Origin of the sequence: Bradyrhizobium sp. URHA0013 (assembly GCF_000518345.1) — a bacterium.
Classification (GTDB): domain Bacteria; phylum Pseudomonadota; class Alphaproteobacteria; order Rhizobiales; family Xanthobacteraceae; genus Bradyrhizobium.
Genome location: NZ_JADK01000007.1, coordinates 280,309 through 393,953, shown reverse-complemented (window position 1 = coordinate 393,953; position 113,645 = coordinate 280,309). Strand labels below are relative to the sequence as shown.

Genomic DNA, 113,645 nt, shown 5'->3' with positions numbered 1-113,645 from the left:
GCCGCATTCCCGCCGGGTGAGGCCCGCGAGGACTGGGCGATTGTCCGCGCGCTGTCGGAGGCGCTCGGCAAGAAGCTCGGCTATGACTCGCTCTCGGCCCTGCGCCAGGCGATCTTCAAGGCTGTGCCGCATCTGATCCGTCTCGACCAGATCGAGGCCGGCGCGGCCGACCAGATCAAGAAACTCGCGGGGAAGGGCGGCCCGACGGAGAAGGCCCCGTTCAAGCCGCTCGTCGAGGACTTCTATTTGACCAACCCAATCGCGCGTGCGTCCGCCGTGATGGCGGAGTGTTCGCGGCTTGCCTCCGGGCAGATGCTGACCGCAGCGGAGTGAGCTGATGGAATTCTTCGAAAGCGCCTTCTGGACCGGGTTTCTCTGGCCGCTGATCATCATGATCGCGGAGAGCGTCCTGGTGCTGGTCGTCCTGCTGGTGGCGATCGCCTACATCCTGCTCGCCGACCGCAAGATCTGGGCGGCGGTGCAGATCCGCCGCGGCCCGAACGTGGTGGGTCCCTGGGGTCTGCTGCAATCCTTCGCCGACCTCCTGAAGTTCGTGCTGAAGGAGCCGATCATCCCGTCCGGCGCCAACAAGGGCGTGTTTCTCCTTGCTCCCTTGGTCTCATGCGTGCTCGCGCTCGCCGCCTGGGCGGTGATCCCGACCAATCTCGGCTGGGTGATCTCCGACATCAATGTCGGCGTTCTCTTCATCTTCGCGATTTCGTCGCTGTCGATCTACGGCATCATCATGGCCGGCTGGTCGTCGAACTCGAAATATCCGTTCCTGGCGGCGCTGCGCTCGGCGGCGCAGATGGTGTCCTACGAGGTCTCGATCGGCTTCGTCATCATTACGGTGCTGCTCTGCGCCGGCACGCTGAACCTCTCGGCCGTGGTCGAGGCGCAGCATGTCCGCGGCCTCGCCAGCCTGATCGGGTTGCCGCAGCTCACCATCCTGAACTGGTACGTCTGGCCGCTGTTCCCGATGTTCGTGATCTTCTACGTCTCGGCGCTGGCGGAAACCAACCGTCCGCCGTTCGACCTCGTCGAAGCGGAATCCGAGCTCGTCGCCGGCTTCATGGTCGAGTACGGCTCGACGCCGTATCTTCTGTTCATGCTCGGCGAGTATGTGGCGATTGCCACGATGTGCGCGATGGCGACGATCCTGTTCCTCGGAGGCTGGCTGCCGCCGGTGGACCTGCCGCCCTTCAACTGGGTGCCGGGCATCATCTGGTTCTCGCTGAAACTCTTCTTCATGTTCTTCCTGTTCGCGATGGCCAAGGCGATCGTGCCGCGCTACCGCTACGATCAACTGATGCGTCTCGGCTGGAAGGTGTTCCTGCCGTTGTCGCTGGCGATGGTGATCGTGGTGGCCGGTGTGCTGCACTTTGCCGGCATCGCGCCGAAGTGAGGGCCGTCATGGGTATCAACATCAACGCCACTGCACGCTCGCTCCTGTTGTCGGAATTCGTCTCGGCGTTCTTCCTCGCCATGCGCTATTTCTTCCAGCCGAAGCCGACGCTGAACTATCCGTTCGAGAAGGGCCCGATCTCGCCGCGCTTCCGCGGCGAGCATGCGCTGCGCCGCTATCCGAACGGCGAGGAACGCTGTATCGCCTGCAAGCTGTGCGAAGCGGTTTGCCCGGCGCAGGCCATCACCATCGAGGCCGGCCCGCGCCGCAACGACGGCACCCGCCGCACCGTGCGCTACGACATCGACATGGTGAAGTGCATCTATTGCGGCCTCTGCCAGGAAGCCTGTCCGGTCGATGCCATCGTCGAAGGTCCGAACTTCGAGTTCGCGACCGAGACCCGCGAGGAACTGTTCTATGACAAGGCCAAGCTGCTCGCCAACGGCGACCGCTGGGAACGCGAAATCGCGAAAGCGATCGAACTCGACGCGCCGTACCGGTGAGATGAGAGCATGATCCTTCCCGCGCTGTTCTTCTATCTGTTCGCCGGCGTCTGTGTCGCCTCGGCGGTGATGGTGATTGTCTCGCGCAATCCCGTGCACTCCGTGCTGTACCTGATCTTGGCCTTCGTCAACGCCTCCGGCCTGTTCGTGCTGATGGGCGCCGAGTTCCTGGCGATGATCCTGATCGTCGTCTATGTCGGCGCGGTCGCGGTGCTGTTCCTGTTCGTGATCATGATGCTCGACGTCGACTTCCTCGAGCTGCGCGAGGGCTTCATCGAGTACCTCCCGGTCGGCCTCGTGATCGGCGGCATCTTCCTGTTCGAATTGCTGCTCACGGTCGGCTTCTGGGTCATCAACCCCGGCGTCGCCAAGACGATCACGGCGGCGATCCCGGCCAACGTCTCCAATACCGAGGCGCTGGGCCTGGTGCTCTATACCAAATACATCCACTACTTCCAGCTCTCGGGCATGGTGCTGCTGGTCGCGATGATCGGCGCCATCGTGCTGACGCTGCGGCACAAGGCGAGCGTGAAGCGGCAGGACATCAACGTTCAGAACGCGCGCACGCCTGAAATAGCGATGGCGATACGCAAGGTGGCGCCGGGGCAGGGGCTCCAGGACTCTGACGCGGCGGAGTGGGTGAAATGACGATCGGGCTCGGACATTATCTGGCGGTCGGCGCGATCCTGTTCACGCTTGGGATCCTCGGCATCTTCCTGAACCGCAAGAACATCATCGTCATCCTGATGTCGATCGAGCTGATCCTGCTCGCGGTCAACGTCAACCTCGTGGCGTTCTCGACCTTCCTCGGCGACATCGTCGGGCAGGTCTTCGCGCTCCTGGTGCTCACCGTCGCGGCCGCTGAAGCCGCAATCGGTCTCGCCATCCTGGTGGTCTATTTCCGCAACCGCGGCTCGATCGCGGTTGAGGACGTCAATCTGATGAAGGGCTGATCGCATGATCCGGAAAAGTGGACACCGGTTTTCCGACCAGATCATGCGGAAAGATTAAATCATGGTCCAGGCAATCGTCTTTCTGCCTCTGCTGGGCGCCATTCTGGCCGGCCTCATCGCGCTGTTCGGCGCGCATGCCCGCAACCCCTCGGGCGACACGGTCGAGCATCACGATGATCACGGTCATGGCGCGCACGCCCATGCGTCCGATACGATCAACGAGGATGCGTCGGTCATCCACGAAACTCACCACGAACCCGGCGACGGCCACGACGACCACCACGTCTCCGAGCCGCCCGCGGCGGGCTCGCGCGGCGCCGAGCTGATCACCACGGCATTGCTGTTCGTGTCGGCTGCGCTGTCCTGGATGACGCTGGTCGATGTCGGCTTCATGCACCACGACATCCGCATTCCGCTGCTGCCGTGGATCCTCTCCGGCGATCTCCAGGTCTACTGGACGCTGCGGGTCGACACGCTCACCGCCGTGATGCTGGTGGTCGTGACCACCGTGTCCTCGCTCGTGCACCTCTATTCCATCGGCTACATGGACGAGGATCCGAACCGGCCGCGCTTCTTCGGCTATCTCTCGCTGTTCACCTTCGCCATGCTGATGCTGGTGACCGCCGACAACCTCGTGCAGCTGTTCTTCGGCTGGGAAGGCGTGGGTCTGGCGAGCTACCTCCTGATCGGTTTCTGGTACCAGAAGCCGTCGGCGAACGCCGCCGCCATCAAGGCCTTCGTGGTCAACCGCGTCGGCGATTTCGGCTTCGCGCTCGGCATCTTCGCGATCTTCCTGCTGGCCGGCTCGACCGATTTCGAGACCATCTTCCATGCTGCGCCCGGCTTGACCGGCAAGACCATCGACTTCCTCGGCTGGCACGCCGACGCGCTGACCCTGACCTGCCTGCTGCTGTTCATGGGCGCGATGGGCAAATCGGCGCAGTTCCTGCTGCACACCTGGTTGCCGGACGCGATGGAAGGCCCGACCCCGGTGTCGGCGCTGATCCATGCCGCGACCATGGTCACCGCCGGCGTGTTCATGGTGGCGCGTCTGTCGCCGCTGTTCGAGCTCGCGCCGAACGCGCAGGCCGTCGTGATGTTCTTCGGCGCCACCACGGCGTTCTTCGCGGCGACCATCGGCCTCGTCCAGAACGACATCAAGCGCATCGTCGCTTACTCGACCTGTTCGCAGCTCGGCTACATGTTCGTGGCGATGGGGGCAGGGGCCTATTCGGTCGGCATGTTCCATTTGTTCACGCACGCCTTCTTCAAGGCGCTGTTGTTCTTGGGCTCCGGCTCGGTGATCTACGCGATGCATCACGAGCAGGACATCCGCAACATGGGCGGCCTCTGGCGCAAGATCCCCTACACCTACGCAGTGATGGTGGTCGGCACGCTCGCGCTCACCGGCTTCCCGCTCACCGCCGGCTATTTCTCCAAGGACGCGATCATCGAGTCGGCCTACGCCTCGCACAATCCGTTCGCGATGTACGGCTTCCTGATGACGGTCGTCGCGGCCGGCCTGACCTCGTTCTACTCGTGGCGCCTGATCTTCAAGACCTTCCACGGCGAGCCGCATGACGATCATCACTACGAGGCTGCGCATGAAGCGCCGATCTGGATGCTGATCCCGATCGGTGTGCTCGCGGTCGGCTCCATCCTGGCCGGCTTCCCGTTCAAGGAGCTGTTCGCCGGTCACGGCATCGAGGAGTTCTTCCGCGAATCCGTGAAGATGAACCCGCACATCATCGAGGAGATGCACCACATCCCCGAGACCATCGCCTTCCTGCCGACGGTGATGATGGTGCTGGGTTTCCTGGTGTCGTACCTGTTCTACATCCGCCGGCCCTATCTGCCGGTCGAGCTCGCGAACACGCAGCCGATGCTGTACAAGTTCCTGCTCAACAAATGGTACTTCGACGAGCTCTACGACATCATCTTCGTCCGTCCGGCGAAGTGGATTGGCTATCAGCTCTGGAAGAAGGGCGACGGCTTCATCATCGACGGCCTCGGTCCCGACGGCGTGTCTGCCCGGGTGTTGGATGTCACCCGCAACGTCGTGAAAATCCAGACCGGCTATCTCTACCACTACGCGTTCGCCATGCTGATCGGTGCCGCCGGCCTGATCACCTGGTTCATGTTCGGCTTTGGGGGCCAGTAAAATGACGACCTGGCCAATTCTATCCGTCACGACGTTCCTGCCGCTGGTCGGCGCGCTGATCGTCTATCTCAGCCGCGGCGATGACGAGGCGGCCCGGCGCAACTCGCGCTGGATCGCGCTGTGGACCACGCTGATCACCTTCGCGGTGTCGGTGATCCTGGTCATGCGGTTCGATGCGTCGAGCGCCGACTTCCAGTTCGTCGAGAAGGCGAACTGGCTCGCCACCGGCATCACCTACCACATGGGCGTGGACGGCATTTCGTTGCCGCTGGTGATCCTGACCACCGCCATCATGCCGTTCTGCATCATCGCGAGCTGGAAGGCGATCACCAACCGCGTCCGCGAATACATGATGGCGTTCCTGATTCTGGAAACGCTGATGATCGGCACCTTCTCGGCGCTCGATCTCGTGCTGTTCTACCTGTTCTTCGAAGGCGGCCTGATCCCGATGTTCCTGATCATCGGCGTCTGGGGCGGTCCGCGCCGGGTCTATGCGTCTTTCAAGTTCTTCCTCTACACGCTGCTCGGCTCGGTGCTGATGCTGCTTGCCATCATGGCGCTGTACTGGAACGGCGGCACCACCGACATCCCGACCCTGATGCACACCGCCGTGCCGCGCTCGCTGCAGACCTGGGCGTGGCTTGCCTTCTTCGCCTCGTTCGCGGTGAAGATGCCGATGTGGCCGGTGCACACCTGGCTTCCCGACGCCCACGTCGAGGCGCCGACCGCAGGCTCGGTGGTCCTGGCTGCGATCATGCTGAAGATGGGCGGCTACGGCTTCCTGCGTTTCTCGCTGCCGATGTTCCCGCTCGCTTCGCATGACTTCGCGCCGCTGATGTTCACGCTCTCGGCCATCGCCATCATCTACACCTCGCTGGTGGCGCTGATGCAGGAGGACATGAAGAAGCTGATCGCGTACTCCTCGGTCGCGCATATGGGCTTCGTCACCATGGGCATCTTTGCCGGCACCATGCAGGGCGTCGCTGGCGGCGTGTTCCAGATGATCTCGCACGGCATCGTCTCCGGCGCGCTGTTCCTCTGCGTCGGCATCGTCTATGACCGCATGCACACCCGCGAGATCGCGGCCTATGGCGGCCTCGTCAACCGGATGCCGCTCTACGCGCTGACCTTCATGGTCTTCACCATGGCCAATGTTGGCCTGCCCGGCACCTCCGGCTTCGTCGGCGAGTTCATGACGCTGCTCGGCACCTTCAAGGTCTCGATCCCGACCGCGTTCTTCGCCACCTTCGGCGTGATCCTCTCGGCCTGCTATGCGCTGTGGCTCTACCGCAAGGTCGTGTTCGGGGCGCTGGTCAAGCCGTCGCTGGCGAGCATGAAGGATCTCACCTTCCGGGAGGGCCTGACGCTCTTCCCGCTGATCGCGCTGACGATCCTGTTCGGCATCTATCCGAAGCCGGTGCTCGACATGTCGGCGGCCTCGGTCCAGCAACTCGTCAACAATTACAACACCGCTGTGACGGCCGTGAAGGCCGCCGCACTGCTCCAGTGAGCGGGCAGGTCAGGATATCGCCATGAGCTTTGAGACTGCAGGTTATCAACTGGCGCCGGTGCTGCCCGAGCTCGTGCTCGCGGTCGGGGCGATGGCACTCCTGATGCTCGGCGCCTATCGCGGGCAGGAGACCACCAAGACGGTCACAACGCTCGCGGTGCTGCTCCTGATCGTGGTCGGCGTGCTCGAATACATGTTGCCCGCGGGCAAGCACGTGACCTTCGGCGGCAGCTTCATCGTCGATGATTTTGCCCGCTTCATGAAGATCCTGGCCCTGATCGGCTCGGCGGTGACGCTGGTGCTGTCGACCGAGTTCCTGTCGGATCCGTCGCGCCGCATCTTTGAATACGCGATCCTGGTGCTGCTCTCGACGCTCGGCATGATGGTGCTGATCTCGGCCGGCGACCTGATCTCGCTCTATCTCGGCCTCGAATTGATGTCGCTGGCGCTTTACGTCGTCGCGGCCTCCAACCGCGACAACGCCAAGTCGACCGAAGCCGGCCTGAAGTACTTCGTGCTCGGCGCGCTGTCCTCTGGCATGCTGCTCTACGGCTCCTCGCTGATCTACGGCTTCACCGGCACGGTGGCCTTCACCGGCATCGCGGCGGCCGCGACGATCTCGAATGTCGGCCTGGTGTTTGGGCTCGTTTTCCTGCTCGCCGGCCTCTGCTTCAAGGTTTCGGCGGTGCCGTTCCACATGTGGACGCCCGACGTCTACGAGGGCGCGCCGACGCCCGTGACAGCCTTCTTCGCCTCGGCGCCGAAGGTGGCCGCGCTCGCGGTCTTCACCCGGGTTACGCTGACCGCATTCCCGGGCATCGTCTCGCAGTGGCAGCAGATCCTGGTGTTCGTGGCGATCGCCTCGATGGCGCTGGGCTCGTTCGCCGCGATCGGGCAGAGCAACATCAAGCGCCTGATGGCCTATTCCTCGATCGGCCACATGGGCTTTGCCCTGGTCGGCCTCGCCGCAGGCACGGTCGAGGGCGCGCAGGGCGTTCTGATGTACATCGTGATCTATGTCGCGATGACGCTGGGCTCCTTCGCCATCATCCTGGCCATGAAGCGCAACGGCCAGCCGGTCGAGCAGATCAGCGATTTCGCGGGTCTCTCGCGAACCAATCCGCTGCTCGCCTTCATGTTCGCGATGCTGCTGTTCTCGCTCGCCGGCATTCCGCCGCTCGCCGGCTTCTTCGCCAAATGGTACGTCTTCGTCGCCGCCATCAAGGCGAATTTGTTCACGCTCGCCGTCATCGGCGTGCTGACCAGCGTGGTCGGCGCCTACTACTATCTCAGCATCGTCAAGACGATGTATTTCGACGAGCCGGCCGGACAGGTCGATCCGGTGCGCGTCGAAGTCAAGACGGTGCTGGCGGTCGCGGGCCTGTTCAACATTCTGTTCGCCCTGTTCGCAGGTCCCGTGGTGAGCGTGGCCTCCGCCGCGGCAAAGTCGCTGTTCTAGGATGGCATTCGCGCTAGGTCCTCGTGCGGCGTCGGCGGGCTACAAGCTCGCAGCTTTCGAACGGACCGGCTCGACCAATACCGAGGCGATCGAGCACGCAAGGGGCGGCGAACGCGGCCCGATGTGGTTCGTGACGTCGGAGCAGACCGCCGGCCGTGGCCGCCGTCAGCGCCCCTGGATCGCACCCAAAGGCAACCTTGCCGCCAGCGTCCTCGAAGTCCTCGATGTCGCCCCTTCCGTCGCCGCGACGATCGGCTTTGCGGCCGGGCTGGCCGAGGAGGCCGCCCTGGAGAAGGTCAGCCTGGAGGCGGCACTGCGCCTCGGCGAGGGCCGTCCCCGCTACACCCTGAAATGGCCTAACGATGTGCTGGCCGGCGGCAAGAAGCTGGTCGGCATCGGCCTGGAGGCCGAAGCCATCGGCGAGCGTCTCGCCATCGTTGTCGGCATAGGCACCAACGTCGTCGCCGCGCCCGAGGGCACGCCCACACCGGCGGTGTCACTGGCCGCGCTCGGCGTCCAGATCAGCGCGGAGGAGTTGTTCTCGGCGCTCTCGGACGCGTGGGTGGAATTCCGTGGTATCTGGGACGATGGTCGCGGCTTTGCCGAAATTCGCAAATTGTGGCTGGAGCGCGCCGCCGGCCTCGGCGAGCGGGTCGCGATCCACACGGGAGTGATGACGCTGGAAGGCATTTTTGACACGATCGACGACACCGGCTGCCTGATCGTCCGCACCGCGGAGGGCCGGCGCGTGCCGGTGGCCGCGGGCGAGGTGTTCTTCGGCACGGCTGCCTCCGTGGGAGCTGCGTGATGGCGAAGCCTGAAGAACTGGTATTTGCACCGCTCGGCGGAGTCGGCGAGATCGGCATGAATTTGTCGATCTACGGCCTCGGCAACCGCCAGCAGCGGGCCTGGCTGGCGATCGATCTCGGCGTCTCCTTCGGCGACGAGGAGCATCTGCCGGGCATCGACCTGATCATGCCGGACGTCAGCTTCCTGGAGAAGGAACGCAAGAACCTGATGGGACTGGTGCTGACCCACGCCCATGAGGACCATTTCGGCGCCATCATCGACCTGTGGCCGAAGCTGAAATGCCCGATCTACGCGACCCAGTTCAGCGCCGCGCTGTTCGAGGCCAAATGCGCCGCCGAGCGCAATGCGCCGAAGATCCCGGTGACGGTGGTGCCGTCGGGCGGGCGCGTCGATATCGGCCCGTTCAACGTCGAGTTCATTCCGGTCGCGCATTCGATTCCGGAGTCGCACGCGCTGGCGATTCACACCGACGTCGGCACGGTGCTGCACACCGGCGACTGGAAGATCGATCCGACCCCGATCATCGGCCGCCCGACCGACGAAAAGCGGCTGCGGGAGCTCGGCGATGCGGGCCTGCTCGCCTTGATCGGCGATTCCACCAACGCCGTGCGCGACGGCCGCTCGCCCTCGGAAGCCGAGGTTGCCAAATCCATCACCGAGCTGGTCAAGGCCGCCAAGGGCCGCGTCGCAGTCACGACCTTTGCCTCCAACGTCGCGCGCCTCAAGGCCGTCGCCATCGCCGCGAAGGCCGCCGACCGTGAGGTCGTCGTGGTCGGCCGCGCCATGGAGCGTGTGGTGCAGGTCGCACGCGAGACCGGCTATCTCGACGGCGTGCAGAGCTTCCGCTCCGCCGAGGTCTACGGTCACCTGCCGCAGGACAAGGTGCTGGCGCTCTGCACCGGCAGCCAGGGCGAGCCCCGTGCCGCGCTGGCGCGCATCGCCAATGACGACCATCCCGAGATCACGCTCAACCGCGGCGACAGCGTGATCTTCTCCTCGCGCACCATTCCTGGCAACGAGAAGGCGGTCGGCGCGATCATCAATGGCCTGGTCTTGCAGGGCGTGGAGGTCATCACCGACCGCGACCAGCTGGTCCATGTCTCCGGTCATCCCCGCCGCGACGAATTGCGCGACATGATCTCCTGGACCAGGCCGCAGCTCCTGATCCCGGTCCATGGCGAGGCCCTGCACCTGAACGAGCACGCCAAGCTCGCGCGTGCCGCCGGCGTGCCGCGCGTACTGGTCTGCCGCAACGGCGATCTGGTCAAGCTCGGCCCCGGCGATCCCGGCATCATTGGGCAAGTGCCTGCGGGCCGTCTCTACAAGGACGGCACGATTCTGGAGGACTCCAAGTCCCGCGCGGTGGTCGAGCGGCGCCGCATGGCGTTCTCCGGCTGCGCCTTCGTTGCCATCGTCATGACGGAGCAGGGCGAGCTTGCCGACGATCCCGCGGTCGAACTGGTCGGCATCCCCGAGAAGAACAAAGCGGGCGAGCCCTTCGACGACATCGTGTTCGACGCCGTGGTCTCCACTGTCGAAGGCCTGCCGAAGGCGCGCCGTCGCGACGCGGATGCGCTGGCGGAGTCGGTGCGACGCGCTGTCCGCTCCGTGATCAACGAACATTGGGGTAAAAAGCCCCCCTGTCTGGTACACGTCCTGACAGTGTAACGGGAGAAGCACAATGCTGGGCCGGCTCAACCATGTCGCGATCGCGACCAAGGACGCCGTCAAGGCCGCCAGGATCTATGGCGCCGCGTTCGGGGCCCAGATCTCGGCGGCCGTCGCGCTGCCCGAGCATGGCGTCACCACGGTTTTCGCGACGCTGCCCAACACCAAGATCGAGTTCATCGAGCCGCTCGGCGAAGCCTCGCCGATCGCAAAGTTCCTCGACCGCAATGCCGACGGCGGCATCCACCACGTCTGCTACGAGGTGGTCGACATCATCGCCTCGCGCGACACGCTGGTGAAGGAGGGCGCCAGGGTGCTCGGCGACGGCGTGCCGAAGATTGGCGCCCACGGCAAGCCGGTGCTGTTCCTGCACCCGAAGGATTTTTCCGGCGCGCTGGTCGAAATCGAGCAGGCATAGGCCGAAACCATGGCCATCCAGATCTCAACTGCAATCGCGATCTACTTCGTCATCTGGTGGGTCGCGCTGTTCCTGACGCTGCCGTTCGGCGTGCGCAGCCAGCACGAGGACGGCGTCGGAGTGCCGGGCAGCGACCCCGGTGCGCCGATCCTGACGCGAATGAGGAGCAAGCTGATCTGGACCACGATCATCTCGGCGATCATCTACGGGATCGCCATGGTCGCCTATCACGCCGGCTATCTCTCGATCGAGCGCCTGTCGAAATTGATGGGCATGCCGTTCTAAGAATTTTTGGTTGGCTTTGTTGGGGGACCAATGACTTTTCAGCGGATCGTCGTCGCGCTTCTGGTGCTGATCGTCGCCGGCCTCGGTGCCATCGGCTATTTCGAGTGGAAGATGGCCGTGCAGGTGCGCACCCTGAAGGCGTTCGTCGAGGGCTACGTCTTCAACGAGGCTGTGGTCGCCTGCGAGCAGGCCAAGAGCTCGACGCCGTTCAAGTGGAACGGCGGCAAGAGCACCGCGGTGATCGGCCTGAACTCGGTCAAAACAGACAAATACACCGTCAGCGCCAGCTACACGCTGGTGGCGGACAGCGTCTATTGTGATTACGATCCGATCAAAAGAAAGGCCGAGATCGGCTCGAGCTTCCTGGAGCGGGAGTAACGATCCGGCCCATATATGGGATCGGATCGTCATGGCGCAGGGGCAGGGGGACTACCGGATTCTGCATGAGGCTGACTTGCGGGATTATCTCGCAGGCGTTCCGGATATCGCTGCGACCCTCGGTGGCGAGCCGGCCTCCTGGTCGATCACCGAAGTCGGCGACGGCAATCTCAATCTCGTCTTCATCGTCAAGGGCGGCCGCGGCGGCGTCGCCGTCAAGCAGGCGCTGCCCTATGTCCGCCTGGTCGGCGAGAGCTGGCCGCTGCCGCTGTCCCGGGCTCATTACGAATATCTCGCCTTGTCGCGGCAGGCCGAGCTCGCCCCCGGCCTCGTGCCGGCGCTGCTGCATCACAACGAGGCCCTGGCGCTGACGGTGATGGAGCTGCTCGAGCCCCACATCATCATGCGCAAGGGGATGGTTGCGGGCTCGCAATATCCGCGCTTTGTCGATGACATCACCACCTTCATGGCGCGGACCTTGTTCTTCACCTCCGACCTCGCGCTGTCGGCGGCCGAGAAGAAGCAGGGCATCGCAGCCTTCGCCGGCAACCATGCGCTGTGCAAGATCACCGAGGATCTGATCTTCACCGATCCCTACCGCATCGCCGAGCAGAACCGCTGGACCGCGCCATATCTCGATGCGCTCGCCGCAGAGCTGCGCGAGGATATGGAATTGCATGTCGCGATCTCCCGGCTGAAGCTGAAGTTCATGGCGAGCCCCGAGGCGCTGCTCCACGGCGACCTGCACACCGGCTCGATCATGGTGACGGAGAGCCAGACGCGGGTGATCGACCCCGAATTCGCGTTCTACGGCCCGATGGGTTTCGATGTCGGCGCCGTGCTGGCCAACCTGCTGATGGCCTATTTTGCCTCCGCCGGCCATGAGCGCGTGCCGGGCGAGCGGCGTGCCTTCGAAGCCTGGGTGCTGGAAACGGTCGAGCAGGTCTGGAACGCGTTCGCCCGCAAGTTCCTCGATCTCTGGCGCGCTGGCGCCGCAGGCGATGCCTATCCCGCCTCGCTCTTCGCCGGCGAGACAGGCGCGGCACGGCTGGAGGCCGAGCGGCAGGCCTACATGCAGCGGCTGTTCGCGGATACGGTCGGTTTCGCCGCGGCAAAAACCATCCGCCGCATCTTCGGCCTCGCCCACAATATCGATTTCGAGCTGATCGATGATCCGCGCCGGCGCGCCACCAGCGAAGCACGCGCGGTGCGGCTGGCGCGCGCGCTGATGCTGGAGGGGGGGGCGTTTCCGGCCATCGCGGACGTTACTTCTGCAGCGCGAAAATTGCGCGACTGGCAGCCGGAGTTCTAGCGGGCGTCTTCGCAAATCGGCGGGGCCCGCGCGACGCTCGCATACGTCAACCCCTTCAAGGCGCTTGCGCTCGACCCGCCGTGGATGGTCAACTCTCGGACCAGAGCACGGCTTGCGTTGTCGGAGGGACCATGATGTTCAGGATAGTGGCGATCGTCGCGGGTCTGGGGCTGGCACTGGCCGCCACGGCGGAGGCCCAGACGCCGCGCAAGGGCGGAACCGTCCGCATGACCGCGCCTTATGGGTCGAGCTTCACAAGCTTGGACATTCACACCACGCAGCGCGCCCAGGACGAGATCTACGCCAAGGCCCTGCACCGGTCGCTCTACATCTGGAATTCCACGGAAGGCAAGCCGGTTCTGGAGCTTGCCAAGGAGGACGTCGTCTCGGGCGGAGGTCTCGTCCACACTTTCAAGCTGCGCGACGACGCCTATTTCCACAACGGCCGCAAGATGACGGCCGACGACGTCATCTGGACCTACAACCGCATCATGGACGGCACCAAGGCTTATCCCGGCGCGCGCTATGTCCGCGTGATCGAGGGCGCGGCGGCGGTTGAGAAGGGCCAGGCCAAGGAGATCTCCGGCCTGAAGAAGATCGACGAGTTTACCATCGAGATGAAGCTGACCGAGAAAGTCGATCCTGGCTTCTACTTCTGGAACGCGATCACATCGATCTATCCCGCCGACGAAGCCGTCAAGGAGAGCTTTCTCCAGAAGCCGATCGGTCTAGGGCCCTTCAAATTCGTCGAGCACGTGCCGGGATCGCGCATCGTTCTGGAGCGATGGGACCGGTTCTACAAGCCCGGCAAGCCCTACGCCGACAAGATCATCGTGTCGGTCATGGGCGAGGCCGCGGCCCGCGATGTCGCTTTCCGCAACAAGGAGATCGACACCTCCGTGCTGGGACCGGCGCAATATGTCGCCTATCAGAACGACGCCGACCTCAAGGGCACCGTCGTCGAGGTCGCCGAGGTCTTCACCCGCTACATGGGGATGAATCCCGCGTTCAAGCCGTTCGCCGACAAGCGTGTCCGGCAGGCGATCAACTATGCGATCGACACCGACCTGATCATCAACAAGCTGGTCAAGGGCAAGGCCTATCGCGCGACCAGCTGGCTGCCGCTGACCTCTCCCGTCTACGACAAGGCCATGAAGCCCTACGCCTTCGATCCCGCCAAGGCCAAGCAGCTGCTCGCCGAGGCCGGCTATCCCTCGGGCTTCGAATTCGAATGGACCACCAGCCAGAACGAGAGCTGGGGCCTGCCGATCGTCTCGGCCGTGATCCCGATGCTGGACCGGGTGGGCATCAAGGCGAAGGTCAAGCAGGTCGAGACCGCGGTGCTGGCGGAGGTGGTCCGCAGCGGCGACTACCAGGCCTTCGTCTATTCGCAGGCGACCGGACCCGATCCCCAGGCCGCCCTCAAATGCTTCCACTCATCGACACCGCAGTCGGCCTGCAACTACATGAACTTCAAGAATGCCGAGTTCGACAAGCTGATCGACGAAGCCGGGCAGTCCGATGACGCTGCAAAGCGTACCCAGCTGCTGCAAAAGGCCAATGCTGTTCTCTACGAGGAGGCGCCGGTCTGGTTCTTCAACTACAACAAGGCCGTCATGGCGGTGCAGCCGTGGCTGAAGGGGATTCAGCTGAACGCGACGGAACTGACCCATCAGAACGTCGAAGACCTCTGGGTCGACGAGACCTCGCCCGCGAAGTGACACGCGCTCTCGCGCTCCCTCCGTCGCCATGAGCCGCGGAGGGAGAGAGGAAAAGTGCCGATGCTCTCGTTCCTGTTCCGCCGCCTGCTGCAGACCATTCCGACCGTGCTCGCCGTGGTGGCTCTGGTGTTCGTGCTGTTCAGCGTCGTTCCCGGCAGTATCGTCTCGTCCATGAGCGACGATGCCGATCCGCAGGTCGAGCTGCGCATGAAGAAGCAGCTCGGCCTCGACGATCCCGTCTATGTCCGTTTCGGCGCCTACATCGCCAAGCTTGCGACCGGCGATTTCGGAACCTCGTTCCGGACGCGCGAGCCTGTGACGTTCATGATCGCCAAACGGATATGGCCGACGCTCCAGCTCATCTTCACCGCCATGGCGTTTTCCGTCGTGATCGGCGTACCCCTGGGTTTCATCGCCGCGCTCAAGCCGGGAGGCATCGTCGACACGCTGGCCATGGTCGTGGCGGTGTCAGGCCTTTCGATCGCCAAATTCTGGCTCGGACTGGTGCTGATGTATCTGTTTGCATTGAAGCTCGGCTGGCTGCCGAGTTTCGGCTATGGCGATGGCGGACTGAAGTACCTGATCCTTCCGGCCGTGACGCTCGGCGTCTCGCCGATGGCGCTGTTCGCCCGGACCACACGCGCCGCGGTGCTCGAGATCATGACCGCGGATTTCGTCCGCACCGCGCGCTCCAAGGGCATGAGCGAGACGCGGGTCGTGAAGTGGCATGTGATGCGCAACGCGCTCGTCATCATTCTCACCACCGTCGGCCTGCAGTTCGGCGGATTGATGGGGCAGGCGGTCGTCGTCGAGAAATTGTATTCCTGGCCGGGCATCGGCTCGCTGCTGGTCGACAGTGTCCTGCAGCGCGACATTCCGGCCGTCCAGGGCTCCATTCTTGTCGTGGTGCTGTCCTTTCTCGCCATTAATCTGCTGATCGACGTGCTCTATGGGGTGATCGATCCCAGGATCCGATACGCATGAAGCTGCGCGCCAATCTCATCATCGGTGGCGCGCTGTTCGCGCTCGCAATCCTGGTCGGTCTGCTCGCGCCCTGGCTGGCGCATACCGATCCCGTCCTGGATGCCAATCTGCTCAACGCGGAGGAGCCTCCGAGCTGGACCTGGTGGTTCGGCACCGACGATCAGGGCCGCGACATCTATTCCCGCGTCGTCTATGGCGCGCGCGTCTCGCTGACGGTCGGCATCGTCTCGCAGCTCATCAACAGCGTCATCGGCGTGGCGCTGGGCCTGAGCGCCGGCTATTGGGGCGGCTGGTGGGACGATGTCGTCAACGGCCTGACCAATCTCATGCTCGCGATCCCATCGCTGATCTTCGCGCTGGCCATCATGGCGGTGCTCGGTCCCGGCCTCACCAGCCTGCTGATCGCACTCGGCTTGACCAACTGGTCCTTCACGTGCCGGATCGCGCGGGCCTCCGCGCTGTCGCTGAGGAGCCAGGGCTATGTGCAGGCCGCGACCGTGCTCGGCTACGGCGATCTGCGCATCATGATCACGCAGCTGCTGCCCAACATGCTAGGGCCAATCGTCGTCATCGGCACGCTCGGCATGGGCAGCGCGGTCTTGTCAGAAGCTGCATTGTCGTTTCTCGGCCTCGGTGTCCGCCCGCCGTTTCCGAGCTGGGGCAGCATGTTGTCGGACGCCCGCGACCAGATCACGACAGCGCCGTGGCTCTCGGTGTTTCCCGGCCTTGCCATTTTCCTGACGGTGCTCGGGCTCAATCTGCTCGGCGACGGCCTGCGCGACATCCTCGATCCGCAATCGCGGAGCCGGCGCACATGACCGGCGCGCCGCTGATCGAAGTCGAGGATTTGCGCATCGATCTCGACGATGGATCGCGGCGCGTTGCGGCGGCCGAGGGCATTTCATTCCGCATCGATCGCGGCGAGACCTTCGGTCTCGTCGGCGAATCCGGCTGCGGCAAGAGCATCACCGCGCTCGCCTTGATCGGGCTGTTGCGGCAGCCATTGTCGATCGGCGGCGGCGCCATCCGGTTTGAGGGGCGGGAGATCCAGCACCTTTCAGCGGCAAGGCAACGGGCGCTGCGCGGCAATCGCATCGCCATGATCTTCCAGGAGCCGATGACGGCGCTGAACCCGGTCTCGCCGGTGGGCCGGCAGATCGCCGAGATGTTCGTGCTGCACAAGGGCAAGAGCTGGCGGGAAGCTGACCGGTTGGCGGTGGAGGCGCTGGCGAGCGTCCGCGTTCCCGCGCCGGAGCGGCGCGTGAAGGATTACCCGCACCAGCTGTCCGGCGGTATGCGCCAGCGCGTGATGATCGCCATCGCGCTCGCCTGCGGTCCGGATCTCCTGATCGCCGACGAACCGACAACGGCCCTCGACGTCACCGTGCAAGCCGAAATCATCGAGCTGATGCGGAATTTATGCGCCGAGCGGGGAACCGCGATCCTGATGATCAGCCACGATCTCGGGCTGGTCGCCAATGTCTGTCGCCGCGTGGCCGTGATGTATGCCGGCCGCATTGTCGAGGAGCGCGGCTCGGCTGATATTTTCCGGGCACCCTCGCACCCCTATACGCGAGGCCTGGTCGCCTCGCTGCCGCGGCTCGGCAGTCGCGCCGCGCTTGGCCGCACACGGCTGACGGAGATCGCAGGTGTGGTCCCGGCCATCACGAATTTCCCCGACGGCTGCCGGTTCAATCCGCGTTGCGCCCAGGCGACCGATATTTGCCGGACAGTCGCGCCGGGAGCGGATTTTCTGGAGGCCGGCGGTCTGGTCAGGTGTCACCACCATGCATGAGCCGCAAGACAGGTTGGATGAGACACGGCCGGACGACGATGTCATTCTCAGCGTGAGGGATCTCGCGGTCCATTTTCCGCTCGGAGGCGGCCTGCTGGGGCGCGGCCGGCGGCTGCTCCGTGCCGTCGACGGGGTCGATCTCACCCTGAAGCGCGGCGAATGCCTCGGCCTCGTCGGCGAGTCCGGCTCCGGCAAGTCGACGGTCGCATTGTCGATCCTTGGCCTCGTGACCCCGACGCGCGGCCGCATCGTGCTGGACGGACAGGACGTGACCAACCGGCCATCCGGGGATCGCAAGGCGCTGGCCCGCATCGTGCAGATCGTGTTTCAGGATCCCTACGCCTCGCTCAATCCGCGCCAGACCGTTCGCCGCACGCTGGAAGATCCCCTGCGCGTGCATGGCGTCACGGCCAAGAGCGAGATCGAGGATCGCGTCGCGAAGATGCTGCGGCATGTGGGCCTGCGGCCGGAGCAGGCCGACCGCTACCCGCATGAATTCTCGGGCGGCCAGCGCCAGCGCATCGGCATTGCCCGCGCCCTGATCCTCAATCCCAGGATCGTCATCTGCGACGAGCCCGTCTCGGCGCTCGACGTCTCGATCCGCGCCCAGATCATCAATCTGCTGCTGGAATTGAAGGAAACCCTCGGTCTCTCCTACATCATGATCAGCCACGATCTCGGCGTCGTCGAACACATGAGCGACAAGGTCGCCGTGATGTATCTCGGCCGCATCGTCGAGAACGGCCATTGGCGCGAGATCTTCGAACGGCCCGCGCACCCCTACACCCAAGCCCTGATCGCCGCCATTCCCGATCCGCTGCGCCATGCACCGCTGGCAACGACAGGCGGCGATCTTCCCAACCCGCTCAATCCGCCGAACGGATGCGCCTTCAGCCCGCGCTGCCGTTATGCGGAAGCTGTGTGTCAGAGCGAGCCGGGGCCGGTGCTTGAGACGCGCCCCGACGGGCACGCGGTGAGGTGTTGGCGGGCGGAGGAGATTGCGGGGCAGGCGGCGTTGGCCTTGCCTGAGGGCCAGCCGCTCTAGGGTGGAAGGCGAGGTTCACTTCAGTCCAGCCAACACAACGTCACGGACCACCCGGATGGGCGGCATCCATTGCCTCTCATCGGCGTAATTTCCGCAGGTTATGGCCACCACGATATCGAGGTCGGGCATCGCGAACAACCGCTGACCACCGTAACCGAAGCCGCCGATCCAATGCGTGATGGGCCGGTTCGGCGGATGGCCGTACTGGAAGTTGCCGCTGTACCAAAAGTAGCCGTATTGACGCTGCTCGTCGCACGGGACGTAGGGCTGGAACGCTTTCGCGAGCCATTCCGACGAAACGATCTGGCGTCCATCCCACTGGCCACGGTTGAGGACCAATTGCCCAACGCGCGCAAGGTCGCGCGGCGTCATGCGCAGGCCGGATGCGGGTGCGGGTTGGCCGTTGAATCCTTTGGACCATTCGGTCGGACCAACCCCGATGGGATCGAACAGTCGTGTGCGCGCAAAGTCGGGTAGCGACTGGCCGACGCCTTTTACCAGCAAATTGCCGATAAGCACGGTTCCAGCCGCGCCATAGATCCAGCGCGCTCCGGGATCGGAAATGAACGGTCGGCTGAAGACGTAGCGCAAACGATCGGGCGAGCTCTCCATCTAGATTTCGCTGTTATTGGGATCCTGGTAGGGAATGTCCTCGTTCCAATCGAACCCCAGGGTCATGGTGAGCGCGTGCGCGACGGTCAGACGCTTGAGGCGGGCATCGGTTGCGACATCGGCATAGTCGGGAAATTGCGCGATCAGCGGTTGATCCGGCGCAGGCACCTTTCCGAGATCGAGGGCGATTCCGTAAAGCAGGCCGAGAACGCTCTTCGTGACGGAGCGCAGGTCGTGCAGGGTGTCGGGACCGAAGGCGACGCGGCCGAGAGAAGCGCCCCAGGCTTCGTCCTCGCCGGCGAAATAGCGTTCGAGCACGATCTTGCCCGCTCGCGTGACGAAGACACCATGCAGACCCCAAGCACGATTTTCGGCAATCAGTTTGTCGAGCCGCGCATCGAGATCCGGCACAAAGCCTGCCTCGGATGGCGTCATCGATTGCCAGTCGAACGGAGCCGAGGTAAGCGGACCTGCGCTCATGAGAAGCGCCCCTCCACCCATAAGCAGGGCCCGGCGACCAATTGCGGTCATGCGAATGTCTCCGATATGAGAAGTCTGCGCCCTCAGCGTGAGCCAAACGCTCACCGGATGCGCCATCCGCTGACACCTACCAGACGAGGGCGACGATTTGCGAGCGCCTTCTCGACCGGCAGCGCCCGCAGCCACGCGCGAAAACTGACGACCTCGGGACAATCCGCGGTGCCTTCAGGCGCAACCAGCCAATCGCCCAAACCCGATCCCTCATCGATCCGGTCGCAGCGATAGCCCGGATGGCGGCTGAGGCCGCGGGCGATCAGCAGGTCGACCTTGCCTTCGACCAATTCGTGCAGGCCGGCCGGATGCAGCACCCGCAAGCCGATCTCCGCATGCGTGCTGCGAAATTCTGCCAGATCGAGGCGGCGGAGGTCGAAGCCGCCATGGACCCCCAATTGCAGCAGCACCGCACCTGCCGGCCTCAATTGCGAGGTCGCTTCCGCAATGTGGCGAAAGCCTTCGGAGACCCCGGGCAGATAGGCCTGACCGGCGGCGGTGAGGATGAGCTGCTTGTGCAGCCGCTCGAACAGCTGCACGCCGAGGCGCGCCTCCAGGGCCTTCACTTGCTGCCCCACGGCGGCCGGCGTCACGTGCAGCTCGTGTGCGGCCAGCTTGAAGCTGAGATGCCGCGCGGCGGCTTCGAAGGCGCGGAGCGCGTTAAGTGGGGGAAGGGCGTAGGTCATCGGGCTCCATTTTGACACCGGCGGACCTTGGCCTTGCAATAGATTTTCTTGCGCTGAGCCGCAGCAATGATGCTTTGCGAAGCGGCGGTGGCTCCGGATACGGTCGACCCGCAATCCGGAGAAGACCCTATGCCCCCAGCTCACATCGTCAGCCACAATCCCGCAACCGTCCACGCTCCCGCCGGTGGTTACTGCATGGGACTTGAGGTGACGCAGCATCGTCGCCTGTTGTTCATCAGCGGCCAGGTGCCCCAGAGATCCGACGGCACCGTTCCTGACGGTTTTGAGGCGCAGTGCGAGCAGGCCTGGCGCAACGTGAAGGAGGTCCTCGCCGCCGCCGGCCTTGGCGTCGCGCATCTGGTCAAGGTCAACACGTTCCTGACCGACCGCAATCAACTCGTGACCAACCGCTCCATTCGTCGCGCGATGCTGGGCGAACACCAACCCGCGCTGACGGTCGTGATCGTCGAGACCGTCGACAGCAATTGGCTGCTGGAGATCGAGGCGATCGCCGCCGAATGAAACCGGCCGACATTGCAATGAGCCAATCATATCAGGTCTCCCATGGCTGAGATCATTCATCCGTTTTACGAAGCGCATCGTGGTGCAATGGAGGCTGCCATGCGCGAGCGGCTCGACCTGGCCGAAGCGATGTTGCGTGAGCGCGCGCAGCTTTCCGAGATCAACGGGATCAGGCAGGAGGTGATGGATGAATTCGAAATCGTGCTCACCCAGATGCCCTATGTCGGCGGCGCGGCAAGCCGCATGAGCGATTTCTTCATGCGTCTCATGAGCTTCACGGCGATCAGCCGGGTGCTGCGACGCCACGGCGTGCCGCTGGCCGTGATCGGCGAGATCGAGCGGGAAACCTACAAGGCGCAATTGCTCGCCGTATCGGAAGCCGAACGTCTCGCCTCGGGTCGTCAGTTCATGTCGGCTGAGAACCAGGCCCTGCTACGCGAGCAGGCGGCAAGAAGCGCAACCGAAAGCCATCAAACCGAGTTTCCGGAAGATTTCGTCTACGATTTCGTCGAGCCCGATACGGGTGACAGTTTTGAGTTCGGCATCAACTACAAGGCTTGCGGCTTCTGCAAGCTCGCAGCGCGCCATGGAGACAAGGAAATCCTGCCGAATATTTGCGGGCTCGATTTCGTCGCCTACGCAGCGCGAGGCATCCACCTGGAGAGGACGCAGACGCTCGCGGGCGGTGCGAGCCATTGCAATTTCCGGTTCTCGCGGCTTGCGCCGGATGAGAACGCCGAGAGTTAGGCCGCGCTCCCTTATTCCAATGCAGGTGGCCCTGAATTGCTCGCCTGCTGAAGGAGGCGTGGTTCTTGCGCGCGCTTATTCGAGCGGCACGTTGGCCTGCTTGACCACGGCCGACCATTTCCTGATCTCGGCATCCACGAAGCGGGTGAATTCAGCGCCCGATAATTTGCCGGGAGTGACCCCCTGTGTTGCGAACTTCTCGGCAATTGCCGGGGGGGCCAGAATCTCGCTCATGACCTCGACCAGCCTGGCATAGGCAGGATTGCCATTCGCTGCCGGCATGTACATGCCAAACCACGCCGTCGCTTCAAAATCTTTGACGCCGGCTTCATCGAGCGTCGGAACGTCGGGAAGCGACGCCGCGCGCGTCATGCTGGTGACGGCGAGGACGCGAATGTTGCCGGCCGAGGCGGCCGGAAGCACGGTTGGGAGCGTGTCGAACATGATCGGGATATGGCCGCCAAGCAGATCGTTCATCGCGGGCGCGGCTCCCTTGTAGGGGATGTGGATGATGTCGACGCCCGCCATTTGTTTGAAAAGTTCGCCGGACAGATGATTGGCGCCCCCGATTCCGGAGGAGCCGAACGAAAGCTTGCCCGGGTCCTTCTTCGCCAGCGCGATGAGCTCGGCGACGTTTTTCGCCGGAAAGTCCTTTGTGACCACGAGTGCGTTGGGCGCGCTCGCGACGACGGCCACGGGCGAGAAGGCTACCTGCGTGTCATAGGGCAGCTGGCGGAACAGGCTCGGATTGATGACGTGGTGGGTCGCGGCGATCAGCAACACGCTGCCGTCGGCCGGCGCTTTCGCAACCATCTCGGACCCAATGGTGCCTGACGCGCCGGCGCGATTTTCCACGATGGTCGAAACGCCGAGCCTGTCACCGAGGTATTGCGCGATGAAGCGCGCCAGAATGTCCGTGGTGCCGCCGGCCGGGAACGGCACGACGATCTTGATCTGGCTCGGAGGAAACTGCTGGGCTGACGCCAAGCCCAGCGGGATCGTCAACGATAGCAGCACCAGGCCGATAGCGAGCCAGAGCGTTCTCACCCTTGCCATCCGGTTCATGAAGTCCTCCCGTCGAGCGGTCGAAATGCGCTCATCTCGTTATGGTCGTCGCAAAGGCTGGGCGAGATCGACGCCGGTGCCGGGCTTTTCACCCGGCTCGGGCCGCGATTGAACCGGATGTCGGAAATTCGACCATGGCTTCACCGGCTGCGACGTGCTCGCCCCTTTGATTGCGGACCAGTACGTCGATCAGCACCCAATTTGATTTCTGCGTCGACTGCTTCGACTTCACCACGCCTAGCGGCTGGATGGTGTCCCCTGGCTTGACCGGCTTGAGCCAGCGCGTCTCAAGCCGCCGCTGAATGGCACCGGCAGGATAGGCCCAATCCGTCAGCATCCGGGTGATCAGCCCGAAATTGTTCATGCCATGCATGATGATGCCGCCGAAATTGGTCTTGCCGAAACTGTTCTTCATGTAATCGTCGTCGAGATGCAGGGGGTTGTAGTCGAGCGACCCGTCGCAAAACAGACGGATGGATTCGCGCGAGACGTCGAACTTTGGGCCGTCGATCATGTCGCCGACGGTGAGGTTCTCGAAGCTGGTGCTCATGCCATGTTTCCTTGTCTGCCGTTGCGATTAAGCGGGGCGGATCGTCTGGCCGCGGCCGGAACAAATGACGTCGCCATGCTGGTTGAAGAAGACGTTGTCGTGGACGACGAAGAGGCGCTCGCGCTTGATGAATTTGTCCAGTGCGCGTGCCTGCAGCGTGATGGTGTCTCCGGGCCGTGCAGCCTTGTTGTAACTCCAGGATTGACCGGCATTAATGGTCCCCGGCGTTCGCATCCAGTCGTCGGTGGGGGTGCAGGCGAACATCAGCAGAATGTGGATCGACGGCGGTGCGATCAGCCCGCCATAAGGAGTTTTCTTCGCGTAGGTCTCGTCGAAATAGAGCGGGTGATCTTCGCCGACGGAGCGGCAGTAGAGCTGGATAGCTTCCAGCGTCAGCTTGTAGGGGATCGTCTTGCGCGGCTCACCCGGGACGATGTCGTCCCACACCTTGCGCAGATTGGCGTCCTTCCAGAAATCGGTCTCGAATGCCGGCGCTTGCGTCATCGCGTCTCCTCCCATAGTGTTCGCCAGGCGAACAGATCATTCGTTTTGTGAACCACTATGCGCGGAGCTTGTCCGTCTCCGCAAGGGGCCGTGGCATTGCCAAAAGAGAGCGATGGATACGTTCGCGCGATTGAGCGAGGTTTCGCCCTGATCGAGGCGCTTGGCCGGTCCCCAGGGCGGCATACGCTTTCAGAGGCCGCCGTCCATGCCGGCCTCAACCGCGCAACGGCGCGACGCATGCTCGCCACCCTCGTTACGCTGAAATATTGCGAAGCCGACGGCCGCTATTTCCGCTTGCGACCTCGAGCTCTCGGTCTGGGCTTGTCCTACCTGAACGCCTTGCCGTTCTGGGGCTATGCTCAGCGTGCGCTCGAAGATCTTCGCAACGACATCGGCGAATCCTGCGCGCTCGCGGTGCTCGATGAAACTGATATCGTCTATGCCCTGAGACTTCCGGCGCGGCGTATCCTCTCCACCAATCTCGGGATCGGCAGCCGGCTACCCGCGCATCTCGTCTCGTTGGGACGTGTGCTTCTGGCCAACCTTACTCCGGAGCAGAAAGCCCAATATTTGGCAACCACGCCACTCAAGTCAGTGACGCCACGGACCATCATCGATCCCAAACGCCTGGCTCAGGAACTGCAACTGACGGAGGGGCGGGGATACGCCTGGGTCGATGGCGAGCTGGATCCGGCGATTTGCGGCATGGCCGTTCCAATTCGCGATCAGGGCGGCAGCGTCGTTGCGGCGATCAGCATCAATCTGATCTCCGGAACGCTGAACGAGGCGGCCGCAAAGAAACGATATCTCGTGCGGCTTCAGAAGACCGCCCAGGACATTCGGACTCAATCAGTGTCGTTGTCGTGATCAAGGATTGCGCGGCAGTAGTCGGAGCAGCGAACCGGGCGTAAAGCTCGCTTCGGAAAGCCGCGCGCCCTGTGGCAGATCTGACCAGACAATTGGCCAGCGCCATCGTGACATCCTGCTCCTGTTTTGCCCGACGAGTCAAACCGTCGCTGCGGTCGCATCATCGCAATTTCGGATTTTATAACTCGTTGAATTCCCACGCGGTCTCTACTGTGCATGGGGTTGTTTTCGCGCTTTTTGTTTTCGGGGGCCGCTATTCCACCGCTTTCTCCCTCAGCCGCTGCGCATAGACGTTGATGACCAGCGCCGCCAGCAGGATCAGGCCGCGGATCAGGATCTTCAGGAAGCTGTCGATGTTGACGTGGTCGAGGCCGTTATTGAGGACACCGAGCACGAAGAGCCCGACGATGGTGTTGCCGATGCCTCCGCGGCCGCCGAACAGGCTGGTGCCGCCGACCACGACGGCGGCGATGGAGTCGAGCAGGTAGGTGTCGAACTCGTTCTGCTGCGCACTGCCGAAATGAGCGACACCGAGCATGCCGCCGATCCCGGAGCACACCGCCGAGATCACCATGACGGCGCCGAGAATGAGCTTGACGTTGAGGCCGGAATATTCGGCCGCCTCGCGGTTGCCGCCGACCATGTAGACGTAGCGGCCAAAGCGCGTGTAGGTCAGCACCAGATGTCCCAAGAGCAGCATGATCGCGGCGACGATGACGATCCATGGGATGCCGCCGATCGATCCGGAGCCGAGCGTGGTGATCACGCCGGGCACCTTGTAGGCGATTTGGCCGCGCACCAGCAGCGCCGAGATGCCGGCCGCGATCTGCATCATCGCCAAGGTCATGATGAAGGAGGGGATGCCGATCACGGTCAGTCCCAGCGCATTGACGAGGCCGAGGAACGCGCACAGCAAAATGGCCAGCAGGATCGCCGCGGCGCCGGGCAGGGGAATGTTGGGAATGTTGACGTAGGATTCCTGGAGCGTGAAGTAGGCGACCGCGATGCCGGTGACGTTGGCGATGCTGGCAATCGAGAGGTCGATCTCCGCGCAGAGAATCACGAAGGTGAGGCCGACGGCGATGATTCCTGTCACCGACACCTGGGTCAGGATGTTGCCGAGATTGTCCAGCGTGGCGAAGGAGGGACTGGCCAGCGCAAAGAAGCCGGACAGGAAGATCAGCGTCAGGAACGGGGCGATGTTGCGCATCTGCGAGCGCAGGAACGGCGCAAGCCCTCGCGCCCGCTGCCCCGCCGCCAAAGCCGTCTCACTGCTCGCCATGGTGCTTCTCCGTCACGCCGCTTCCAGCAGGCGGTCCTTGCTGACCGGCTCGTTCTTGAATTCGCGCACCAATGCGCCGCGCTTGAGCACGAGGATGCGGTCGGCCAGCGACAGCACCGTTTCCGGCTCGGTCGACAGCACGATGATCGCGAGCCCTTTGGCGCGAAGATCGCGGACGATGTTGATGACGTCGTTCTTGGCACCGACATCCATGCCGCGGGTCGGTTCGCACAGCACCAGGAGTTTCGGCGGATAGGTCAGCCATTTCGCCAGCGCGACTTTCTGCTGATTGCCGCCGGAGAGCATGCCGAGATCGAGCCCGACCACTGGCGGCCTGATCTGGAGCTGCTCGACCTGGCGCTTTGCGATGTCGCGCTCCTGCGCCGGCTTGAGCAGCAACGCCGAGATGCGATCGAGAATGCTGATCGAGATGTTCTTGTAGACCGGCTCCTGGTGAAACAGCATCGCGCGCCGGCTCTCCGGCACCAGCGCCACGCCGGCCCGCCGCGCCGCCGCCGTGCTGGCGAAGGTCTTGGGCTTGCCCTCGACCGCGAGCGTGCCGCCGTCCGGCTTCAGCTTGCCGAACAAGATGCGCGACAGCTCCTGCTGGCCGCAGCCCATGAAGCCGTAGATGCCGAGCACTTCGCCGGCGCGGGCCTCGAAGGAGATGTCCTTCAGGCTGCGGGCCAGCGACAGCTGGTCGACCTTCAGGACCACCGCGCTGTCGCTCGCCCGCGGCAGCATCAGATCGTCGCTGTAGCTGTGCTCGAGCGCTTCGCCGCCGCGGCCGATCATGGCCTCGATCAGCGCGCCCTTGCTGGTCGCAGCACTTGCCGTCTCCGCGACCTTCCGTCCGTTGCGGAACACGGTCACCGTGTCGGAGACGCGCAAGATGTCCTCGATGAAATGCGAGATGAAGACGATCGCCGTGCCTTCTTCGCGCAGCCGGCGCAGCGTCGCGAACAATCGCTCGACCTCGGGTGGGGAGAGGGCGGAGGTCGGCTCGTCCAGGATGACGATGCGGGCGCCGGAGAACAGCACGCGCGCGATCTCGATCAGCTGCTGGAGCCCGATCGGGAGATCGCCGAGCCTGCTCATCGGATCGACGTCGATGCCGAAGCGGGCGAGCTGCTCGCCGGCCTCGCGCGCCATCCGCCGCCATTGCACCAGGCCGAGGCGGTTGGTCGGCTGGTTGCCCAGAAACACGTTCTCCGCGACCGTGAGGTCGGGCGCAACGGACAGCTCCTGGTGCACCATGGCGATGCCGGCGCTGTGGGCGTCGCGGGCCGAGCGGAAATGCGTCTCCTGTCCGTCGATCAGGAAGCGGCCGGAGAATTCGGTGTGCACGCCGGCGATGATCTTCATCAGCGTGCTTTTTCCCGCGCCGTTCTCGCCGACGAGACCATGGATCTCGCCGGGTGAGAGCGCGAAGTCGACACCACGAAGCGCCTCGACGCCGCCGAAGCTCTTCGTGATGCCCTGCAGTTCCAGGATAGGCGAACGATCCTCTCGCATGGAGGCTCAGATCAGGAAGTGATCCTGCATCCACTGCATGCCTGCGGCGTTGGCCTTGGTCACGACAGGACCGTCGGTGACGACGTTCTTGGGAATGCCCTGTCCGCTCTTTTCGCCGCCGACCACGGCGGAAACGCCCGCGATGATGGCGCCGCCATGAATCCGGCAGGACGGATTGCGAACGGTGGCGAACATGCGGCCTTCGCTGACCGCCTGGATCGCCGGCGGCATTGCATCGACACCGCCGATCAGGATGTTGGTGCGGCCCCGCGCCTTCATGATGTTGGCGGCCGCGAGCGCCATGTCGTCATTGTGGAAGAACGCCGCGTCGATCTGCGGATACTTGGTCAGGTAGGTTTCCCAGAGACGCGCGGTCTTCGACACATCCCAGTCGGCCGGTTGGGTGTCGAGCACCTCGATCCCGGGGAATTGCTTCACGACATTGTTGAAGCCCTTGGCGCGGCCCTGCGCGCCGGTGTGGCCGAGGGCTCCTTGCGTCATGATGATCTTGCCCTTGCCGCCCATGGCGTTGCACAGCGCCTGCGTCACGGAGGCGCCCATGAACTCGTTGTCGGGGGCGAGGAAGGAGTGGACGTTGATCTGGTCCAGCGGCGCGATCAGCGTGTCCATGTCGATCACGGGCGTGCCGGCGTCGATCATCTTCTGCACCGGCTGGGTGAGGGTGCCGATTCCGAACGCCTGGATCGCGACGAAGTCCCATTTCTGCGAGGCCATGTTGTCAATCGCCGCGCGCTGCTTCACGGCATCGAGCTGGCCGTCGAACCAAGTGACTTCGACATTGAACAGCTTGCCCCAGAATTCCGCGGCCTGCTTGCCCTGCGCGCACCAGGTGGCCTGGAGGCCTGCGTTGGAGAATGCCGCCTTCAGCGGCTTCTCGCTTCGTCCGACTTCGGCTGCAAGGGCGGGGTTTATGCCCATGCTGCCGAGGATGGCAGTCGCGGCGCCGGCGGTTGCTGCCGCCTGAAGAAGATCGCGCCTCGTCGTCGAGAAATCTTTCGTCCCGGACATCGCTCGCTCCCATACAATTTTATCTCGGCGCGTCATTGATTGCGCGACCGATGTCCGAAAGTGTCTCACAAGAGTTGGTGCCACTCAATCCGCAATCAACGGCGGGTCGCCGCGAGCCCGTGTTGGTGCAGCGCAAAGCGTCAGGCCGGGACACCCGCGAACGCGTCGATCTCGATGAGCAGTCGGTCCCAGGCCTGCGCGATGTCCTCCGACCATTCATCGCGGAGAAGATCGCGTAGCGTATCCCTGATGACGGCGAAGAAGGCGATGAACAGCTCGCGCGGCGTGCCGTAGCCATCGTGCGACGCGACCTCGCACGCGATCAACCGGAATTGCCCGCGGCGATCACCGGCGAAGTCGAGAATCGCCTCGATCGTGAGAGCCAGCATCGATCCCTTCACGAGTTCGCTGCCTTGCGTGCGGAACATCGCCCGTGTTTCGGGATGCTGTTCGAACAGCCGCTGATAGACGTGTGGCGTGAGATCGGTGCAGCGCGAGGCTGCAAGTTCAAAGCTCTGTTCGATCGGATTGGGAGAAGCATTCATCGGTGCTTGAGCCCCGCAGACAAAAAAAGAGCGGGGCCCTAGCCCCGCTCGAAAATTGTGTCGACCCTATTATCCCCGATTCTAAGATTTGATCTTGATTGGCGGGGCGACGCTGCATTTTGCGCGTCAGGGGCTCCTCCCGAGACTTGGACCACCAGACTTCGACCTCGCGGCCAGCCTGAGCAAGAGGATGCTAGATCAACTTTTCTCACTTGTCATCATTTTCAGCAACGAATGTTCAAAATTCGAGCAACTGACGAAATGATCGGGCTTTCGGCTCTCTAAGCATATGACAAATATGAGAAATCTTTGGATGGGCCGGGTGCTCGACTGCCTCAAATGCCGGAGGTTCCCTCCCGCGCGCGTCCGGACCACTGTTTTCCGGGAAACTTGCGCTGGATTAAGGAGGCGGCGGAACCGGGCTCGACTTGGCCATCCGCCGGTGTTTAGTTAGTAGACGAACGAATGGTTCGGCGGATGCGCGCACGGCTGCAAAAATTCCTACCTCTGGTCCTGCTCGCCCTGGTGATGCAGGTGCTGGCGCCGATTGCCGCCTGTCTGGCGGCCGGCCAAGCCGTGGCCGATCCGTTGTCCGCCGCCGTCATCTGCCACAGCGCAGGCGAGCAAGGCGGCCTGAACGATCCGGCGGGTACGCCGGTCGCACATGCCGGTGCATGCGCCCTCTGTTGCCTAGCGCAGGTGGGCGCGTCGCTCGATTCGCCGCCGCACGCCGCGCTTTCCGTTCCCTTCCGCCACGCCGAGCGCGTGGTGTGGCACGCGGCGGAGGCATTCGCCGGCGCGGCCCATAAAGGCACAAACGCGCAGGCGCGCGCACCGCCTCAATTTTCCTGACGACTCTCGTGATCGCCGTGGTCCGCCGCAGGCGATTGATGCTGTCGAATGGCCGGAGATAAAGCCCGGCGTCAGGAATGCCCATGTTACGCTGTCATGCCCGCCGTGGTGTGAGTGTCGTTGCCATTCAGGCCGCGCTGCTTGCGTCGTCGAGCGGAGCCTTTGCTCAAAGCAGCAGCGCAGTGCTGCCGCCAATCACCGTCGAGGCGCCTCAGCAGAAGCGCGCGTCGGGGGTCCGACCGCCACGCAACACGGCGCGATCGGCGCGCGTCACGCGAAGCCCGCGAACGACCCCATCACCGCAGCAAACCGCGAGAGAACAGAGTGCCGGGGCTCCGGGTGCCCTGACGGTTCTGACGGCGCAACAAGCGCTGGCGGAGATTAACCAGACTCCGGGCGGCGTGGCGCTCGTGTCGGCCGAGGCGTACAGGAACTCGACGCCGTCCAACACGATCAAGGATGTTCTGGATTACGTGCCCGGCGTGTACGTCCAGCCCAAATGGGGCGACGACACCCGCCTTTCGATTCGCGGGTCCGGCCTGTCGCGCAATTTTCATCTGCGCGGTGTGCAGCTCTATATGGACGGCATTCCGATCAACACCGCGGATGGCTATGGCGATTTCCAGGAGATCGATCCGAGCGCCTACAAATATGTCGAAGTCTTCAAGGGCGGCAACGCGCTTCAGTTCGGCGCCAATTCGCTGGGAGGCGCGATCAACTTCGTGACCCCGACCGGCCGCGACTCGTTTCCGAATGGTGTGTCCTTCGATGTCGGAGGATTTGGCTACAAACGACTTCAGGCGAACGCAGGCGGCGTCAACGGGCCGTGGGACGGGTTCGTGACCGCTTCCACGCAGGCCGCAGACGGATTTCGCGATCACAGCTTCGGCTCGAGCAACCGCTTGAGCGGTAATGTGGGCTATCAGTTCTCCCCGGATGTCGAGACACGGTTCTACCTCAATGCCAACGAAGTGCGGCAGCGAATTCCGGGTACCGTGACCAAAACGTCCGCTTTGACCGATCCGGAAGCTGCTGCACCGGCGAATGTTGCGATGGATCAGCAGCGCAACATCGATACTGTCAGGCTCGCCAACAAAACCACCGTTCGTTTCGATGACACCAAAGTCGAATTCGGCGCCTTTGGCGTCGATCGCCATTTGATGCATCCGATTTTCCAGTGGCTGGACTACCGGTACAAGGACTACGGCGGATTCGCGAAGATCACGGATGACCGCACCATTGGCGGTTTCCGCAACAAGTTGGTCGCAGGCGTAAATGTGCTGAACGGCAGCATCGACAACCAGCAGTTCGCCAACATTGGCGGGCAGAAGGGTGCACTGCTTTCTTCCTCGATCGATCGGTCGGAGAATACCTCCGCCTATGTCGAAGACAGCTTCTACGTCCTTCCAAATCTTGCAGTGATCGGCGGCACGCAGTTTCTGTACGCGACCCGCAATCGGCAGGATCGTTTCCTCAGCGACGGGGATCAATCGGGGGCAACGCGCTTTAATCTCTGGTCGCCGAAAGGCGGTCTGTTGTGGCAAATCGATCCGGCCTGGCAAGCCTTCGTCAATGTCTCGCGGAGTGCCGAGGTGCCGAGCTTTGGCGAAAGCGCGATCGGTCTCGGCATTCCGACGATCCCGTTCACCAGCATCCGCCCGCAGATTGCCACCACGTACGAAATCGGGACTCGCATGAAGCGATCTGATTATGCCTGGGAACTGACGGCCTACCGGGCCAACATTCGCGACGAATTGCAATGCCTCTATAGTACTTTCGGCAATTGCAATGTGACCAACGCCGACCGCACCATCCATCAAGGCATCGAGGCCGGCGCGGGCGCAGCAATCTTTCGTGACATCTTCGTCAACGGCCCGGCTCCGGACAAGATCTGGCTGAATCTGGCTTATTCCTTCAACGACTTCCGCTTCGACAAAGATCCGACCTTCGGAAACAATCGATTGCCGGGAGCTCCAAATCACTACCTGCGCGCGGAGCTTCTCTACAAGCACCCTACCGGGTTCTATGTTGGACCCAACGTCGAATGGGTGCCACAGGCCTACTTCGTCGACAGCATGAACAAGCTGACGTCAGAGCCTTACGCCCTGTTGGGATTGAAAGCCGGCTTCGACAATGGTGGCCCGATGTCTGCCTACATCGAGGGGCGCAATCTCACCAACAAGACCTACATAGCCAGCGCGAGCATCATCGATCGAGCGACGGCGACGTCAGCATTGTTTGAGCCGGGCACGGGACGGGCAGTGTATGCTGGAATGAGGTATCGATGGTGACGTGCAAATGGCACTTGGGTCTATGTTCGCTCCGCCGCAGGCCGGCATTCCGAATGCCGATGCGGGTGGCGGCGGAAAATCGTCGTGGAAGAATGCAGGGCCATTCTCGGCCCGATCAATCGCGAAAGAGGCAATCAACATGAAGAATATCGGACGAACTCTCCTTGCAATTTCACTGTTGCTGACCGCTTGTGCCGTCGCGCAGGCCGAGGACATCAAGGCCGGCGATCTCGTCATCTCGCAGGCGTGGAGCCGGGCGACACCAGGCGGAGCCAAGGTGGCCGGCGGCTATCTGACCATCGAGAACAAGGGCACAGTGGCAGACAAGCTGGTCAGCGTTTCCGCCGATATCGCGGGGAAGGCTGAGGTCCACGAGATGGCGATGGACAGTGGCGTGATGAAGATGCGCCTGCTCGACAAGGGGCTCGTGATCGATCCCGGCAAGACGGTGAAGTTCGCCCCGGGCGGCTACCACCTGATGCTCCAGGAGCTGAAGGGCCCGTTCAAGCAGGGCGACAAGGTGCCGGTGACGCTTCAGTTCGAGAAGGCCGGCAAGGTCGCCGTCTCCCTCGACGTCCAAGGCGTCGGCGCACAGGCGCCCGGCGAGGGCGGGCACATGATGAAGAAAATGCCTGATCATTCGGGAATGAAGATGTGACGCGCGTGATCTGGACCTTCGGGAGACCCAATATGTCGAAGCGAACCTGGCTGATCTTTCTGGGCGTATTTGCGGCAACGCCAGCGACTGCGCACGTCTTCCTCGAAGGCAAGCAGGCCACGGTCGGTGCTTCCTACAAGGCCGTCTTCGCCGTCCCGCACGGTTGCGCGGGCTCGCCCACGGTGAAAATCCGGGTGCAGATTCCTGAAGGCGTGATCGCGGTAAAGCCGATGCCGAAGGCGGGCTGGAGTGTTGACGTGGTCGAGGGCAAATACGCCAGCGAATACGACTATCACGGCAACAAGCTCTCCTCCGGCGTCAAGGAGGTGACTTGGTCTGGCGGCAAGCTGCCGGACAAGAACTATGACGAGTTCGTCATGCACACGGCCCTGACCGACACGCTCAAGCCGAACACGATCCTGTACTTCCCCGTCGTCCAGGAATGCGAGACCGGCGTCAGTCGCTGGATCGAGATCCCCGCGGAGGGCGCAGGGCATTCGCATGAGAGCAAATCGCCGGCTCCGGGCGTGAAACTCCTGCCGAAACCCTGATGCGCCTGCTCGCCGCGCTCGCGACGCTGCTCCTCGTTGTCGGCTTCGCGACCGGCGCCGCGGCGCACGCGGCGCTCGTCGCGGTCGAGCCGGCGAGCGGCAGCATGCTCGCGAGCGCGCCGAAGATGGTGGAGTTGCGCTTCAACGAGACGGTGACGCCGGGCGCGATCCGGCTGATCGACGGCGCGGGCACGGCGCGGGATGACGTGCGCGTCGACGCATCGGGCGCGACCATCTCGGTCGCGATGCCGGCGGACCTGCCGCAAGGCACGGCCGTCGTCAGCTATCGCGTGATCTCGCAGGATGGCCATCCCATCGCTGGATCGGTGGTCTTCTCGATCGGCACGCCGACGGGGACGCAACCTCCCGCAAACGCCAATGGCGTATTGAACGTGCTGATCTGGCTGGCGCGGGTCGGTCTCTATCTTGGCCTGTTCGTCGGCGTCGGCGGCGTTTTCTTTGCGCGCTGGGTTGCGTGGTCGATGACCGGCATAACCATTCCGTGCGTGGCGCTCACCATCGGCGTCCCGAGCGCGGTGGTGTCCCTTGGTGTGCTGGGGCTGGATCTCCTGGGCCTACCGCTATCCGCTCTCGCGACGATGGCTCCCTGGAAAGTCGCATCCGGGACCAGCGCGGGCCCGGCCTTGCTCGTGGCCGTCGCTGCAATGCTGTTCGCCTTGCTGGCGCTAGGCAGCGCGTGGTGCGCGCGCGCTCTGGCGATCATTGCCTTCGTCGGCGTCGGCTTGTCGCTGGCCATGACCGGGCACGCTGCTACGGCACCGCCCGAACTGTTGACCCGGCCCGCAATCTTTCTCCATGGCCTCGGTGTCGCCTTTTGGATTGGGGCCCTCGCGCCGCTGGGCGCCCTGTTGTCAAAGCGACCCGTCGCGACATTGCCCGTCGTGAACCGCTTTTCTCGTATCGCGGCGCCGGCCGTTGGCGTTCTCGCATTGACCGGCCTCGCGCTCGCCATCGTCCAGCTCGAAAAGCCGTCTGCATTGGTCGAGACCCGCTATGGATTGATCCTCTCGATCAAGCTTGCACTGGTCCTCGTGCTGCTGGCGCTTGCCGCGCTCAACCGCTTCCGCCTGACTCCAGCTCTGGCGGGGGATCACAAGGCCGCGCCGGCACTGAAGCGCTCGATCGTACTCGAATGCGCGATCGCGCTAGGCATCTTCGCCGTCGTGGCCGGTTGGCGCTTCACGCCGCCGCCGCGAACGATCGCTCCGGAGACGCCGCTGGCGATCCACATCCACACCGACAGGGCGATGTTTCAGGTCCTGGTCTCGCCGGGCAAGGCGGGTATCGACGATTTCGTCCTGCAGCTCATGACTGGCGAGGGGGCGGTTCTCGATGCCAAGGAGGTGACGCTGACGCTGAGCCTGCCCGAACGCGGCATTGAGCCGATGGAGCGGAACGCCTTGCTGGGGCCGGACCGCTACTGGCACGTGCGCAAGGTCGAGCTGCCCTTTGCCGGCCGTTGGCATGTGCGGATCGACGCGCTCGTGACCGATTTCGAGAAGATCACGCTGGAGGACGAACTCGAGGTGGCGGCGCCCTGAACCCGGCTCTTCGGCACCTCGCGTCGAACCTGAAGTCGACGGAAAAATGACAGGAATTCCGCTGTGTTAGCGGGTTTTCCTCATTCCCGGTCTTGTGTTTTGGCTCCCAATCCGGTTTCACTGCAAGCCATCACTGATTCCTCGAGTATTGCCATGCGGTTGTCGCGGTTCTTTCTGCCCATCCTGAAGGAAAATCCGAAAGAGGCGGAGATCGTCTCGCATCGGCTGATGCTGCGTGCCGGCATGATCCGGCAGGAGGCCGCCGGCATCTATGCCTGGCTGCCGCTCGGCTTCCGCGTCCTGAAGAAGATCGAGCAGATCGTGCGCGAGGAGCAGGACCGCTCCGGTGCGCTGGAACTGTTGATGCCGACGCTCCAGCTCGCCGACCTCTGGCGCGAGAGCGGCCGCTACGATGCCTATGGCCCCGAGATGCTGCGCATCGCCGACCGGCACAAGCGCGAGCTGCTGTACGGTCCGACCAACGAGGAAATGATCACCGAGATTTTCCGCGCCTATGTGAAGTCCTACAAGAGCCTGCCGCTGAATCTCTATCATATTCAATGGAAATTCCGCGACGAGCAGCGCCCGCGCTTCGGCGTGATGCGCGGCCGCGAGTTCCTGATGAAGGACGCCTATTCGTTCGACCTCAACGAGACCGCGGCGCGCGTCGCCTACAACAAGATGTTCGTCGCCTATTTGCGCACCTTCGCGCGGATGGGGCTGAAGGCGATCCCGATGCGCGCCGAGACCGGCCCGATCGGCGGCGATCTCAGCCACGAGTTCATTGTGCTCGCCGAGACCGGCGAATCCGGCGTTTTCATCAATCGCGACGTGCTCGACCTGCCGGTGCCGGGCGAGGACGTCGATTATGAGAGCGATTTGACGCCGATCATCAAGCAATGGACCTCGGTCTATGCGGCGACGGAAGACGTTCACGACGCCGCGCGCTTCGAGCAGGAAGTGCCCGCGGATAAGCGGGTGAACACCCGCGGTATCGAGGTCGGGCAGATTTTCTATTTCGGCACGAAGTATTCCGACGCGATGAAGGCGCTGGTGGCGGGCCCCGACGGTGTCGACGTGCCGATCCACGGCGGCTCCTACGGCGTCGGCGTCTCCCGCCTGCTCGGCGCCATCATCGAGGCCTGCCATGACGATGCCGGCATCAAATGGCCGGAGGCCGTTGCCCCGTTCCGCGTGTCGATTCTCAACCTCAAGCAGGGCGATGCCGCGGTCGACGCGGCCTGCGAGAAGCTCTATGCGGAGCTGTCCGCCAAGGGCGTCGACGTGCTCTACGACGACACCGACCAGCGGGCCGGAGCCAAATTCGCCGCCGCCGACCTGATCGGCATCCCCTGGCAGATCATGATTGGGCCGAAGGGGCTCGCCGACGGCAAGGTCGAGCTCAAGCGGCGAAGTGACGGCGCCCGCGAGACCATGTCGCCTGAGGACGCGGTCGCAAGACTTGCGGGCTGATAAGGCTGGTCGGCTGAATATTGTTCATCGCCCGAGATCGCGGCCGCCAATCCGGCCACATTTGACCCCGAATCATGGGACTATCGAGCGATGGATGAGACCATGACTGAAACTGTCCAAACCGCGCCTTTTGCGCCATTCGAGTGGATGCTGTCGGCGCGTTACTTACGGGCGCGCCGCAAGGAGGGATTCATCTCGGTTATCGCCGGGTTCTCCTTCCTCGGCATCATGCTGGGCGTGGCGACACTGATCATCGTCATGGCCGTCATGAACGGCTTCCGCAAGGAGCTGCTCGACAAGATCCTCGGGCTCAACGGCCACATCCTGGTCCAGCCGCTGGAATCGCCGCTCACGGACTGGAAGGACGTCGCCGACCGCCTCAGCCAGGTCCAGGGTATCCGGCTCGCAGCGCCCGTCGTGGATGGCCAGGCGCTGGCGTCATCGCCCTGGAACGCCTCCGGCGTCCTGGTGCGCGGCATCCGCTCCGACGACCTCAACAACCTCACCTCGATCGCCAAGAACATCAAGCAGGGCTCGCTCGAGGGCTTTGACGACGGGCAGGGGGTCGCGATCGGCCGGCGCCTCGCTGACCAGCTGTCGCTGCACGCCGGCGACAGCATCACGCTGGTGGCGCCGAAGGGCGCGGTCACCCCGATGGGCACGACACCGCGCATAAAACCGTACAAGATCGCCGCGGTGTTCGAGATCGGCATGTCGGAGTATGATCTCGGCTTCGTGTTCATGCCGCTCGCGGAGGCGCAGGCCTATTTCAACCGCAGCAACGACGTCACCTCGATCGAGGTTTTCACCACCAATCCGGATCAGATCGTCGCGTTCCGTCAGGCCGTGACGGAGGCAGCGGGCCGGCCGGTGTTCCTGGTGGACTGGCGTCAGCGCAACTCGACCTTCTTCAACGCGCTGCAGGTCGAGCGCAACGTGATGTTCCTGATCCTCACCATGATCGTGCTGGTCGCGGCGCTCAACATCGTTTCCGGCCTGATCATGCTGGTGAAGGACAAGGGCAGCGACATCGCGATCCTGCGCACGATGGGGGCCTCGCAAGGCTCGATCATGCGCATCTTCCTGATCACGGGCGCCTCGATCGGCGTGGTGGGTACGATGGTCGGCTTCATCGTCGGGCTGGTGATCTGCCTCAACATCGAATCGATCCGGCAATTCCTGTCCTGGTTGACCAGCACCGAGCTGTTTTCGCCAGAGCTGTATTTCCTGTCGAAGCTGCCCGCCGAGATCGACATCGGCGAGACCTCGGCCGTCGTCATCATGGCGCTGACGCTGTCGTTCCTGGCGACGCTGTATCCGTCCTGGCGCGCCGCGCGCCTCGATCCCGTCGAAGCGCTGCGGTACGAGTGAGGGGCTGATGGAGCAGCAGGGGGCGGAAGATGTGCCGGTCATTTATCTCCACGAGATAAAGCGGCAGTACTTGCAGGGCGAGGTGCCGCTGACGATCCTCGACGGCGCCAAGCTCGCGCTGTGGGCGGGCCAGTCCGTCGCGCTGGTGGCGCCGTCCGGCTCGGGCAAGTCGACGCTGCTGCACATTGCGGGGCTGTTGGAAGCGCCCGATTCCGGCGAGGTCTACGTCAATGGCGCGCCGACCTCGCAACTGCCGGACATCGAGCGCACCCAGCTTCGCCGCACCGATATCGGCTTCGTCTACCAGTCGCACCGGCTGCTGCCGGAGTTCTCGGCGCTGGAGAACGTCATGCTGCCGCAGATGATCCGCGGCCTCAAGAAATCCGAGAGCGTCAAGCGCGCCAAGGAGATCCTTGGCTATCTCGGCCTCGGCGAGCGCATCACGCACCGTCCGTCCGAGCTGTCGGGCGGCGAGCAGCAGCGCGTCGCGATCGCGCGCGCGGTGGCCAATGCTCCGCGGGTGCTGTTTGCGGACGAGCCGACCGGCAATCTCGATCCGCACACCGCGGACCACGTTTTCCAGGCCCTGATGCAGCTCGTGAAGGCGACCAAGGTCTCCATGCTGATCGCGACCCACAACATGGAGCTCGCCGGCCGCATGGACCGCCGCGTGTCGCTGTCGAACGGCCAGGTGATCGAGCTCGAATAAAAACCGCGAAAACAACCCCATGCACAGTAGCCAAGTGCTTGGCCGGGCTGACGAAAAAAATGGGCGGCCGCACGCCCGGGGCGCTCAGGGCCGGATCACCGTCAATTTGAACGGCCCGCCATTGGCGGCGGCATGGGCTACCGCCTCGTTGGCGTGGTCGAGGTCGAACGCGGTGGCTTCGTACTCCTCCAGCCTGAGCAGTCCCGCGCGCACCAGCACGATCAGGCGGCCTGCCGCATCCGGCGGATACATCCAGACGCCGTGGATGCTGATGCAGTTGCGCATGATCCAGGGGTAGGGCAGTTCGAGCCCCGCGCCGCCGGCCATGCCGACGCCACCCATCAGCACGACGCGGCCGTAAGCGCGCACCGTCATGATCGCCGCGCGCACCACATTCGTGCTCACCGAGGGCGGCATGATGTCGAGCACGCAGTCGATCGGTCCGGGCGCCGTTCGCTTCATGCGCTCACGGTCGTCGTCTTCGTTGCCGGTGAGTTTGACCGGCTTCACGCGGTCACCAAAACGCCGGACGAGGTCGGCCAAAATTTCGTCGTTGCGGCCGGGTGCGACCACACAGGCCGCGCCCATCGCGAGCGCGAGCGAGACGGCGGCGCTGCCGAAATTGCCGGTGGCGCCGCTCACCAGCACGGTCTCGCCGGGCTGAAGGTTGGCGGCGAGAAAGCCGCCATAGGGCACCAGCAGCGTCCCCAGCGCGCACCATCGCGTGGCGTCCTCCGGCGTGATCGTGCCGAGCCGCTTGACGTTCTCCGTCGGCACCCGCATCTGCTCGGCAAACGAGCCGTGGCGAAAATGCTGTTGCAGGCGCATGCCGCCCGCACCGGCGGCCGTGAGGCCTTGCAGGGCGATGTCGGGCGAAACGACATCATCGCGCGAACGCACCGTCGGGTCGCAGAACACCCAGTCGCCGACGCTGAGCTTCGTCGCGTCCGGGCCGATGGCGCGCACCCGGCCGATGCCGCCAGGTCCCGGGATGATCGGCAGCTCGAGCGCATAGTTCCGCTCGCCGCTGAAGACCTCGTTCATGTAGGACAGCACCCGCGTTGCGATGACGTCCACGATGACCTCGCCGGTCCCGAGCACCGGTTCGGGTGCATTCTCGATGACGAGCGGAGATCCCAGGGATTTGAGTACGGCGGCTTTCATGGTGGTCACCTCATATTCGGGTGATGCCCATATGCACCGCCTTCCCAGGCCCAGGAAGGCCTGGTATTATCCTAGTATTCCCTAGGCCCTCCATCGAGGCACGTCACCATGGCCGACCCACGCCGCGTCGAATTCGGCGACTTTCTAAGGTCCCGCCGCGAAAAGCTGTCGCCGAAGACGGTCGGGCTTCCTGCCGGCCGGCGGCGCCGCACCGCGGGCCTGCGCCGCGAGGAGGTGGCGCAGCTCGCCGGCATCGGCGTCGACTGGTACATCCGCCTCGAGCAGGGGCGCACCGTCAGCCCCTCGGTCACCACCATCGACGCGCTGGCGCGTGCGCTACGCCTCAGCAAGACCGAGCACGCCCATCTCAAGGCACTGGCCCGCGACGGCGACAGGCGCGCGTTCACGCGCGAGATCGTGCCGCCGCCAATTCGGCGGATGATCGAAAGCCTGAAGCAGCCGGCCTACATCACGGGGCGGCGCTGGGACGTGCTGGCCTGGAACGCGGCGGCCGAGGAGATCTTCGGGTTCGGACAATTGCCCGAGCAGGACCGCAACACGCTGCTGCTGGTGCTGACGAACAAGCAGACGCGAAAGTTCTACGGTGCCGGCTGGGCGGATGTCGCGAAGAGCATGGTTGCGATGTTTCGCGCCACTCACGACGTCTGGGCCGGCGATCCCGCCTTTACGGAATTGCTGACGCGGCTGCGCCAGGGCAGTCCGGAATTCGTCAAATGGTGGGAAGCGCACGAGATCCGCAGCACTGCCGCGGGCCTCAAGACCATGAACCATCCGACCAAGGGCGTGCTCCGGTTCGAGCACACGAGCTTTCAGGCCAATGACGATCCGGCGCTGAAGCTCGTGATCTACACGCCGGTGTAGGGTGGGCGTGGGGCTTGGAGCCGCCTGGCGGCAGCTGGACCGACCTGGTGGAAGTCCGGGTCGATGGCCAGGCTTCCAAGGGACGGTGATGACGGGAACCTAAATGCCATCATGCGGTTATCGCGCAGACATTTGTGCCACCTGCCTGCATCACTCACAGGGTCAGGCGGGCTCACGGTCGAAGCGAGCAGCAGCGGGACGATCAAACACTGGCTCATCGTGGAGCCAGGAAAGTGGCAGGGGAAGACCAATGACGACAGCGACCGGGGTCCGCTCGGCCGATCGCAATTCCGTCTTAGCCACGCTCGGCGACTACATCCGAGAGATCAACAATCCGGACGATCTCGCCTATGCCGCGGCAGAGCTGCTTGGCCGTAGCCTGAACGTCAGCAGGGCAGGCTACGGCACGGTCGACACCTCAGCCGAGACCATCACCATTGTCCGCGACTGGAACGCACCGGGCATCCTGAGCCTCGCAGGCGTGCTGCGCTTCCGCGACTATGGCAGCTACATCGAAGACCTCAAGCGGGGCGAGACCGTCATCTGTGCCGATGCGGAAAAAGACCCTCGCGTCGGCGATCGTGCCGAGGCTCTCGAGGCGATCTCTGCGCGCGCGCTCGTCAACATGCCGATCTCCGAACCCGACGGGGTGGTGGCGCTGCTGTATCTGAACAATGCCAGGCCGCGCGAATGGAGCCCCGAAGAGCTGGAGCTTATCCGCGATGTTGCCGAGCGCACGCGCACGGCCGTAGAGCGCCGACGTGCGGAGACGGCCGTCCGGGAGAACGAAGCCCGGCTGCTTTTCCTGGACACACTCAACAAGGAGACGGCCAGGACCCGTGATGCCGACGGCGTGATGGCGGTGACGACCAGGATGATTGGCGAGCATCTCGACGTATCGAGCTGCGCCTATGCCGATATGGATCCCGACCAGGACGGCTTCACCATCCGCGGGGATTGGGCGGCGCCGGGCGCGGTGCATATCCTCGGGCACTACAGTCTGGCTGACTTCGGCAAGAAGGCGGTGCGAGAGCTCGGCGCCGGCAGGCCCCTTATCATCAATGACAATTTGAAGGAGCTTGCGCCCGAGGAAGCCGCCACCTTCCAGAACATCGGGATCGGTTCGACGATCTGCATGCCCCTGGTGAAAGAAGGACGACTTACCGCGCTGATGGCGATTCATCACCGCGGCCCGCACCAGTGGACGCCGCGCGAACTCGCCTTGCTCACCGAAGTGACTGAGCGATCATGGGCCCACATCGAGCGCGTCCGATCGGAACAGGCAGCGCGGGAGGCTGCCGAACGACTGACGCTTGCAAACAAGGCGGCTGGTATCGGCACCTGGGACTACGACCCGGTCAATAACGTTCTTCGATGGGATAACCGCTGCAGGGAGGTGTTCGGTTTACCCGCCGACGCCGAAGTCAGCTATGAAGGGTCGTTCCTGAAGGGCCTTCATCCCGAGGACAGGCAGCGCGCCCACGAGGCCGTGTCCGCAGCTCTGACGCCGCACGCGCCGGCAAACTACAATATGGAATACCGGACCATCGGCATCGATGATGGGGTCGAACGCTGGATCGCCGCCACCGGTCAAGCCATCTTTGCCAACGGCCAGGCTGTTCGGTTCATCGGGACGGTTCTGGATATCACCGCGCAAAAGAAAACCGAGCGTCATCTCAGAATACTGAATGATACCGGGGCCTCGGTCTCGCGCGAACGCGACCTCGAGACAATCGTCCAGATCGTGACGGATGCCGGCGTCGGACTCACGGGTGCTCAATTCGGCGCCTTTTTCTACAACGTTCTGGCGCCGGATGGCGGCAGCTACATGCTGTATTCGCTGTCGGGTGCGCCGCGATCCGCGTTTGAAAACTTTCCTATGCCCCGCAACACCGCGGTCTTTGGCCCGACCTTCGAGGGCTCTGGCGTGGTGAGGTCCGACGACATCCTGCAGGACCCCCGCTATGGCAAGAACGTGCCGCGGAAAGGCATGCCCGAGGGCCATCTTCCGGTCCGATCCTACCTGGCGGTCCCCGTGATCTCGCGAACCGGCGAAGTCCTCGGCGGACTTTTCTTCGGCCACGCCGAGACGGGTAAATTCCAGGCCGAGCATGAGGCCGCCTTGCTTGGTATTGCGGGGCATGCCGCCACCGCTATCGACAACGCCCAGCTCTTGACCCGGCTCGAGGCGCTCAATGCCGGATTGGAGCAACGTGTTGCCGACGAAATCGCCGAGCGCATGAAAGCCGAAGAGCAGTTGCGGCAATCCCAGAAGATGGAAGCCGTCGGGCAATTGACCGGAGGTATTGCCCACGACTTCAACAATATGCTGGCCGTGATCCTCGGCAGCTTGAACCTTGCCAAGCGGCGGCTCGGCAGGGGAGAGGTCAGCATAGACCGCTTCATCGAGGGCGCGATCGACGGTGCAAATCGCGCAGCCACGTTGACGCAGAGGCTGCTCGCGTTCTCGCGCCAACAGCCTCTCGCGCCTGAGGTCGTGGACATCAACAAGATGGTCGGCGGGATGAGCGAGCTGCTCGAGCGGTCACTCGGCGAGCTTATCCGCCTCGAGACGGTGCTGGCGGCTGGCCTCTGGCGGGTCAAGGTAGACCCGGCCCAGCTGGAAAGCGCCGTGATCAATCTCGCGGTCAATGCGCGCGATGCCATGCCAAAGGGGGGCAGGCTGACGATAGCAACCAGCAACGCCTCGATCGATCGAAAGTATGCGCGCGAGTATGCACTCGCACCCGGGCAGTACGTTCTGGTGGCCGTGACGGACAACGGCACGGGAATTCCGGCCGATGTGCTCGGCAAGGTGTTCGATCCGTTTTTCACGACCAAGGTCGTGGGCAAGGGCACCGGCCTCGGCCTCAGTCAGGTCTACGGTTTCGTGCGGCAGTCGGGCGGCCATGTCAAAATTGACTCGGAAGTCGACGTTGGCACGACCGTGAAGATCTATCTTCCACGCTTCGCCGGCGAGGAGGCGGGCTCGGACCTGTCGCAGCAAGAGATACCCGCCGGTGCGAGCCATCAGAACGAAACCATTCTCGTCGTGGAAGACGACGAGCGCGTCCGCAGCATGTCTTCCGAAAGCCTGCGCGAACTCGGCTACGTCGTCATCGAGGCAGCCAGTGCCAGAGAGGCGATCAGGACGATCGAAAATGGTTTCGTTCCAGATCTGCTGTTCACGGATGTCGTCATGCCCGACATGACCGGCGCCGAGCTTGCGGCCGAGCTGTCGAGACGATACCCGACGCTGAAAGTGCTGTTCACCACCGGCTACACGCGCAATGCAATCGTTCACAATGGCGTGCTCGATGCCGGCAAGCATCTGCTTCCAAAGCCCTTCGCTATCGAAGACCTGGCTGCCAAAGTCCGCATCTTGCTCGACGAAATCTGAACGCGTTTTGGAAACGATCTCTTTCGTTTGCAAGCCGCCTTCCCAAGGGCTATGTCCCGGCTTTCGGAAGAGCATGACATGACAATCTCGGATGACGAGGACCTCGCGCGCATGAAAGAGATCGGGCGCATCGTCGCCAATATCCTGGAGGCAATGGGGAAGGCGCTCGAGCCGGGCATGACCACCTCCGAGCTCGACCGGATCGGGCGAACACTGCTGGAGGCTGCCGGCGCACGTTCGGCTCCGGAGCTGGCCTACGACTTTCCCGGGGCGACGTGCATCAGCGTGAACGAGGAGATCGCTCATGGCATCCCGGGCGATCGGCGGATCGCGCGCGGGGACCTCGTGAACATTGACGTGTCAGCCGAGAAGAACGGCTTCTTTGCGGACACGGGAGCGTCGTTCGCCGTTCCGCCCGCAACCCGCGCCGTCGAACGTCTTTGCAGGGATGGCCGGCGCGCGATGTGGACGGGCCTGCAGCAGGTCGGAGCCGGCAAACCGATTGCCGGTATCGGTCAGGCCATCGGGACCTTTGCGCGGAAGAACGGTTACAGCCTGGTCAGGAACCTTGCCAGTCACGGCGTCGGCCTGTCGCTCCATGAGGAGCCGACGGAGATCGCAACATGGCCCGACCGCTCCGAACGCCGCATCATGAGCGAAGGCCTGGTGTTCACCGTCGAGCCGTTCCTGTCCCTTGGCGCCGAATGGGCACAGGATGGCGATGATCCGTGGACGCTCTACAGCAGCCCCGAGGCGCCGACCGTTCAATACGAGCACACCGTGATCGCCACGCGAAGTGGACCGTTGATCGTGACGCTGGCTGGTTAAGGAGGCGTCCTCAAGCCACCGGCTCTCGGGCAGCATCCGAACGGCTTCGATGATGCGGCGCCAGCGGCGGCGCCGGTCTCGCCGGGGGATTCTCCGGTGGGGCTGCGCTTTTTCCTGAGCTGACATCGCCCGGAGCAGACCTGGCTTCAACAGACCTGGCGTCCCGATAGGCGACGATCCAGATCAGGAAACCCAGCACCGCCAGCGCGGCACCGACGGGACCTGTGGAGGTCCACCCCAGCCCCTCGCGGATGGCGAGGCCGCCGAGGAACGGGCCGAGCGCATTGGCGGTGTTGAACGCCGAATGGTTGAGTGCGGCGGCGAGCGCCTGCGCGTCTCCGGCGACGTCCATCAGCCGCGTCTGGAGGATGGCTCCGAGCGAGACGCCGGCGCCGATGGCGAAGACGTCTGCCGCCAGCGCCCAGGGATTGCCGGCGGCAAGCGGAAACACCAGCAGCGCGACCGCCGAGAACAGCAGGATGCCGCCCGCCGTCGGCATCAGCGCACGGTCGGCAAAGCGCGGTATGACCAGATTGCCGAGCGTGGCGCCGATGCCGAACACGGCCAGAAAAAGCGGTATGAGCGCGGGGCTGACCTTGGTCACCTCGATCAGCGTCGTCGCCAGATAGGTGTAGACTGCGAACATGCCGCCGAAGCCGATGGCGCCGATCGCCAGCGTGATCCAGACGCGGCCGCTTCGCAGCGCTCCGAGCTCCCGCAGCGGATCGGACCGGCCGGCCTGGTCGCGCGGCGCGAACCGGGCGCAGAGCAGCACCGTAAGCAACGCCAGCACCGACACGAGGCCGAAGCTCGCGCGCCAGCCGATGGCCTGCCCAATCAGATTGGCCAGAGGCACACCGATGATGGTGGCGCCGGTCAAGCCGAGCATCACCTGGCCGATCGCCTGCGAGCGACGATGTTGGGGAACCAGCGAGGCGGCGACCAGCGCGGCGATGCCGAAATAGGCGCCATGCGGCAAGCCCGAGAGAAATCGCGCCGCGATCATTGAGCCAAAGCCCGGTGCCAGCGCGGTGAGGGCATTGCCGAGCGCGAACACGGCCATCAGAACCAAGAGCTGTGCGCGCCGCGCCAACCGTGCGCCGAGCACGGCGATCAGCGGCGCGCCCAGCACGACGCCGAGTGCATAGGCGCTGATCGCGTGTCCCGCGGTGGGCTCGTCGATCCCAAGGTCGGCGGCGAAAAACGGCAACAGGCTCATCGATGCGAATTCGGTGGTTCCGATCGCAAAGCCGCCCATCGCGAGCGAGAACAGGACGATGGCGAGATGAGGGGGCCTGGAGGCCGCGGTCGCGCGGGGCGAGGTCGCTTGCTGCGATGTCGCTTGCTTCGATGTCGTCATATGTCCTGCAATGGTGGCGTCAACGGGAACCAGCCCAGCGAACGTCGCCACCCCTGCAAGATTTCTCTGTCGTACTTAAACCCGGATCAGCCCGCGTCAACACCGGACGCTCAATGCGGGGCAGGCCGCATATCAGCGTCCCGATTTAGTTGACGCGACTCGGGCGGCGAGGGGGCTTCTTCTGCGCAAAATACGGGTTCGCCACGCACGTCGCCGATCGACCGACGGCCAAAAATCTGCACTGCTCGAGCGAGGCGTAGCGGCAATCGAAATAGCCGACGGGACCGTAGATCTGCATACAGACCGGATAGCTCGGATCGTAGGTCTGCGCGTGCGCAGGCGCGCCCGCGAGGAACAGGCCGATCGCGAACAGCGCGAGGCGAGCGCGGCGCATCTCAGCGCGGCACGTAGTAACCGGGTGAATAGCCGGGCACCTGGGCGCGCGGCCTGTTCTGATATGCATAGGGATCGTCGCTCTGGCCTGCGAAATACGGGTTCGCGATACAGGTGAGGGCGCGGCCCGATGAACTCGCTTGGCACTGCGCGTAACTGTCGAACGTGCAATTGCTCAGCCCCGGCCATTCATCGCCGGTAAGGCAGAAGGCATGGTGAGTGCCGAACGCGCGCGCCGTCGTGCTTGCGTCGAGCGTGAGCGCAAATGTGGCGAGTGCGAGCGAAAATGTGGCGACAATGGGGAGAGTAATTCGTCTGCGCATTCAATTCTCCAATCACGCGAACGTGCGCGCGACGTTGTCACGCGGACGTGCCGCAGATGTCGTGTAGCCGACGATGGAACTCATGAAAACACTTGTTTCAAAGGGTTTCCCGCGCGCGCTGGTAAATCTTCATTAATGAAGCGCGATCCTTTGGCGCGGACTGTGGCGTCGAGGTTACAGCAATTCCGTCGAGCGCTGTTATGACGACGCCACGGCCCGGGGGCCTAACGACGAAATTGGAACGGGAATCAAATGAACAAGAATCTGTTGCTTGCTGCTGTGAGCCTTGTCGCGCTCGGCGCGGCTGCACCGGCGGTGGCTGCTGACCTCGCTGCGCGGCCTTACACCAAGGCGCCGGCGATGGTTGCCGCGATCTACGACTGGAGCGGCTTCTACATCGGTGTCAACGGCGGCGGCGGTTCCGCGCATTCGACTTGGGATCTCGTCGGCGGTGGCCGCGAGGGTTCGCACGATGCGACCGGCGGCACGGTCGGCGGTCAGATCGGCTACCGCATGCAGTCGGGCCAGTGGGTGTTCGGCATCGAAGGTCAGGGCAACTGGGCTGACTTCTCGGGCGACAACGTCAGCGCGCTGTTCGCCACTCGCAACCGCTCCAAGATCGATTCGTTCGGTCTGATCACCGGTCAGATCGGCTACGCCTGGAACAACGTCCTCATTTACGCCAAGGGCGGTGCGGCTGTCGCCGGCAGCAAGTATGAAGTCTCGACCCTTGGCGGCGCACTGCTGTCCTCGAACGATCAAACCCGTTGGGGCGGCACGGTCGGTGCCGGCCTCGAGTACGGTTTCGCCCCGAACTGGTCGGTTGGCGTCGAGTACAACCACATCTTCCTGCAGGACAAGAACGTCACCTTCGCGCTGGTGCCCTCGACCGACCGCATCCGTCAGGACGTCGACATGGGCCTCGTCCGCCTGAACTACAAGTTCGGCGGCCCGAGCCTCGGCCGTTACTGAGCAGAAGCCTGATCTCGATCGCTCGACTTCGAGCGGTCGGCGGAAGCCCCGGCCATCGGCCGGGGCTTTTTTGTTGTTCAAGTTCAGCGGGTTAACCATTCGGTTTCGAGGTGGCGAAGATGGCTTGACTCCCGAGAACGAAATGAGAACAATGTTCTTCATACGTTCTCGCCATGGAGCAAGCCATGTTCAGGATTTTCGTCGAAGAAGCCGCCGCGCTGGCCTCGATCGCGCTGTTTGTCGGGATGATCGCGATCTGGGCCCAGGTGCTCCCGCAGCTCTAGGCGCGGGCCTAGGTTGGGGAAAAGCAGGACGAGGCGGCTGATCGGCCGCTCCGGCGTGGACTCTGGCAGCGTGGCGCCCCACCATTGTGGGGCGAGTCGGCCAGGCGAGTGCAGGATGCCTCCGGTGCCGGCGACCGCTCCATCTCATCTGCAAGAGGCCGTCACGCGACCATGCCGAGCGCCGGATTTGTCCACCTTCACGTTCACTCGGCCTATTCGCTGCTCAAGGGCTCGATCAAGATCGCCAAGCTCGCCGAGCTAGCCAAGAAAGACCATCAGCCGGCGCTGGCGCTGACCGACACCGACAACATGTTCGGTGCGCTGGAGTTCTCCGACAAGATGGCGGGCTCCGGAATCCAGCCGATCGTCGGCTGCGAACTCGCGATCGAATTCGGCGACCAGGATCCCACTGCCCGCAACGCGCTTCTGCCCTCGCGCGTGGTGCTGCTGGCCGCGAAGGAGCGCGGCTACCGCAGTCTGATGCGGCTGAACTCGCGCGCGTTCCTGGAGACGCCCGACACTCATGCCCCCCACATCAAGTTCGACTGGCTCGAAGGCGAGACCGAAGGCCTGATCGCGCTGACGGGCGGTCCGGACGGGCCGATCTCGCTGGCGCTTGCCGGCGGTTATAGCGAGCTCGCGGCGGCGCGCTGCGAGCGTCTCGCCAGCCTGTTCGGAGACCGCCTCTACATCGAATTGCAGCGCCACAACACCGAGAAGGAGCGGCGGGTCGAAAGCAGCCTGATCGACATCGCCTACACCAAGGGCCTGCCGCTGGTTGCGACCAACGAGCCGTATTTCGCCGCGACCGACGATTACGAAGCCCATGATGCGCTGCTCTGCATCGCCGGCGGGCGGCTGATCGCGGAGACCGAGCGCGAGCAGCTCACGCCCGATCACCGCTTCAAGACCCGCGCCGAGATGGCGGTGCTGTTCGCCGACATTCCGGAGGCGCTGGCCTCGACGGTGGAGATCGCCGAGCGCTGCTCGTTCCGGCCGATGACGCGCAAGCCGATCCTGCCGTTCTTCACGGTCGGCGCTGCCGCAAGCTCCGATGCCGCCTCCGTCGAGGCGGCCGAATTGAAGCGGCAGGCAGAGGAGGGGCTCGCCAACCGTCTGCACGTGCACGGGCTGTCGCAAGGCACGACGGAAGAAGATTACAACGCGCGGCTTGCGTTCGAGCTCGACGTCATCATGCGCATGAAATACGCGGGCTACTTCCTGATCGTCTCCGACTTCATCAAATGGGCGAAGGGCCAGGGCATCCCGGTCGGGCCGGGCCGCGGCTCCGGCGCAGGCTCGCTGGTTGCGTGGGCGCTCACCATCACTGACCTCGACCCGATCAAGTTCGGCCTGCTGTTCGAGCGCTTCCTCAATCCGGAACGCGTCTCGATGCCGGACTTCGACATCGACTTCTGCCAGGACCGCCGCGGCGAGGTGATCAGGTACGTCCAGGAGCGCTACGGCCGCGACCAGGTCGCGCAGATCATCACCTTCGGTACGCTGCAGGCCCGCGGCGTGCTCCGCGACGTCGGCCGCGTGCTGCAGATGCCCTATGGGCAGGTCGACAAGCTCACAAAACTCGTGCCGCAGAATCCGGCCGCGCCGGTGACGCTTGCAGCGGCGATCGAGAGCGAGCCGAAGCTGCAGGCGTTCCGCGACGAGGACCCGGTGGTGGCGCGCGCCTTCGACATCGCCCAGCGCCTCGAAGGCCTGACCCGCCATGCCTCGACGCATGCGGCCGGCATCGTGATCGGCGATCGGCCGCTGAGCGAACTCGTGCCGATGTATCGCGATCCGAAATCCGACATGCCGGTGACCCAGTTCAACATGAAATGGGTCGAGCCGGCCGGCCTCGTGAAATTCGACTTCCTCGGTCTGAAGACGCTGACCGTGCTCGACGTCGCGTGCAAACTGCTCAAGCCGCGCGACATCCATGTCGATCTCGCCACGCTGCCGATCGACGATGCCGAAAGCTACCAGATGCTGGCGCGCGGCGAGGTAGTCGGCGTGTTCCAGGTTGAAAGCCAGGGCATGCGGCGCGCGCTGGTCGACATGCGTCCCGACCGTTTCGAAGACATCATCGCGCTGGTCGCGCTCTATCGACCGGGTCCGATGGCGAACATCCCGACCTATTGCGCGCGCAAGCACGGCGACGAGGAGCCGGAATATCTCCACCCCGTGCTGGAGCCGATTCTCAAGGAGACCTTTGGCGTCATCATCTACCAGGAACAGGTGATGCAGATCGCGCAGGTGATGTCGGGCTATTCGCTCGGCGACGCCGACCTTCTGCGCCGCGCCATGGGCAAGAAGATCCGCGCCGAGATGGAGAAGCAGCGCGAGATCTTCGTCGCAGGCGCAGTGAAGAACGGCGTGCCGAAGGGGCAGGCCGACACCATCTTCGAGCTGCTGGCGAAATTCGCCGACTACGGCTTCAACAAGAGCCACGCGGCGGCCTATGCGCTGGTGTCCTACCACACCGCCTACATGAAGGCGCATTACCCGGTGGAGTTCATCGCGGCGTCGATGACGCTCGATCTCAACAATACCGACAAGCTCTCCGAATTCCGCGCCGAGGCGCAGCGCCTCGGCATCAAGGTCGAGCCGCCCAACGTCAACCGTTCCGGCGCGACTTTCGAGGTCGGCGACAAGACCATCTACTACGCGCTCGCGGCGCTGAAGGGCGTCGGCATTGCGGCCGTCGAGCAGATCATCGCGGAGCGGACCAAAAACGGCTTGTTCACCTCGCTCGCCGACTTTGCCGCGCGGGTGTCGCCGCGCTCGATCAACAAGCGCATCATCGAAAGCCTCGCCGCTGCGGGGGCCTTCGACACGCTGGAGCCGAACCGGGCGCGGGTCTTCGCCGGCGCCGACTCGATTCTCGCCGCGTGCCAGCGGGCGAACGAAGCCGCAACCATCGGCCAGAACGATATGTTCGGCAGCTCGGCCGACGCGCCGACCATCATGCTGCCGCAGATCGAGCCATGGTTGCCGGCCGAGCGGCTGCGCCGTGAATATGACGCAATCGGCTTCTTCCTGTCGGGACATCCGCTCGACGATTACGCCACCGTGCTGAAGCGGCTGCGCGTACAGTCCTGGGCCGAGTTCTCGCGCGCGGTGAAGACCGGCGCCACGGCAGGCAAGGTCGCAGCCACCGTGGTGTCGCGCATGGAGCGGCGCACCAAGACCGGCAACAAGATGGGCATCATGGGGCTCTCTGACCCCACGGGTCACTTCGAGGCGGTGCTGTTCTCCGAAGGCCTCGCGCAATATCGCGACGTCCTTGAGCCCGGCGCCGCGGTGCTGCTCCAACTCGGGGCCGAGCTCCAGGGCGAGGACGTCCGCGCGCGCGTGCTCCACGCCGAGCCGCTGGACGAGGCCGCGGCCAAGACGCAGAAGGGCCTGCGCATCTTCGTGCGCGATACCAAGCCGCTGGAATCGATCGCCAAGCGCCTCGCCGGCCCCGACATGGCCGCTTCGAACGGCGCCGGGCCGAAGGTCGGAAGTCCCGGCATCGCGCCGCGCTCCAACGGCGACGGCGAGGTCTCGCTGGTCATGATGCTCGACCTCGAGACCGAGGTCGAGATGAAGCTGCCCGGCCGCTTCAAGGTCTCGCCGCAGATCGCCGGCGCCATCAAGGCGGTCGCCGGCGTCGTGGACGTGCAGCAGCTCTAGCCACACGCACGCTGTTGCAGGCGATTGCATGTTTTGCGTGGGGGATGCTACCGCCCTGTTGCAACCTGACGCTGTTTTCCGTTAGCATTCGCTTGGGGAAAAATCTGGGGGCGTGATGCTATTGCGTGGGCTGGTATTGCTCGTGGCTGCGGCACTGCTGTGCAGCTGTGAGACGGCGAGGAGCGGGCTCGGATATTCGGAGACGGTACGAAAGCTGGGTCCGCCGAAAGCCGGGCAGGCCCGCGTCGTCGTGTTTCGCGAGAAGGGCTTCGGCGGCATCGGCGATCCGGACTGGGAATTTTCCCTCGACGGTACGCCGATCAAGGGCCTGAAGACCGGGACATATGTCTATGTCGACCGTCCGGCAGGCCAGCACCAGTTCGTAGCAGAGGAAGCGGCGCTCGGTGTCACGCGCGTGGACTTCTCGGCGCAGTCGGGCCAGACCGTGTTCTTCGTAGCGCGCTTCAGTCAGCGCAAGAGCGCCATGATCGCGAATGCGAGCACTGGGGTGCTGGGCTGGGGTCTCACGCTTGCGATGACGTCCGGCTATAAAAACCAGGGGCCGCTGGATTTCCTGCCTTTGGATGAACCGGCCGCCCGGACGACGATCGCAGAGCTTCGGTTGGCGGAATAGCCCCGCGCGAATTCGGTCCCGCCCGCACCGTCATTTGTGGTGTCGTCACAGCGTTGCGGCTATGATCACCGTGAGGCCGTTGGCCCATCGCGCCGGGAGGGATCGTGACATGTGCGACAAGTGCAATGAATCCCCACATGAGAGGATCGCGCCGTCGCGGCGGTCCGCGATGTTGTTGGGCGCCTCGGCGCTCGGCCTCGCCCTGACCGGCAGAGCCTTCGCCAAGGAGACCAAGACGCCGCCAAAGCCGCAGAACGTGCTGTCGCCCGACGCATCATTGAAGCGCCTGACGGAAGGCAATGCGCGCTATGTCGACGGCGTTTCGCGGCGGCACGATTTCAAGCACGAGCGCGAGGCGCTGGCCGGCGGACAGAATCCGTTCGCGGCCGTGCTGAGCTGTGCCGATTCGCGCATCGCGCCGGAATATGCCTTCGACACCGGCCGCGGCGATCTGTTCGTCTGCCGCGTTGCCGGAAATTTCGCCGGCACCGAGACCATCGCCAGCATGGAATACGCGGTCGCCGTGCTGAATACGCCGCTGATCCTCGTGCTCGGCCATGACGCTTGCGGTGCGGTCGATGCCACGCTGAAGGTGATCAAGGACAACAAGCCGCCGCCGGGCCATATTCCCTCGCTGGTCGATGCGATCGCGCCCGCCGCCAAGGCTGCGATGCAGCAGGGTGGGGACGTCCTCGACAAGGCGATCCGGCAGAACGTCATCGACAACGTCGCGAAGCTGAAGTCGGCAGCGCCGATCCTCAATGCGGCCGTGGAGCAGGGCAAGCTGAAGGTCGTCGGCGGCATCTATCGGCTCACGACGGGAACGGTCGACCTGATCGCGCAGATCTGACGAGACGGACCGGCTCGCGCCGGCTCGTTGTCGCGAGGCTAACGCAGGCGCCTGGCGTTGGTGCCGGGCGCCATGCCGCCGCCTCAATCCAAGCCTTCGCTATTTGGAAGCCTTTCGTTCAATTGTAAGCCTTTCGTTCAAGTGCCATTCAGCTGGCCACGCGTCTGATGCGTGGCGGCACCTCAACAACAAAAACGGGCAAGCAAGCCATGCGTGGGACGCTCAGAGCCTTCATTTGCCTCCTCCTGCCGGTCGCGGTCCTTGCCGCAGGCGCGCCGGATCCGGCGCGTGCGCAGCAGCAGGAAAAGCGTATCGCGCTCGTGGTCGGCAACGGCGCCTACGCCAAGTCGCCGCTGGCGACGACGGCAAACGATGCCGGCCTGATCGCGCAGACGCTGCAGGCGGCGGGCTTCGACGTCGTCGGCGCGCGCGATCTCGACGGCGACACGCTGCGCAAGAGCTTTCGCGATTTCATCCAGAAGGCGCAGGCCTCAGGCCCGGGCACCGTTGCGATGGTCTATCTCGCCGGCTATGGCGTGCAGCTTGCGGGTGAGAACTACTTCATCCCGGTCGATTCCAACATCACCCGCGACACCGACATTCCGACCGAAGGCCTGCGCATAGGCGACTATCTCCGCCAGCTGGCTTCCGTTCCGCTCAAGGCCAACATCGTCGTGCTCGACGCTGCGCGGGCGCAGCCCTTCGTGGAGGGTGGCCAGCAGATCGCGAGCGGACTTGCGCTGGTCGAGCCCGACGCCAACATGCTGATCGCTTTCAACGCCGCGCCGGGCACGGTGGCGCCCGAGGAGCCCGGACCTTACGGCATCTATGCGCAGTCGCTGGCGGAGATGATCCGCACCGGCGGCCTGCCGCTGCCCGAGGTGTTCGACCGCGTTCGCCTGCGCGTCAACGAGGCCAGCAAGGGCGCGCAAGTGCCCTGGAACGAGCAGAAGATTTCCGCCCAATTCTCGTTCTTCGAGCGCGGGCCCGACGCGCCGCCGCCTGAGGCCGCACCCGACCAGGTCGCCGCGATCCGCAACAAGCCGATCCGCGATCTCGGCGTGCAGGATGCCTATGCCGCCGCGCTCACGCGCGACACGCTGCCGGCCTACGAAGAGTTTCTCACCGCCTATCCCGGCGACCCGCTGTCGAAGCGCGTGATGGCGATCGTCGCGGCGCGCCGTGAGGCCATCACCTGGCGGCGAACCTATCGTACCGACACGCCGGAAGCCTATTGGTCGTACCTGCGTCGCTATTCGCGCGGTCCGCATGCGGCAGATGCGCGCCGGCGCCTGGCGATTCTCACCGCGCCGGCCGAGCCGCCGCCGAGCTTCGCGATGATCGACTACGACGTGCCGCCACCGTCGCCGGAGGAGGTGGTCTATGTCGACCGTCCCGTGCTGTATTTCAGCGATCCGGATTTTGGCTTCGCGCCGCCACCGCCGCCGCCGGTCTACTATCTGCCGCCGCCGCCGCCGGATTTCGTCGTGCTGTCGCCGCCGATGCCGGTGATCGGCCTGTTCGTGCTGCCGCAGCCGATGTTCGTGCCGATTCCTGTGTTCGTTAGGCCGCCGCTCTATGTTGCTCCGCCGCCGAACAACATCATCTATCAGAACATCCATAATCGGACGGTCATCAACACGGTGATCAACCAGCCGCCGGCACCGCCGGCGGGCGCGGGTGCCGGAGCGAGCAATCTCACGCCGGCCATTGCCGGGCGCACCAATCCGGCTGGTCCCGCCATGCCGCAGGCGGCCGTGCAGCGCGCCGCCCTGATTCAGCAGGGCAAGGCGCCGATGCCAGCGAGCGCAACGATGCAGCCGACGGCGAGGCCAGGAACGCCCCCGGTGACGCCCGCCAATGCCGCGCCGACCGGGACGCCACCGACCGCTTCACCTGCCAGTCCACTTGTCAGTCCACTTGCCACGCCACCGGCCAAGCTGCCCCAAGCCAACACGCTGCCGGTTCCCGGCACCCATGGCGGTCCGCCCGTACCGCCAGCAGGAGCTGGGCCTCTGCCGGGCGGCAGACCCGGGCTGCCCACGGCCACTGCACCCGGCGCGCCGCTGCCGAACCATCCGGGGGCGCCGACCACTGCTGCTCCCGGCACCACGCCGCCAGCCCATCCCGGTGCGCCGACCGGCGCATCGGCGACGGCGCCCACGGCGACAACCCCGGCCGCTGTCCCCGGCCAACTGCCGAAGCCGCCGGTGGCCCAGACCCCGCCCGGGACCGGGCCTGGGGATCATGGCAAGTCCGCGATCCGCGAGCCGGCTGGTTCGCCGCCGGCTGCCCGCACGCCTCCGCCTCCTGGCCCAGTTGGACGACCGGTCACGCCGCCGCCCTCGGCGGCGCGGGAGCCGATCCGGCCGCAGCATCAGCCGACCGCTGCTCCCGCCCAGGCTGCCCGGCCGTCGGCTCCACCACCGCGGCCTCAGGCCGTGGCTCGGCCAGCGCCTCCGCCTCCGCCGCGTATTGCGCCGCCGCCACCGCCACGGGCGGCTCCGCCCGTGGCGGTCGCTCGGCCGGCGCCGCCGCCAATGGCGCGACCCGCGCCGCCGCCGCCGGTCGCCCGGCCGGCGCCACCTCCGCCGCCCCGGATGGCCGTCGCGCCACCGCCGCCGCCGCGCCCGGCAGCACCCCCACCGCGTCCTCCGGCTCCGCCGCCGGCGGCAAAGAAGTGCCCGCCGAACCAGCCCAGATGCTAGGCAGGGGCTAGGCCGCAGCGTGGTCTTTAAGGAAGGGGGCCTCTCGCGGGCGAAAGCCGCCCCGAAAGGCCCTTATTTCCTTGCTTCTGGTCGAAATCGCGCTATACACCGCGCCATCTCACACGGAAGCATGGCTCACAAGGCCGTCCGGTGGCAGCCGGGGCGACAACGCTCTGTCCTGCTCACACGCTTCCGGAGGAACCAACCGGAGAATTAGAACGATGGCACTACCCGATTTCACTATGCGTCAGCTCCTCGAAGCCGGCGTGCACTTTGGTCACCAGTCTCACCGCTGGAATCCGAAAATGGCGCCGTTCATTTTCGGCGCTCGCAACAACATCCACATCGTCGACCTCGCGCAGACCGTGCCGTTGCTGCACAACGCCTTGCAGGCGGTCAGCGACACCGTCGCCAAGGGCGGCCGCATCCTGTTCGTCGGCACCAAGCGCCAGGCACAGGACGGCGTTGCCGACGCAGCCAAGCGCTGCGCTCAGTACTTCGTCAATTCGCGCTGGCTCGGCGGCACGCTGACCAACTGGAAGACGATCTCGGGCTCGATCAAGCGCCTGCGTCATCTCGACGACGTGCTCGCCGGCGGCGATGCCTCCTCCTACACCAAGAAGGAGCGCCTGACGCTTCAGCGTGAGCGCGACAAGCTCGACCGCTCGCTCGGCGGCATCAAGGACATGGGCGGTCTGCCCGACCTGATCTTCGTGATCGACACCAACAAGGAAGACATCGCGATCCAGGAAGCCCAGCGGCTCAACATCCCGGTCGCGGCGATCGTCGACACCAATTCGGATCCGAAGGGCATCACCTATGTGGTGCCGGGAAATGACGACGCCGGCCGCGCGATTGCGCTCTATTGCGATCTGATCGCGCGTGCAGCGATTGACGGCATTTCGCGCGCCCAGGGCGATTCCGGCATCGACGTCGGCGCTTCGGTTCGGCCGGCCGCAGAAGAGCTGCCGGCCGCCACGAGCGGCTTCCAGGGCCTCGCCGGTCCGCGCGGCACCTCCGACGACCTCAAGAAGCTCCCTGGCGTGTCGGGCGCGATCGAGAAGAAGTTCAACGACCTCGGCATCTTCCACTTCTGGCAGCTGGCCGAGCTCGATCACGACACCGCGCACAAGATCGGCGAAGAAGTCGGCCTGCCGAGCCGCGCGGACGCCTGGGTGGCCAAGGCCAAGGCGCTGACCGCGGAAGCGGAATAAGTCAAAAAGAGCGATGGGTTGGCCGGACAAGCTCCGGCCACCATTTCAGTTGACGCGAATTCCTGAGATGGACCGCGGCGAGGCGATCTGGCCGCGCCGCGGCAAACCGGCAGGCAAAAAGGATTTTGAACGATGGCAACGATCACAGCTGCGATGGTCAAGGACCTGCGCGAGTCGACCGGCGCAGGCATGATGGACTGCAAGGCCGCGCTGACCGAAAACGAAGGCAACATGGAAGCGGCGCAGGATTGGCTGCGCAAGAAGGGCCTGTCGAAGGCCGCCAAGAAGTCGGGCCGCGTCGCTGCCGAGGGTCTGATCGGTGCGCTCGTCAAGGGCAACAAGGGCGTCGTGGTCGAGGTCAATTCCGAGACCGATTTCGTCGCGCGCAACGGCCAGTTTCAGGGCCTCGTCAAGATGATCGCCCAGGTCGCATTCAACGTCGGCGCCGACGTCGAGAAGATCAAGGCCGCCAAGGTCGGCGACGTCACGATCGAAACTGCGATCAATGACGCGATCGCCACCATCGGCGAGAACATGACGCTGCGCCGCGCAGCTTCGCTCGAAGTCAGCCAGGGCGTGGTGTCGAGCTACGTCCACGGCGCCGTCGTCGAGGGCGCCGGCAAGATGGGCGTGATCGTGGCGCTGGAATCGCCGGGAAAGGCGGACGAGCTCGCAACGCTTGGCCGCCAGATCGCGATGCATGTCGCGGCCGCCAACCCGCTGGCGCTCGATCCGTCCGGTCTCGATCCGGCGGTCGTCAAGCGCGAGAAGGACGTGCTCGCCGACAAATATCGCCAGCAGGGCAAGCCCGAGAACGTGATCGAGAAGATCGTCGAGTCCGGCCTGAAGACCTATTACAAGGAAGTCTGCCTGCTCGAGCAGGCCTTCATCCACGATACCGGCAAGTCGGTGGCGCAGGCGGTGAAGGAAGCCGAAGGCAAGGTCGGCGGCGCGGTGAAGATCGCGGGCTTTGTGCGCTATGCTCTCGGTGAGGGAATCGAGAAGCAGGAAAGCGACTTCGCGGCCGAGGTCGCGGCCGCCAGCGGCAAGAAGTAAGCGCCGGAACGTTCCTTCCGGCGTGCCGCCGGAAGCGGCGCCCGGACAAGGAAAGTGCTCATGACTGATCCGGTCTATCGTCGCGTCGTGATCAAGCTGTCCGGCGAATATCTCGCGGGACCGCATGGTTTTGGCATTGATCAGCCGACCATCGACCGGGTCGCCGACGATCTGATCGCGGCCCGCCATCTCGGCACCGAAGTCGCCGTCGTGATCGGCGGCGGCAATCTCTTTCGCGGCGTCGAAGTCTCCTCGCGTGGCGTGTCGCGCCCGACCGGCGACACCATGGGCATGCTCGCCACGATGATGAACTGCCTCGCGCTCGAAGCCACGATCGAGCGCAAGGGTACGCCTGCGCGCACGCTGTCGGCCTTCGTCATGCCCGAGATTTCCGAGCTGTTCACCCGCACCGCGGCACACAAATACCTCGCCGAGGGTCGGATCGTACTGCTCGGCGGCGGAACCGGTAATCCGTTCTTCACCACCGACACGACCGCGGTGCTGCGCGCAGCCGAGATCGGCGCCCAGGCGGTGCTGAAGGCGACCAATGTCGACGGTGTCTACTCGGCCGACCCGAAGAAAGATCCGACGGCGACGCGATTCGACCGTCTGACCCATTCGCAGGCGATCGAGGGCGGCTACAAGGTGATGGATGCGACCGCCTTCGCGCTTGCCCGCGAGACGTCGCTGCCTATCATTGTGTTCTCGATCGCGGAGCCAGGTTCGATCGGCGCTGTACTGCGTGGCGGCGGCCACGGAACCATTGTCGCCGGCTGACGGCTTGTCGTTGCGCCCTCGAGGGAAGGGTGCGGAGAGGTCGCCGGGATTTTGAAGGAGAAACGTGATGGCCACGGATAATTTCGATCTCAACGAAGTCAAACGCCGCATGCAGGGCGCGATCCAGTCGCTCAAGCACGAACTTGGCGGCCTGCGTACCGGTCGCGCCTCAGCCTCGATGCTCGATCCGGTGCAGGTCGACGCCTATGGCAGCCACATGCCGCTGAACCAGCTCGCCACCGTCAGCGTGCCGGAGCCGCGCCTGATCTCGGTGCAGGTCTGGGACAAGTCGATGGTCAAGGCGGTGGAAAAGGCGATCGTCGATTCCAATCTCGGCCTGTCGCCGGCGACCGAAGGCCAGGTGCTGCGCCTGCGCATCCCCGAGCTCAACGAGGAGCGCCGCAAGGAGCTCGTCAAGGTCGCGCACAAATACGCGGAAGCCGCCAAGGTCGCCGCGCGCCATGTCCGCCGCGACGGTCTCGACGTCCTCAAGAAGCTCGAGAAGAATCACGAGATGTCCGAGGACGATCAGAAGCGCCACGCCGACGACGTGCAGAAGGCGACCGACGGCACGATCTCCGAGATCGACCAGTTGCTGGCCGCCAAGGAAAAAGAAATCCTCACCGTTTAAAGCGCGCTGGATCGCGCTTTAGGTTATTGTTTGCGCATGATCTTTTCGGAAAGCCGCTTTGCACTCTTCCGGATCATGCTTTAAGGCAGCCTCATGTCCAACGCCGCCGCGCCCGCAACGGAAGGACCCGATCGGTCCGATGCGCCTGCGCATGTCGCCATCATCATGGATGGCAACGGACGTTGGGCGGCCGCGCGCGGCTTGCCCCGGGCGGAAGGCCATCGCCGCGGCGTGGAGGCCCTGCGCCGCGTGGTTCGCGCGTCGCATGAACTTGGTATCCGCTATCTCACCATCTTCTCCTTCAGCTCGGAAAACTGGTCGCGTCCGGCAAGCGAGATCGGCGATCTGTTCGGCCTGTTGCGCCGCTTCATCCGCAACGATCTGGCGAGCCTGCATCGCGACGGCGTCAAGGTACGCATCATCGGCGAGCGGGACGGGCTGGAGGGCGACATCTGCGCGCTCCTCAACGAGGCGGAGGAACTGACGCGCGACAACACGCGGCTCACGCTCGTCGTCGCCTTCAATTACGGCTCCCGGCAGGAGATCGCGAAGGCGGCGCAGAAGCTCGCGCGCGAAGTCGCCGAGGGCAGGCGCGATCCTGATACGATCGATGCCGAGACACTGGGGGCGCATCTCGACGCGCCCGACATTCCCGATCCCGATCTCATCATCCGCACCAGTGGCGAGCAGCGCCTGTCCAACTTCCTGATGTGGCAGGCCGCCTATAGCGAGCTTGTCTTCGTGCCGATCCACTGGCCCGATTTCGACAAGGCGGCGCTGGAAGGCGCAATCGCCGAATTTGCCAGGCGCGAGCGCCGTTTCGGCGGCCTGGTCGCGAAAACCGCCTCGTGAGCGACCCCGACTCCGCACCGGCCGGCTCTCAGCCTGCCCCGAGCAATCTCGTGATGCGAATCCTCGCGGCGCTCGTGCTAGCGCCGCTCGCCATTGCGCTCGCTTATGCCGGCGGCTGGCTGTGGGCGCTGCTCGTTACCCTGGTGTCGATCGGACTGTTCGCGGAATGGCTGATGGTGGTGGGCGCAGGCTCGACCGCGCTGACCGGGGCAGGGACGATCGTCATCGCCACGATGGGCTTGTGCGTTGCCTTCGGCGCGCTCAAGACCGCCGTCATCACCGGCCTCATTGGCGGCGCGATCGTGACGGTGATCGCGCGGGGCAAGTTCGTCTGGGCGGCCTCCGGCTTCGCCTATGCGTCGGCGGCGCTACTCGCCTCGATCCTGCTGCGGAAGGATCTCGTGAACGGCTTCGCCGCGCTGATGTTCGTGCTGCTCGTGGTGTGGGCGACCGATATCGGCGGCTATTTCGCCGGCCGCGGCATCGGCGGACCGAAGCTGTGGCCGCGCGTCAGCCCGAAGAAGACCTGGGCAGGGGCGCTGGGCGGCTTTGCCGCGAGCCTTTTGGTCGCGGCCGGCTTTGCCGCTTGCGGGATCGGAAAGATGGTTCCATTGCTGCTCGTCGCCGCGGTCCTCTCGGTCGTGTCGGCCTGCGGCGATCTGTTCGAATCCGCGGTCAAGCGGCGCTTCGATGTCAAGGATTCCAGTCACTTAATTCCCGGCCACGGCGGGCTATTGGACCGTCTGGACGGTTTTGTCGCTGCCATCCTGGTGGCATGGATTATCGGCTTCCTCCGCCATGGTGTGCATAGCGCCGGAAGCGGTCTTATGGTTTGGTGAAGATATGAGCGCGGTTCCATTGCGTAACAACAAGGCTGCGGCATCGACCGTCCGCAGCGTCACGGTTCTCGGCGCCACCGGCTCGATCGGCGACAGCACGATGGATCTGTTGCGCGCCTCTCCCGAGCGTTACCGTGTCGAGGCGCTGACGGCGAACAGCAATGTCGAGGCGCTGGCAAAGCTCGCGAAGGAGTTTTCCGCGCGCTTCGTCGCGATCGCCGACACCTCAAAATTTGGCGAGCTCAAGGCTGCGCTCGCGGGCACCGGCACCGAATGCGGCGCCGGCGAAAGCGCGGTGATCGAGGCCGGCGCGCGTCCGGCCGATTGGGTGATGGCCGCCGTGAGTGGCGCGGCCGGGCTGAAGCCGGCACTGGCGGCGGTCGATCGCGGCGCGCATGTCGCGCTCGCCAACAAGGAATGTCTCGTCTGCGCCGGCGATTTCTTCATGCAGCGCGCGGCGAAAGCGGGCGCCTGTATCCTGCCCGCGGATTCCGAGCATAACGCGCTGTTCCAGGCGCTCGCCTCGGGCAATCGTGACGAGCTCGTCCGTGTCATCATCACGGCCTCCGGCGGTCCGTTCCGGACCTGGAAGCCTGCCGACATCGAGCAGGCGACACTCGCGCAAGCCCTGAAGCATCCGAACTGGAGCATGGGCCAGAAGATCACGATCGATTCCGCCTCGATGATGAACAAGGGGCTCGAGGTGATCGAGGCCTCCTATCTGTTCGCGCTCTCGCCGGACGAGATCGACGTCCTCGTTCATCCGCAGTCGATCATCCACGGCATGGTCGAGTTCTCCGACCGCTCGGTCGTGGCCCAGCTCGGCTCACCCGACATGCGCACGCCGATCGCGCATTGCCTCGGCTGGCCCGACCGCATCAAGGGTCCGGCCGCCAAGCTCGATCTGGCCAAGATCGGCCAATTGACCTTCGAGGCGCCGGATTTCGAGCGCTTCCCCGGGCTGCGCCTGGCCTTCGATTCGCTCCGGACCGGGAAGGGGGCGACCACGGTCTACAACGCCGCCAACGAGGTCGCGGTCGCCGCCTTCATCGCGGGCAAGATCCGGTTCGGCGCGATTGCCCGGCTGGTGGAGGCGACGCTGGACGACTGGATTCGTGGCGGGAACCAGGCCCCCCTCACGTCAGCGGACGATGCAATCGGTGTTGACCATGTTGCGCGAAATAGGGCTGCCGCCCTATTGCCTCAAATTGCCTTAAAGGCATCCTAGATGGTTCGGGGCCAGGGCCTTGCGGCGCTGGATGAGGGAATTCGATGATCGACTTTTTTGTCCATAGTTTCAATACGTTGAGCCATGGGCTCCTCGGCTACGCGGTTCCCTTCCTGTTCGTCCTGACCATCGTCGTGTTCTTCCATGAGCTCGGCCATTTCCTGGTCGCGCGCTGGGCGGGCGTTCGCGTGTTAACTTTTTCGCTCGGTTTCGGACCTGAGCTGGTCGGCTTCAACGACCGCCATGGCACCCGCTGGAAGATCTCGGCGATCCCGCTCGGCGGCTACGTCAAGTTCTTCGGCGACGAAAGCGAGGCTTCGACCCCGTCATCCGAGAAGCTTGCGGCCATGACGGCCGAGGAGCGCGCCGGCAGCTTCCATCACAAGAAGGTCGGCCCGCGCGCCGCCATCGTTGCCGCCGGACCGATCGCCAATTTCATCCTGGGCGCGCTGATCTTCGCCGGCATGGCGCTGTATTACGGCAAGCCGAGCACGATCGCGCGCGTCGACGGTGTCGTCGCCGACGGCGCTGCGGCGGCAGCCGGCTTCAAGATCGGCGACGTCGTCGTCCAGATCGACGGCAAGCCGATTGAAAGCTTTGCCGACATGCAGCGCATGGTTGCAATGAATGCTGGTTCGCCGCTTGCCTTCCAGGTTAAGCGCGACGGTGCCATCGTGTCGCTGACCGCGACGCCGGCGCTGCTCGAGCGCAAGGATCCCTTCGGCAACAGCCACCGTCTCGGCGTGCTCGGCGTCGAACACAAGTCCCAGGCCGGTGAAGCCTCGACGTCGCCGGTCGGCGTCGGCGAAGCGCTCAAGATCGGCGTGGAGCAGGTCTGGTTCATCATCACCAGTACCTTCAAGTTCCTGGGCTCGTTGTTCGTCGGGAACGGCAATCCGAACGAGGTCAGCGGCGTGCTCGGCATTGCCAAGATGTCGGGGCAGGCGGCCAGCGCCGGGTTCCAGTTCGTGATCAACCTCTGCGCGGTGCTATCGGTGTCGATCGGCCTGCTGAATCTGTTCCCGATCCCGCTGCTCGATGGCGGTCACCTTATGTTCTATGCGGCGGAGGTTGCCCGTGGTCGGCCCCTGTCAGAGCGGACTCAGGAGATGGGGTTCCGAATCGGGCTGGGCTTGGTGCTGATGTTGATGGTGTTTGCGACCTATAACGACATCCTGCGGATGGCCGCATCCTGATAGGGGCTTTTTTGTGGCGTTGCCCGGGCGTTGCTCTTGAGCAACGTCTTGGAATGAAAATGAAATTACGGCGCGCTCGGCCGTTTGCGGCGTCGGTGAAATTGTCTACAAGCGGCTTGAACTTGGGGAATCTCCAGACCGGCTTTGGGGTTGGGTCTGGTACGGAATGATAAGGGCGCGTTGCGCAATGAAGTTTGGACTGCGACTCCGGGGGGGCTTGCTCGCAACCCTGATCATGTTCGGCGCGCCGGTGCTTGCCCCGGTTGGGGCTGCCTTTGTGTCTTCGTCTGCGCTTGCTCAGACCGTGCAGTCGATTTCCGTCGAAGGAAATCGCCGGGTCGAGGTGGAGACGATCCGCTCCTACTTCAAGCCGGGTCCCGGCGGTCGCCTGGATCAGGGTGCCATCGACGACGGCCTCAAGGCGTTGATCGAGACCGGCCTGTTCCAGGACGTCAGGATCAACCGCGGTGCCGGTGGCCAGATCGTCGTCTCCGTGGTGGAAAACCCGGTGATCGGCCGCATCGCCTTCGAGGGCAACAAGAAGATCAAGGACGAGCAGCTCACCGGTGAAGTCCAGTCCAAGGCGCGCGGCACCTTCTCCCGCGCCATGGTGCAGTCCGACACGCTGCGAATCGCCGAAATCTATCGCCGTTCCGGCCGCTACGACGTCCGCGTCACGCCTGAAGTCATCGAGCAGCCGAACAACCGCGTCGATCTCATCTTCACGGTCGAGGAGGGCGCCAAGACCGGCGTCAAGTCGATCGAGTTCGTCGGCAACAACGCGTACTCGTCCTACCGCCTGCGCGACGTCATCAAGACGCACGAATCGAACCTGCTGAGCTTCCTCGCCAGCAGCGACATCTACGATCCCGATCGGGTCGAGGCCGACCGCGACCTGATCCGCCGCTTCTATCTCAAGAACGGTTTCGCCGACGTCCAGGTCGTGGCCGCGCTCACCGAATACGATCCGGAGAAGAAGGGCTTCAATGTTACCTTCAAGATCGAGGAAGGCTCGCAATACCGGGTCGGCTCGATCGACTTCCGCTCCAGCATTCCGAACTTCGATCCCACCCCGATGCGCAACTATTCGCGCGTCAATGTCGGTTCGCTCTACAACGTCGAATCGGTCGAGAAATCGGTCGAGGAGATGCAGATCGAAGCCTCGCGGCGCGGTTATGCCTTCGCCGTGGTCCGTCCCGGCGGCGACCGCAACTTCGAGGCGCACACCGTGTCGGTCGTGTTCAACATCGACGAGGGTCCGCGCACCTATATCGAACGCATCAACCTGCGCGGCAACACCCGCACGCGCGACTACGTGATCCGTCGCGAGTTCGACGTCTCCGAGGGCGATGCCTACAACCGCGCGCTGGTCGACCGTGCCGAGCGCCGCTTGAAGAACCTCGACTATTTCAAGAGCGTGAAGATCACGACGGAGCCCGGCTCGTCGAGCGACCGCGTGATCCTGCTCGTGGACATGGAAGAGAAATCGACCGGCGACTTCTCGGTCTCGGGTGGTTATTCCACCACCGACGGCGCGCTGGCCGAAGTCTCGGTCTCCGAACGCAATTTGCTCGGCCGCGGCCTGTTCGCCAAGGCGGCGGTGACCTACGGCCAGTATGCCCGCGGCTACTCGCTGTCATTCGTCGAGCCCTATCTGCTCGACTACCGGGTCGCGCTGGGTCTCGACCTCTATCAGCGCGAGCAGAGGTCCAACAGCTACATCTCCTACGGCACCAAGACGCTCGGCTTCTCGCCGCGCCTCGGCTTCTCCCTGCGGGAAGATCTGTCGCTGCAGGTGCGCTACTCGATCTACAGGCAGGAAATCACGCTGCCGTCCTACCTGGCGAACTGTAATAACGTAGTTGGGTCGGCGGCATTCAATCCAAGCCCGGCTTTCTCGGCGGCGAGCGGCATTCCTCTGGATGCCTCGACCAACGGCCTCGGCTGCTACAGCGACGGCGAGGCTTCGCTGCCGGTCCGCAAGGAGCTTGCCAACGGCAAGACGCTGACCTCGGCGCTCGGCTACACGCTGACCTACAACACGCTCGACAACAACAAGAACCCCACCGACGGTCTCCTGGTCGATTTCCGGCAGGACTTCGCTGGTGTCGGCGGCGACGTCTCCTACCTGAAGACTGTGGTGGACGCGAAGTACTACACTCCGCTGGTGTCCGATATCGTCGGCCTCGCTCGCATCCAGGGCGGCATGCTGAACAAGATCGGCAACCAGGATCTGCGCATGCTGGATCATTTCCAGATGGGTCCGAATCTGGTCCGCGGCTTTGCTCCGAACGGCATCGGCCCGCGCGATTTGAACCCCTTTGGTACGCAGGATGCGCTTGGCGGCACCAAATATTGGGGCGCTTCGCTCGAATTGCAGATGCCGTTCTGGTTCTTGCCGAAGGAAGTGGGTCTGAAGGGCGCCGTCTACGCCGACGCCGGCGGTCTGTTCGACTATCAGGGCCCGACGACGTGGTCTGTGACCAACGAACTGACCACGACCAAGAATTCGAGCTGCACGCCGTCGACCGTCAATCCAGCCTCGGCTGGAACCTGCACCGGCTTGGTGTATGACAACGGCAATGCCGTCCGGTCGTCGGTCGGTGTCGGCTTGATCTGGGCCTCGCCGTTCGGTCCGCTGCGCTTCGACTACGCCGTGCCGCTGACCAAGGGCAAGAACGACCGTACGCAGGAATTCCGGTTCGGCGGCGGCACCTCGTTCTAATTCGAACAGCACGGCACGATCCGGACTACGGAGCCGGTTTCCGAAAGGGATCGTGCCAATCCAGGAGATCAGGCATGATGCGGCTTGGCCGCTTCATGCCGAAGCCGGACCGCGACGGGGTGGAATGGCGCAGCCGACCTTCTTCATACAGCCGCCCGCCTCAGCGCTGGCTGACATAGCCACGCTGACCAAGGCGGAGCTGGTCGATCCCGCAAGGGGCGGCCAAATCATCAGGGGTCTTGCTTCGCTCGACGAAGCCGGCCCGATGCACCTGACGTTCTTCGACAATCTCAAATATGCCGATGAGCTCAAGGCGACCAAGGCCGGTGCTTGCCTGGTGAGCCCACGCTTCGAGGCTCGGGTGCCTGCGCACGTAGCCGTGCTGCGGGCGCCACAGCCGTTCCGCGCGTTCGTCAGGATCGCGCGGGAGTGGCATGGCGACGCCCTCCGGCCGCAATCCTGGACCGGCAACGACGGTATCGCGCCGTCGGCCATCATCGATCCCACGGCGAGGCTCGAGGACGGCGTGATCGTCGATCCCCTGGCCGTGATCGGCCCTGACGTGGAGATCGGCAGCGGCACGGTGGTCGGCGTGGGGGCCGTGATCGGCCCGGGCGTCAAGATCGGCCGGGACTGCAATGTCGGGGCACGCACCGCCATCCAGTGCGCGCTGATCGGCAACGACGTGCTGATCCACCCAGGCTGCTCGATCGGCCAAGACGGCTACGGCTTCATCTTCTTCGGCCCCGAGGGCCACCTGAAGGTGCCTCAGACCGGCCGCGTGCTGATCCAGAACAACGTGGAGGTCGGCGCCGGCACCACCATTGATCGCGGGTCCTTGCGCGACACCGTGATCGGGGAGGGGACCAAAATCGACAATCAGGTCCAGATCGGCCACAATGTGACCATTGGCCGGCACTGCCTGCTGGCAGCCCAGATCGGTCTTGCCGGCAGCCTCACCCTCGGCGACAACGTGGCGCTGGGAGCGAAGGTGGGCATCAACAATCACGTCAAGATCGGGGATGGAGCTCAGGTGACTGCCATGAGCGGCGTCAAGGACGACGTCCCTCCCAACGGACGCTGGGGTGGTTTTTTCGCCAAGCCGACCAGGCAATGGTTCAAGGAAATATTGGCGGTCGAGCGCTTGGCGCGCGACAGCAAGGCCGATCCGAAGCAGGAGGAACGGGAGTGACGGACGAAGCACCGGTCAGGTTCGAGCTTGTGGACATCAACATGATCCTGCAAACGCTCCCGCACCGTTTTCCGATGCTGCTGATCGATCGCGTGATTAACATCCGCACCGATTACAGCGGCATCGGCATCAAGAACGTCACCTTCAACGAGCCGCCGTTCCAGGGCCACTTTCCCGATCGCCCGGTCTATCCGGGCGTCATGATGATCGAAGCGATGGCGCAGACTGCCGGTGTGATCGGCATCAAGTCGGTCGAGGGCACCGATAAGCCGCGCGCGGTGTATTTCCTGACCATCGACAAGTGCAAGTTCCGCAAGCCGGTGCTGCCCGGCGATACCATCGAATACCACATGCGCTCGATCGGCCGCCGCAAAGCCATGTGGTGGTTTCACGGCGACGCCAAGGTCAATGGCCAGGTGGTTGCGGAGGCCGATGTCGGCGCCATGCTGACCGACTGAGCGGATCAACTTCTCTGGATGCGCTCGCGTGCAGGACACGCGTAGCGGCTGCCGCTGACCTCGCGCTTGATGTTCTGGTTGAAGAACTGGCCCATGGACGGTGCGCCCAGCAGGCGTTCGACCGTCTCAACCGGCACGCCGCAATAGCGGTCGTAAGCGCCGTCCATAGCCACGATGAGAGCCTGCTGCGCACGGTCGTAACAGACCCGCTGGAGCACCGTGCTGCGGGTGATGTCGCGGCATTCGAATGTCTTGAGATCGACGAGGCGGTGTTCGCCGGTCTCGATCGTCTCGGATATGATCGGCGCGGCGGCGAGCTGCGCGAGGAGAAGTGCCAAGGCCCTGACCACGATACCTGAAGCTCCGCGTGAACTTATTGATGCGCTGGGAAGGCTGCCTCATCCGGCACTTGAAACAGGGAGAGATCATACGTCACTGGACAGATCGGGCATAGTCGCGCTAACCAGCGGAAAACCGAGCGACTTCAACACCTAATCAGACCTTCTTGATGAGTCAGATTGCTTGATGAGTAAGATTGATCCCACCGCACGGATCGCGGACGGCGCAGTAATCGGCGAGGGCACCGAGATCGGCCCCTTCTGCATCATCGGCCCGCATGTCGTGATTGGCAGTAACTGCAAGCTGATCGGACATGTGCATATCACCGCGCAGACCACGATCGGTGACGATTGCACCATCTATCCGTTCGCTTCGCTCGGTACGCCGCCGCAATCACTCAGCTATCGTGGCGAATTGACGAAGCTCAAGATCGGTTCGGGCTGCACGATTCGCGAGTCCGTGACCATGAACGCCGGCACGGTCGCAGGCGGCGGCCTCACAGAGGTCGGCGACCGCAACTATTTCATGAATTGCAGCCATGTCGGCCACGACTGCCATGTCGGCAACGACGTGATCTTCGCGACCTCGGCCACGCTCGGCGGTCACTGCGAGATCGGCGATTTCGTCTTCATCGGCGGTCTGTCCGCGGTGCACCAGTTCACCCGCATCGGCCCGCAGGTTATGGTCGGCGGGGTGTGCGGCGTGCGCGACGATGTCATTCCGTTCGGCCTCGTCAACGGCCAGTATGCCGTGCTCGAAGGCCTCAACCTGATCGGCATGAAGCGGCGCAAGTTCACCAAGCAGCGGCTTGCGACCGTGCGCGCGTTCTACCAGAAGCTCTTCCACGGCCCCGCTACCTTTGCCGAACGCCTGGAGGCGGCGCGGCCGCTCGCCGGTGACGATCCCGCGATCGGCGAAATCCTCGACTTCATCGGCAAGGGTAAGCGCCCGCTCTGTCTTCCCGCCATCGCGAAGTGATGATGCGATGGCCCCGGGCATGACATCGGCGGCTTCGGAGATTTCAGCTCCGGTCGGCGTGGTCGCTGGCGGCGGCGCGATGCCGTTCGCGGTTGCCGACTCGCTCGCTGCCCGCGGCATCACACCAGTGCTGTTTCCCCTTCGGGGGGCCTGCGATCCGGCACGGGTGGAAAAATTCCGTCATCGATGGATCTCGGTCGGCCAGCTCGGCCGCGCCATGCGGCTGTTTCGCGAGGAGGGCTGCCGCGACCTGATCTTCATCGGCACGCTGGTACGGCCTTCGCTCTCGGAGGTCCGGGTCGACTTCACGACGCTCCGGCTGCTTGGCAATGTCATCCGCGCCTTCCGCGGCGGCGACGATCATTTGTTGTCCAGCGTCGGGCGCATTCTCGAGCAGGGCGGCTTTAGGATGGTGGGCATCAAGGATGTCGCGCCCGACCTCTTGATGCCCGAGGGCTGCATCAGCCGCGCCTGGCCGAGCGACACCGGCAAGACCGACATCGAGCGCGGACGCGCGGTGCTGACCGCGCTCGGTCCGTTCGACATCGGCCAGGCCGCGGTCGTGATCGATGGTCATGTGGTGGCGGTCGAGGATATCGAGGGCACCGATGCGCTGCTCGCGCGCGTGGCACGGCTGCGCGAAGAGGGCCGCATCCGCGCCGCCTCCGGGCGGGGCGTGCTGGTGAAGGTCCCAAAGAGCGGGCAGGATTTGCGCTTCGACCTGCCGACGATCGGACCGCGCACCCTCGAAGGCGTCGCCGCCGCAGGGCTCGCAGGCATTGCCGTCGTCGCCGGCAACACCATCGCGGCCGAGCCGCAGGCAATGATCGCACTCGCCGACGCCAAATATCTCTTCGTCATCGGCCTGCCGGCGTGATGCAGGGTCGCGATCCCAAGCGCAAGATATTCCTGATCGCGACGGAGGAATCCGGCGACCGGCTCGGCAGCGCCCTGATGAAGGTCCTGCGCCAGCGGCTCGGCGACGGCGTGCAGTTCGTGGGCGTCGGCGGCCACACCATGGCGCGCCAGGGGCTCGACACGCTGTTTCCGATCGAGGAGCTCTCGATCGTCGGCTTCGCCGCGGTCGTGCAGCAATTGCCGAAGATCCTGCGGCTGATCCGCGAGACCGCAGAGGCCGTGACCGAAGGCGCGCCGGACGCGCTCGTCATCATCGACAGTCCCGACTTCACCCACCGTGTCGCCCGCCGCGTGCGGGCGCGCAATCCGGCGATCCCGATCGTCGACTACGTCTCGCCGCAGCTCTGGGCCTGGCGGCCGGGACGGGCGCGGACCATGCTCGGTTATGTCGACCATGTGCTCGGCCTGTTGCCGTTCGAGCCGGAGGAATATCGCAAGCTCGGCGGACCGCCATGCAGCTATGTCGGCCATCCCCTGATCGAGCAATTGCCCTCGCTGCGGCCGAACGCGGAGGAGCAGGCGCGTCGCGACGGCGAGCCGCCGGTCTTGCTGGTGTTGCCCGGCAGCCGTCGCAGTGAGATCAGGCACCATCTCGACGTGTTCGGGGCGACGCTCGGCCGATTGCGGACGGACGGCCGCGCGTTCGAACTGATGCTGCCAACCATGCCGCATCTCGAAGCCACCATTCGTGAAGGCATCGCGAACTGGCCGGTCAAGCCTCAAATTGTGGTCGGCGAGAACGAGAAGCGCGCCGCCTTCCGCATCGCGCGCGCGGCATTGGCAAAATCCGGCACTGTGACGCTGGAGCTCGCGCTATCGGGCATTCCGATGGTGACGGCCTATCGCGTCGGCGCGATCGAAGCCTTCATCCTGCGCCGCGCGATCCGCGTCTCCTCGGTGATCCTCGCCAATCTCGTGATCGGCAAGGATGTCATCCCGGAGTTCCTGCAGGAAGACTGCACGCCAGAGAAGCTGGCGCCCGCGCTCACGGAGCTTCTGGCCGATTCACCGCTGCGCCGGCAGCAGGTGGAAGCGTTCGCCCAGCTCGATATGATCATGTCGACCGGCAACAAGCCGCCGAGCGTGCTCGCAGCCGACATCGTGCTGGCGACGATGCGCAAGGGCAGGCAGGCTAGCTAGGACGCGTACTCACAAACGTCGGCTTGCCAGCGCAAAGTGGAAGTCTCCCACCTAGAGCGCGATCGGCGGTTTGTGACTCAAAGCAGTCATTGAGTAGGAGCCGTCCGCGACTGTGGAAGACCCGCGTAGCACTCGATCCCTAGAGGCAGCGACTCGCTTGACGGTCCAGCGACAAGGAAGGTCACCTAGGCCTTATGCGGCACCGCTTCGGCCTCGATAGCCGCGACAAGCTCGGGCGCAAGGTGCGCAGACAAACGTTGAATGATATTGAGTAGCTGTAAGATTTCCTGCTCACGCAAGGCGTCAATCTTGTTGTGCAGCAATTCGATTTCGAGTTCAGCCTTCACATTTATTCGGTAGTCGTGTTCTGCGTGCTTGCGATCAATCTCGGATTGACGGTTCTGGCTCATCATGATGATGGGCGCTGCGTAGGCTGCTTGGAAGGAAAGAACTAAGTTCAGCAAGATGAAGGGATAGGGGTCCCAATGATTGATGAATGCCATCATGTTCAGAACGATCCAGATGCCAAGTAGTACGCTCTGGATGATAATGAAACGCCAGGAGCCAACCGTTTCGGCCACCCGGTCAGCCAGGATCGCTCCCGGAGCTAGGGCAGGTTTGGGTGTGTTGCGTGCCGGCTTTTGCGCCCGAAGTTCTTGCAATCGCTGCTGATCCTCGAGACTTAGGTGTATTTTGTGGCTTTGCTCGCTGTTCATTTGCGTCCCCAGTAAACATCTGGGCGAGTAAGCGCTTTTTAGTGCTCGCCGCTCCACGGTCATACTAGGGCCATTCCGTGCCGATGTCGCTTATTAGCCCAACTCGGACCCAAGGTGAGGTGCGCTCACGCGGCTGCTGTCGGAGACGGAGCGGACCTCTACGACAGCGGCTCGGTTCACGGTCTAGCCGAGACCAGCGTCGACCTGAAAACATTGGCGCGTGATGCGCCGGCTCTCATCGGAGGCGAGGAACAGCGCCATGTTCGCGATGTCGTCGGGCGTCACCGCGTCGGGAATGGCCTGACGCGTGCGCAACTCGGCGATCGTCTGGTCGTCCGGGTACCACAGCCGGCGCTGACGCTCCGTGATCACCATCCCTGGCGCTATCGCGTTGACGCGGATGCGGTCGGGCCCGAGCGACCGGGCCAGGGAGTTGGTGAAGCCGACGATCGCGGCCTTCGCCGCGGCGTAGACCGGCAGCCCCGGCGCGCCGCGCATCCAGGCAATCGACGACATGTTGATGATCGAACCGCCGCCGCGCGCCTGCATCTGCGGCACCACCGCTTGCGCGGCAAAGAAGACGTGCTTGAGGTTGACACCGATCATCCAGTCGAACTCGGCCGGGGTTACCTCGGCCAGCACCTGACGCTGATCATTGGCGGCGTTGTTGACGAGAACCGCGGCGTCGCCCAGCGATCCGTGCACCTGCGCCATGGCGTTGCGCAAGGCGTCGATGTCGAGGAGGTCGCACGGCACGAACAAGGGTCCGGTCCCGGACGCAGCTTTCACTTCCGCGACCAGCGCCCGGCCGGCTGCTTCATCGAGATCCAGGAACGCGACGCGAGCCTCTTGGGCCGCGAACGCCCGCACGAAGGCGGCACCGATGCCGCTGGCACCACCGGTGATCAACACCACGCGATCCCTAAGACCGGCATAGCTCGTTTGTGTCATGCGATCAGTCGCTCCGTCTCAGGGTCGAACAGGCAGATGCGGCGCGTGTCGAGCGCGAACGGGGCGGCGGCTCCCGGTGTGGGGCGGATGTCCGGCGTGATGCGCGCCAGCGCAGGCTCGCCGCCAAGCCGCAGCAGCACGATCGTTTCGGCTCCCGTCGGCTCGACCATCTCCACCGGCGCGTGGACGACGACGGGTGGATCGGCGGAAAACACGCGGCTCCCCTCGGCGATGCATTCCGGCCTGATCCCGACCACCACGTCACGGCCGACAAAGGGGGCCGCCGCGTCGTATTGGCCAAGGCGGAGGCGGACCTCGTCCGGCCGTCCCGCGCCGATCACGACCACCGGGCCGCCGGAATCGGCGTCGAGCCGTGCCGGCATCGTGTTCATCGGCGGCGAGCCCATGAAACGAGCCACGAACAGATTGGCGGGATAGCGATACACGGTGTCAGGGTCGGCAAACTGCTGCACCACGCCCCGATGCATCACGGCGATGCGCGTCGCCATCGTCATCGCCTCGATCTGGTCGTGGGTGACATAGACGATGGTAGCGCCGATGCGCTGGTGCAGCCGCTTGATTTCCATCCGCATCTCGACGCGCAGCTTGGCATCGAGATTGGAGAGCGGCTCGTCGAACAGGAAGAGCAGGGGATCGCGTACCAGCGCCCGGCCCATCGCCACACGCTGGCGCTGGCCGCCGGAGAGCTGCGACGGCTTGCGGCCGAGCAGCGGCTCGATCTGGAGCAGCCGGGCCACGTTTGCCAGCGCCTTCTCCTGCTCCGCCTTCGGTACGTGGCGGCATTCCATGCCGAAGGTGATGTTCTGGCGCACTGTCATCGACGGATAGAGCGCGTAGGACTGGAACACCATGGCGATGTCGCGGTCCTTCGGCGGAATGTCGTTGACGATACGTCCGCCGATTTCCACGGTGCCTGCGCTCGGGAGGTCGAGCCCGGCGATGATGTTGAGCAGCGTGGACTTGCCGCAGCCGGATGGACCGACGAGCACGGTGAATTCACCGCTCTCGATGTCGAGATCGATGCCCTTCAGCACCTCCAGATTGGCGTAGCGCTTGGACAGGGAGCGAATGCTTAGGGCTGCCATGACAATCCGATCATTTCACGGCCCCGGCGGTGAGGCCGCGCACGAAATACTTGCCGCCGATCAGATAGATCAGCAGGGTCGGCAGGGCGGCGATCATCACCGCCGCGCTTTGCACGCCATGTTGCGGGATGTCGGCGACCGCGGCGGATAGCGCGATCAGCGCGGCGGTGACCGGCTGCTGCTGACCGGTCGTGAATGTCACGCCGTAGAGAAACTCGTTCCAGATATGCGTGAACTGCCAGATCACGGTGACGACCAGAATAGGCGGCGAGAGTGGCAGGATGATGCGCCAGAAAATACGAAAGAACCCGGCGCCATCGATGCGCGCAGCTCTTATCAAATCCTGCGGGATGGCAGTGTAGTAGTTTCGGCAGAACAAGACGGTAAAGGAGAGCCCCTGGATCGTATGGATCACGACCAGGCCAGTCAGCGTATTCATCAGGCCCGTATCGCGCAACACGATGGTCCAGGGAAGCAAGCGCATCTGCTGGGGAAGGAAGAGCCCAAGAGTCACGATGCCGTAGATCCAGCTATCGCCGCGAAAGCGCCAGAGCGATATGGCGTAACCGGCGACAGCACCAAGCAGGGTCGAGAAAATCGTCGCGGGGATCGTGACCAGCGCGGAGTTCAGCATGTACGGCCGGATGCCGGCGCAGGTCTCGGCGACGCAGAAACCGCTCCAGGCCGCGGCGTAGTTGCTCCATGCCCATTGCTTCGGCCAGCCGATCATAGAGGCCTGCGCGATCTCCTCGTTGGTACGGAGCGAATTCAGGACGACAACAGCCAATGGCGCGAGCCACGCTGCAGCGACCAGCGAGACGACGAGATAGATCAGAATCCGGCCTGGCGCGATGGTTCGCTCACGCATGGATCGCCCGCCGCCGCTGGACATAGCGCCAGGCTGCATAGGGCAGTAAAACCGCAAGAAGAATGAGCAACATGAGCACTGCCGCCGCCGCTCCCCGTCCGAGCAGGCTGCGCTGGAACATCAGGTCGTAGACGACGAGGGCCGGCAGTTGGGTCGCGATCCCGGGTCCGCCGTTGGTGAGCGCGCGGACGAGGTCGAAGGTCGAAATCGCGAACTGCAGCTGGATGACGATGACGGTGATGGTGATCGGCCAAAGGGTCGGCAGGATGACGCGCCGGTACATTCGGATCGGTCCGGCGCCGTCGATCTGCGCGGCCTTGATCAGGTCGGCGTCGACGGAGCGGAGGCCGGCCAGGAACAGCGCCATGGCGAAACCGGAGGATTGCCAGATCGCAGCGATAACGATGGTCCAAATAGCCATATCGCGATCGATCAGCCAGTCGAACCGGAAGGAGGTCCAGCCGAGGTCGCGGACCAGCTTCTGGATCCCGAGGCCAGGATTGAGCAGCCAACTCCAGACCGTGCCGGTGACCACGAATGACACCGCCAGAGGATAGAGGAAGATAGACCGCAGCAGGTTCTCGCCGCGAATGCGCTGATCGAGCAGGATCGCAAGGATGAGGCCGGTCGCCAGGCTCAGCAACACGAAGGCGCTGCCAAACAGCAGCAGATTGTCCAAGGCAATCTGCCAGTTCCGCGATGCTGCAACCGAAGAATAGTTGCGCAAACCGACCCAGCCCGAGACCGGGACCAGAGTGGACGGCGTGAACGATATCCAGATCGTCCACAGCGTAAACGCAATGAGATGCGCGGCCGACAACAGCAGCGGCACCCAGATCGTCAAATATTCGGGCAGCCGGCGTACCCAGTCAGCGGCCGCCGGGCGGCCCGGTGTTGTCGAGACGGCGATCGTCAACGTGAGCTCTCGACGGCGTCGACGAGGCGTATGGCCGCTTGCTCCGGCTTGATCGTCTTGTTCTTCACGTACTCCGTGATCACGTCGATGATCGCTGCGGTCATGCCGTTTTCCTGTGCCATGTTGTGCGCAAGACTGAGAACGGCCTGATTGCTGGCGATCGCGTCTTTCAGGGCTGCTGCGGTCCGCCGTTGACCGTCCGACCAGCCTTCGCCGGAGAGATCGACATCGGTGCGCACGGGGATCGATCCCGTGATCTGCGAATACATGGTCTGGATCGCTGGATCCATGACGAGCTGGGCCATCAGCGTCTGGCCGGCTTGCAAATCGGGCTCCTTGCGCTGCCAGAATATGAAGGCATCGGCATTCAACAGGAAGACCGGCTTGCTATTGTCGCTCGGGCCCGGGGCGATGATGAAGTCCTCGAACTTGAAGCCGGCGTTGCGCAAGACGCCCTGCGCCCACCCGCCCATGATCATCATCCCCATGTCGCCGTCGACAAAGCGCTTCAGGTTGGTCGAAAAGTGCTGGGCGCCGACGTTGGGGTCCATCCAGTCGGCAATCTTGCGCACCTGTACGAAGGCCGCCTTTATCTCGGGGCCTTCCAGGGCCTTCTTGTCGAGGTTCATGATGGCTGCGCGGTATGCGGTGGGACTGATGCCTGCCAAAGCGGCCTCGAATTTTTGGCCGTCGTCCGCGCGGGTGCCACCGTTGGCGATGGGATAGGGGACGCCGCCTGCTTTCATCTTCTCGGCGAGGTCGTTGAACTCAGCCCATGTGACGGGGATCTTGTCGGCCTTGGCCTTGTCCATCGCGCGTTTGGAGAGAAACAGCATGTTGGTGCTGTAGATCTGCAACGGCAGTGCAATCCACTTGCCCCCCGGCTTGTGCAATTTTGCAAGGTCTGGAGCGACAACCTTTTCGTATCCGGCGGCAGCGACGACGGCGTCGAGATCGACGGTTGGGGCAATCTTCGACCAGGCCGCGATCTCGGGACCTTTGAGCTGCGAGCAGGCCGGTGGATCGCCGGCCATGATCTGGGCACGCAGCTTGTTCATCATCTCGGTGGTGAAGCCGGGGACGGGCGAGTGCTGCCAAACTCCGCCTTTCTCCTCGAACTTCTTGCCGAGCGCCGTGATGGCCGCCCCGTCGCTGCCTGCGGACCATTGCGAGATCGCAGTCAGACGCGGCTTCACCGCGCTTTGCGCGCGGGCAAATGCCGGCAGCGCGAGCGCGGCCGCAGATCCGGCGAGCAGTTGGCGCCTTGTTGTCGTGATCGGCATGGCAAGTTCCTCCCGGTGTGAACTCTTTCGCGCGAGCGCCGCGCGGCATCAGGTATCTCAGGCGGCCTCGCTCGATGCGGCCGGCATGCCGCCGCGGCAAGCGAGGCAGAAAGCCGCGAACGCCAGCGCCGCCCGCGGATCGTTGCCATTCGACGGCGGCACGAAAGCGAGCGACACTTGCGCGTGCTTGCGGCCGCCCAACAGACAGGCGTCGATCCCCTCGACGAGCGCGTTGCGATCGTCCTCGGCGAGAAGCGACGGCCAGCCGCTGATCGCGACGCCCTTGCAGGGCTTCACGTTCAGCGTATTGCCGATCGCAAGGCCAAGCCGGAATAGCCGCCGGCGCAATTCCTGCCGCACGCGCGATGAGAGCGGCATCGCGGTCACCCATTCGCTGCCGAGCTGAAGCAATTCGGCTTCCGCGACGCCAAGAAGCTCGGCCAGGGCCGGAAGCGACGTATAGGCCTCGACGCAGCCATGATGACCACAGCGGCAAATTGGTCCGTCGGCTCCGAACACCATGTGGCCGAGCTCGACCGGCTGGAGAGCATCGTCCTCGATCGGATCATCCATCCAGGTGCCCGCGACGCCCTGACCGACAAAGACGAAGAGGTGCGCCCCGCTGAATGGATAGTTCTCCGTGCGGCAACGGTGAAAAATGGCGTGCGCGACGACGGAATTGGTGAACTCGACCGGCACGCCGGCAAAATTCTCGCCGAACATCTCGCTGATGCGCCCGACGTCGCAGGGGATGATCGGATTGCCTGACGCGCCCAGTCGTCCGAGACCTGGAATGGAGACGCCGATCTGCGCGAGGGGGATGCGCCGGCGCCGCGTCCAGTCGTGCAGCAATGTCATCGCCTCGCGAAACGCCCGGCCGACGGTCGCGACGGTCGGCGTCTTCGGTAGCGGCACATGCCAGGTGTGGTGCAGTTCGCCCGATAGGCCCCCGACGCCGACGCTGAGCCGCTGGGTGGTCAGCTCAAACGCCGCGAGCGCCACCTCGCCATCGAGCGACACGAGGCCCGTCGGGCCACCGACGTAAGGGGCAGGGCGCCGCACTTCCTCGATCAGGCCTTCGGCCTTCAGGTCGAACAGGATGCGCGACAGGCTCGCTTCCGACAGGCGCACGGCCTTCGCCAGCGGCGGCCGGAACGACCCGCCGGACTGAAGCAGATGAGTCAAAATGGCAGCACGCGTCTGCCGCCGACTTCTCGGCTGCTCCGGCATTTCCATCCCTATCGTCATTCTTACTTAGAGTAAGAATTTGCGCGCGAAGCGTTTCGACGTCAAGCGCCGGCCGAGGCATTGCGCCGACTTGTTGTTGTGCGCGGCAGCAAGATTGTATCGCGCAAAACAAAAACGGCGCCATCCGGAGATGGCGCCGCTTCGAAAGCCGTGATGGCTCGACTTACTTCCGGTCCTTGATCGCGACGTAGTCGCGGCGGGTGACGCCGGTGTAGAGCTGGCGCGGACGGCCGATCTTCTGCTGCGGATCCTCGATCATCTCGCTCCACTGGCTGATCCAGCCGACGGTGCGGGCGACCGCGAACAGCACGGTGAACATCGAGACCGGGAAGCCCATCGCCTTCAGCGTGATGCCCGAATAGAAGTCGACGTTCGGGTAGAGCTTGCGGTCGATGAAGTACTGGTCGCTGAGCGCGATCTTCTCGAGCTCGAGCGCCACCTTCAGCATCGGATCGTCGCCATGGCCAGTCTCCTTGAGCACGGCGTGACACATCTTCTGCATGATCTTGGCGCGCGGATCGTAGTTCTTGTAGACGCGGTGACCGAAGCCCATCAGGCGGACTTCAGAGTTCTTGTCCTTCACCTTGGCGATGAACTCGGGGATCTTGTCGACCGAGCCGATCTCGGCGAGCATCGCCAGCGCTGCTTCGTTGGCGCCGCCATGCGCCGGGCCCCACAGGCAGGCGATGCCGGCGGCAATGCAGGCGAACGGGTTGGCGCCGGAGGAGCCGGCGATACGCACCGTCGAGGTCGAGGCATTCTGCTCATGGTCGGCGTGCAGGATGAAGATCTTGTCCAGTGCATCCGCAAGCACCGGGTTGATCTTGTAGTCCTCGCACGGCACGGCGAAGCACATATGCAGGAAGTTCTCGGCGAACTTCAGCGAGTTCTTCGGATACACGAAGGGCTGGCCGACCGTGTACTTGTAGGCCATCGCAGCCAACGTCGGGATCTTGGCGATCATGCGCATGGAGGCGATCATGCGCTGTTTCGGATCGTTGATATCGGTTGAGTCGTGATAGAACGCGGCGAGCGCGCCGACAGCCGCCACCATGATCGCCATCGGATGGGCGTCGCGGCGGAAGCCCTGGAAGAAGCGGGCCATCTGCTCGTGCACCATCGTGTGATGGATCACGCGGTCGTCGAAATCCTTCTTCTGCGCGGCGGTCGGAAGCTCCCCGAACAGCAGCAGATAGCAGGTCTCGAGGAAGTCGCCATTCTCGGCGAGCTGCTCGATCGGATAGCCGCGGTATTCCAGCACGCCCGCGTCACCGTCGATATAGGTGATCTTGGACTGGCAGCTCGCGGTCGAGGTGAAGCCCGGGTCGTAGGTGAACAGGCCGGACTGGCCGTAGAGCTTGCCGATATCGATGACGTCGGGCCCGACGCTGCCGCTGTGGATCGGAAGATCGAAATTCTTGTTTCCGACCGTCAGTGTGGCGGTCTTATTGCTTGGTTTTGCGTCCATCAGAGGTCCCCGATGTATGGTGAAACGGGCCGGACCCGGAGGCCCCGATGAGATATCGCGGGGCAGGCCGGATGTTCCAGAAGGTACGGCTGAGATGGGTATATTATTGCTGTGTGCGCTGCAAGATGGCGCCACGCATGGTCGACTTACGTCGTAGCCTGGTCCTTGGGCCCGGGTCCTTAGCGCGGTCCTAGGGCCTATTCCGTGGCCTGATCTTTAAGCCGGGCCAGGCTTTCCTGGCGTCCCAGGACGTCCAAAACCTCGAATATGCCGGGCGACGTCGTCCGTCCCGTCAGCGCCGCCCGCAGCGGCTGGGCGACCGCGCCGAGCTTGAGATTATTTTCCTCGGCAAAGGCGCGCAGCGCGGCTTCCGCATTGGCCGCGCTCCACGTCTCGACTTTCTCCAGCGCGGAATGAAGCTGGCCGATCAGCTTGCGGTTCTCAGGCGTCAGCAGCGCTGCCGCCTTCGGATCAAGCTCCAGCGGCCGGTCCGCGAAGATGAAATAGGCGCCGTCGATCAGCTCGATCAGCGTCTTGGCGCGCTCCTTCAGGGCCGGCATGGCCTTCAGCAGCTGCGCGCGCGTGGTGTCGTTTAACTTGGCCTTAAGCTCGTCGCGGCTGGGCACGACGTGGTCGAGTACGTCCTCGAACATCTTCACGAGTGATTGATCGTCGGCATTGCGGATGTAGTGGCCGTTGAGGTTTTCCAGCTTGGCGAAATCGAAGCGCGCTGCTGCGCGGCCGACGCTGGCGAGGTCGAACGCCGCGATCATCTCCTCGGTCGAGAAGATTTCCTGGTCGCCATGGCTCCAGCCGAGCCGGACTAGATAGTTGCGGAGCGCGGACGGGAGGTACCCCATGGCGCGGTAGGCATCGACGCCAAGCGCGCCGTGCCTCTTGGAGAGCTTCGAACCGTCCGGGCCGTGGATCAGGGGGATGTGGGACATGCTCGGCAGCGTCCAGCCCATCGCGTCGTAGATCTGCTTTTGGCGGGCCGCGTTGATCAAATGGTCATCGCCGCGGATGACATGGGTGACACCCATATCGTGGTCGTCGACCACCACCGCGAGCATGTAGGTCGGGTTGCCATCGCCGCGCAACAGGACGAGGTCGTCGAGATTCTCGTTCTGCCAGACCACGCGGCCCTGGACCTGATCTTCGATCACGGTCTCGCCGGTCTGGGGCGCGCGGAGCCGGATGGTGGGCTTCACGTCGATTGGGGCCGTCGCCGGATCGCGGTCTCGCCACAGGCCGTCATAGAGGCGCGTGCGCCCCTCGGCGCGCGCCTTCTCGCGCATCGCGGTGAGCTCCTCGGCGCTCGCGTAGCAACGATAGGCCTTACCCTCGGCGAGCAGCTGCTCGGCGACCTCGCGGTGGCGGGCGGCGCGGCTGAACTGGTAGATAACGTCGCCATCCCAGCCGAGCTCCAGCCATTTCAGGCCGTCGAGGATGGCGCCGATCGCCGCCTCGGTGGAGCGCTCCCGGTCGGTATCCTCGATCCGTAGCAGCATCTTGCCGCCGTGCTTCTTCGCATAGAGCCAGTTGAACAGCGCCGTGCGCGCGCCCCCGATATGGAGGAAGCCGGTCGGCGAGGGAGCAAAGCGGGTGACGACGGGAGAGGTCATTCTTGGCAGGGCCTATGCATTGGAGGCGGTGGTATATAACAGGACCGGAGCATAACTAAAGCCCGGCAGCGGACCGCCAAGGGTTGCTTGAGACCTTGCTTAAGCCCTTGGCTCAGCCAAGGGAATTTGGCAGAAGGGCCGCTGATTTCCCTACAGGATTTTCGTAATGACAGAACCGGTGGCGAACGAGGTTGGGCGCGATTTCATTCGTGACATCATCCAGGCCGACCTCGACCAGGCCAAATACAAGGAGATCGTGACCCGGTTCCCGCCGGAGCCGAACGGCTATCTCCATATCGGCCACGCCAAGTCGATCGCGCTTAATTTCGGCATTGCCCAGGAATTTCCGGGCCGCTGCCATCTGCGCTTCGACGACACCAATCCGGTCAAGGAAGAGCAGGAATATATCGATTCCATCCAGGCCGACGTGCGCTGGCTCGGCTTCGACTGGGGCAAGAACCTGTTCTTCGCTTCGGACTATTTCGATCGCCTCTATGAATGGGCGGAGCGGCTGATCCGAGACGGGCTTGCCTATGTCGACGACCAGACCCAGGAGGAGATCCGTCTTGCGCGCGGCACGCTGACCGAGCCCGGCAAGAACTCGCCCTTCCGCGATCGCACCGTGGATGAAAACCTCGACCTGTTCCGTCGCATGAAGGCGGGCGAATTCCCGAACGGCGCGCGCGTGCTGCGGGCCAAGATCGACATGGCTGCGGGCAACATCAATCTGCGCGACCCCGTGCTGTACCGCATCCTGCATGCGCACCATCCGCGCACCGGGACCAAGTGGAGCATCTATCCGAGCTACGACTATGCCCACGGCCAGTCGGACGCGATCGAAGGCATCACGCACTCGATCTGCACGCTGGAGTTCGAGGACCATCGGCCGCTCTATGACTGGTTCATCGAGAAGCTGCCGGTGCCCTCGAAGCCGCACCAGTACGAATTCGCGCGGCTGAACCTGACCTACACGCTGCTGTCCAAGCGCGTGCTGACCCAGCTCGTCCGCGAGGGCCATGTCGCGGGCTGGGACGATCCGCGCATGCCGACCATGGCGGGGATGCGCCGCCGCGGCGTACCGCCGGCCGCCCTTCGCGAATTCGTCAAGCGCATCGGCGTGGCGAAGGCCAACAGCGTTGTCGACGTCGGCATGCTCGAGTTCTGCATCCGTGAGGAGCTCAACCGCACGTCGCAGCGGCGGATGGCGGTGCTGAAGCCGCTCAAGGTCGTGATCGAGAACTATCCGGAAGGGCAGACCGAGGAGCTCGAGGCGATCAACCATCCTGACGATCCCTCTGCCGGCACCCGGAAGATCACGTTCGGCCGCGAGCTCTATATCGAGCAGGACGACTTCATGGAGAACCCGCCGAAAAAGTTCTTCCGTCTGTCGCCGGGCAACGAGGTGCGGCTGCGCTACGCCTATTTCGTCAAGTGCACCGGCGTCATCAAGAACGATGCCGGCGAGGTGGTGGAGCTGCGCTGCACCTACGATCCCGCGACCAAGGGCGGTAACGCGCCCGATGGCCGCAAGGTCAAGGCCACCATGCACTGGCTGTCGGCGGCAACATCCGTGCCCGCGGAAATCCGCATCTACAACCAGCTGTTTGCCAATCCGAGCCCGGACGCCTCGAACTTCGCTGCGGACCTCAATCCGCAGTCGCTCGAGATTTTGGCTGACGCTCGGATCGAAGCATCAGTCGCGGAAAGCAATTCGACCGAGCCGATGCAGTTCGAGCGCCAGGGCTATTTCGTGCGCGACAAGGACTCGACGCCCGACAGACCGGTATTTTCCAGGACCATCGGCCTGCGCGACACGTTCGCGAAGGAAGTTGCCAAAGGCTGAAAAGAGCTGCGAGACCACAATGAGCAACGAAGCCGACGCCATCGTTTCCGCCATCATCGCGAAATGGCGCGCCGGCTTCGCCACGCTCGATGCGGCCGCGCTCTCATCGCTCTATGCGAGGAATGCGTTCTTCTTCGGCTCCAACCCAAAGCTCTACCGGGGCAGGGACGGCGTCGCAGACTATTTCAACGGCCTGCCACGCTGGCGCAAGCCGAGCGCGTTATTTTCCGAGGTGAAGGCGGCGCAGGCAGGTCCTGATCTGATCAATATGGCCGCGAGCATCTCGTTCGATCTCGCCGGCGAACGCCCCGATCTCTCGGTCAAGATGAGCTGGGTCATCATTCGCGAGGACGGCGACTGGAAGATCGTCAATCACCATGCTTCTTCGCAGGCGCCGCTGATCTGACCAGTGGAGCACACGACTTCGTCATCCTCGTGAGAGAACGAACATGCACCTCGCGCGTTGGGGTGGGCCCAATAAGGAACCCACCATGCAGAACATCGCAGAGCATATGGAAGTCATCGGCGCCGACGGCGTCCACATCGGCACCGTCGACAAGGTCGAAGGCAATCGCATCAAGCTGACCAAGAAGGACAGCGGCGAGGGCAGCCACAAGGGGCATCATCACTTCATCGACAAGGGCCTCGTCGCCGATATCGAGGGCAACAAGGTCCGGCTGTCGGCCAAGGCCGATGTCGCTGTGACGATGGAAGAGGAAAAGTAGCGATCGCAACCTTTCGTTCCTGATCCGTACCGCTATCCGCCCGCCTGCACGTTCCGGTAGCTTCTGACTTCGTTGCGTATCATCGAGTGCACGAAATGGCGGAGCCGGGCCGGCCGGTACGGTCGCAGGGGATCGCAGGGACGTGGCCCGCGGGCCGCACCGCGTCCGCGGGCGGCCTCGCGCCTGCAGGCCTCGACCTCTGGACATCGCTGGCCGAGACCCTCCGCGCATGGCTACGCGCCGAGGCTGGCGCCGGGCGGCTGTTGCCGTGGGTGCCCGTAGCGTTTGGCTGCGGCATCGCGCTTTATTTCTCTGCCGATCACGAGCCAGTACTGTGGGTCGTTGCCACGACCGCCATCGCACTCCTGCTTGGCGCGGCTCTGTTGCGGCGGAGCCGGCTGTTCGCCCCAGCCATCATGATCGCGGCGGTCGCGGCCGGCTTTGCCGTCGCGACCTGGAAGACGGCGCGCATCGCCCACCCGGTGCTGGCAAAGGCGCTCTATTCGGTGTCGTTGTCGGGCTTTGTCGAGGCTCGCGACATCCGCGAGCGTACCGATCGTTTCGTGCTGCGCGTCACTGCGATGGAGGCGCAACGCAGCGACGTCAGGCTTGAGCGCGTGCGCCTGTCGGTCCGCAAAGGCACCGCGCCGGAGGTCGGTAGCTTCGTTCAGCTGAAGGCACGGTTGATGCCGCCGCTCGCGCCGGTGCGGCCCGGCAGCTACGACTTTTCGCGTGACATGTTCTTCCAGGGCATCGGCGCCTCCGGCTTCGCGATGGGCGCAATCACGGTGGCGCCGCCGCCTGAGACCGCCGGCTTGCGGCTGCGTTATGCGGCCTTCATGCAAGGCCTGCGCGATGCGATCGATGCCCGCATCCGGGCGACGCTCGACGGCGACAACCGGGCGATCGCGACCGCGCTGCTTACCGGGCGGCGCGATGCGATCACCACGCCCGTCAACGATGCGATGTTCATCTCCGGTCTCGGCCACGTGCTCTCGATTTCCGGCTATCACATGGCCGTCGTTGCCGGTGTCGTGTTCTTCGCGGTGCGCGCGCTGCTCGCTCTGATCCCGGGACTTGCGGCCGGCTTCGCCATCAAGAAATGGTCGGCGGCCGCCGCGCTGGTCGCTGCTGCGTTCTACCTGCTGCTGTCGGGCGCGGAGGTCGCAACGCAAAGATCGTTCTTCATGACGGCGGTGGTGCTGATCGCGGTGATGGTCGATCGCCGCGCCATCACCTTTCGCACGCTTGCTGTCGCCGCGCTGATCGTGCTGGCGGTCGCGCCGGAAGCACTGGTGCATCCGAGCTTCCAGATGTCGTTTGCAGCAACGCTCGGGCTGGTGGCGCTGGTGCAGATCGGCATGCCCAATTTGTTTGCCTCGCCGGACCATTCGGCGACCGCGCGCATTGCGATGTGGGGTGGCCGCGAGATCGCGATGCTGTTCATGGCCTCGCTGATTGCGGGACTTGCGACCACGCCCTACGCCGCTTTCCATTTCCACCGTGTCACGCCGTTTGGCGTGCTTGCCAATCTCGGCGCGATGCCGGTGGTCTCGGCGCTGGTGATGCCGGCGGGATTGTTGGGGCTGCTTGCTGCGCCGTTCGGGCTGGACAGCGTGTTCTGGTGGCTGATGGGGATCGGCATCGAGTGGATGGTCGCGGTCTCGCGCTGGGTCGCGGCCTTACCGGGCGCGGTCGGCCGCATCCCGGCGTTCGGGATCACGCCGCTGATCGCGGCGAGCCTGGGAATCATTGTGCTAGGCTTGTTGCGCACGCCGCTACGCTGGTCCGGCGCCCTGGTCCTGCTGGCAGCGATCCTCTGGGGACTGTCGGCGCGGCAGCCCGACATCCTGATTGCCGGGGATGGCGCCAGCGTCGCGGTGCGGGGCAGGGACGGATATCTGCACCTGATCAGAACGAGCAAGGACAGCTTTTTGCTCAAGGAATGGCTCGCTGCCGACGCCGATCCGCGCGATGCCGGCAGAGCCTCGCTGGCCGATGGCGTGTCCTGTGACGAATCGGGCTGCGTGACGCCACTGGCCGACGGGAGGTTGGTCGCGCTGGCACTGCGCGTCGACGCTCTCGCGGACGATTGCAGTCGGGCCGCGCTGGTGGTGACGGCACGTCCCGCGCCGCCCGATTGCGCGGCGATGGTGGTCGATCGGCAGCGGCTCGCCAGCCAGAGCGCGCTGGCGCTAATGCAGCGTGGTGACGGCTTTGCGGTTCAGGCGGTGAGGGCGAGAGGCGCGAGCCGCCCCTGGTTGCCAGCCGGCGCAGGCGAGGGTGATTTCGACGGCAGCCTTGCGCCCAAGGCGATCGCGCCCCGCATCAAGGACGCAACGCCGGCGGAGACCGACTTGCAGGCCGACGATTGATCTGACGGTGCGGAGCAATGCAGTGGATTGGTGCATCTGCTCGGATTCACTGGGCGCAAACCGCGCCATCTCGCCGGCCACGGCCGGCGATGGCGATTCAATCTTGACCTCCGACCTCGTAGCCGGCTGCGTCAGCCGATCGGCAGGCGCGTGACGGTCGGCTGCCTGTCGACGATGACCTGCGCCTTGTGCTCGCGCTCCGTCACCGGCTGGGTCACAGGCAGTTGCAGCACGGTCGCGCGCTGGCCTTCGACGAGCTGCGTCACCAGCACATATTTGCCGTCGGGGAATTCGATCGCGTCGTGATGGCGGTCGGGAACGTGCGGATCGATCTTGCCGAACTTGCCCACGCGGGAATTGATGGTGCGCGTCCAGATCCAGCGATTGTCGTAGCGAACGTCGTCGGCGAAGGCGAGCTCCGTTCCCGGCAGCAGGCAGACGGCAACAGACGGATCGGCTGCCGAGGCGAAGCCGCGCGTCGAGGTGCCGCGGAAGCTTGTCGTGACGATCGTCTCGCCGACTTCGGCGGGGCGCGACGCGACGGCATGCAGGCTGTAGTCACACATCGGGTGCTCCTCATGCTGGGATAGCAACCCGCGTCTCTTAATCGAGGCGCAGGCCTCTATCAGAGTTGAAGCATGAACGCTCTGCTTGGTTGTGGGCAAATCTGCGGCTGGTTTCCGCGAGCCGCGATCACATTATCTTTCCCGAATTCAATAGGAACAAAGCGAGTTGCGATGCATTCGGGAGGCGCGTGCGCGAATATCGCCGGCTTGACTGCAACGGTCGAGCTTGATCGCTGGCCGCTGTTTCCTCGAACACTTGCGCCGCGAACCAGTTCCGCTTCGTGGGCGTCGCGAGGAGCCAGCGCCGAAGGACGGGCCAGATAGTCTGTGCAGAACCAGAAAGACTACCCAGCCGGAGCGGACGATGATCCGCTCCAATCCCTGACCGGCGATGCCGATCGGAAGCGCGCGCGGCGCCAAGCACTCCCGGTATCAAGTACTCCCGGTATCAGTACTTCCGGTAAAGCCCGATCAGCTTGCCCTGAATCTTCACCCGGTTGGGCGGCAGGATGCGGACCTCATAGGCCGCGTTGGCGGGCTCGAGCGCGATCGAGGCGCCGCGACGGCGGAAGCGCTTCAGCGTCGCTTCCTCGTCGTCGATCAGCGCCACCACGATGTCGCCGGTATCGGCGCTCTCGTTGCGCTGAATCAGCGCCATGTCGCCGTCAAGGATGCCGGCCTCGACCATGGAATCACCGCGCACTTCGAGCGCGTAATGCTCGCCCGAGCCGAGCATGTCAGGCGGTACGCTGATAGTATGGCTGCGGGTCTGCAACGCCTCGATCGGCGTGCCGGCCGCGATGCGGCCCATCACCGGCACCGCGACGGGACGTTCGCCGTCGTCCGCGGGCAGGCTGGAGCTCGCACGCACCTTGCCGAGATTGCCCTCGATGACGCTCGGCGTGAAGCCGCGGCGGCTGCCGGCGGCTGCCTGGAGCTCCGGCAGCTTGATGACTTCAATCGCACGAGCGCGGTTGGGCAGGCGTCGGATGAAGCCACGCTCCTCGAGCGCCGTGATCAGGCGATGGATGCCCGACTTCGAGCGCAGGTCGAGCGCATCCTTCATCTCGTCGAAGGAGGGCGGTACGCCGCTTTCCTTCAGACGTTCACTGATGAACCGCAGAAGCTCGTATTGTTTGCGCGTTAACATCTCGACCAAAGTCCCCCGGTTGATGTCGTCCGATTCCGAGACGCTGAATTCGGCAATATGCCGCTACATGCTCGAAACAAATCATGAACGGACACTATATGTTCGATACATGTTCCGCAACTGCTTAATTTACCGTGAACAGAGCAAAGTTGGCGGAACGCGCATTGCCGGGGCGCTCAGACAGGGAGCCGCAACACTTCGCAAGCCGTGCCGGCTTCGGCCTTCGGCGCGAACGGTGCGCGCACGAGAAGTACCTGTGCTGCAGCGAGATTCGCAAGCAGCGAAGAGTCCTGATGATTGACGGGAAGAACGACGCGTGTGCCATCGTCACGCTCCTCCAGATGCGCGCGCAGATAGTCCTCGCGCTGGTCGTTGGCGCTGACATCGCGGCCGAGCACGGCGCGCTCACGGCGATGGTGAAGCACTGAACGGCCCGACAGGGCACGAATCAGCGGCACCATGAACAGGAAAGCGCACACGTAGGACGACACGGGATTGCCCGGCAGACCGATCACGCCCATTGCGCCGAGCCGCCCGTGCATCATCGGCTTGCCTGGCCGCATCGCGATCTTCCAGAACGCCATCGCGATGCCTTCGTCCCGCAGTGCCTGCTGGACCAGATCGTGGTCGCCGACCGATGCGCCTCCGGTCGTGATCAGGATGTCGGCGCCGCTCTCACGGGCGCGGCGGATGCCGGCGGTGGTGGCCTCCAGCGTGTCGGCGGCAATACCGAGGTCGATGGTCTCGGCGCCTTCGCTGCGGGCGAGCGCGTGCAGGGCGTAGCCGTTGGAATAGACGATCTGGCCGTGGCCGGGCGTGCTGCCCGGCATCACCAACTCGTCGCCGGTGGCGAGAATCGCGACCTTCGGACGCCCGTAAACGGCAAGGTGCGGATGATTCATCCCGGCGGCGAGCGCGAGGTCGCGCTCGGTGAGACGGCTTCCCTTGCGCAGGAGCACGTCGCCCTCGCGGAAATCGACGCCGGCGGGGCGGATGTGCCGACCGGCGATCGCGGCTTCCTTGATCGTGACACGCTTGCCGGCGGCGACGGTGTCCTCCTGGATCACGACGGCGTCCGCGCCACCGGGAACGACGCCGCCCGTGAAGATCCGCACGGCCTCGCCGGCGCCGACCATCCCCGCGAACGGTCGGCCCGCCGCGACTTCGCCGATGATGGTGAGCTCCGAATCGATCGTCGCGGCATCGGCCGCTCGCACCGCGTAGCCGTCCATCGCCGACATCGCCTGCGGCGGCTGCGTGCGCCGCGCCGCGACGTCACGCGCGAGCACGCGATGGTAGGCCTGGTCGAGGGAGATCATTTCCTCCGGCAGCGGCTCTGCACCCGCCAGCACCGCGGCAAGCGCGTCGGAAACCGGCATCAAGGCCACGGCGAAAACTCCTGCTCGGCACGTTCGGGCGAATGTTCCGCACGTCTTCTAGCCGAGCGCGGGCGCAGAGGCAAAACAGCCGAGCGGGTGCAGTCATCCCACCGCATTGTTCCGGAAGGCAGGATCAAGCGCGTTGCGGCATGATCCGAAGAACGTGCCAGATCGGCAGGACAATGGTCATGGCAAGACGAGAACGACGAGCGCCCCGGCCTGCATCGATCAGCTCCCTGGCTGCCCGTGAGTTACGTCGGGCGCCTTGGGTCCCTGATCCTTGTCGGGCAGCGGATCGGCCTGGGATTTCAGGTCGGCGGCCTTGCTCACAAGCTTGGCGGAAAGATCCGAATCTGAAGTTGTCCTGGCGAATTCAAGAAGAAGAGAGGCCTGCTTGGTGAGGTAGGTTTTGCCCAACACGATGATGCATCCGTCTGTAGAAGTCCCAACGGACTCTAGAGTCCGGAAGACGGTATTCCGTTCCGGGAACTCTGTATAAAAATGCACAAAGTGATCGGGTTCCTAAACTTCTTCAAAATTAGTCGCGTTGGGCCGCATCTCCGGGGGTCTCGCGGCGGCAGATCGTCGTCAGATGCCCAATGCTTTCAATGCGTTCCCCACATCACGCGGCGAAGTCACATGCACGGCCGTCAAGCCGCGCGCCCGCGCTCCCTCGATGTTTTCAGCAAGATCGTCGAAGAACACGATACGCCCGGCGGGCACGCCGATCGCCGCGACGACGTGGTCGAAGGCCTCGGCATCCGGTTTGCGCAGGCCGATGCTGGACGACAAATACAGCTCGCGGAAATGGCCGAGGAGGTCGGCATATTCCCTTGAGAAATGGTCCACGTGTGGCCGGTTGGTGTTGGAGAAAGCGTACAGCGGCATCTGCTTCGCTGCCCGCGGCAGCAGCTCGGCGATGTCAGGCATTTCGCCGGCGAAGATCGCGTTCCAGCCTTCCAGGAACTGCGCATCCGAAATGCCGATTCCGAGCGAGGCTCGCAGTGAGGCGAAATAGTCCTCATCGCTGATCTTGCCCATCTCGTGCAACCGATAGGCTTCGCTGTCCCGCACATAGCGCGCGACGATGGCTTCAGGCTTGCAGCCGGCATGTCCCGCCCAACAGGCGATCGCCTTGGAGAAATCAATATCGAGCACCACGCGGCCGAGATCGAACAGAAGCGCATCCGCGCTGCCGGGAGAGAGCGATGTCACCTGCATCCTTTCACTCAGTATCGATATGGCTCGTGGTCGAACAGTGGAAACGCGCTGAACACGCTCGGCGCGTTGGTTGCGGTCGCGTGGTGCAGGCAGGATTTGTTGACCTCGGCGAACGAGGTCGCACCCAAGAGGCCGAGGCAGCGCAGCACTTCGTCCTCGAGCAGCTCCAGCATGCGCGCCACGCCGGCTTCGCCGGCCGCCGCCAGCGCCCAGCATTGCAGCCGGCCGATGCCGACGAGGTCGGCGCCCGCTGCGATCGCCTTGACGATGTCGGTGCCGCGACAGACACCGCCATCGACCATGATCTTTGCGCGGCCGTTCACGGCGTCAACGATCTCGGGCAGCACGTGCATGGCGCCGCGACCGTGATCGAGCTGACGGCCGCCATGGTTGGAGACGTAGATCCATTCGACGCCGTGATCGATCGCGATCAGCGCGTCCTCTGCCGTCGCGATGCCCTTGAGGATCAGCGGGATCTTGAACTTGTCCTTGATCATCTTCACGGTCCGCCACTCCAGACCTTTCTGGTAATCGCCGCCGGTGGCGCGCAGGCGACTCTCGCGAACGTAGCGCTTGGCGATGTCACGTTCGCGACGGCTGTAATGAGCGGTATCGACGGTCAGGCAGAAGGCGGCATAGGCGTTCTTCTCAGCCCGGCTGACGACGTCGGCGACGAAGGCGTCGTCGCCGCGCACATAGAGCTGGTAGAGCCGCAGCGCGTCGGGCGCACCTTCGGCGGTCTTCTCGAGGCCGGGCTCGGACACTGAACTGAGCATGTGCGCCGCACCGAAAGTGCCGCAGGCGCGTGCCACGCTCGCGGCGCCATCCGGATCGAAGATCTCGAGCGCGCCGACGGGGGCGAGCACCACCGGCAGGCGCATCTTGCGGCCGAACTGCTCGACCGAGCCGGTGACCTTGCGGACATCGCGCAGCACACGCGGGCGGAAGGCGATCTCGTCCAGCGCCATGCGGTTGCGACGCATCGTGGTCTCGGTTTCGGCCGCGCCGACGATATAATCCCAGGCATTCTGGTTGAGGTTGGAACGCGCTTTCCGGATGAATTCGTGCAGATTCTGGAACGGCTCGGTGCTGGCGCCGAGCTCGACGTTCCTGTCCGGCTGGATGCGGGGTGCTTCGTTCATTGTTATCCTCCCGAGAATTTGAAGCCTTACCTCATCGCCTAACCCGTCCAGGTCGCCAAAACCATCCTAAAATGGCATGGCTGCAAGGCGTGGGCCGGCCGGCCGTCCCCGCTGCGCACGAACCGGGTCCTGCAACGTTGCCAAAAGTTTAGGCCCCGACGAAGGGATTTTTACGGTGTACCCGCCGGCGTGGCATCCCGGCCTTGAAGAAACCAGAATGGTATTGTGAGAAGCAGGCTGGATCGCCATTTGCATGGCGGCTCCCCAGCCCCACCGAACCGCGAAGCAAAAAGGCCAGTCTATCCATGCGGAAAACCCTGCTGTTTCCAATGGGCGCGCTCACCGGAGCGTGTCTGACCCTTCTGGTAGCCAGTCCGCACGGCGGCGTGTGGGCGGCACGGGCGGCAGCGAGCGCGGATGACGCCTATTCCAAGCTCAATCTGTTCGGCGAAGTGTTCGAGCGGGTGAAGGCGAGCTATGTCGAGAAGCCTGACAATGCCAAGCTGATCGAAGGTGCGATCACCGGCATGGTGACCTCGCTCGATCCGCACTCGCGCTACATGAACGACAAGGCCTGGACCGAGATGCAGGAGACCACCTCCGGCGAGTTCGGCGGGCTCGGCATCGAGGTCACGATGGAGGAGGGGCTGGTCAAGGTCGTCTCGCCGATCGACGACACGCCGGCCTCCAAGGCCGGCATCATGTCGGGCGACCTCATCAGCAAGATCGACGGCGATGCCGTGCAGGGCATGACGCTCGAGCAGGCCGTCAACAAGATGAAGGGGCCGGTCGAGACCCAGACCAAGCTCACGATCGTGCGCAAGGGGGCCGACGCCCCGCTCGACGTCGCGATCAAGCGCGAGATCATCCATGTGCGCCCCGTGCGCTTCCACGTCGAGAACGGCGACATCGGCTATATCCGCGTCACCTCGTTCAACGAGCAGACCACCGACGGCCTGAAGAAGGCGATCGCATCGATCGCCAAGGACGTTCCGCCGGAGAAGCTGGTCGGCTACGTGATGGACCTGCGCAACAATCCGGGCGGACTGCTCGACCAGGCCGTGTCGGTGTCGAGCGCGTTCCTGCAGCGTGGCGAGGTCGTCTCGACCCGCGGCCGCAATGCCGAGGAGACCCAGCGCTTCACCGCGCATGGCGGCGACCTCACCAAGGGCAAACCGCTGGTGGTTCTGGTCAACGGCGGCTCGGCTTCGGCCTCCGAGATCGTGGCCGGCGCATTGCACGATCACAAGCGCGCGACCATCATCGGCACGCGCTCGTTCGGCAAGGGCTCGGTGCAGACCATCATCCCGCTCGGCGCCGGCAACGGCGCGCTGGCGCTGACCACGGCGCGCTACTACACGCCCTCGGGCCGCTCGATCCAGGCCCAGGGCATCGCGCCCGACATCGAGATCCTCCAGGACGTGCCGCCCGAGCTGAAGGGCCGGATGGACACCATGGCGGAGTCCCAGATGCGCGGCCATCTCCAGGCGGCCGATGGCACCGAGCAGACCGGATCGCAGTCCTATGTCCCGCCGGAGGCGAAAGACGACAAGGCCCTGCATACGGCCTACGACTTCCTGCACGGCCAAACCGCGAATGCGGTCGCCGCCAAGCCCGGGCCGAAGGCTGCGGTGCCGAACTAGGCTCTCGCCAGTTCCAGACATCGATCGCCCGGGAGTGGATGGCCGCTCCCGGGCGAATTCGTCTTGGACGCGTCTCAGCTGGGGTTCAAGGCGCTCGGTCTCAACTGTGTCAAGGCGACGCCGGAGATCGCGAGCAGCCCGCCGATCATCAATTTTGAAGTCATGTGTTCGCCCAGGAACAACACACTCGACATCAAGGCGAACACCGGAAGCAGCAGACCGAAAGGTGCGACGCGGCCCATCGAGCAACGCCCGATCAGCCAAAACCATAGGCCAAACCCAACAATTCCTCCGATGAAAATCGTGTAGGCGAGCGCCAGCCAACCACGTCCATCTGCCGTGACGAGGCTCGCGAGTTGTCCATGTTCAAGGAGCAGCGACATCAACATGACCTGCGGCACGGTGAGCAGCGAGGACCATCCCATCAACATCAGGGGATCAAAAGGGCCGTAGCGCTTCGTCAACACGTTGGACACCGCGAAAGCGAAGGCCGCCCCGACCACGAACAGCAGTGGAAGCGCGTTTGCGGAGAGGCCGGGCCCTGCTGCCAACACGACCACGCCGACGAATGCAAGCGCCACTCCGGCGGACGTGGTGAGAGACGGCTTCTCCGCGAGCAGTGGCCACGCCAACAGCACGGTGAACGGCGTGGCGAGTTGATAGGCGACGGCCGACATGCTTCCCGAGCCGAGCCCAAGGCCAACATAGAACAGCCCGAAGTTCAGCCCACCGAGGAAAAGCGAAATAGCCGCGATCGGGCCGAACTGTGGACGCGTGGGACGTTTGACGAACGGAACGAGCAGCATTGCGATGGCCAGGAAGCGCAGCGCGAGGAAGAACAGAGGCGGAAATTCCGTAACGCCGACTTTGATGGCCACGAACTGATAACCCCAGAGCAGGGGGACGGCCACAGCGCAGACGATCTGGATGGCGGACATGGCATTCTTTCTTTAAAGACCGATCAGTCCATATATATTGGCGTGCCAGCAGCAGGGGCGTCCAAACGTGTCTACCTGATGAAACGGTCGAGAAGCGCGTCAACGGCGGCTTGCGACGTGAGCCGCGTCGGTGCCGTTTTGCCGACCACGCGCAGCCCCTCGACGAAACAGAGGAGAATTTTGGCGGCACTGGAAGGCTCGACGCCATCGGCCAATTTGCCCGCCGCCTTGGCACGGGACAGGGCATCAGCCACCCTGGCCTCCATGGCTTTGAAAAAGCTCGCGATGCGGCGATCGACTTCAGCGTCACGGCCAGCCAGTTCCATGGCTGTGGCCACCAGCAGGCATCCGCGCCGACCATTGGCCCCGCTCGTTCGGTCAACGTAGCCGGCGAGATAGGCCCGCAGTCTATCGACCGGCTCTTTGTCGAATTCGACGTCCATCCGTGTCAGGGCCTCGGCGACGTAGCGATCAAGCGCACGCAAGAACAGCGAGTGCTTGTCTCCGAAAGCGGCGTAAAGGCTGCCACGCGAGAGCTTCGTCGCACGAAGCAGGTCCGGTAGCGCCGTGGCGTGATAGCCGCGTGACCAGAACACCCCCATCGCGCGTTCGACAGCGGCGTCCGTGTCGAAACTTCGGGGACGGCCACGGGGCGAGGGCACTGGGTTTTGGCGGCGCATTGCCGATATATAGACCAAACGGTCTTCAATTCAAGCGGTCGCTCGCGCCGTTTGGCTGTACGTCGATGTTTCTAGCCAGCCTCGCGGCGGCGGCTTTCGTTGCCGCCGCGCTGGGCGAGACGGCTGCGATGGAGCGCGAACAGCTCCAGCACCTTGTCGGCGGGCTTTGCGGCGCTGAACAGATAGCCCTGCATCTCGGAGCAGCCGAGTGCACGCAGCAGACGCTGCTGCTCCTCGGTCTCGACGCCCTCGGCCGTGGTGGTCATGCGGCGGGCGGCCGCGAGATTGACGACCGCCTGCACGATGCTGGCGGAGCCGTCGGGGCCGGCGATGTCGTTGACGAAGCAGCGGTCGATCTTGATCTTGTCGAATGGGAAGCGGTGCAGATAGCTCAGCGAGGAGTAGCCGGTGCCGAAATCGTCCAGCGCGATGCGGACGCCGATGGCGCGGAGTTGATGCAGGATTGCAAGCGCCGTGTCGTCGTCGCGGATCAGCACCGCCTCGGTGATTTCGAGCTCGAGCCGGCTCGCCGGCAAATCGGAGGCGGCAAGCGCCGCCATGATCTTCAGCGCCAGCGTGCCGCTCTTGAACTGCACCGGCGAGACGTTGACGGCGAGGCGGATGTCGTCAGGCCAGTTCGCCGCGTCCCGGCAGGCGGTCGCCAGCACCCATTCGCCGATCTCGTTGATCAGGCCGGTGTCCTCGGCGATCGGAATGAACTCGGCCGGCGAGACCATGCCGCGCTCGGGATGGCGCCAGCGCACCAGCGCCTCGCAGCCGGTGATGCGGTCGTCCTTCAGGCTGAGGCAGGGCTGGTAATACACCTCGAGGCCGCCTTCGCGCGCACCTTGGGCGATGGCGTGGCGCAGGTCGATCTCGAGCTGCCGCCGCTCGTGGATCTTGGCGTCCATCTCCGACTCGAAAAAGCGATAGGTGCGGCGCCCTGCGGCTTTGGCGGCGTACATCGCCATGTCGGCGTTCTTCAGGATCTGGTCCAGCGCCGTTCCATGTTGCGGCGCCAGCGCGATGCCGATACTGGCGTCGGTGGCAAGATGATGTCCCATGCAGTCGAACGGCGCGCGGATGGCCTCAAACACCCGCGCGACGAGTTCGTTGACCTGATCCAGCGATGTCACCGCGCTCTGGACGATGGCAAATTCGTCGCCGCCGAGGCGCGCCACGAAGTCCGCCGCCCCCGCACAGCGGTGGAGGCTCTGCGCGACCGACTTCAGGAGCTCGTCGCCGACGAGGTGCCCGAGCGCGTCGTTGACGCCCTTGAACTCGTCGATATCGATGTAGTGCACCGCGAGTTGTTCGCCCCCGGCGACGAGATCGAGTTCCTGACGCAGATGCTCGTGGAACATGGTGCGGTTGGGCAGGTCGGTCAGCGCGTCGTAATGAGCGAGATGGGTGATGCGCTCCTCGATACGCCGGCGCTCCGTGATGTCCTCATGCGTCGCCACCCAGCCGCCGTCCGTGAGCGGTTCGTTGACGATCTGGATCGAGCGACCGTCGGAGGTCTCGACCACCATGGAATTGCGCACGTGGACGTCGCGCAGAACCCGTGCGACATATTGGTCCACATCGCCGGTGAACGAGCCGGTGGCTTTGCGGTGCGCAATGATGTCGTGGAAGCTGCAGCCGGGTCTCACGATTTCGGCCGACAGCCCGTACATCTCGATGTAGCGCTGATTACAGATCACGAGCTGCTGCGAGGCGTCGAACAGCAGCAGGCCCTGGGTCATGTTGTTGACGGCGCGGTCGAGACGCTGCTTTTCCAGCGTCAGCCGTTCCCGCGAAAGACGATGCTGCTCCAGGAGCTTGCGAACGATCGCGATCAACACGCCCGCGATGGCCAGCGCGGAAGAGGCCGCGACCGAGATCAGGATGCCGATCTGCTCGCGCCAGTCCGTCAGGGCCGTCGCGCGCGTCGTGGTGGCCATCATCAGGATCGGGAAGTGAGGCAGGGCGTGTGAGGAAATCAGCCGGTCCTCGCCGTCGACGGGGCTCATGAAGCGGCCGGTAAAATGGTCGAGCCCGAAAACCCTTTGATGCGCGAACGGACCGTTCTTGAAATTCCGTCCCATCAATTCATTGGAATGGGGATAACGGGCGAGCATCGTGCCGTCCCGGTGCAGCATCGAGATCGTCGTGCTTTCGCCGAGCACGGCTGACTCGAAGAATTTTTCGAAATTTGCCGGCTCGATGCCGCGTCCGACCGCACCCATGAATTCGCCGTTCGGTCCGACGATCTTGCGCACGATCAGGATGGTCCAGGCGCCGGAGATGCGACTGTAAAGTGGCTCGATCAGGACGTCGGGAGCGTCGGGATTGTACCGGAAGGTCTGGAAATAGGCGCGATCGGCAACGTTCACGTTCGGAGCCGGCCATGCCGTCGACGAATTGATCAAATTGCCTTCGGCATCGATGATATTGAGGCCGCCTATGTAGGGCAGTGCGTCGATCTTCGAACGCAGCATCCGATGGAGGTCCTGGCCGGCGAGGCGCTTGCGATAGTCCGCCGCACTGGTAATGCCGCTCGCGCGGACGTAGTCGACGAAATCCTTCTGGATGACCGCGAAATCCTGCAATTGCTGGTCGAAATGATGGGCCAGCATCAGCACGGTGTTTTCCAGCTCGCGGCCGGAGCTGCGCAGCGCACGTTCGCGGAAATTCTGCGCCATCAGCGTCGCGCCGACGGCGATCGCAGCGATCAGCAGCGTGCCGCCCACCACCAGCCAGCGGATCGGTCCGCTGCGCACGAAGGCCTGGTCAAAAAGGCGACTGCCGAATCCCGTCATCATGATCGATCGTTGTCGTGCGCACGTCAGGGTCAATTCTTGGCCCCGGAAACATCCGTTGGTTTACGGGAACGGAGTGGAGGCGAAGTTAGCAAGCTGGGTTAATGCGCCGTGAACGGACGCTCACAAAAGCAATCAATATGCGGGACGCGCGGCCTGCAGGAATTGCCGGAAGCTTCCGCGGCCGAGCAATTTCTGCCGATCATCGCGATGATCAATCGAAGCTTAACCATCTAAGGTGCTGGCGATCCTCACGTCCGTATTGGCACACGAATTGCGAACGTCTTCGCAACGACGAACGTCTTCGCAACGACGCAGAGGGATACGATCATGAAGAATGCTTTGAAGGATTTTCTCGCCGACGAAACCGGCGCAACCGCGATCGAGTATGGCCTGATCGCCGCCGGCATCGCGCTTGCGATCATCGCCGTGGTGAACGGCCTGGGCAGCAAGCTCAATTCAAAATTCGGGTCGATCAGCGCGTCGCTGAAGTAGCAGCGGCAATCAGACGCGGTAATGGCCGGACTTGCCGCCGAGCTTCTCGACCAGGTGGATGCCTTCGATGCGCACGCCGCGTTCCACCGCCTTGATCATGTCGTAGATGGTGAGACAGGCGACCGAGACGGCGGTGAGCGCTTCCATCTCGACGCCGGTCGGGCCCGTGACCTTCACGCTGGCGCGGACGAGGCAGCCCGGCAGCTTCGCGTTGGGCTCGATCTCGACCGTTACCTTCGACAGCGCGAGGGGATGGCAGAGCGGGATCAGCTCCGCGGTGCGCTTGGCAGCCATGATGCCGGCGATGCGGGCGGTGCCGAGCACGTCGCCCTTCTTGGCGTTGCCGGACACGATCAGGTCAAGCGTCGCCCTGGTCATGACAACGCGTCCTTCCGCGACCGCGAGCCGCTCGCTCGCGGGCTTATCCGACACGTCAACCATCCGCGCCTCGCCGGAGGCGCCGATATGGGTGAGGGCAGGGCCGGTCTTGGACTTGGACTTGGACTTGGCTGGTTTCGTCGCGCTCGGCTTGCGGGCCATGTCAGCGCGTGCCCGTCGCACGCGCCGTCGTCTCGCGCGCCAGCAGCGTACGGGTCGCAGCGGTTACGTCGGCTTGCCGCATCAGGCTCTCGCCGACCAGGAAGGTCGACATGCCGACGCGCTCGAGCCGGGCGAGATCGGCGGGCGTGAAGATGCCGCTCTCGCCGACCATCAGCCGGTCCTGCGGAATCAGCGGCGCCAATGTTTCGCTGGTCGCAAGCGTGGTTTCGAAGGTGCGCAGATTGCGATTGTTGACGCCGATCATCGGCGAACGCAGCTTCAGTGCGCGATCAAGCTCGGCGCGGTCGTGGATCTCGATCAGCACGTCCATGCCATGGGCGATGGCGGCGTCCTCGAGCTCTTTTGCCGTGGCATCATCGAGCGCCGCCATGATGATCAGGATGCAGTCGGCGCCGTGCGCGCGGGCCTCCGCCACCTGGTAAGTGTCGAACATGAAATCCTTGCGCAGCACCGGCAGTGACGTTGCCGCGCGTGCCGCCACCATGAAGTCGAGATGGCCCTGGAACGAGGGCGTGTCCGTCAGCACCGACAGGCAGGCAGCACCCCCGGCCTCATAGGCCCTCGCAAGCAGCGGCGGATCGAAATCGGCGCGGATCAGGCCCTTTGACGGCGAGGCCTTCTTGACCTCCGCGATCAGCGCGTAGTCGCCATTGGTGTGCTTGGCCTTGATGGCGCGCAGGAAGCCGCGCGGTGCTGCTTGCGCCTTGGCCTTCGCTTCCACAGCCGACAGCGGCTGCGCGCGTTTGGCCGCCGCGATTTCCTCGCGCTTGTAGGCTTCGATCTTGGTCAAGATGTCCGACATGTCAGGCTCAGCCGTTCGAGACCGCGATCAAATGTTTCAGCCGCGCGCTCGCCGCGCCGCTGTCGAGTGATTTTGCGCCGATCACGACGCCTTCCTTGAGATCCCTGGCTCGCCCCGCCACGACCAATGCGGCAGCGGCGTTGATCAGCGCGACGTCACGGTAGGGGCTCGGCTTGCCGTCGAGCACGCTCTGCAAGGCGATAGCGTTGGCGTCGGCATCGCCGCCTTTGAGTGCGCCGGCCTCGCAGCGCGGCAGGCCCGCGTCCTCCGGCGTCACCTCGAAATTCCGGATCTCGCCGTTGTGGAGGGCGGAGACGAAGGTCGGGCCGGTGAGGGTGATTTCGTCGAGGCCATCGGAACCGTGCACGACCCATGCGGATTCAGAGCCGAGGTTCTTGAGCACTTGCGCCAGCGGCTGCACCCATTGCCGGGAGAACACGCCGACCATCTGCCGCTTCACGCCCGCCGGATTGGACAAGGGGCCGAGCAGGTTGAAGATCGTGCGTGTCGCAAGCTCCACCCGGGTTGGGCCGACGTTCTTCATGGCGGGATGATGGGCGGGGGCGAACATGAAGCCGATGCCGCATTCGCGTATGCAGCGGCCGACCTGCTCCGGCCTCAGATCGATTTTCACCCCGAGCGAAGCCAGCACGTCGGCGGCGCCGGAGCGCGACGACAGTGCGCGGTTGCCGTGCTTGGCCACCGGCAGACCGGCGCCCGAAACGATGAAGGAGGCGCAGGTCGAGACATTGACCGAGCCGGAGCCGTCGCCGCCGGTGCCGACAATGTCGACGGCGTCCGCGGGCGCATCGACCGTGAGCATCTTGGAGCGCATTGCCGCGACCGCGCCGGTGATCTCGTCCACAGTCTCGCCGCGCACCCGCAGCGCCATCAGCAGACCGCCCATTTGCGAGGGCGTAGCCTCGCCAGACATCACGGCGTCGAAGGCGGAAGCCGCTTCGTCACGCGACAGGCTGGCGCCGGTCGCCACTTTTCCAATGATCGATTTCAGGTCGTCCATCGCGTGCTTTCAACTCACTGGTTCGCGCCGGTCACCTGCGCGAAGGCGGCCTGATTAATGGTGGTCCCGATGTCGGTTTCGAGCTTGTTGACGTAGGAAGCGACCTGCTCCTCGGTCTGCGCGCGGTCGAGACTGTCCTTCAGCTTCTTGACCGTCTCGGAAGCGGCATCGACCGTGGGATCGACGATCTCGGTGACGCGGAACACGATCACCTCGGTGCCGCCGGTCACTGCCGTCTGCCCGACGCCGTCCTTGGCGACACGGAAGGCGGCCGACACCACGGTTGCGGGCACGCTGGTGGGCGAGTCGTCGCGCTTGAAGCCGGTAGCGGTCTCGACCTTGGCGCCGATCGCAGCTGCTTCGTCGGCGAGCTTGCCGCCAGATTCGAGCTTCTGCACCATCTCGGTCCCCTTGGCCTTCAGCTTGGTCGCGATCTGGTCCTGGCGCCAGCGCGCCTCGACCTGGTCGCGGACCTCGTCGAGATTGCGATCGCGCGAGGGCGTGATGGCAAGCACGTCGTACCAGACATAGCCGCCCTTGAAGGAAATCGAATCGTTGTCGACGCCGACATCGGTGTTGAAGGCCTGCGACACCACGTCGAGGCCCTGCGGAATGCCGGAGACCGGCTGGCCGCTCGGGGCGCGGCCGGAACGGTCGACGGCGTCGATGGTGATGGCGGTGAGGCCGAGCTTCTGCGCCGCGTCGATCACGCTGGCACCGCCGCCGCGCTCGTCTTCCATCTTGTCGCGGAGATCGGCGACCTTGACCCGCGCACGCTCGGTGGCGATCTCGCGCTTGATCTCGGCGGCAACGCTCGCATAGTTCGCCTCAGCGCCCGGCTCGATCTTGTCGACCTTGACGATCGACGTGCCGAGACGGCCCTGGATCGGCTGGCTGATTTCACCGGCGGGAAGCGCGAAGACGGCGTCTCCAACCGCGGGATCGAGCGAGGATTTGGTCACGAGCCCGAGATCGACGTCGGACGCGCTCAGTCCGCGCTCCTTGCCGAGGTCCTCGAACGACGTCCCGCTGGTGAGTCGCTCGCGTGCGGCCTGCGCCTCGGCGGCGTTGGGAAATACGATCTGCTGGATCTGGCGCTTCTCCGGCGTGCCGAGCCGGTCCTTGCGCTGGTCGAACGCTTTCTTGGCATCCTCGTCCGACACCTCGCTCCACTTGCCGATCTCCTCCGGCGAGACCACGACGAACGCGATCTTGCGATATTCGGGCGCGCGGAACTGGACCTTGTGATCCTCGAAATAGGCGGCGAGCGCCTCGGGCGATGGCGCGTCGATGGTGCCGGCCTGGGCCGCGTCGAGCCTGACGAATTCAATGGCGCGCTGCTCGTTCTGGAAGCGCGTCAGCACGTCGAGCATCGCCTTCGGCGGCTCGAGGCCGGCACCGATCGTGCCGGTGATCTGCCGACGCAGCGAGACCTTGCGCTGCTCCGAAACGTAGCGCTGCTCGGTATAGCCGAAATTGCGGATCACGGACTGGAAGCGGTTCGAATCGAAGTTGCCGCCGACGCCCTTGAAGTTCGGGTCGTTCATGATGAGCTGGCGGATCTGGTCGTCAGACTGGCCGAGCCCGAGCCGGCGCGCCTCTTCGTCGAGGGCGGCTTCCGCGATCGTCTGCTGCAGCACCTGACGGTCGAGACCGAAGGCGCGCGCCTGTTCAGGCGACAGCGGCCGGCCGAACTGGCGGCTGATCTGCTGGAGGCGATCGGTGTAAATCTGACGGAACTCGTTCAACGAAATCTCGGTGCCGCCGACCCTGGCCACGGTGGATTGCCCGAAGCCCTTGAAGATGTCGGCAATGCCCCAAACGCCGAAGCTGATGATCAGCACGCCCATCACAACGGCCATAATGGTCTTGCCGAGCCAGTTTGATGAGGCCTTGCGCATTCCTCGAAGCATTTGGTCCAACTTGTTTGGCAGGAGGGGAACGGGAGCGCGTCTTAATGCAGATTCCGCAAAAGCGCGTCACCAAATTGATCAATCATCATAAAGTGGTGGCTTTCCCCCCGCAACCTCGGGTCCGACAGGCTTTCGATGCTTGCGGTTAAAAGCCCCTGGTCTCTGGAACTGCCACGGGACCTCTGCTAGCGCATGCACAAACCAAATTTTGCTGGAATTTGACATGACCGATGCCATCCGCCCCCTGATCGCCGGCAACTGGAAAATGAACGGCCTGAAGGCCTCGACTGCCGAATTCGACGCCATGCTCAATGGTGCGGCAGAGGTGGCTGGCAAAGCCGATTTGCTGGTTTGCCCGCCAGCGACCCTGATCGCAGCCTTTGCCGAGAAGGCGCGCGGCAAGAAGGTCGCGGTGGGGGCCCAAGATTGCCACCCCAAGGCCTCCGGCGCCCATACCGGCGATATTGCCGCCGAAATGCTGGCGGATTCGGGTGCGACCGCGATCATCGTCGGCCATTCCGAGCGCCGCGCCGACCATGGCGAGGGCGATGCTCTGATCCGGCAGAAGGCCGAGGCCGCCTGGCGCGCCGGGGTGACGGCGATCGTCTGCATCGGCGAGACGCAAGCGCAGCGCGATGCGGGCCAAACCCTGGATATCCTGCGCGGCCAGCTCAAGGGCTCGCTGCCGGACGGCTCCACTGCCGCAAATCTGGTCGTGGCCTATGAGCCGGTCTGGGCAATCGGCACCGGCCTGACCCCGACGTCCGGGGATGTCGAGCAGATTCATGGCTTTATCCGGGAATTCCTGACCTCCAGGTTCAAGGCCGACGGCGCCGGGATGCGCATCCTCTATGGCGGCTCGGTCAAGCCCTCGAACGCGGCCGAGCTGATGGCCGTGAAGAACGTCAATGGCGCGCTGGTCGGCGGGGCCAGCCTGAAGGCGGTCGATTTCCTTGCGATTGCGCAGGGCTGTTCCTAGCTAACTTCAAACCTTAGGACCCGGCCGATCGGGGGTGGCAATGACCCGTCTGATCGTGTAACACCGCGCAACTTCAGGAAAACCCCGCGAAGCACGATTGGCCGCCGCTCGGCGCTGTCGGCTTGTGACGGAAGGACACTATGCAGACCGTTGTCATCGTCATTCACCTCATGATCGTCACCGTCATGATCGGCGCCGTCCTGCTCCAGAAGTCGGAAGGCGGCGGCCTGGGCATGGGAGGTGGCGCAGGTTTCATGTCGAGCCGCGGCACGGCGAACCTTCTGACGCGGACCACCGCGATCCTGGCGGTCGGCTTCTTCCTCACCAGCCTGTTTCTGTCCTGGTATGCCGGCTACGACCGCAAGCCGTCGTCGATCATCGGCGCACCGGCGTCGCAGACCCAGCCGGCCGGTGGAGGACCGATCGCGCCGCCGACCTCGGGCGGCATCCTGGATTCGCTGAAGAAGGCCGACGAGCAGCAGCAGGCTCCGGCACCGAGCGGCCCGCAGGTACCTCGTTCGCAATAAAGCAGGGGGGCCATGCAGGGCGGCTTCTACCGTCCTGCATCAACAATCCCCATCAAGGCTCTGTCACCACTCTTAGTTCTGGCTCACCCACAGCCCCGCAAAATGTTTGGGGCGGAATACGAATCGCTTTGGCGAATCGAATTCGAGGGATTAGAGGTTAAGCCCCATGGCGCGGTACATATTCATCACCGGCGGCGTGGTTTCTTCGCTCGGCAAGGGTCTGGCTTCAGCGGCACTCGGTGCCCTGTTGCAAGCCCGGGGCTACAAGGTCCGCCTCCGCAAGCTCGACCCCTATCTCAATCTCGATCCCGGAACGATGTCGCCGTATCAGCACGGCGAAGTATTCGTGACCGATGACGGCGCGGAGACCGACCTCGATCTCGGTCACTATGAGCGCTTCACGGGGCGGCCGGCGACCAAGGCCGACAACATCACGACCGGGCGCATCTACCAGGACATCATCTCCAAGGAGCGGCGCGGCGACTATCTCGGCGCGACCATCCAGGTGGTTCCGCATGTCACCAACGCCATCAAGGACTTCGTCCTCGACGGCAACGACGATTACGACTTCGTGCTGGTCGAGATCGGCGGCACCGTCGGCGACATCGAGGGCCTGCCGTTCTTCGAGGCGATCCGCCAGCTCAAGAACGAGCTGCCGCGCGATCACGCCATCTACATTCATCTGACGCTGCTGCCTTACATCCCGAGCGCCGGTGAGCTGAAGACAAAGCCGACGCAGCACTCCGTCAAGGAGCTGCGCTCGATCGGCATCCAGCCGGACATCTTGCTCTGCCGTACCGATCGCGAAATCCCGAAGGAGGAACGGCGCAAGCTCGGGCTGTTCTGTAACGTGCGCGAGAGCGCCGTCATCGAGGCGCGCGACGCCGACAGCATCTACGCTGTCCCTCAGGCTTACCATGCCGCAGGCCTCGACGACGAAGTGCTTGCCGCCTTCGGCATCGGCTCGCGGATTCCGCCGGAGCTGCGGAGCTGGCAGCAGATCAACGAGCGCATCCGCAATCCCGAGGGCAACGTCACCATCGCCATCGTCGGCAAATACACCGGCATGAAGGATGCGTATAAGTCGCTGATCGAGGCGCTCTCGCATGGCGGCATCGCCAACAAGGTGAAGGTCAATCTCGACTGGATCGAAAGCGAGATCTTCGAGAAGGAAGATCCCGCGCCGTTCCTCGAGCACGTCAATGGCATTCTGGTGCCCGGCGGCTTCGGCCAGCGCGGCGCCGAGGGCAAGATCCGCGCGGCGCAGTTCGCGCGCGAGCGCGACGTGCCGTATTTCGGCATCTGCTTCGGCATGCAGATGGCGGTGATCGAGGCTGCTCGGAATCTCGTCGGGATCGAGGAGGCCAACTCCACCGAGTTCGGCCCGACCAAGGAGCCCCTGGTCGGCTTGATGACGGAATGGCTGCGCGGCAACGAGCTCGAGAAGCGCACCAACGCCGGCGATCTCGGCGGCACGATGCGCTTGGGTGCCTATCCCGCGGCGCTCAATCGCGGCAGCCGCGTCTCGGAGGTTTATGGCGGCGCGACCGAGATTTCCGAGCGCCACCGCCATCGCTACGAGGTCAACACCGCCTACAAGGATCGCCTCGAGCAGCACGGGCTGAAATTCTCGGGCCTGTCGCCCGACGGCGTGCTGCCGGAGATCGTCGAGTACGAGGATCACCCTTGGTTCATCGGCGTCCAGTTCCATCCCGAACTGAAGTCGCGCCCCTTCGAGCCGCATCCGCTGTTCGCGTCGTTCATTCGCGCGGCGATGGTGCAGAGCCGCCTGGTGTAATCGGCTCAGGGCGTGGCGGTGCAGTCACGCGCGAGATGCATCGGCTCCGCCGCGACCGGCGTGGACGTATCAGGCGCAAGCGATCCCGTAACGAGCTTCATCTGCGGCCGTCGCGTCAGCTTGTAGACGGCGGCCGGCGGCACGTTCAGCAGGGCACGATCCACCAGCTTTGCGCGCAAGCCCAGCCGGTCGAGCACGGGCCGCGCGATCGGGCAACTCATGCCGTAGGTGAACTGGTAGAAGGCGCCGCCGGGGCGGAGATGACTGAACGCGCCACCGACGATGGAGACGACCTTGCGCGTCGACATGTTGAGCAGCGGCAGGCCGCTCACGACCGCGCCGACGGGCGCGCCGTCATAGAGGCGCTCCGTTGCCAGCCGCCCCGCATCCATCCACAAGACGCGCGCGTTGGGAAAACGCATCTGGAGCACCTTCATGAAGTCGGAGCCGTATTCGATCAGCGTGAGGTCCTGCTGGCGCACGCCGCGTTTGAGCAGCTTGTAGGTGAACGCGCCGGTGCCGGGGCCGAGTTCGAGAACAGGGCCGGTCGATGCGGTGATCTCGCGGGTGATAAGATCGGCCAGCGCCGCGCCTGACGGCGCGATCGCGCCGACGCGGCGCGGGGCTGACATCCATGACAGGAAGAACGAGAGGAAATCGTTGGGCATGCGCACTCCGGCATCTTGGTTGCACCTCGCAGGTCAGAGGTGAGGCGGCCGAACAATCGCTTGAGTGCATTGCGACAGCATTGCGGGCTGCATGCCGATTGCGTCAATTCTCCCGGACGGGCGGCAGTGACATCCTGAAGCACGCGCCGCCGATCGCTGCGTCCGCGACCGAGATGTGGCCGCCATGCAGGAGCACGATCTCGCGCACCATGTTGAGGCCGAGACCGGCACCGCGATCGAGCGGTGTCAGCCGGTAGAACGGCTCGAATATTTGTTCGCGCTGATCGGCCGGAATGCCGGCGCCTTCGTCCGTGACCTCGATGCTCGCGGGCCTGCTGATACGAATGCCGATGGTGCCGCGGCGAGGGCCGTGCTGGATCGCATTCTGCACGAGGTTGGTCAGCGCGCGCTCCAGCGCCGCCGCATCGCCGATCGTTTCGACCGGCGTGGAGGGGGCGTCGAGCGCCAGCTCGTAGCCGGCGGCAATGGCCAGCGGCGCAAGATCTGCGGCCGCGCTTTGCGCGATTGCAACGAGGTCGACGCGCGTGAAGGGATGGCCGCAGCGGTCGAGCCGCTGAATGTCCAGCAATTGCTCGGCGAGTGTCGCCAGCCGCGCGGAATCCTCCAGCAGCCGGGTCTTGTCCGGCCCCGCTGGAAGCGACTCCAGCCGCGTGTTCAGGATTGCGATCGGCGTGCGCAACTCGTGTGCGGCATCTGCGACGAAGCGCTTGTGGCGGGCATAGCCCTGGTCTAGCCGCGCCAGCGCGTCGTTGACCGCAGTCACGAGCGGCACGACCTCCAGCGGAATCCGGTCCAGCGACAGCCGCGCGCCGCGTTGATGGATGTCGATGCGCCGCGCCTGGTCCGCCGTCGCATCGAGCGCCTCGAAGGTGTGCCGCACGATCATCGGCGTCGCAATGAACGTCGCCGTTCCCATGAGGAGCAGGCCGGGCAGGGCGATGGCCAGCAATGCAAGCGAGGTCATGAACAACGCCTTGGCGCCGGTGAGCTTGCCTTGCGTCGCCGTGATGATTTGCACATTGCCGGCGTCGGTATCGACCCGCTTCAGCCGCGCCGGGGGCTTGCGCGGATCGTCCTCGAACAGCTGCCAGCCGAGCCGGGCCTGGCTGATCTGGTCGAGGCCGCTGCCGATGGCGGCGAATTCGGCCGGCACGGCGCCTTCGCTGAGCGAATGTCCCTGCCTGCCGCGGACCAGGAACCAGAGATCGGGGGTCTCACTGCGCAATTGTTTCAGCTCGGTCGTCGACCGCAGGACCAGGTCGCCTTGCGCGTCGCGTGCGAGCGCTCGCTGGACGATATCGATCACCCGATCTTCGTCGCGCCCGGCGATCACGAACCCCGACACGCTCAACGCCCCGACGATGACGGCAACGAGCGCCGTGAGCAGCACCGCCTGGAGCGACAGCAGGCGCCAGCTCAGCCGCGAGCGCAGGCAATAGGGATCGTGGTGCTTGCTCATGGTAGCTTCTTCAAGAGATAGCCGACGCCGCGGATGCCATGGATCTCCACGTGCGCATCGGCTTCCGAGAGTTTGCGGCGCAAGCGCGACACATGCGTATCGAGCGCATTCGACTGGATCTCGTCGTCGAAACTGTAGACGGCTTCTTCCAGCGCGGAGCGCAGCACGGTCCGGCCCATGCGGCGGACCAGTGCCTCCAGCACGAGGAGCTCGCGCCGCGGTAGCTCGAGCGGAGCCCCGTCGATGCTTGCCTCGCGATGGCCGAAATCGAAGGCGAGGCGGCCGGCGTGCATGATGTCGGGATGCAGCCCGGCGGGCCGGCGCAGCACAGCGCGCAGCCGCGCCAGCAATTCCTCCACCGCGAACGGCTTTGACAGATAATCATCCGCTCCGCAGTCGAGCCCGGCGACCCGGTCGGCGAGTTCGCCGCGCGCCGTCAACACGATGATCGGTACGCCGTCGGCGCGTGCCCTGAGTTTCGGGATCAGGGTGAGACCGTCGCCATCGGGAAGCTGGCGATCGAGCAGGACGGCGGCGTGGACGTCGGCAGAAATGGCCTCTTCCGCCTCGGCGAGCGTGGGGGCGTGGTCCACGACCATGTCGTAGCGCTTCAGCGCCGACGCCAGCGCGTCGGCCATTTCGGCCTCGTCCTCGACGAGCAAAATCCGCATGATCCGCACCTCAACCTCAATCGCGCCAATCTAGCGGGCGTACCATTGCGGCAGCATTGCGGGAACCGGCTCTCCATGAAGCGGCTTTGAGCGGACCTTAGCCATGCGCGGAACGCCACAGGGGGCGGCCGAGCGGGCCTCAAGACACCGTCAGGGCCAGCCGATATAACCGCCGGACCTGATCAGGGAGGAACAAGAATGATCTACGAAATGCGCATCTATCGCTGCGTGCCCGGCCGCCTGCCGGCACTGCTCAAGCGGTTCGAGACCGTCACGCTGAAGGTGTGGGAAAAGCACGGCATCAAGCAGGCCGGGTTTTTTACGACGCTGATCGGTGAATCCAACCAGGAGCTGACCTATTTTCTGGCCTGGGAGTCGCTCGCCGAGCGCGAGAAGAAGTGGGCCGCCTTCATGACCGATCCGGACTGGATGAAAGGGCGCGCCGAGAGCGAGGCGGACGGCCAGATCGTCGGCAACATCGTCAGCCAGATTCTGGCGCCGACCGCCTTCTCGGCGGTGAAGTAGAGGCTGCCGGCGCGAGGCCGTCGCGAGGGGCTTGGGCGCAACCCTGATATTCTGGGAGCCCAGGCCGAATGGGGTTGATCCGCCCTTCATCGCGGCTATGGTCGCGCCGCAACGAGGGATTTGCCTTGAGCTCTTCGACGTCAGCGGCGCCGGTCGTCACCATTGGCAAGGTCAAATTCGGCAATGATCTGCCGATCTCGATCATTGCCGGGCCGTGTCAGCTCGAAAGCCGCCAGCATGCGCTGGAGGTGGCAGCCGCGCTGCAGGAGATCGCCGCGCGGCTGCAGATCGGCCTCGTCTACAAGACTTCGTACGACAAGGCCAATCGCACCAGCGCGTCGGCTGCGCGTGGCCTCGGGCTTGCCCAGTCGCTGCCGATCTTCGCCGAAATCCGATCGTCGCTCGGCCTGCCGGTTCTGACCGACGTGCATGACGCCGCGCAGTGCGCCGATGTGGCGCAGGCGGTGGACATCCTGCAGATCCCGGCCTTCCTGTGTCGCCAGACCGATCTGCTGCTGGCGGCCGCCGCGACCGGCAAGGTCGTCAACGTCAAGAAGGGTCAGTTTCTCGCGCCCTGGGACATGGCCAACGTCGTCTCCAAGATCACGAGCGCGAACAATCCTAATGTGCTCGTCACCGAGCGTGGTGCGTCCTTCGGCTACAACACGCTGGTCTCCGACATGCGCGCCTTGCCGATCCTGGCGCGGACCACCGGCGCCCCCGTGATCTTCGACGCGACGCACTCGGTGCAACAGCCGGGCGGGAAGGGGACGTCTTCCGGAGGCGAGCGCGAATTCGTGCCGGTGCTCGCACGCGCAGCCGTTGCCGTCGGTGTTGCCGGTGTCTTCATCGAGACCCATCCCGATCCTGACAGCGCGCCGTCCGACGGACCCAACATGGTGCCGCTGCGCGAGTTCGAGGCGCTGATCCGAAAGCTGATGGCATTCGACGCGCTCGCCAAAGATTCTACCAAAGCCGATCCGCGCTGATGCAGGAAGGCGCAGCGCGGCCGCACGATCACGGCCTGCCGGCCGCGCTCTACGTCATCTCCGGTGCAAGCTTTGCCGCAGCGCTCTCCGCGCGCGCGCTCGATCCGGTGCTGCCGCACGTCGCCGAGGACTTTGGCGTCAGCATCGCGACCGCTGCCGGTTTTGCCGCGGTGTTCGCCTTCACCTTCTCGATCATCCAGCCGATCGTCGGCGCCGCCGCCGATCTGTTCGGCAAGACGCGGCTGATGATCGGCTGCCTCGCGCTGCTCGGCCTTGCCAACATCCTGGGCTCGCTCTCGACCTCGTTCTCGGTCCTGTTCGCGACCCGTATCCTCGCCGGCATCGGCTCCGGCGGCGTGTTTCCGGTGGCGCTCAGCCTGACCAGCGATCTCGTCGGTCCGGAGAAACGCCAGGTCGCGATCAGCCGCACGCTTGCCGGCGCGATGACAGGCAATCTCCTCGGAGCCTCGGCCTCCGGCCTGATCGGCGATTTCCTCGGCTGGCGCGGCGTGCTGGCGGTGCTCGGCGTGCTCGTGATCGTTGCATCGATCGCGGTTGCCGCCGGTTTTCGTGGCGCCAAGGTCAAGCATCCGCCGAAGACGAGCCTGTCGGCGCTGAAGGCGGGCTATCGCACTATCTTCACCAACCCGAACGCCTATGTCTGTTATGCGGCGGTGTTCATCGAAGGCTGCTGCGTGCTCGGCCTGTTTCCCTACATCGCCTCGTTCCTGTTCGAACTCGGGCAGACCTCGCTCTCGATCGCGGGTCTCGTCATCGCGGGCTTTGCGGTCGGCGGCTTGTTCTACACCCTGACGGTGTCGCGCCTGCTGCCATGGCTGGGCATGAAGCGAATGATGATCGCGGGGATGACGCTGGTGGCCTCCCAGCTCGTTGTCGTCGCCTTCGGCCTGCGCTGGGAAGTGCAGGCACTCAATCTCATCGTGATGGGCTGGGGTTTCTACATCGCCCATGGCTGCCTTCAGATCTTTGCCAGCGAGCTCTCGGTCGAAGCACGCGCGACCGCGCTGTCGCTGCATTCGTTCTTCTTCTTCATGGGGCAGACGGTCGGGCCGCTCGCCTACGGCCTTGGCCTGCAGCATGGCGGCAAGATGCCGACCCTGTTCGCGAGCGCCGCGATCATGGTCGCGCTCGGTTTCGTGTGTGCGCGGCTGTTGAAACAGCGCGCGCCATCCGACGCGCGCTGAGGCCTGGACACGAGAGAGAGCTCAGCCCCGCCCGCGATAGGGCGCGACGCCCTGTTCCGGCACCCACAATCCCTTCGGCGCGCGGCCGGTCTGCCAGAACACGTCGATCGGGATGCCGCCGCGCGGATACCAGTAGCCGCCGATGCGCAGGAACTTCGGCTTGATCTCGCTCGCGATGCGCTTGCCGATCATCACGGTGCAGTCCTCGTGGAAGGCGCCGTGGTTGCGGAAGCTCGCGATGTAGAGCTTGAGCGACTTCGACTCCAGCAACCATTGGCCGGGGGCGTAGTCGATCATCAGATGTGCGAAATCTGGCTGTCCCGTGACCGGGCAGAGCGAGGTGAATTCCGGCACGGTGAAGCGCACCAGATAGTCGGTGCCGCCTTGCGGATTCGGCACGCGGTCGAGCTTGGCTTTCTCGGGCGCATCCGGCCATTCCACGGCGCGGCCAAGCTGCAGGGCAGCTGAATCCGAGCTTGAGTTCTTCGATTTGCTGGGCTTTTTCGACATCAGGCCGCCTCCGTGGCGCCCTCTTAGCCAATCATCGTGCGGCCGTCACCCGGCCTTTTCCGCTTCGATGCATTGCGGTAGAAGCACCCCAACTGACTGCTTAGTCCCCCGAAAAGAGGCCCTCATGACCGCCATCATCGACATCATCGGACGCGAAATCCTGGATAGCCGGGGCAATCCCACCGTCGAGGTCGACGTCGTGCTGGAAGATGGCGCGCTTGGCCGTGCTGCCGTGCCGTCCGGCGCCTCCACCGGCGCCCACGAGGCGGTGGAACTGCGCGACGGCGACAAGGCCCGCTATCTCGGCAAGGGCGTCACCAAGGCGGTCGGCGCCGTCAACGGCGAGATCTTCGAGGCGCTGAACGGCCTCGATGTCGAGCAGCAGGCCCAGCTCGACCAGATCATGATCGACCTCGACGGCACGCCGAACAAGAGCCGGCTGGGAGCCAACGCCATTCTCGGCGTCTCGCTCGCCTGCGCCAAGGCGGCTGCGAACTCGCTCGACATGCCGCTGTACCGTTACGTCGGCGGCACCTCGGCGCGTCTCTTGCCGGTGCCGATGATGAACATCATCAATGGCGGCATGCACGCCGACAACCCGATCGACTTCCAGGAATTCATGATCCTGCCGGTTGGCGCGTCTTCCTTTGCCGAGGGCCTGCGCTATGGCGCCGAGGTCTTCCACACCCTGAAGTCGGAGCTGAAGAAGGCCGGCCACAACACCAATGTCGGCGACGAGGGCGGCTTTGCCCCGAACCTGCCGTCGGCGGACGCCGCGCTCGAATTCGTCATGAACGCGATCGGCAAGGCCGGTTACAAGGCGGGCTCCGACATCGTCATCGGCCTCGACTGCGCCTCGACCGAGTTCTTCAAGGACGGCAAATACGTCTACGAAGGCGAGGGCAAGACCCGCTCGATCTCCGAGCAGGCCAAGTACCTTGCCGACCTCGTCTCGCGCTATCCGATCGTGACCATCGAGGACGGCATGTCGGAAGACGACATGGACGGCTGGAAAGAGCTGACCGACCTCGTCGGCAAGAAGTGCCAGCTCGTCGGCGACGATCTCTTCGTCACCAACGTCAAGCGCCTTGCCGAAGGCATCAAGGCCGGACGGGCCAACTCGATCCTGATCAAGGTCAACCAGATCGGCACGCTGACCGAGACGCTCGCCGCCGTCGAGATGGCGCACAAGGCCGGCTACACCTCGGTGATGTCGCACCGCTCCGGCGAGACCGAGGATTCCACCATCGCCGACCTCGCGGTCGCCACCAATTGCGGACAGATCAAGACCGGCTCCCTTGCACGCTCCGATCGCACCGCCAAATACAACCAGCTCCTGCGCATCGAGCAGCAGCTCGGCAAGCAGGCGCTCTACGGCGGCAAGGCGGCACTGAAGGCTCTGGCATAAGCCAGCGGTCGGACAACAGGGGAGGATCGACATGAGCGACGGCAAAAACGGCCTGCAACTGCGTTCGCTGATCAAGAAGAGCGGCGAGCTCGAAATCTCGCTGC

The 113,645-nt window shown here is 64.3% G+C and carries 105 protein-coding genes and 1 pseudogene (2 of these 106 only partly in view); 66 read left to right on the top strand and 40 right to left on the bottom strand.

Translation table 11 applies throughout. The features are described from left to right. From nuoG to N551_RS0111960, 19 genes are all read left to right on the top strand, one after another. On the top strand, positions 1–333 hold the 3' portion of the coding sequence (gene nuoG, locus N551_RS0112050) for an NADH-quinone oxidoreductase subunit NuoG (protein ID WP_027567196.1). The gene continues 1,743 nt to the left of window position 1, outside the view; the window shows 333 of its 2,076 coding nt (coding positions 1,744–2,076); the start codon falls outside the window, past its left edge; it ends in the stop codon at positions 331–333. Between the two features lie 4 nt (positions 334–337). Then, complete coding sequence (gene nuoH, locus N551_RS0112045) at positions 338–1,405, top strand: NADH-quinone oxidoreductase subunit NuoH (RefSeq protein WP_007603555.1); 1,068 nt, start codon at positions 338–340, stop codon at positions 1,403–1,405. 14 nt (positions 1,406–1,419) lie between these two features. Further along, the gene (gene nuoI, locus N551_RS0112040) at positions 1,420–1,908 is read left to right on the top strand and encodes an NADH-quinone oxidoreductase subunit NuoI (RefSeq protein WP_026232873.1); all 489 of its coding nucleotides are present in this window, start codon (positions 1,420–1,422) and stop codon (positions 1,906–1,908) included. A gap of 9 nt (positions 1,909–1,917) precedes the next feature. Next, a complete protein-coding gene (locus tag N551_RS0112035; RefSeq protein WP_027518246.1) occupies positions 1,918–2,556 on the top strand; it encodes an NADH-quinone oxidoreductase subunit J in 639 nt (212 codons plus the stop codon). Continuing rightward, entirely contained in the window at positions 2,553–2,861 is a 309-nt protein-coding gene (nuoK, locus tag N551_RS0112030) for an NADH-quinone oxidoreductase subunit NuoK (RefSeq protein WP_007603558.1), read from the top strand. Before N551_RS0112035 ends, nuoK begins: the two co-directional genes overlap by 4 nt. Before the next feature lie 61 nt (positions 2,862–2,922). Continuing rightward, positions 2,923–5,022, top strand: coding sequence for an NADH-quinone oxidoreductase subunit L (gene nuoL, locus N551_RS0112025; protein ID WP_027567195.1), 2,100 nt, complete (start codon positions 2,923–2,925; stop codon positions 5,020–5,022). Position 5,023: 1 nt separating this feature from the next. Further along, positions 5,024–6,532, top strand: coding sequence for an NADH-quinone oxidoreductase subunit M (locus N551_RS0112020; RefSeq protein ID WP_027567194.1), 1,509 nt, complete (start codon positions 5,024–5,026; stop codon positions 6,530–6,532). A gap of 22 nt (positions 6,533–6,554) precedes the next feature. Continuing rightward, complete coding sequence (nuoN, locus tag N551_RS0112015; protein WP_007610975.1) at positions 6,555–7,991, top strand: NADH-quinone oxidoreductase subunit NuoN; 1,437 nt, start codon at positions 6,555–6,557, stop codon at positions 7,989–7,991. 1 nt (position 7,992) lies between these two features. Continuing rightward, positions 7,993–8,799, top strand: a complete 807-nt coding sequence (locus tag N551_RS0112010) for a biotin--[acetyl-CoA-carboxylase] ligase (RefSeq protein WP_027567193.1) — start codon at positions 7,993–7,995, stop codon at positions 8,797–8,799. Beyond that, the gene (locus tag N551_RS0112005) at positions 8,799–10,469 is read left to right on the top strand and encodes a ribonuclease J (protein ID WP_027567192.1); all 1,671 of its coding nucleotides are present in this window, start codon (positions 8,799–8,801) and stop codon (positions 10,467–10,469) included. Before N551_RS0112010 ends, N551_RS0112005 begins: the two co-directional genes overlap by 1 nt. A 13-nt stretch (positions 10,470–10,482) precedes the next feature. After that, positions 10,483–10,887, top strand: coding sequence for a methylmalonyl-CoA epimerase (gene mce, locus N551_RS0112000; RefSeq protein ID WP_027567191.1), 405 nt, complete (start codon positions 10,483–10,485; stop codon positions 10,885–10,887). Positions 10,888–10,896: 9 nt separating this feature from the next. Further along, the gene (locus tag N551_RS0111995; RefSeq protein WP_027518239.1) at positions 10,897–11,172 is read left to right on the top strand and encodes a DUF1467 family protein; all 276 of its coding nucleotides are present in this window, start codon (positions 10,897–10,899) and stop codon (positions 11,170–11,172) included. Positions 11,173–11,202: 30 nt separating this feature from the next. Then, a complete protein-coding gene (locus tag N551_RS0111990; protein ID WP_027518238.1) occupies positions 11,203–11,550 on the top strand; it encodes a hypothetical protein in 348 nt (115 codons plus the stop codon). A gap of 31 nt (positions 11,551–11,581) precedes the next feature. Beyond that, complete coding sequence (gene mtnK, locus N551_RS0111985; RefSeq protein ID WP_027567190.1) at positions 11,582–12,862, top strand: S-methyl-5-thioribose kinase; 1,281 nt, start codon at positions 11,582–11,584, stop codon at positions 12,860–12,862. A 131-nt stretch (positions 12,863–12,993) separates the two neighbouring features. Then, positions 12,994–14,583 carry an ABC transporter substrate-binding protein gene (locus N551_RS0111980; RefSeq protein ID WP_027567189.1) on the top strand — a complete coding sequence of 530 codons (1,590 nt, stop codon included), beginning with the start codon at positions 12,994–12,996 and terminating at the stop codon, positions 14,581–14,583. A 60-nt stretch (positions 14,584–14,643) separates the two neighbouring features. Beyond that, complete coding sequence (locus tag N551_RS0111975) at positions 14,644–15,567, top strand: ABC transporter permease (RefSeq protein ID WP_018455074.1); 924 nt, start codon at positions 14,644–14,646, stop codon at positions 15,565–15,567. Next, positions 15,564–16,385 (top strand): ABC transporter permease, encoded by an 822-nt coding sequence (locus N551_RS0111970; protein ID WP_007603580.1) that lies wholly within the window; start codon positions 15,564–15,566, stop codon positions 16,383–16,385. Before N551_RS0111975 ends, N551_RS0111970 begins: the two co-directional genes overlap by 4 nt. Then, entirely contained in the window at positions 16,382–17,362 is a 981-nt protein-coding gene (locus N551_RS0111965; RefSeq protein ID WP_027567188.1) for an ABC transporter ATP-binding protein, read from the top strand. The genes N551_RS0111970 and N551_RS0111965 overlap by 4 nt, the downstream gene beginning before the upstream one ends. Next, positions 17,355–18,407, top strand: a complete 1,053-nt coding sequence (locus tag N551_RS0111960; protein ID WP_027567187.1) for an ABC transporter ATP-binding protein — start codon at positions 17,355–17,357, stop codon at positions 18,405–18,407. The genes N551_RS0111965 and N551_RS0111960 overlap by 8 nt, the downstream gene beginning before the upstream one ends. A 15-nt stretch (positions 18,408–18,422) precedes the next feature. Here N551_RS0111960 and N551_RS39230 read toward each other — a convergent pair. Continuing rightward, positions 18,423–19,454 (bottom strand): annotated as a pseudogene (locus N551_RS39230) (serine hydrolase domain-containing protein). Between the two features lie 146 nt (positions 19,455–19,600). Continuing rightward, entirely contained in the window at positions 19,601–20,236 is a 636-nt protein-coding gene (locus N551_RS0111950) for a LysR family transcriptional regulator (protein ID WP_027567186.1), read from the bottom strand. Positions 20,237–20,365: 129 nt separating this feature from the next. On the opposite strand from N551_RS0111950, the gene N551_RS0111945 reads away from it, so the two are divergent. Together N551_RS0111945 and N551_RS0111940 are read left to right on the top strand one after the other, a co-directional pair. Further along, entirely contained in the window at positions 20,366–20,758 is a 393-nt protein-coding gene (locus tag N551_RS0111945) for a RidA family protein (RefSeq protein ID WP_027567185.1), read from the top strand. 42 nt (positions 20,759–20,800) lie between these two features. Further along, positions 20,801–21,505 carry an L-2-amino-thiazoline-4-carboxylic acid hydrolase gene (locus tag N551_RS0111940; RefSeq protein WP_027567184.1) on the top strand — a complete coding sequence of 235 codons (705 nt, stop codon included), beginning with the start codon at positions 20,801–20,803 and terminating at the stop codon, positions 21,503–21,505. A 75-nt stretch (positions 21,506–21,580) separates the two neighbouring features. Here N551_RS0111940 and N551_RS0111935 read toward each other — a convergent pair whose 3' ends face one another. From N551_RS0111935 to N551_RS0111925, 3 genes are all read right to left on the bottom strand, one after another. After that, positions 21,581–22,570, bottom strand: coding sequence for a tripartite tricarboxylate transporter substrate binding protein (locus N551_RS0111935; RefSeq protein ID WP_081747820.1), 990 nt, complete (start codon positions 22,568–22,570; stop codon positions 21,581–21,583). An 88-nt stretch (positions 22,571–22,658) separates the two neighbouring features. Continuing rightward, on the bottom strand, positions 22,659–23,120 hold the full coding sequence (locus N551_RS0111930) for a MaoC family dehydratase (protein WP_027567182.1): 462 nt from the start codon (positions 23,118–23,120) through the stop codon (positions 22,659–22,661). A gap of 27 nt (positions 23,121–23,147) precedes the next feature. Further along, complete coding sequence (locus N551_RS0111925; RefSeq protein ID WP_027567181.1) at positions 23,148–23,624, bottom strand: MaoC family dehydratase; 477 nt, start codon at positions 23,622–23,624, stop codon at positions 23,148–23,150. Between the two features lie 96 nt (positions 23,625–23,720). Here N551_RS0111925 and N551_RS0111920 point away from each other — a divergent pair, with 96 nt between their 5' ends. Next, the gene (locus tag N551_RS0111920; protein ID WP_027567180.1) at positions 23,721–24,491 is read left to right on the top strand and encodes an IclR family transcriptional regulator C-terminal domain-containing protein; all 771 of its coding nucleotides are present in this window, start codon (positions 23,721–23,723) and stop codon (positions 24,489–24,491) included. 253 nt (positions 24,492–24,744) lie between these two features. Here the strand turns inward: N551_RS0111920 and N551_RS0111915 are convergent, their stop codons facing one another. The 4 genes from N551_RS0111915 to N551_RS0111900 all read right to left on the bottom strand — a co-directional run bounded on the left by N551_RS0111915 (position 24,745) and on the right by N551_RS0111900 (position 28,862). Beyond that, positions 24,745–25,773 (bottom strand): ABC transporter permease, encoded by a 1,029-nt coding sequence (locus tag N551_RS0111915; RefSeq protein WP_027567179.1) that lies wholly within the window; start codon positions 25,771–25,773, stop codon positions 24,745–24,747. Between the two features lie 12 nt (positions 25,774–25,785). Beyond that, a complete protein-coding gene (locus tag N551_RS0111910; protein WP_027567178.1) occupies positions 25,786–27,288 on the bottom strand; it encodes a sugar ABC transporter ATP-binding protein in 1,503 nt (500 codons plus the stop codon). Between the two features lie 6 nt (positions 27,289–27,294). Next, entirely contained in the window at positions 27,295–28,317 is a 1,023-nt protein-coding gene (locus N551_RS0111905) for a sugar ABC transporter substrate-binding protein (RefSeq protein WP_007610940.1), read from the bottom strand. A gap of 140 nt (positions 28,318–28,457) precedes the next feature. Then, entirely contained in the window at positions 28,458–28,862 is a 405-nt protein-coding gene (locus N551_RS0111900; protein ID WP_027567177.1) for a globin, read from the bottom strand. A gap of 477 nt (positions 28,863–29,339) precedes the next feature. Here N551_RS0111900 and N551_RS0111890 point away from each other — a divergent pair, with 477 nt between their 5' ends. The 8 genes from N551_RS0111890 (at position 29,340) to N551_RS0111855 (ending at position 38,329) form a co-directional block, all read left to right on the top strand. After that, positions 29,340–29,714, top strand: coding sequence for a DUF2946 family protein (locus tag N551_RS0111890; protein ID WP_027567176.1), 375 nt, complete (start codon positions 29,340–29,342; stop codon positions 29,712–29,714). Between the two features lie 83 nt (positions 29,715–29,797). Further along, positions 29,798–32,005, top strand: a complete 2,208-nt coding sequence (locus N551_RS0111885; RefSeq protein ID WP_027567175.1) for a TonB-dependent receptor — start codon at positions 29,798–29,800, stop codon at positions 32,003–32,005. Positions 32,006–32,144: 139 nt separating this feature from the next. Next, positions 32,145–32,663, top strand: coding sequence for a copper chaperone PCu(A)C (locus N551_RS0111880; RefSeq protein ID WP_027567174.1), 519 nt, complete (start codon positions 32,145–32,147; stop codon positions 32,661–32,663). Positions 32,664–32,695: 32 nt separating this feature from the next. Then, entirely contained in the window at positions 32,696–33,214 is a 519-nt protein-coding gene (locus N551_RS0111875; RefSeq protein WP_027567173.1) for a YcnI family protein, read from the top strand. Then, positions 33,214–34,776 (top strand): CopD family protein, encoded by a 1,563-nt coding sequence (locus N551_RS0111870; protein WP_027567172.1) that lies wholly within the window; start codon positions 33,214–33,216, stop codon positions 34,774–34,776. Before N551_RS0111875 ends, N551_RS0111870 begins: the two co-directional genes overlap by 1 nt. 153 nt (positions 34,777–34,929) lie before the next feature. Then, on the top strand, positions 34,930–36,249 hold the full coding sequence (proS, locus tag N551_RS0111865; protein ID WP_027567171.1) for a proline--tRNA ligase: 1,320 nt from the start codon (positions 34,930–34,932) through the stop codon (positions 36,247–36,249). Positions 36,250–36,339: 90 nt separating this feature from the next. Further along, positions 36,340–37,620: a lipoprotein-releasing ABC transporter permease subunit gene (locus N551_RS0111860; protein WP_007603606.1), complete on the top strand. Its 1,281-nt coding sequence runs from the start codon at positions 36,340–36,342 to the stop codon at positions 37,618–37,620. Between the two features lie 7 nt (positions 37,621–37,627). Then, a complete protein-coding gene (locus N551_RS0111855; RefSeq protein ID WP_027567170.1) occupies positions 37,628–38,329 on the top strand; it encodes an ABC transporter ATP-binding protein in 702 nt (233 codons plus the stop codon). 84 nt (positions 38,330–38,413) lie between these two features. On the opposite strand, the gene N551_RS0111850 is transcribed toward N551_RS0111855, so the two are convergent. Next, the gene (locus tag N551_RS0111850; RefSeq protein ID WP_027567169.1) at positions 38,414–39,493 is read right to left on the bottom strand and encodes a zinc-binding alcohol dehydrogenase family protein; all 1,080 of its coding nucleotides are present in this window, start codon (positions 39,491–39,493) and stop codon (positions 38,414–38,416) included. Between the two features lie 108 nt (positions 39,494–39,601). Here N551_RS0111850 and N551_RS0111845 point away from each other — a divergent pair, with 108 nt between their 5' ends. The 3 genes from N551_RS0111845 (at position 39,602) to map (ending at position 44,603) form a co-directional block, all read left to right on the top strand. Next, the gene (locus N551_RS0111845) at positions 39,602–40,375 is read left to right on the top strand and encodes a helix-turn-helix transcriptional regulator (protein ID WP_027567168.1); all 774 of its coding nucleotides are present in this window, start codon (positions 39,602–39,604) and stop codon (positions 40,373–40,375) included. 250 nt (positions 40,376–40,625) lie between these two features. Next, positions 40,626–43,775 carry a GAF domain-containing protein gene (locus N551_RS0111840; RefSeq protein WP_027567167.1) on the top strand — a complete coding sequence of 1,050 codons (3,150 nt, stop codon included), beginning with the start codon at positions 40,626–40,628 and terminating at the stop codon, positions 43,773–43,775. Between the two features lie 78 nt (positions 43,776–43,853). Further along, positions 43,854–44,603, top strand: coding sequence for a type I methionyl aminopeptidase (map, locus tag N551_RS0111835; RefSeq protein WP_027567166.1), 750 nt, complete (start codon positions 43,854–43,856; stop codon positions 44,601–44,603). A 10-nt stretch (positions 44,604–44,613) separates the two neighbouring features. Here map and N551_RS0111830 read toward each other — a convergent pair whose 3' ends face one another. The 3 genes from N551_RS0111830 to N551_RS0111820 form a co-directional block, all read right to left on the bottom strand. Then, positions 44,614–45,963: an MFS transporter gene (locus N551_RS0111830; protein WP_035961272.1), complete on the bottom strand. Its 1,350-nt coding sequence runs from the start codon at positions 45,961–45,963 to the stop codon at positions 44,614–44,616. 145 nt (positions 45,964–46,108) lie between these two features. After that, on the bottom strand, positions 46,109–46,357 hold the full coding sequence (locus N551_RS0111825) for a DUF3551 domain-containing protein (protein WP_027567164.1): 249 nt from the start codon (positions 46,355–46,357) through the stop codon (positions 46,109–46,111). A 1-nt stretch (position 46,358) separates the two neighbouring features. Beyond that, positions 46,359–46,679 carry a DUF3551 domain-containing protein gene (locus N551_RS0111820; RefSeq protein WP_027567163.1) on the bottom strand — a complete coding sequence of 107 codons (321 nt, stop codon included), beginning with the start codon at positions 46,677–46,679 and terminating at the stop codon, positions 46,359–46,361. Positions 46,680–46,931: 252 nt separating this feature from the next. Here N551_RS0111820 and N551_RS0111815 point away from each other — a divergent pair, with 252 nt between their 5' ends. The 16 genes from N551_RS0111815 (at position 46,932) to fabZ (ending at position 67,970) form a co-directional block, all read left to right on the top strand. Further along, entirely contained in the window at positions 46,932–47,651 is a 720-nt protein-coding gene (locus tag N551_RS0111815) for an outer membrane protein (RefSeq protein ID WP_027567162.1), read from the top strand. 455 nt (positions 47,652–48,106) lie between these two features. After that, positions 48,107–51,610 (top strand): DNA polymerase III subunit alpha, encoded by a 3,504-nt coding sequence (gene dnaE, locus N551_RS0111805; RefSeq protein WP_027567161.1) that lies wholly within the window; start codon positions 48,107–48,109, stop codon positions 51,608–51,610. A gap of 115 nt (positions 51,611–51,725) precedes the next feature. Further along, entirely contained in the window at positions 51,726–52,244 is a 519-nt protein-coding gene (locus tag N551_RS35340; protein WP_027567160.1) for a hypothetical protein, read from the top strand. 109 nt (positions 52,245–52,353) lie between these two features. Next, a complete protein-coding gene (locus N551_RS0111795) occupies positions 52,354–53,094 on the top strand; it encodes a carbonic anhydrase (protein WP_027567159.1) in 741 nt (246 codons plus the stop codon). Positions 53,095–53,303: 209 nt separating this feature from the next. After that, positions 53,304–55,802 (top strand): caspase family protein, encoded by a 2,499-nt coding sequence (locus N551_RS0111790; RefSeq protein WP_027567158.1) that lies wholly within the window; start codon positions 53,304–53,306, stop codon positions 55,800–55,802. A gap of 221 nt (positions 55,803–56,023) precedes the next feature. Further along, positions 56,024–57,016 carry a 30S ribosomal protein S2 gene (locus N551_RS0111785; RefSeq protein WP_027567157.1) on the top strand — a complete coding sequence of 331 codons (993 nt, stop codon included), beginning with the start codon at positions 56,024–56,026 and terminating at the stop codon, positions 57,014–57,016. Positions 57,017–57,148: 132 nt separating this feature from the next. Next, positions 57,149–58,072, top strand: a complete 924-nt coding sequence (tsf, locus tag N551_RS0111780) for a translation elongation factor Ts (protein WP_027567156.1) — start codon at positions 57,149–57,151, stop codon at positions 58,070–58,072. A 60-nt stretch (positions 58,073–58,132) separates the two neighbouring features. Beyond that, positions 58,133–58,849, top strand: a complete 717-nt coding sequence (gene pyrH, locus N551_RS0111775; protein WP_027567155.1) for a UMP kinase — start codon at positions 58,133–58,135, stop codon at positions 58,847–58,849. A gap of 67 nt (positions 58,850–58,916) precedes the next feature. Next, positions 58,917–59,480 (top strand): ribosome recycling factor, encoded by a 564-nt coding sequence (gene frr, locus N551_RS0111770; RefSeq protein WP_027518196.1) that lies wholly within the window; start codon positions 58,917–58,919, stop codon positions 59,478–59,480. Between the two features lie 93 nt (positions 59,481–59,573). Beyond that, the gene (locus tag N551_RS0111765) at positions 59,574–60,332 is read left to right on the top strand and encodes an isoprenyl transferase (RefSeq protein WP_027567154.1); all 759 of its coding nucleotides are present in this window, start codon (positions 59,574–59,576) and stop codon (positions 60,330–60,332) included. A 53-nt stretch (positions 60,333–60,385) separates the two neighbouring features. Continuing rightward, a complete protein-coding gene (locus tag N551_RS0111760; protein WP_051462691.1) occupies positions 60,386–61,171 on the top strand; it encodes a phosphatidate cytidylyltransferase in 786 nt (261 codons plus the stop codon). Positions 61,172–61,175: 4 nt separating this feature from the next. Next, complete coding sequence (gene dxr / locus N551_RS0111755) at positions 61,176–62,399, top strand: 1-deoxy-D-xylulose-5-phosphate reductoisomerase (RefSeq protein WP_027567152.1); 1,224 nt, start codon at positions 61,176–61,178, stop codon at positions 62,397–62,399. 44 nt (positions 62,400–62,443) lie between these two features. Continuing rightward, entirely contained in the window at positions 62,444–63,595 is a 1,152-nt protein-coding gene (gene rseP, locus N551_RS0111750; protein ID WP_027567151.1) for an RIP metalloprotease RseP, read from the top strand. Between the two features lie 187 nt (positions 63,596–63,782). Next, the gene (gene bamA, locus N551_RS0111745; RefSeq protein WP_027567150.1) at positions 63,783–66,320 is read left to right on the top strand and encodes an outer membrane protein assembly factor BamA; all 2,538 of its coding nucleotides are present in this window, start codon (positions 63,783–63,785) and stop codon (positions 66,318–66,320) included. A 124-nt stretch (positions 66,321–66,444) separates the two neighbouring features. After that, positions 66,445–67,512 carry a UDP-3-O-(3-hydroxymyristoyl)glucosamine N-acyltransferase gene (gene lpxD / locus N551_RS0111740; protein ID WP_027567149.1) on the top strand — a complete coding sequence of 356 codons (1,068 nt, stop codon included), beginning with the start codon at positions 66,445–66,447 and terminating at the stop codon, positions 67,510–67,512. A 41-nt stretch (positions 67,513–67,553) separates the two neighbouring features. Beyond that, complete coding sequence (fabZ, locus tag N551_RS0111735) at positions 67,554–67,970, top strand: 3-hydroxyacyl-ACP dehydratase FabZ (protein ID WP_051058562.1); 417 nt, start codon at positions 67,554–67,556, stop codon at positions 67,968–67,970. A gap of 5 nt (positions 67,971–67,975) precedes the next feature. On the opposite strand, the gene N551_RS0111730 is transcribed toward fabZ, so the two are convergent. Further along, positions 67,976–68,320 (bottom strand): KTSC domain-containing protein, encoded by a 345-nt coding sequence (locus N551_RS0111730; protein ID WP_027567148.1) that lies wholly within the window; start codon positions 68,318–68,320, stop codon positions 67,976–67,978. A gap of 175 nt (positions 68,321–68,495) precedes the next feature. Here N551_RS0111730 and lpxA point away from each other — a divergent pair, with 175 nt between their 5' ends. From lpxA to lpxB, 3 genes are read left to right on the top strand one after another with little or no spacing between them, the layout of a single operon-like run. Beyond that, positions 68,496–69,287, top strand: coding sequence for an acyl-ACP--UDP-N-acetylglucosamine O-acyltransferase (gene lpxA / locus N551_RS0111725; protein ID WP_027567147.1), 792 nt, complete (start codon positions 68,496–68,498; stop codon positions 69,285–69,287). Positions 69,288–69,306: 19 nt separating this feature from the next. Beyond that, positions 69,307–70,164: an LpxI family protein gene (locus tag N551_RS0111720; protein WP_035961296.1), complete on the top strand. Its 858-nt coding sequence runs from the start codon at positions 69,307–69,309 to the stop codon at positions 70,162–70,164. Then, positions 70,161–71,345 carry a lipid-A-disaccharide synthase gene (gene lpxB / locus N551_RS0111715; protein WP_027567145.1) on the top strand — a complete coding sequence of 395 codons (1,185 nt, stop codon included), beginning with the start codon at positions 70,161–70,163 and terminating at the stop codon, positions 71,343–71,345. Before N551_RS0111720 ends, lpxB begins: the two co-directional genes overlap by 4 nt. A 185-nt stretch (positions 71,346–71,530) precedes the next feature. On the opposite strand, the gene N551_RS0111710 is transcribed toward lpxB, so the two are convergent. The 9 genes from N551_RS0111710 to gltX form a co-directional block, all read right to left on the bottom strand. After that, a complete protein-coding gene (locus N551_RS0111710; RefSeq protein ID WP_027567144.1) occupies positions 71,531–72,061 on the bottom strand; it encodes a DUF1003 domain-containing protein in 531 nt (176 codons plus the stop codon). Positions 72,062–72,244: 183 nt separating this feature from the next. Further along, on the bottom strand, positions 72,245–73,012 hold the full coding sequence (locus tag N551_RS0111705) for an SDR family NAD(P)-dependent oxidoreductase (RefSeq protein ID WP_027567143.1): 768 nt from the start codon (positions 73,010–73,012) through the stop codon (positions 72,245–72,247). Continuing rightward, positions 73,009–74,118, bottom strand: coding sequence for an ABC transporter ATP-binding protein (locus N551_RS0111700; RefSeq protein ID WP_027567142.1), 1,110 nt, complete (start codon positions 74,116–74,118; stop codon positions 73,009–73,011). The genes N551_RS0111705 and N551_RS0111700 overlap by 4 nt, the downstream gene beginning before the upstream one ends. A 10-nt stretch (positions 74,119–74,128) precedes the next feature. Then, a complete protein-coding gene (locus N551_RS0111695; RefSeq protein ID WP_027567141.1) occupies positions 74,129–74,986 on the bottom strand; it encodes a carbohydrate ABC transporter permease in 858 nt (285 codons plus the stop codon). Beyond that, positions 74,979–75,902 carry a carbohydrate ABC transporter permease gene (locus tag N551_RS0111690; protein ID WP_027567140.1) on the bottom strand — a complete coding sequence of 308 codons (924 nt, stop codon included), beginning with the start codon at positions 75,900–75,902 and terminating at the stop codon, positions 74,979–74,981. Before N551_RS0111690 ends, N551_RS0111695 begins: the two co-directional genes overlap by 8 nt. Continuing rightward, positions 75,899–77,185, bottom strand: a complete 1,287-nt coding sequence (locus N551_RS0111685) for an ABC transporter substrate-binding protein (RefSeq protein WP_027567139.1) — start codon at positions 77,183–77,185, stop codon at positions 75,899–75,901. The genes N551_RS0111690 and N551_RS0111685 overlap by 4 nt, the downstream gene beginning before the upstream one ends. 57 nt (positions 77,186–77,242) lie before the next feature. Further along, on the bottom strand, positions 77,243–78,421 hold the full coding sequence (locus tag N551_RS0111680; protein WP_027567138.1) for an ROK family transcriptional regulator: 1,179 nt from the start codon (positions 78,419–78,421) through the stop codon (positions 77,243–77,245). A 175-nt stretch (positions 78,422–78,596) separates the two neighbouring features. Next, positions 78,597–79,901, bottom strand: a complete 1,305-nt coding sequence (gene gltA / locus N551_RS0111675) for a citrate synthase (RefSeq protein WP_027567137.1) — start codon at positions 79,899–79,901, stop codon at positions 78,597–78,599. Between the two features lie 197 nt (positions 79,902–80,098). Continuing rightward, positions 80,099–81,526 carry a glutamate--tRNA ligase gene (gene gltX, locus N551_RS0111670; protein WP_027567136.1) on the bottom strand — a complete coding sequence of 476 codons (1,428 nt, stop codon included), beginning with the start codon at positions 81,524–81,526 and terminating at the stop codon, positions 80,099–80,101. Between the two features lie 166 nt (positions 81,527–81,692). Here gltX and N551_RS0111665 point away from each other — a divergent pair, with 166 nt between their 5' ends. The 4 genes from N551_RS0111665 to N551_RS0111650 all read left to right on the top strand — a co-directional run bounded on the left by N551_RS0111665 (position 81,693) and on the right by N551_RS0111650 (position 86,469). Then, positions 81,693–83,369, top strand: coding sequence for a glutamine--tRNA ligase/YqeY domain fusion protein (locus N551_RS0111665; RefSeq protein WP_027567135.1), 1,677 nt, complete (start codon positions 81,693–81,695; stop codon positions 83,367–83,369). Positions 83,370–83,388: 19 nt separating this feature from the next. Next, entirely contained in the window at positions 83,389–83,775 is a 387-nt protein-coding gene (locus N551_RS0111660) for an SgcJ/EcaC family oxidoreductase (RefSeq protein ID WP_027567134.1), read from the top strand. An 85-nt stretch (positions 83,776–83,860) separates the two neighbouring features. After that, positions 83,861–84,094 carry a DUF2171 domain-containing protein gene (locus N551_RS0111655; RefSeq protein WP_007610829.1) on the top strand — a complete coding sequence of 78 codons (234 nt, stop codon included), beginning with the start codon at positions 83,861–83,863 and terminating at the stop codon, positions 84,092–84,094. Positions 84,095–84,189: 95 nt separating this feature from the next. Then, on the top strand, positions 84,190–86,469 hold the full coding sequence (locus tag N551_RS0111650) for a ComEC/Rec2 family competence protein (protein WP_027567133.1): 2,280 nt from the start codon (positions 84,190–84,192) through the stop codon (positions 86,467–86,469). A 131-nt stretch (positions 86,470–86,600) separates the two neighbouring features. Here N551_RS0111650 and N551_RS0111645 read toward each other — a convergent pair whose 3' ends face one another. The 6 genes from N551_RS0111645 to N551_RS0111620 all read right to left on the bottom strand — a co-directional run bounded on the left by N551_RS0111645 (position 86,601) and on the right by N551_RS0111620 (position 91,927). Next, positions 86,601–87,035, bottom strand: a complete 435-nt coding sequence (locus N551_RS0111645; RefSeq protein WP_027567132.1) for a hypothetical protein — start codon at positions 87,033–87,035, stop codon at positions 86,601–86,603. A 448-nt stretch (positions 87,036–87,483) separates the two neighbouring features. Then, a complete protein-coding gene (gene lexA / locus N551_RS0111640) occupies positions 87,484–88,185 on the bottom strand; it encodes a transcriptional repressor LexA (RefSeq protein ID WP_027567131.1) in 702 nt (233 codons plus the stop codon). Between the two features lie 176 nt (positions 88,186–88,361). After that, a complete protein-coding gene (gene glp, locus N551_RS0111635; protein WP_027567130.1) occupies positions 88,362–89,573 on the bottom strand; it encodes a gephyrin-like molybdotransferase Glp in 1,212 nt (403 codons plus the stop codon). 219 nt (positions 89,574–89,792) lie between these two features. Further along, positions 89,793–89,984 (bottom strand): hypothetical protein, encoded by a 192-nt coding sequence (locus N551_RS0111630; protein ID WP_027567129.1) that lies wholly within the window; start codon positions 89,982–89,984, stop codon positions 89,793–89,795. A 168-nt stretch (positions 89,985–90,152) separates the two neighbouring features. Further along, positions 90,153–90,785 (bottom strand): HAD family phosphatase, encoded by a 633-nt coding sequence (locus tag N551_RS0111625; protein WP_027567128.1) that lies wholly within the window; start codon positions 90,783–90,785, stop codon positions 90,153–90,155. Positions 90,786–90,793: 8 nt separating this feature from the next. Beyond that, positions 90,794–91,927: an alpha-hydroxy acid oxidase gene (locus tag N551_RS0111620; protein WP_027567127.1), complete on the bottom strand. Its 1,134-nt coding sequence runs from the start codon at positions 91,925–91,927 to the stop codon at positions 90,794–90,796. A gap of 305 nt (positions 91,928–92,232) precedes the next feature. Between N551_RS0111620 and N551_RS0111615 the strand changes: the two genes are divergently transcribed. Further along, complete coding sequence (locus tag N551_RS0111615) at positions 92,233–93,570, top strand: S41 family peptidase (protein ID WP_027567126.1); 1,338 nt, start codon at positions 92,233–92,235, stop codon at positions 93,568–93,570. Between the two features lie 74 nt (positions 93,571–93,644). Here the strand turns inward: N551_RS0111615 and N551_RS0111610 are convergent, their stop codons facing one another. The 3 genes from N551_RS0111610 to N551_RS0111600 form a co-directional block, all read right to left on the bottom strand. Further along, positions 93,645–94,508, bottom strand: a complete 864-nt coding sequence (locus N551_RS0111610) for a DMT family transporter (RefSeq protein ID WP_027567125.1) — start codon at positions 94,506–94,508, stop codon at positions 93,645–93,647. A 71-nt stretch (positions 94,509–94,579) separates the two neighbouring features. Continuing rightward, positions 94,580–95,188, bottom strand: coding sequence for a TetR/AcrR family transcriptional regulator (locus N551_RS0111605; protein ID WP_027567124.1), 609 nt, complete (start codon positions 95,186–95,188; stop codon positions 94,580–94,582). A 71-nt stretch (positions 95,189–95,259) separates the two neighbouring features. After that, positions 95,260–97,992 (bottom strand): EAL domain-containing protein, encoded by a 2,733-nt coding sequence (locus N551_RS0111600; protein ID WP_027567123.1) that lies wholly within the window; start codon positions 97,990–97,992, stop codon positions 95,260–95,262. Between the two features lie 327 nt (positions 97,993–98,319). On the opposite strand from N551_RS0111600, the gene N551_RS0111595 reads away from it, so the two are divergent. Then, positions 98,320–98,484, top strand: coding sequence for a Flp family type IVb pilin (locus tag N551_RS0111595; protein WP_027567122.1), 165 nt, complete (start codon positions 98,320–98,322; stop codon positions 98,482–98,484). A gap of 9 nt (positions 98,485–98,493) precedes the next feature. Here N551_RS0111595 and moaC read toward each other — a convergent pair whose 3' ends face one another. The 4 genes from moaC to N551_RS0111575 are packed head-to-tail and all read right to left on the bottom strand — an operon-like array spanning position 98,494 to position 102,781. After that, positions 98,494–99,024 (bottom strand): cyclic pyranopterin monophosphate synthase MoaC, encoded by a 531-nt coding sequence (gene moaC, locus N551_RS0111590; protein WP_027567121.1) that lies wholly within the window; start codon positions 99,022–99,024, stop codon positions 98,494–98,496. A gap of 1 nt (position 99,025) precedes the next feature. Then, positions 99,026–99,847, bottom strand: coding sequence for an indole-3-glycerol phosphate synthase TrpC (gene trpC / locus N551_RS0111585; protein ID WP_027567120.1), 822 nt, complete (start codon positions 99,845–99,847; stop codon positions 99,026–99,028). A 7-nt stretch (positions 99,848–99,854) separates the two neighbouring features. After that, positions 99,855–100,868, bottom strand: a complete 1,014-nt coding sequence (gene trpD, locus N551_RS0111580) for an anthranilate phosphoribosyltransferase (protein WP_027567119.1) — start codon at positions 100,866–100,868, stop codon at positions 99,855–99,857. 14 nt (positions 100,869–100,882) lie between these two features. Further along, positions 100,883–102,781: a peptidylprolyl isomerase gene (locus tag N551_RS0111575; RefSeq protein ID WP_027567118.1), complete on the bottom strand. Its 1,899-nt coding sequence runs from the start codon at positions 102,779–102,781 to the stop codon at positions 100,883–100,885. Positions 102,782–103,004: 223 nt separating this feature from the next. Between N551_RS0111575 and tpiA the strand changes: the two genes are divergently transcribed. The 3 genes from tpiA to N551_RS0111560 all read left to right on the top strand — a co-directional run bounded on the left by tpiA (position 103,005) and on the right by N551_RS0111560 (position 106,085). Beyond that, positions 103,005–103,760, top strand: a complete 756-nt coding sequence (tpiA, locus tag N551_RS0111570; RefSeq protein WP_027567117.1) for a triose-phosphate isomerase — start codon at positions 103,005–103,007, stop codon at positions 103,758–103,760. 140 nt (positions 103,761–103,900) lie between these two features. Beyond that, positions 103,901–104,287, top strand: coding sequence for a preprotein translocase subunit SecG (secG, locus tag N551_RS0111565; protein ID WP_007590603.1), 387 nt, complete (start codon positions 103,901–103,903; stop codon positions 104,285–104,287). A gap of 166 nt (positions 104,288–104,453) precedes the next feature. Further along, positions 104,454–106,085: a CTP synthase gene (locus N551_RS0111560; RefSeq protein WP_007590604.1), complete on the top strand. Its 1,632-nt coding sequence runs from the start codon at positions 104,454–104,456 to the stop codon at positions 106,083–106,085. 5 nt (positions 106,086–106,090) lie between these two features. Here the strand turns inward: N551_RS0111560 and N551_RS0111555 are convergent, their stop codons facing one another. The 3 genes from N551_RS0111555 to N551_RS0111545 all read right to left on the bottom strand — a co-directional run bounded on the left by N551_RS0111555 (position 106,091) and on the right by N551_RS0111545 (position 108,904). Further along, the gene (locus N551_RS0111555; protein ID WP_035961264.1) at positions 106,091–106,753 is read right to left on the bottom strand and encodes a class I SAM-dependent methyltransferase; all 663 of its coding nucleotides are present in this window, start codon (positions 106,751–106,753) and stop codon (positions 106,091–106,093) included. Between the two features lie 103 nt (positions 106,754–106,856). Then, positions 106,857–108,233, bottom strand: a complete 1,377-nt coding sequence (locus tag N551_RS0111550; protein ID WP_027567115.1) for a HAMP domain-containing sensor histidine kinase — start codon at positions 108,231–108,233, stop codon at positions 106,857–106,859. Beyond that, positions 108,230–108,904 carry a response regulator transcription factor gene (locus N551_RS0111545; RefSeq protein WP_027567114.1) on the bottom strand — a complete coding sequence of 225 codons (675 nt, stop codon included), beginning with the start codon at positions 108,902–108,904 and terminating at the stop codon, positions 108,230–108,232. Before N551_RS0111545 ends, N551_RS0111550 begins: the two co-directional genes overlap by 4 nt. Positions 108,905–109,102: 198 nt before the next feature. Between N551_RS0111545 and N551_RS0111540 the strand changes: the two genes are divergently transcribed. The 3 genes from N551_RS0111540 to N551_RS0111530 all read left to right on the top strand — a co-directional run bounded on the left by N551_RS0111540 (position 109,103) and on the right by N551_RS0111530 (position 111,623). After that, positions 109,103–109,429, top strand: a complete 327-nt coding sequence (locus N551_RS0111540; RefSeq protein WP_007610789.1) for an NIPSNAP family protein — start codon at positions 109,103–109,105, stop codon at positions 109,427–109,429. Positions 109,430–109,554: 125 nt separating this feature from the next. After that, positions 109,555–110,418 carry a 3-deoxy-8-phosphooctulonate synthase gene (gene kdsA / locus N551_RS0111535; protein WP_027567113.1) on the top strand — a complete coding sequence of 288 codons (864 nt, stop codon included), beginning with the start codon at positions 109,555–109,557 and terminating at the stop codon, positions 110,416–110,418. After that, positions 110,418–111,623, top strand: coding sequence for an MFS transporter (locus N551_RS0111530; protein ID WP_027567112.1), 1,206 nt, complete (start codon positions 110,418–110,420; stop codon positions 111,621–111,623). The genes kdsA and N551_RS0111530 overlap by 1 nt, the downstream gene beginning before the upstream one ends. A gap of 21 nt (positions 111,624–111,644) precedes the next feature. Here the strand turns inward: N551_RS0111530 and queF are convergent, their stop codons facing one another. Then, positions 111,645–112,133, bottom strand: a complete 489-nt coding sequence (queF, locus tag N551_RS0111525; RefSeq protein ID WP_007610784.1) for a preQ(1) synthase — start codon at positions 112,131–112,133, stop codon at positions 111,645–111,647. 124 nt (positions 112,134–112,257) lie between these two features. Between queF and eno the strand changes: the two genes are divergently transcribed. Together eno and N551_RS0111515 are read left to right on the top strand one after the other, a co-directional pair. Beyond that, positions 112,258–113,541 carry a phosphopyruvate hydratase gene (gene eno, locus N551_RS0111520; protein ID WP_027567111.1) on the top strand — a complete coding sequence of 428 codons (1,284 nt, stop codon included), beginning with the start codon at positions 112,258–112,260 and terminating at the stop codon, positions 113,539–113,541. Positions 113,542–113,572: 31 nt separating this feature from the next. Next, positions 113,573–113,645: the 5' end (the start) of a zinc-binding dehydrogenase gene (locus N551_RS0111515; RefSeq protein ID WP_027567110.1), read on the top strand. 1,061 nt of this gene lie beyond the right edge of the window; only the first 73 of its 1,134 coding nucleotides appear in the window; the start codon lies at positions 113,573–113,575; the stop codon falls past the right edge of the window.

What these genes read in the sequence shown, in the direction of transcription:
- eno (WP_027567111.1), top strand. Translation starts at nt 112,258, where the DNA reads ATGACCGCCATCATCGACATCATCGGACGCGAAATCCTGGATAGCCGG.
- N551_RS0111545 (WP_027567114.1), bottom strand. Translation starts at nt 108,904, where the DNA reads ATGCGGATTTTGCTCGTCGAGGACGAGGCCGAAATGGCCGACGCGCTG.
- N551_RS0111940 (WP_027567184.1), top strand. Translation starts at nt 20,801, where the DNA reads ATGGCTGAGATCATTCATCCGTTTTACGAAGCGCATCGTGGTGCAATG.
- lpxD (WP_027567149.1), top strand. Translation starts at nt 66,445, where the DNA reads ATGGCGCAGCCGACCTTCTTCATACAGCCGCCCGCCTCAGCGCTGGCT.
- lexA (WP_027567131.1), bottom strand. Translation starts at nt 88,185, where the DNA reads ATGTTAACGCGCAAACAATACGAGCTTCTGCGGTTCATCAGTGAACGT.
- N551_RS0111945 (WP_027567185.1), top strand. Translation starts at nt 20,366, where the DNA reads ATGCCCCCAGCTCACATCGTCAGCCACAATCCCGCAACCGTCCACGCT.
- N551_RS0111905 (WP_007610940.1), bottom strand. Translation starts at nt 28,317, where the DNA reads ATGTCCGGGACGAAAGATTTCTCGACGACGAGGCGCGATCTTCTTCAG.
- N551_RS35340 (WP_027567160.1), top strand. Translation starts at nt 51,726, where the DNA reads ATGCTATTGCGTGGGCTGGTATTGCTCGTGGCTGCGGCACTGCTGTGC.
- N551_RS0111760 (WP_051462691.1), top strand. Translation starts at nt 60,386, where the DNA reads ATGCGAATCCTCGCGGCGCTCGTGCTAGCGCCGCTCGCCATTGCGCTC.
- secG (WP_007590603.1), top strand. Translation starts at nt 103,901, where the DNA reads ATGCAGACCGTTGTCATCGTCATTCACCTCATGATCGTCACCGTCATG.
- N551_RS0111610 (WP_027567125.1), bottom strand. Translation starts at nt 94,508, where the DNA reads ATGTCCGCCATCCAGATCGTCTGCGCTGTGGCCGTCCCCCTGCTCTGG.
- N551_RS0111980 (WP_027567189.1), top strand. Translation starts at nt 12,994, where the DNA reads ATGATGTTCAGGATAGTGGCGATCGTCGCGGGTCTGGGGCTGGCACTG.
- N551_RS0111825 (WP_027567164.1), bottom strand. Translation starts at nt 46,357, where the DNA reads ATGCGCCGCGCTCGCCTCGCGCTGTTCGCGATCGGCCTGTTCCTCGCG.
- rseP (WP_027567151.1), top strand. Translation starts at nt 62,444, where the DNA reads ATGATCGACTTTTTTGTCCATAGTTTCAATACGTTGAGCCATGGGCTC.
- lpxA (WP_027567147.1), top strand. Translation starts at nt 68,496, where the DNA reads ATGAGTAAGATTGATCCCACCGCACGGATCGCGGACGGCGCAGTAATC.
- N551_RS0111850 (WP_027567169.1), bottom strand. Translation starts at nt 39,493, where the DNA reads ATGAAAGCCGCCGTACTCAAATCCCTGGGATCTCCGCTCGTCATCGAG.
- N551_RS0111540 (WP_007610789.1), top strand. Translation starts at nt 109,103, where the DNA reads ATGATCTACGAAATGCGCATCTATCGCTGCGTGCCCGGCCGCCTGCCG.
- N551_RS0111720 (WP_035961296.1), top strand. Translation starts at nt 69,307, where the DNA reads ATGACATCGGCGGCTTCGGAGATTTCAGCTCCGGTCGGCGTGGTCGCT.
- N551_RS0112035 (WP_027518246.1), top strand. Translation starts at nt 1,918, where the DNA reads ATGATCCTTCCCGCGCTGTTCTTCTATCTGTTCGCCGGCGTCTGTGTC.
- nuoK (WP_007603558.1), top strand. Translation starts at nt 2,553, where the DNA reads ATGACGATCGGGCTCGGACATTATCTGGCGGTCGGCGCGATCCTGTTC.
- dxr (WP_027567152.1), top strand. Translation starts at nt 61,176, where the DNA reads ATGAGCGCGGTTCCATTGCGTAACAACAAGGCTGCGGCATCGACCGTC.
- tsf (WP_027567156.1), top strand. Translation starts at nt 57,149, where the DNA reads ATGGCAACGATCACAGCTGCGATGGTCAAGGACCTGCGCGAGTCGACC.
- N551_RS0112020 (WP_027567194.1), top strand. Translation starts at nt 5,024, where the DNA reads ATGACGACCTGGCCAATTCTATCCGTCACGACGTTCCTGCCGCTGGTC.
- nuoH (WP_007603555.1), top strand. Translation starts at nt 338, where the DNA reads ATGGAATTCTTCGAAAGCGCCTTCTGGACCGGGTTTCTCTGGCCGCTG.
- N551_RS0111855 (WP_027567170.1), top strand. Translation starts at nt 37,628, where the DNA reads ATGGAGCAGCAGGGGGCGGAAGATGTGCCGGTCATTTATCTCCACGAG.
- N551_RS0111960 (WP_027567187.1), top strand. Translation starts at nt 17,355, where the DNA reads ATGCATGAGCCGCAAGACAGGTTGGATGAGACACGGCCGGACGACGAT.
- N551_RS0111660 (WP_027567134.1), top strand. Translation starts at nt 83,389, where the DNA reads ATGAGCAACGAAGCCGACGCCATCGTTTCCGCCATCATCGCGAAATGG.
- gltA (WP_027567137.1), bottom strand. Translation starts at nt 79,901, where the DNA reads ATGGACGCAAAACCAAGCAATAAGACCGCCACACTGACGGTCGGAAAC.
- trpD (WP_027567119.1), bottom strand. Translation starts at nt 100,868, where the DNA reads ATGGACGACCTGAAATCGATCATTGGAAAAGTGGCGACCGGCGCCAGC.
- bamA (WP_027567150.1), top strand. Translation starts at nt 63,783, where the DNA reads ATGAAGTTTGGACTGCGACTCCGGGGGGGCTTGCTCGCAACCCTGATC.
- N551_RS0111935 (WP_081747820.1), bottom strand. Translation starts at nt 22,570, where the DNA reads ATGAACCGGATGGCAAGGGTGAGAACGCTCTGGCTCGCTATCGGCCTG.
- N551_RS0111970 (WP_007603580.1), top strand. Translation starts at nt 15,564, where the DNA reads ATGAAGCTGCGCGCCAATCTCATCATCGGTGGCGCGCTGTTCGCGCTC.
- N551_RS0111625 (WP_027567128.1), bottom strand. Translation starts at nt 90,785, where the DNA reads ATGCAGGTGACATCGCTCTCTCCCGGCAGCGCGGATGCGCTTCTGTTC.
- frr (WP_027518196.1), top strand. Translation starts at nt 58,917, where the DNA reads ATGGCCACGGATAATTTCGATCTCAACGAAGTCAAACGCCGCATGCAG.
- N551_RS0112005 (WP_027567192.1), top strand. Translation starts at nt 8,799, where the DNA reads ATGGCGAAGCCTGAAGAACTGGTATTTGCACCGCTCGGCGGAGTCGGC.
- N551_RS0111890 (WP_027567176.1), top strand. Translation starts at nt 29,340, where the DNA reads ATGCGCGCACGGCTGCAAAAATTCCTACCTCTGGTCCTGCTCGCCCTG.
- N551_RS0111910 (WP_027567178.1), bottom strand. Translation starts at nt 27,288, where the DNA reads ATGCGAGAGGATCGTTCGCCTATCCTGGAACTGCAGGGCATCACGAAG.
- N551_RS0111915 (WP_027567179.1), bottom strand. Translation starts at nt 25,773, where the DNA reads ATGGCGAGCAGTGAGACGGCTTTGGCGGCGGGGCAGCGGGCGCGAGGG.
- N551_RS0111785 (WP_027567157.1), top strand. Translation starts at nt 56,024, where the DNA reads ATGGCACTACCCGATTTCACTATGCGTCAGCTCCTCGAAGCCGGCGTG.
- N551_RS0111885 (WP_027567175.1), top strand. Translation starts at nt 29,798, where the DNA reads ATGTTACGCTGTCATGCCCGCCGTGGTGTGAGTGTCGTTGCCATTCAG.
- dnaE (WP_027567161.1), top strand. Translation starts at nt 48,107, where the DNA reads ATGCCGAGCGCCGGATTTGTCCACCTTCACGTTCACTCGGCCTATTCG.
- N551_RS0111900 (WP_027567177.1), bottom strand. Translation starts at nt 28,862, where the DNA reads ATGAATGCTTCTCCCAATCCGATCGAACAGAGCTTTGAACTTGCAGCC.
- trpC (WP_027567120.1), bottom strand. Translation starts at nt 99,847, where the DNA reads ATGTCGGACATCTTGACCAAGATCGAAGCCTACAAGCGCGAGGAAATC.
- N551_RS0111820 (WP_027567163.1), bottom strand. Translation starts at nt 46,679, where the DNA reads ATGCGCAGACGAATTACTCTCCCCATTGTCGCCACATTTTCGCTCGCA.
- N551_RS0111620 (WP_027567127.1), bottom strand. Translation starts at nt 91,927, where the DNA reads ATGAACGAAGCACCCCGCATCCAGCCGGACAGGAACGTCGAGCTCGGC.
- N551_RS0111975 (WP_018455074.1), top strand. Translation starts at nt 14,644, where the DNA reads ATGCTCTCGTTCCTGTTCCGCCGCCTGCTGCAGACCATTCCGACCGTG.
- N551_RS0111710 (WP_027567144.1), bottom strand. Translation starts at nt 72,061, where the DNA reads ATGAACAGCGAGCAAAGCCACAAAATACACCTAAGTCTCGAGGATCAG.
- N551_RS0111560 (WP_007590604.1), top strand. Translation starts at nt 104,454, where the DNA reads ATGGCGCGGTACATATTCATCACCGGCGGCGTGGTTTCTTCGCTCGGC.
- gltX (WP_027567136.1), bottom strand. Translation starts at nt 81,526, where the DNA reads ATGACCTCTCCCGTCGTCACCCGCTTTGCTCCCTCGCCGACCGGCTTC.
- queF (WP_007610784.1), bottom strand. Translation starts at nt 112,133, where the DNA reads ATGTCGAAAAAGCCCAGCAAATCGAAGAACTCAAGCTCGGATTCAGCT.
- N551_RS0111575 (WP_027567118.1), bottom strand. Translation starts at nt 102,781, where the DNA reads ATGCTTCGAGGAATGCGCAAGGCCTCATCAAACTGGCTCGGCAAGACC.
- N551_RS0111840 (WP_027567167.1), top strand. Translation starts at nt 40,626, where the DNA reads ATGACGACAGCGACCGGGGTCCGCTCGGCCGATCGCAATTCCGTCTTA.
- N551_RS0111795 (WP_027567159.1), top strand. Translation starts at nt 52,354, where the DNA reads ATGTGCGACAAGTGCAATGAATCCCCACATGAGAGGATCGCGCCGTCG.
- N551_RS0111665 (WP_027567135.1), top strand. Translation starts at nt 81,693, where the DNA reads ATGACAGAACCGGTGGCGAACGAGGTTGGGCGCGATTTCATTCGTGAC.
- N551_RS0111645 (WP_027567132.1), bottom strand. Translation starts at nt 87,035, where the DNA reads ATGTGTGACTACAGCCTGCATGCCGTCGCGTCGCGCCCCGCCGAAGTC.
- N551_RS0111695 (WP_027567141.1), bottom strand. Translation starts at nt 74,986, where the DNA reads ATGCGTGAGCGAACCATCGCGCCAGGCCGGATTCTGATCTATCTCGTC.
- N551_RS0111765 (WP_027567154.1), top strand. Translation starts at nt 59,574, where the DNA reads ATGTCCAACGCCGCCGCGCCCGCAACGGAAGGACCCGATCGGTCCGAT.
- N551_RS0111705 (WP_027567143.1), bottom strand. Translation starts at nt 73,012, where the DNA reads ATGACACAAACGAGCTATGCCGGTCTTAGGGATCGCGTGGTGTTGATC.
- N551_RS0111930 (WP_027567182.1), bottom strand. Translation starts at nt 23,120, where the DNA reads ATGAGCACCAGCTTCGAGAACCTCACCGTCGGCGACATGATCGACGGC.
- N551_RS0111925 (WP_027567181.1), bottom strand. Translation starts at nt 23,624, where the DNA reads ATGACGCAAGCGCCGGCATTCGAGACCGATTTCTGGAAGGACGCCAAT.
- N551_RS0111995 (WP_027518239.1), top strand. Translation starts at nt 10,897, where the DNA reads ATGGCCATCCAGATCTCAACTGCAATCGCGATCTACTTCGTCATCTGG.
- N551_RS0111845 (WP_027567168.1), top strand. Translation starts at nt 39,602, where the DNA reads ATGGCCGACCCACGCCGCGTCGAATTCGGCGACTTTCTAAGGTCCCGC.
- N551_RS0111830 (WP_035961272.1), bottom strand. Translation starts at nt 45,963, where the DNA reads ATGACGACATCGAAGCAAGCGACATCGCAGCAAGCGACCTCGCCCCGC.
- tpiA (WP_027567117.1), top strand. Translation starts at nt 103,005, where the DNA reads ATGACCGATGCCATCCGCCCCCTGATCGCCGGCAACTGGAAAATGAAC.
- N551_RS0111600 (WP_027567123.1), bottom strand. Translation starts at nt 97,992, where the DNA reads ATGATGACGGGATTCGGCAGTCGCCTTTTTGACCAGGCCTTCGTGCGC.
- N551_RS0111700 (WP_027567142.1), bottom strand. Translation starts at nt 74,118, where the DNA reads ATGGCAGCCCTAAGCATTCGCTCCCTGTCCAAGCGCTACGCCAATCTG.
- mce (WP_027567191.1), top strand. Translation starts at nt 10,483, where the DNA reads ATGCTGGGCCGGCTCAACCATGTCGCGATCGCGACCAAGGACGCCGTC.
- nuoN (WP_007610975.1), top strand. Translation starts at nt 6,555, where the DNA reads ATGAGCTTTGAGACTGCAGGTTATCAACTGGCGCCGGTGCTGCCCGAG.
- mtnK (WP_027567190.1), top strand. Translation starts at nt 11,582, where the DNA reads ATGGCGCAGGGGCAGGGGGACTACCGGATTCTGCATGAGGCTGACTTG.
- N551_RS0111595 (WP_027567122.1), top strand. Translation starts at nt 98,320, where the DNA reads ATGAAGAATGCTTTGAAGGATTTTCTCGCCGACGAAACCGGCGCAACC.
- N551_RS0111685 (WP_027567139.1), bottom strand. Translation starts at nt 77,185, where the DNA reads ATGCCGATCACGACAACAAGGCGCCAACTGCTCGCCGGATCTGCGGCC.
- N551_RS0111880 (WP_027567174.1), top strand. Translation starts at nt 32,145, where the DNA reads ATGAAGAATATCGGACGAACTCTCCTTGCAATTTCACTGTTGCTGACC.
- N551_RS0111530 (WP_027567112.1), top strand. Translation starts at nt 110,418, where the DNA reads ATGCAGGAAGGCGCAGCGCGGCCGCACGATCACGGCCTGCCGGCCGCG.
- N551_RS0112010 (WP_027567193.1), top strand. Translation starts at nt 7,993, where the DNA reads ATGGCATTCGCGCTAGGTCCTCGTGCGGCGTCGGCGGGCTACAAGCTC.
- N551_RS0111655 (WP_007610829.1), top strand. Translation starts at nt 83,861, where the DNA reads ATGCAGAACATCGCAGAGCATATGGAAGTCATCGGCGCCGACGGCGTC.
- map (WP_027567166.1), top strand. Translation starts at nt 43,854, where the DNA reads ATGACAATCTCGGATGACGAGGACCTCGCGCGCATGAAAGAGATCGGG.
- moaC (WP_027567121.1), bottom strand. Translation starts at nt 99,024, where the DNA reads ATGGCCCGCAAGCCGAGCGCGACGAAACCAGCCAAGTCCAAGTCCAAG.
- nuoL (WP_027567195.1), top strand. Translation starts at nt 2,923, where the DNA reads ATGGTCCAGGCAATCGTCTTTCTGCCTCTGCTGGGCGCCATTCTGGCC.
- N551_RS0111950 (WP_027567186.1), bottom strand. Translation starts at nt 20,236, where the DNA reads ATGACCTACGCCCTTCCCCCACTTAACGCGCTCCGCGCCTTCGAAGCC.
- N551_RS0111790 (WP_027567158.1), top strand. Translation starts at nt 53,304, where the DNA reads ATGCGTGGGACGCTCAGAGCCTTCATTTGCCTCCTCCTGCCGGTCGCG.
- N551_RS0111870 (WP_027567172.1), top strand. Translation starts at nt 33,214, where the DNA reads ATGCGCCTGCTCGCCGCGCTCGCGACGCTGCTCCTCGTTGTCGGCTTC.
- N551_RS0111965 (WP_027567188.1), top strand. Translation starts at nt 16,382, where the DNA reads ATGACCGGCGCGCCGCTGATCGAAGTCGAGGATTTGCGCATCGATCTC.
- N551_RS0111875 (WP_027567173.1), top strand. Translation starts at nt 32,696, where the DNA reads ATGTCGAAGCGAACCTGGCTGATCTTTCTGGGCGTATTTGCGGCAACG.
- N551_RS0111615 (WP_027567126.1), top strand. Translation starts at nt 92,233, where the DNA reads ATGCGGAAAACCCTGCTGTTTCCAATGGGCGCGCTCACCGGAGCGTGT.
- N551_RS0111555 (WP_035961264.1), bottom strand. Translation starts at nt 106,753, where the DNA reads ATGCCCAACGATTTCCTCTCGTTCTTCCTGTCATGGATGTCAGCCCCG.
- N551_RS0111650 (WP_027567133.1), top strand. Translation starts at nt 84,190, where the DNA reads ATGGCGGAGCCGGGCCGGCCGGTACGGTCGCAGGGGATCGCAGGGACG.
- N551_RS0111860 (WP_007603606.1), top strand. Translation starts at nt 36,340, where the DNA reads ATGGATGAGACCATGACTGAAACTGTCCAAACCGCGCCTTTTGCGCCA.
- N551_RS0111550 (WP_027567115.1), bottom strand. Translation starts at nt 108,233, where the DNA reads ATGAGCAAGCACCACGATCCCTATTGCCTGCGCTCGCGGCTGAGCTGG.
- N551_RS0111680 (WP_027567138.1), bottom strand. Translation starts at nt 78,421, where the DNA reads ATGGAAATGCCGGAGCAGCCGAGAAGTCGGCGGCAGACGCGTGCTGCC.
- pyrH (WP_027567155.1), top strand. Translation starts at nt 58,133, where the DNA reads ATGACTGATCCGGTCTATCGTCGCGTCGTGATCAAGCTGTCCGGCGAA.
- proS (WP_027567171.1), top strand. Translation starts at nt 34,930, where the DNA reads ATGCGGTTGTCGCGGTTCTTTCTGCCCATCCTGAAGGAAAATCCGAAA.
- fabZ (WP_051058562.1), top strand. Translation starts at nt 67,554, where the DNA reads ATGATCCTGCAAACGCTCCCGCACCGTTTTCCGATGCTGCTGATCGAT.
- N551_RS0111990 (WP_027518238.1), top strand. Translation starts at nt 11,203, where the DNA reads ATGACTTTTCAGCGGATCGTCGTCGCGCTTCTGGTGCTGATCGTCGCC.
- N551_RS0111815 (WP_027567162.1), top strand. Translation starts at nt 46,932, where the DNA reads ATGAACAAGAATCTGTTGCTTGCTGCTGTGAGCCTTGTCGCGCTCGGC.
- N551_RS0111605 (WP_027567124.1), bottom strand. Translation starts at nt 95,188, where the DNA reads ATGCGCCGCCAAAACCCAGTGCCCTCGCCCCGTGGCCGTCCCCGAAGT.